General features: G+C 38.7%; 85 protein-coding genes. 33 read left to right on the top strand and 52 right to left on the bottom strand.

The window, feature by feature from the left end; genetic code table 11:
• Nucleotides 1-18 precede the first annotated feature (18 nt).
• From PHO71_RS06680 to PHO71_RS06650, 7 genes are all read right to left on the bottom strand, one after another.
• Nucleotides 19-741: a lipoate--protein ligase family protein gene (locus tag PHO71_RS06680; protein WP_300200735.1), complete on the bottom strand. Its 723-nt coding sequence runs from the start codon at nt 739-741 to the stop codon at nt 19-21.
• Between the two features lie 129 nt (nt 742-870).
• On the bottom strand, nt 871-2,217 hold the full coding sequence (gene lpdA, locus PHO71_RS06675) for a dihydrolipoyl dehydrogenase (protein WP_300200733.1): 1,347 nt from the start codon (nt 2,215-2,217) through the stop codon (nt 871-873).
• A 74-nt stretch (nt 2,218-2,291) separates the two neighbouring features.
• Nucleotides 2,292-3,179, bottom strand: a complete 888-nt coding sequence (locus tag PHO71_RS06670) for a glycoside hydrolase family 25 protein (RefSeq protein ID WP_300200731.1) — start codon at nt 3,177-3,179, stop codon at nt 2,292-2,294.
• 218 nt (nt 3,180-3,397) lie between these two features.
• Nucleotides 3,398-5,047 (bottom strand): diphosphate--fructose-6-phosphate 1-phosphotransferase, encoded by a 1,650-nt coding sequence (locus PHO71_RS06665; protein ID WP_300200728.1) that lies wholly within the window; start codon nt 5,045-5,047, stop codon nt 3,398-3,400.
• Nucleotides 5,048-5,188: 141 nt separating this feature from the next.
• Nucleotides 5,189-6,562, bottom strand: a complete 1,374-nt coding sequence (locus tag PHO71_RS06660) for an efflux transporter outer membrane subunit (protein WP_300200726.1) — start codon at nt 6,560-6,562, stop codon at nt 5,189-5,191.
• The gene (locus PHO71_RS06655) at nt 6,562-9,666 is read right to left on the bottom strand and encodes an efflux RND transporter permease subunit (RefSeq protein WP_300200724.1); all 3,105 of its coding nucleotides are present in this window, start codon (nt 9,664-9,666) and stop codon (nt 6,562-6,564) included. Before PHO71_RS06655 ends, PHO71_RS06660 begins: the two co-directional genes overlap by 1 nt.
• Before the next feature lie 3 nt (nt 9,667-9,669).
• Complete coding sequence (locus PHO71_RS06650) at nt 9,670-10,863, bottom strand: efflux RND transporter periplasmic adaptor subunit (RefSeq protein WP_300200722.1); 1,194 nt, start codon at nt 10,861-10,863, stop codon at nt 9,670-9,672.
• Between the two features lie 273 nt (nt 10,864-11,136).
• Here PHO71_RS06650 and PHO71_RS06645 point away from each other — a divergent pair, with 273 nt between their 5' ends.
• Entirely contained in the window at nt 11,137-13,350 is a 2,214-nt protein-coding gene (locus tag PHO71_RS06645) for a patatin-like phospholipase family protein (RefSeq protein ID WP_300200720.1), read from the top strand.
• Nucleotides 13,351-13,480: 130 nt separating this feature from the next.
• On the opposite strand, the gene PHO71_RS06640 is transcribed toward PHO71_RS06645, so the two are convergent.
• The 8 genes from PHO71_RS06640 to PHO71_RS26175 all read right to left on the bottom strand — a co-directional run bounded on the left by PHO71_RS06640 (nt 13,481) and on the right by PHO71_RS26175 (nt 29,583).
• Nucleotides 13,481-14,194, bottom strand: a complete 714-nt coding sequence (locus PHO71_RS06640) for a hypothetical protein (protein WP_300200718.1) — start codon at nt 14,192-14,194, stop codon at nt 13,481-13,483.
• A 14-nt stretch (nt 14,195-14,208) separates the two neighbouring features.
• Nucleotides 14,209-18,918: an efflux RND transporter permease subunit gene (locus PHO71_RS06635; protein WP_300200715.1), complete on the bottom strand. Its 4,710-nt coding sequence runs from the start codon at nt 18,916-18,918 to the stop codon at nt 14,209-14,211.
• Nucleotides 18,919-18,920: 2 nt separating this feature from the next.
• Entirely contained in the window at nt 18,921-22,031 is a 3,111-nt protein-coding gene (locus PHO71_RS06630) for an efflux RND transporter permease subunit (RefSeq protein ID WP_300200712.1), read from the bottom strand.
• Between the two features lie 48 nt (nt 22,032-22,079).
• Entirely contained in the window at nt 22,080-23,141 is a 1,062-nt protein-coding gene (locus tag PHO71_RS06625; RefSeq protein WP_300200709.1) for an efflux RND transporter periplasmic adaptor subunit, read from the bottom strand.
• Nucleotides 23,142-23,148: 7 nt separating this feature from the next.
• Nucleotides 23,149-24,645 (bottom strand): TolC family protein, encoded by a 1,497-nt coding sequence (locus PHO71_RS06620; RefSeq protein WP_300200706.1) that lies wholly within the window; start codon nt 24,643-24,645, stop codon nt 23,149-23,151.
• A 22-nt stretch (nt 24,646-24,667) separates the two neighbouring features.
• Nucleotides 24,668-27,973, bottom strand: a complete 3,306-nt coding sequence (locus PHO71_RS06615) for a xanthan lyase (RefSeq protein WP_300200703.1) — start codon at nt 27,971-27,973, stop codon at nt 24,668-24,670.
• A 13-nt stretch (nt 27,974-27,986) separates the two neighbouring features.
• Entirely contained in the window at nt 27,987-28,880 is an 894-nt protein-coding gene (locus PHO71_RS06610) for an ABC transporter ATP-binding protein (protein ID WP_300200700.1), read from the bottom strand.
• A gap of 556 nt (nt 28,881-29,436) precedes the next feature.
• Nucleotides 29,437-29,583: a transposase gene (locus PHO71_RS26175; RefSeq protein ID WP_367279887.1), complete on the bottom strand. Its 147-nt coding sequence runs from the start codon at nt 29,581-29,583 to the stop codon at nt 29,437-29,439.
• A gap of 1,891 nt (nt 29,584-31,474) precedes the next feature.
• Between PHO71_RS26175 and PHO71_RS06605 the strand changes: the two genes are divergently transcribed.
• The 9 genes from PHO71_RS06605 (at nt 31,475) to PHO71_RS06565 (ending at nt 42,198) form a co-directional block, all read left to right on the top strand.
• On the top strand, nt 31,475-31,744 hold the full coding sequence (locus PHO71_RS06605; RefSeq protein WP_300200697.1) for a hypothetical protein: 270 nt from the start codon (nt 31,475-31,477) through the stop codon (nt 31,742-31,744).
• 8 nt (nt 31,745-31,752) lie between these two features.
• Entirely contained in the window at nt 31,753-32,307 is a 555-nt protein-coding gene (locus tag PHO71_RS06600) for a 1-acyl-sn-glycerol-3-phosphate acyltransferase (RefSeq protein ID WP_300200694.1), read from the top strand.
• A 50-nt stretch (nt 32,308-32,357) separates the two neighbouring features.
• On the top strand, nt 32,358-33,134 hold the full coding sequence (locus tag PHO71_RS06595; RefSeq protein WP_300200692.1) for an amidohydrolase: 777 nt from the start codon (nt 32,358-32,360) through the stop codon (nt 33,132-33,134).
• Between the two features lie 304 nt (nt 33,135-33,438).
• On the top strand, nt 33,439-35,430 hold the full coding sequence (locus PHO71_RS06590) for a glucosamine-6-phosphate deaminase (RefSeq protein ID WP_300200689.1): 1,992 nt from the start codon (nt 33,439-33,441) through the stop codon (nt 35,428-35,430).
• Between the two features lie 162 nt (nt 35,431-35,592).
• Nucleotides 35,593-38,499 (top strand): xanthan lyase, encoded by a 2,907-nt coding sequence (locus tag PHO71_RS06585; protein WP_300200933.1) that lies wholly within the window; start codon nt 35,593-35,595, stop codon nt 38,497-38,499.
• Nucleotides 38,500-38,634: 135 nt separating this feature from the next.
• On the top strand, nt 38,635-38,952 hold the full coding sequence (locus PHO71_RS06580; RefSeq protein ID WP_300200686.1) for a hypothetical protein: 318 nt from the start codon (nt 38,635-38,637) through the stop codon (nt 38,950-38,952).
• On the top strand, nt 38,952-39,179 hold the full coding sequence (locus PHO71_RS06575; protein ID WP_300200683.1) for a sulfurtransferase TusA family protein: 228 nt from the start codon (nt 38,952-38,954) through the stop codon (nt 39,177-39,179). Before PHO71_RS06580 ends, PHO71_RS06575 begins: the two co-directional genes overlap by 1 nt.
• An 82-nt stretch (nt 39,180-39,261) precedes the next feature.
• Nucleotides 39,262-41,118: a YgiQ family radical SAM protein gene (locus PHO71_RS06570; RefSeq protein ID WP_300200932.1), complete on the top strand. Its 1,857-nt coding sequence runs from the start codon at nt 39,262-39,264 to the stop codon at nt 41,116-41,118.
• Nucleotides 41,119-41,421: 303 nt separating this feature from the next.
• Nucleotides 41,422-42,198, top strand: a complete 777-nt coding sequence (locus PHO71_RS06565) for a glucose 1-dehydrogenase (RefSeq protein WP_300200680.1) — start codon at nt 41,422-41,424, stop codon at nt 42,196-42,198.
• 296 nt (nt 42,199-42,494) lie between these two features.
• Here the strand turns inward: PHO71_RS06565 and mfd are convergent, their stop codons facing one another.
• The gene (gene mfd / locus PHO71_RS06560) at nt 42,495-45,869 is read right to left on the bottom strand and encodes a transcription-repair coupling factor (RefSeq protein ID WP_300200677.1); all 3,375 of its coding nucleotides are present in this window, start codon (nt 45,867-45,869) and stop codon (nt 42,495-42,497) included.
• Between the two features lie 47 nt (nt 45,870-45,916).
• The gene (locus PHO71_RS06555) at nt 45,917-46,123 is read right to left on the bottom strand and encodes a hypothetical protein (protein ID WP_300200674.1); all 207 of its coding nucleotides are present in this window, start codon (nt 46,121-46,123) and stop codon (nt 45,917-45,919) included.
• 355 nt (nt 46,124-46,478) lie between these two features.
• Between PHO71_RS06555 and PHO71_RS06550 the strand changes: the two genes are divergently transcribed.
• From PHO71_RS06550 to PHO71_RS06535, 4 genes are all read left to right on the top strand, one after another.
• The gene (locus PHO71_RS06550; protein ID WP_300200671.1) at nt 46,479-47,222 is read left to right on the top strand and encodes a polyprenol monophosphomannose synthase; all 744 of its coding nucleotides are present in this window, start codon (nt 46,479-46,481) and stop codon (nt 47,220-47,222) included.
• On the top strand, nt 47,219-48,559 hold the full coding sequence (locus PHO71_RS06545) for a dihydroorotase (RefSeq protein WP_300200668.1): 1,341 nt from the start codon (nt 47,219-47,221) through the stop codon (nt 48,557-48,559). Before PHO71_RS06550 ends, PHO71_RS06545 begins: the two co-directional genes overlap by 4 nt.
• A gap of 85 nt (nt 48,560-48,644) precedes the next feature.
• On the top strand, nt 48,645-49,547 hold the full coding sequence (locus tag PHO71_RS06540; RefSeq protein WP_300200666.1) for a vitamin B12 dependent-methionine synthase activation domain-containing protein: 903 nt from the start codon (nt 48,645-48,647) through the stop codon (nt 49,545-49,547).
• Nucleotides 49,548-49,561: 14 nt separating this feature from the next.
• Nucleotides 49,562-50,728, top strand: coding sequence for a metallophosphoesterase (locus PHO71_RS06535; protein WP_300200663.1), 1,167 nt, complete (start codon nt 49,562-49,564; stop codon nt 50,726-50,728).
• On the opposite strand, the gene PHO71_RS06530 is transcribed toward PHO71_RS06535, so the two are convergent.
• Nucleotides 50,712-53,576 (bottom strand): AAA family ATPase, encoded by a 2,865-nt coding sequence (locus PHO71_RS06530; RefSeq protein WP_300200661.1) that lies wholly within the window; start codon nt 53,574-53,576, stop codon nt 50,712-50,714. The genes PHO71_RS06535 and PHO71_RS06530 overlap by 17 nt on opposite strands.
• Nucleotides 53,573-54,826, bottom strand: a complete 1,254-nt coding sequence (locus tag PHO71_RS06525) for an exonuclease SbcCD subunit D C-terminal domain-containing protein (protein ID WP_300200659.1) — start codon at nt 54,824-54,826, stop codon at nt 53,573-53,575. The genes PHO71_RS06530 and PHO71_RS06525 overlap by 4 nt, the downstream gene beginning before the upstream one ends.
• 133 nt (nt 54,827-54,959) lie before the next feature.
• On the opposite strand from PHO71_RS06525, the gene PHO71_RS06520 reads away from it, so the two are divergent.
• Nucleotides 54,960-56,060, top strand: a complete 1,101-nt coding sequence (locus tag PHO71_RS06520; RefSeq protein WP_300200656.1) for a Gfo/Idh/MocA family oxidoreductase — start codon at nt 54,960-54,962, stop codon at nt 56,058-56,060.
• A 193-nt stretch (nt 56,061-56,253) separates the two neighbouring features.
• Nucleotides 56,254-57,009 carry a 1-acyl-sn-glycerol-3-phosphate acyltransferase gene (locus PHO71_RS06515; protein ID WP_300200653.1) on the top strand — a complete coding sequence of 252 codons (756 nt, stop codon included), beginning with the start codon at nt 56,254-56,256 and terminating at the stop codon, nt 57,007-57,009.
• Nucleotides 57,010-57,090: 81 nt separating this feature from the next.
• Here the strand turns inward: PHO71_RS06515 and PHO71_RS06510 are convergent, their stop codons facing one another.
• A complete protein-coding gene (locus PHO71_RS06510) occupies nt 57,091-57,825 on the bottom strand; it encodes a DUF4369 domain-containing protein (protein WP_300200650.1) in 735 nt (244 codons plus the stop codon).
• A gap of 154 nt (nt 57,826-57,979) precedes the next feature.
• On the opposite strand from PHO71_RS06510, the gene PHO71_RS06505 reads away from it, so the two are divergent.
• The 3 genes from PHO71_RS06505 to PHO71_RS06495 are packed head-to-tail and all read left to right on the top strand — an operon-like array spanning nt 57,980 to nt 63,587.
• Nucleotides 57,980-59,224, top strand: a complete 1,245-nt coding sequence (locus tag PHO71_RS06505) for an anaerobic sulfatase-maturation protein (RefSeq protein WP_300200647.1) — start codon at nt 57,980-57,982, stop codon at nt 59,222-59,224.
• A gap of 40 nt (nt 59,225-59,264) precedes the next feature.
• Entirely contained in the window at nt 59,265-61,424 is a 2,160-nt protein-coding gene (locus PHO71_RS06500) for a S46 family peptidase (protein ID WP_300200644.1), read from the top strand.
• On the top strand, nt 61,425-63,587 hold the full coding sequence (locus PHO71_RS06495) for a S46 family peptidase (protein ID WP_300200641.1): 2,163 nt from the start codon (nt 61,425-61,427) through the stop codon (nt 63,585-63,587). It abuts the gene before it with no gap.
• Between the two features lie 107 nt (nt 63,588-63,694).
• On the opposite strand, the gene PHO71_RS06490 is transcribed toward PHO71_RS06495, so the two are convergent.
• The 3 genes from PHO71_RS06490 to PHO71_RS06480 are packed head-to-tail and all read right to left on the bottom strand — an operon-like array spanning nt 63,695 to nt 65,795.
• A complete protein-coding gene (locus PHO71_RS06490; RefSeq protein WP_300200638.1) occupies nt 63,695-63,877 on the bottom strand; it encodes a hypothetical protein in 183 nt (60 codons plus the stop codon).
• Nucleotides 63,874-64,992, bottom strand: a complete 1,119-nt coding sequence (locus PHO71_RS06485) for a glycosyltransferase family protein (RefSeq protein WP_300200635.1) — start codon at nt 64,990-64,992, stop codon at nt 63,874-63,876. Before PHO71_RS06485 ends, PHO71_RS06490 begins: the two co-directional genes overlap by 4 nt.
• Complete coding sequence (locus tag PHO71_RS06480; protein ID WP_300200632.1) at nt 64,989-65,795, bottom strand: UDP-2,3-diacylglucosamine diphosphatase; 807 nt, start codon at nt 65,793-65,795, stop codon at nt 64,989-64,991. Before PHO71_RS06480 ends, PHO71_RS06485 begins: the two co-directional genes overlap by 4 nt.
• Before the next feature lie 167 nt (nt 65,796-65,962).
• On the opposite strand from PHO71_RS06480, the gene trxA reads away from it, so the two are divergent.
• Both trxA and PHO71_RS06470 read left to right on the top strand, forming a co-directional pair.
• Complete coding sequence (gene trxA / locus PHO71_RS06475) at nt 65,963-66,262, top strand: thioredoxin (protein ID WP_300200629.1); 300 nt, start codon at nt 65,963-65,965, stop codon at nt 66,260-66,262.
• 18 nt (nt 66,263-66,280) lie between these two features.
• On the top strand, nt 66,281-66,745 hold the full coding sequence (locus PHO71_RS06470; protein ID WP_300200626.1) for a thioredoxin domain-containing protein: 465 nt from the start codon (nt 66,281-66,283) through the stop codon (nt 66,743-66,745).
• A gap of 103 nt (nt 66,746-66,848) precedes the next feature.
• Here PHO71_RS06470 and PHO71_RS06465 read toward each other — a convergent pair whose 3' ends face one another.
• The 3 genes from PHO71_RS06465 to PHO71_RS06455 form a co-directional block, all read right to left on the bottom strand.
• Nucleotides 66,849-67,484 (bottom strand): SagB/ThcOx family dehydrogenase, encoded by a 636-nt coding sequence (locus tag PHO71_RS06465; protein WP_300200623.1) that lies wholly within the window; start codon nt 67,482-67,484, stop codon nt 66,849-66,851.
• Between the two features lie 96 nt (nt 67,485-67,580).
• On the bottom strand, nt 67,581-68,138 hold the full coding sequence (locus tag PHO71_RS06460; RefSeq protein WP_300200621.1) for an NADH peroxidase: 558 nt from the start codon (nt 68,136-68,138) through the stop codon (nt 67,581-67,583).
• Nucleotides 68,139-68,176: 38 nt separating this feature from the next.
• A complete protein-coding gene (locus tag PHO71_RS06455) occupies nt 68,177-68,587 on the bottom strand; it encodes a Fur family transcriptional regulator (RefSeq protein ID WP_300200618.1) in 411 nt (136 codons plus the stop codon).
• 210 nt (nt 68,588-68,797) lie between these two features.
• On the opposite strand from PHO71_RS06455, the gene PHO71_RS06450 reads away from it, so the two are divergent.
• Nucleotides 68,798-70,723: an NAD(+) synthase gene (locus tag PHO71_RS06450; protein WP_300200615.1), complete on the top strand. Its 1,926-nt coding sequence runs from the start codon at nt 68,798-68,800 to the stop codon at nt 70,721-70,723.
• A 126-nt stretch (nt 70,724-70,849) separates the two neighbouring features.
• Here the strand turns inward: PHO71_RS06450 and PHO71_RS06445 are convergent, their stop codons facing one another.
• The 8 genes from PHO71_RS06445 to PHO71_RS06410 form a co-directional block, all read right to left on the bottom strand.
• The gene (locus PHO71_RS06445) at nt 70,850-71,401 is read right to left on the bottom strand and encodes a tyrosine-protein phosphatase (RefSeq protein WP_300200612.1); all 552 of its coding nucleotides are present in this window, start codon (nt 71,399-71,401) and stop codon (nt 70,850-70,852) included.
• Between the two features lie 19 nt (nt 71,402-71,420).
• Nucleotides 71,421-72,545 carry a bifunctional histidinol-phosphatase/imidazoleglycerol-phosphate dehydratase HisB gene (hisB, locus tag PHO71_RS06440; protein WP_300200609.1) on the bottom strand — a complete coding sequence of 375 codons (1,125 nt, stop codon included), beginning with the start codon at nt 72,543-72,545 and terminating at the stop codon, nt 71,421-71,423.
• Nucleotides 72,546-72,548: 3 nt separating this feature from the next.
• Entirely contained in the window at nt 72,549-73,589 is a 1,041-nt protein-coding gene (hisC, locus tag PHO71_RS06435; RefSeq protein WP_300200607.1) for a histidinol-phosphate transaminase, read from the bottom strand.
• Nucleotides 73,590-73,638: 49 nt separating this feature from the next.
• Nucleotides 73,639-74,922, bottom strand: a complete 1,284-nt coding sequence (gene hisD, locus PHO71_RS06430; RefSeq protein WP_300200605.1) for a histidinol dehydrogenase — start codon at nt 74,920-74,922, stop codon at nt 73,639-73,641.
• 2 nt (nt 74,923-74,924) lie between these two features.
• A complete protein-coding gene (gene hisG / locus PHO71_RS06425; RefSeq protein ID WP_300200602.1) occupies nt 74,925-75,776 on the bottom strand; it encodes an ATP phosphoribosyltransferase in 852 nt (283 codons plus the stop codon).
• Between the two features lie 247 nt (nt 75,777-76,023).
• Nucleotides 76,024-76,515, bottom strand: coding sequence for a PaaI family thioesterase (locus tag PHO71_RS06420; protein ID WP_300200599.1), 492 nt, complete (start codon nt 76,513-76,515; stop codon nt 76,024-76,026).
• 71 nt (nt 76,516-76,586) lie between these two features.
• A complete protein-coding gene (locus PHO71_RS06415; RefSeq protein ID WP_300200931.1) occupies nt 76,587-78,485 on the bottom strand; it encodes a fimbrillin family protein in 1,899 nt (632 codons plus the stop codon).
• 305 nt (nt 78,486-78,790) lie between these two features.
• Nucleotides 78,791-79,441, bottom strand: coding sequence for a DUF2490 domain-containing protein (locus tag PHO71_RS06410; protein ID WP_300200596.1), 651 nt, complete (start codon nt 79,439-79,441; stop codon nt 78,791-78,793).
• 241 nt (nt 79,442-79,682) lie between these two features.
• On the opposite strand from PHO71_RS06410, the gene PHO71_RS06405 reads away from it, so the two are divergent.
• Nucleotides 79,683-80,387 (top strand): pirin family protein, encoded by a 705-nt coding sequence (locus PHO71_RS06405; protein ID WP_300200593.1) that lies wholly within the window; start codon nt 79,683-79,685, stop codon nt 80,385-80,387.
• 173 nt (nt 80,388-80,560) lie between these two features.
• On the opposite strand, the gene PHO71_RS06400 is transcribed toward PHO71_RS06405, so the two are convergent.
• Both PHO71_RS06400 and PHO71_RS06395 read right to left on the bottom strand, forming a co-directional pair.
• A complete protein-coding gene (locus tag PHO71_RS06400; protein WP_300200590.1) occupies nt 80,561-82,609 on the bottom strand; it encodes a cytochrome c biogenesis protein CcdA in 2,049 nt (682 codons plus the stop codon).
• 18 nt (nt 82,610-82,627) lie between these two features.
• Nucleotides 82,628-82,927: a Dabb family protein gene (locus PHO71_RS06395; protein WP_300200588.1), complete on the bottom strand. Its 300-nt coding sequence runs from the start codon at nt 82,925-82,927 to the stop codon at nt 82,628-82,630.
• Between the two features lie 101 nt (nt 82,928-83,028).
• On the opposite strand from PHO71_RS06395, the gene udk reads away from it, so the two are divergent.
• Both udk and PHO71_RS06385 read left to right on the top strand, forming a co-directional pair.
• Nucleotides 83,029-83,646 (top strand): uridine kinase, encoded by a 618-nt coding sequence (udk, locus tag PHO71_RS06390; RefSeq protein ID WP_300200585.1) that lies wholly within the window; start codon nt 83,029-83,031, stop codon nt 83,644-83,646.
• On the top strand, nt 83,643-85,055 hold the full coding sequence (locus PHO71_RS06385; protein ID WP_300200582.1) for a transporter substrate-binding domain-containing protein: 1,413 nt from the start codon (nt 83,643-83,645) through the stop codon (nt 85,053-85,055). The genes udk and PHO71_RS06385 overlap by 4 nt, the downstream gene beginning before the upstream one ends.
• A gap of 49 nt (nt 85,056-85,104) precedes the next feature.
• On the opposite strand, the gene PHO71_RS06380 is transcribed toward PHO71_RS06385, so the two are convergent.
• The 9 genes from PHO71_RS06380 to PHO71_RS06345 all read right to left on the bottom strand — a co-directional run bounded on the left by PHO71_RS06380 (nt 85,105) and on the right by PHO71_RS06345 (nt 93,211).
• The gene (locus PHO71_RS06380; protein WP_300200579.1) at nt 85,105-86,652 is read right to left on the bottom strand and encodes a sodium:solute symporter; all 1,548 of its coding nucleotides are present in this window, start codon (nt 86,650-86,652) and stop codon (nt 85,105-85,107) included.
• Nucleotides 86,649-86,774: a symporter small accessory protein gene (locus PHO71_RS26170; protein WP_367279885.1), complete on the bottom strand. Its 126-nt coding sequence runs from the start codon at nt 86,772-86,774 to the stop codon at nt 86,649-86,651. The genes PHO71_RS06380 and PHO71_RS26170 overlap by 4 nt, the downstream gene beginning before the upstream one ends.
• A gap of 71 nt (nt 86,775-86,845) precedes the next feature.
• Nucleotides 86,846-87,445, bottom strand: coding sequence for a nitroreductase family protein (locus PHO71_RS06375; RefSeq protein ID WP_300200576.1), 600 nt, complete (start codon nt 87,443-87,445; stop codon nt 86,846-86,848).
• A gap of 13 nt (nt 87,446-87,458) precedes the next feature.
• Nucleotides 87,459-90,206: a methionine synthase gene (gene metH, locus PHO71_RS06370; protein WP_300200930.1), complete on the bottom strand. Its 2,748-nt coding sequence runs from the start codon at nt 90,204-90,206 to the stop codon at nt 87,459-87,461.
• Nucleotides 90,207-90,296: 90 nt separating this feature from the next.
• A complete protein-coding gene (smpB, locus tag PHO71_RS06365; protein WP_300200573.1) occupies nt 90,297-90,749 on the bottom strand; it encodes an SsrA-binding protein in 453 nt (150 codons plus the stop codon).
• 9 nt (nt 90,750-90,758) lie between these two features.
• Nucleotides 90,759-91,304: a Yip1 family protein gene (locus PHO71_RS06360; RefSeq protein WP_300200929.1), complete on the bottom strand. Its 546-nt coding sequence runs from the start codon at nt 91,302-91,304 to the stop codon at nt 90,759-90,761.
• A gap of 26 nt (nt 91,305-91,330) precedes the next feature.
• Complete coding sequence (locus tag PHO71_RS06355) at nt 91,331-92,104, bottom strand: hypothetical protein (RefSeq protein ID WP_300200570.1); 774 nt, start codon at nt 92,102-92,104, stop codon at nt 91,331-91,333.
• Nucleotides 92,105-92,188: 84 nt separating this feature from the next.
• Nucleotides 92,189-92,689: a DMP19 family protein gene (locus PHO71_RS06350; RefSeq protein WP_300200568.1), complete on the bottom strand. Its 501-nt coding sequence runs from the start codon at nt 92,687-92,689 to the stop codon at nt 92,189-92,191.
• A 117-nt stretch (nt 92,690-92,806) separates the two neighbouring features.
• Nucleotides 92,807-93,211 carry an HsmA family protein gene (locus tag PHO71_RS06345; protein WP_300200565.1) on the bottom strand — a complete coding sequence of 135 codons (405 nt, stop codon included), beginning with the start codon at nt 93,209-93,211 and terminating at the stop codon, nt 92,807-92,809.
• 237 nt (nt 93,212-93,448) lie between these two features.
• On the opposite strand from PHO71_RS06345, the gene PHO71_RS06340 reads away from it, so the two are divergent.
• The 3 genes from PHO71_RS06340 (at nt 93,449) to PHO71_RS06330 (ending at nt 97,619) form a co-directional block, all read left to right on the top strand.
• Entirely contained in the window at nt 93,449-94,150 is a 702-nt protein-coding gene (locus PHO71_RS06340; RefSeq protein WP_300200563.1) for a hypothetical protein, read from the top strand.
• 18 nt (nt 94,151-94,168) lie between these two features.
• A complete protein-coding gene (locus PHO71_RS06335; protein ID WP_300200560.1) occupies nt 94,169-95,179 on the top strand; it encodes a GGGtGRT protein in 1,011 nt (336 codons plus the stop codon).
• A gap of 793 nt (nt 95,180-95,972) precedes the next feature.
• Nucleotides 95,973-97,619: an InlB B-repeat-containing protein gene (locus PHO71_RS06330; protein ID WP_300200558.1), complete on the top strand. Its 1,647-nt coding sequence runs from the start codon at nt 95,973-95,975 to the stop codon at nt 97,617-97,619.
• Nucleotides 97,620-97,855: 236 nt separating this feature from the next.
• On the opposite strand, the gene PHO71_RS06325 is transcribed toward PHO71_RS06330, so the two are convergent.
• The gene (locus PHO71_RS06325) at nt 97,856-99,244 is read right to left on the bottom strand and encodes an FAD-dependent oxidoreductase (protein WP_300200555.1); all 1,389 of its coding nucleotides are present in this window, start codon (nt 99,242-99,244) and stop codon (nt 97,856-97,858) included.
• A 446-nt stretch (nt 99,245-99,690) separates the two neighbouring features.
• Between PHO71_RS06325 and PHO71_RS06320 the strand changes: the two genes are divergently transcribed.
• From PHO71_RS06320 to PHO71_RS06310, 3 genes are all read left to right on the top strand, one after another.
• Nucleotides 99,691-100,788, top strand: a complete 1,098-nt coding sequence (locus tag PHO71_RS06320) for a helix-turn-helix domain-containing protein (protein WP_367279884.1) — start codon at nt 99,691-99,693, stop codon at nt 100,786-100,788.
• Nucleotides 100,789-100,979: 191 nt separating this feature from the next.
• Nucleotides 100,980-101,213: an XRE family transcriptional regulator gene (locus PHO71_RS06315; protein ID WP_300200928.1), complete on the top strand. Its 234-nt coding sequence runs from the start codon at nt 100,980-100,982 to the stop codon at nt 101,211-101,213.
• A 74-nt stretch (nt 101,214-101,287) separates the two neighbouring features.
• Nucleotides 101,288-101,647, top strand: a complete 360-nt coding sequence (locus PHO71_RS06310; protein WP_300200549.1) for a DUF1622 domain-containing protein — start codon at nt 101,288-101,290, stop codon at nt 101,645-101,647.
• Nucleotides 101,648-101,712: 65 nt separating this feature from the next.
• Here PHO71_RS06310 and PHO71_RS06305 read toward each other — a convergent pair whose 3' ends face one another.
• From PHO71_RS06305 to PHO71_RS06280, 6 genes are all read right to left on the bottom strand, one after another.
• Nucleotides 101,713-102,588, bottom strand: coding sequence for a sugar phosphate isomerase/epimerase (locus PHO71_RS06305; protein ID WP_300200546.1), 876 nt, complete (start codon nt 102,586-102,588; stop codon nt 101,713-101,715).
• Nucleotides 102,589-102,679: 91 nt separating this feature from the next.
• Complete coding sequence (locus tag PHO71_RS06300; RefSeq protein ID WP_300200543.1) at nt 102,680-103,507, bottom strand: DUF1080 domain-containing protein; 828 nt, start codon at nt 103,505-103,507, stop codon at nt 102,680-102,682.
• 97 nt (nt 103,508-103,604) lie between these two features.
• Nucleotides 103,605-104,477: a DUF1080 domain-containing protein gene (locus PHO71_RS06295; protein WP_300200540.1), complete on the bottom strand. Its 873-nt coding sequence runs from the start codon at nt 104,475-104,477 to the stop codon at nt 103,605-103,607.
• Nucleotides 104,478-104,516: 39 nt separating this feature from the next.
• Nucleotides 104,517-105,989 carry a Gfo/Idh/MocA family oxidoreductase gene (locus PHO71_RS06290; RefSeq protein WP_300200927.1) on the bottom strand — a complete coding sequence of 491 codons (1,473 nt, stop codon included), beginning with the start codon at nt 105,987-105,989 and terminating at the stop codon, nt 104,517-104,519.
• An 8-nt stretch (nt 105,990-105,997) separates the two neighbouring features.
• Nucleotides 105,998-107,089 (bottom strand): Gfo/Idh/MocA family oxidoreductase, encoded by a 1,092-nt coding sequence (locus PHO71_RS06285; protein ID WP_300200537.1) that lies wholly within the window; start codon nt 107,087-107,089, stop codon nt 105,998-106,000.
• Between the two features lie 362 nt (nt 107,090-107,451).
• Nucleotides 107,452-107,853, bottom strand: coding sequence for an FKBP-type peptidyl-prolyl cis-trans isomerase (locus PHO71_RS06280; RefSeq protein WP_300200534.1), 402 nt, complete (start codon nt 107,851-107,853; stop codon nt 107,452-107,454).
• Between the two features lie 85 nt (nt 107,854-107,938).
• Between PHO71_RS06280 and PHO71_RS06275 the strand changes: the two genes are divergently transcribed.
• Nucleotides 107,939-113,575 carry an alpha-2-macroglobulin gene (locus tag PHO71_RS06275; protein ID WP_300200531.1) on the top strand — a complete coding sequence of 1,879 codons (5,637 nt, stop codon included), beginning with the start codon at nt 107,939-107,941 and terminating at the stop codon, nt 113,573-113,575.
• Nucleotides 113,576-113,589: 14 nt separating this feature from the next.
• A partial coding sequence (gene pbpC, locus PHO71_RS06270) for a penicillin-binding protein 1C (RefSeq protein WP_300200528.1) occupies nt 113,590-115,343 on the top strand: 1,754 nt, incomplete at its 3' end.

Genomic DNA, 115,343 nt, shown 5'->3' with positions numbered 1-115,343 from the left:
AGTATTTTTAACCGGACGTCAGCGACTGAATATCCATTCTTCTCGCATATATTTCTCTTCACGAAGCTGATAGATTGCTTCCAATTCTTGTTTATTGAAGAAACTTGCCGTTTGTCCCTGACTAAAATATTGAAAAGTTGTTTCTTTAAAACGATCGACAGTTCCTGCAAAGAAACTGTTACATATATTGGTAACTTCACTCTTGACTGAAGGTACAGCATATCCAGATTGAGAAAAATCGACATTCTTTTCTTTCCCCGGGTTCAGCACTTTATTTAATGTTTTGAGATCAGTGTCATAAAGCATTGTACAATGATACAATACCCTGTTCTTATATACATATTGAGCACTTCCTGATATTTTTAATTTATTCAGATAAATGCCCAGCCGTTCATCTCCTTGCGTATTTAAGCCCAAAGAAGATAGAAAATCCAATGTCCGTTGAAGATAGACAGTAAAATCGGGAATGCTGGAAACGGTTTCTATAAAAGTCAGATTTATATTTCCCAAATCATGATATACAGTTCCTCCTCCGGAGAAACGTCTTGCTATTTGAATTTGCTGTTGCTCTGCCCATCTACGGTCAATCTCTGCACAAACTCGCTGATGTCTGCCCAATACCACAGAAGAAGTATTTTGCCAAAGCATAAATACATCATCAGCACCCTGCTTCAACAGATATTCTTCTGCAGCCAAATGAAAATAAATATCTGTAGAAGGACTGTTAATATAGCGAGACATAAATACTAATTTATTAATTTACTATATTTGTAAAACTGAAAATATACAAATACTAAAAACAAAAGATGAAAGGTTTCAACTATTTTTTCATATAAATCAGGTACAATAATCAAAAATGGGTATAATACTTTATGCAAACATTACTTCATGATAAATTTCTCCTACTGTAGGATGGGCAAATACACTTTTTTGAAATTCTTCCAATGTAAACCCTTTTTGAATGGCAATACCGGCAATCACAATTAATTCAGACGCTGGATTTCCTAATATATGACATCCAATAATATGCCCTGAATCACTCTGAATCAATTTACATATTCCTGTTCCTTGTTCATTCTCCGCCACAAACCGGCCCGAATAAACCATTGGAAGTTTCATTACACGATAAGGAATACCCTCCTTACTAAGTTCTTCTTCCGTTTTACCCACTCCTGCAACTTCCGGATTGGTATAAACAACTCCCGGAATGCAATTATAATTCATCCGGTCATCAACTCCTAAAATATGATTAATAGCTACTTCAGCTTCGCGAATGGCTGTATGTGCCAACAGAGAATAACCTGTAATATCACCACAAGCATAAACCCTCGGATGAGAAGTTTGTAAATGATCATCGACTTTTACTCCGTTCCTGTGAAGTTCAACAGATAGTTTATCCAACCCCACATTTGATATGTTTGCTTTACGTCCCACACTAAGAAGAATCTTTTCCGCCTCTATTGTCGAAGTCTTTCCTCCTTTTTCAATCACAATTCCATTGGAGACTACTTCCACAACTTTAGTATCCAGATAGAAAGTAACTCCGCGCTTTGAATATACCGAACGAAGCATAGCACTGGTTTCCTTATCCATAGCACCCAATATCTCAGGCATCATCTCTATGACAGAAACATTCACACCCATACTATTAAAGAAAGAAGCAAATTCCATACCTATAACTCCACCACCAATGATAACCAGACTCTTTGGAAGTTCCTTTATTTCCAATGCTTCTCTGGAAGTCCAATACTTAGCATCAGATAACCCAGGAATTGGAGGTATGATTGTGTCAGATCCGGTACATACCAGAAGATATTTCACAAGATAAGTTTCGCCATCGCAAGAGATGCGAATTAGTCCGTCTTCTTCTCCTTCTATATGAGCTTCTTTCTCTACTATCGTCACACCGTAAGAATTGACTGTCATCTTTACTCCACTTGTTAGCATCTTCACTGTTTTATCTTTACGGCTCATTATCTTAGATAAATCGAAAGAGGGAGCTTCGGAAGAAATTCCATATTTGGGAGCACTCTTAATACTATCGAGTATTTTTGCAGAATAAAGTAAAGTCTTAGTAGGGATACATCCTTCATTGAGACAGACTCCACCTATGGCTTTTTTCTCGAAAAGAACGGCCTTCAACCCATTTGCACCAGCCCGCTCGGCAGCTGTATAACCAGCAGGACCACCACCAATAATAGCTATATCAAAATTCATAATCGTACTTGTTTATTAATAATACGATTATAACAAATAAAATAAGAAGTTAGTTTTGAAGAGAAGAGGTATAACTATTTAATCGTCATCTTTTTAAGTTCTTCCAACGTTCCGTTAAATACGTTCAGGTCTACATCTACACCAATACCGGAGACACTTCCCACATCGGTATGTTGCCAGAAATTCCATTTACCCTGATATTTCACTGAATCAACATAATAGTGAGCAATCCAGTAAGGATAAGCATCAAAAACAGAGTCATCCAGATATTTGGTCTTAAATTTGTAAGAGGTGTATAAGATAGGCTTCACCCCATAATGAGATTCTACACGGTCCAGCCAACGTTTGATGCCTTTTTGCAATTCTTTTTTTTCCTTTCTCCCGGTTACTTCTACATCAAGTACCGGAGGAAGATCACCTGAATCCAATTTCACAGTACGGATAAAAAAGTCAGCTTGTTTCAGTGCATCTGTGCTCGGAATGTAAAAATGATAAGCTCCGCGTATAAAACCATGGTTGCGCGCATCAGCAAAATTCGTTTTAAAAGTATCATCGCCATGATCTCCACCTTCAGTTGCCTTCATAAAAACGAAGTGTAAAGGAAAATCCGTATCTTTATTCAGCAATAATTTGTCCCAGTTTATTTTCCCCTGATAATGAGAAATATCAATGCCATGAATATCATATCCGCAGGGAATACATACTCCATACTCCTTACGACCATTACACGTCTGCCAACGATAAGCATACGGGCGAATAAAAAAATAATAGAAAACAGTGGAAAAACAAACGATAATAATTAGTGCCAACACATTCCGAAGCCAATTAGACATTGAACGATTATGCTTGGGCTGTACCTTCCGCGAGGTACGGGAAGATTTAGAAGAAGGTCCCTTTTTTCTAGTCGTAGAAACAGGTTTCTTCTTTTGAACAGCAGTCATGGGATTAGAGCGTGAAGACATTGTGTTGAACGAAGTAATTATATTAAAATCTTTATAATATATTAATTTAGACGCGGATTTACGCAGACAATACAGACTTTAAAATCTGCATTGATCCGCGTTATCCGCGTCTAAGCAATTCTTTCCGGAAACTATTTTGCAATATACCCTGATAGCGAATTCTTAAAAATCCGTGTTATCTGTGCAACTCCGCGTCTAAACAGTTCCCTGAAATGAGTTTATTTACCTTGTTGTTCCAACTGTAAAGTCTTAGTTGGTTCGTCACATACTTCTGTCGGACCAAAATACTGAATCGGACCTGGATATACATAGTCAGTTTCAGCAGCCCAACGATCACGTTGTGAAGCGAATGCTTTGAAAGGAGCACCATCCAGCTTCACTAAAGCTTTCTGGATAACCGGTTTCATTTCACCGTGACGACGTTCCATATTCATCATCATCGTAATAGGCACACCACCTGCAATCCATTCAGCAGCAGGAGCAGTTGTGTTACGTACAGATGACATATAACCTGTTTTACCGTCAGCAATCAACATAGAAGCTGTATAACCCAAAGAGTAGCAGTAATCAGCATCGAAGTTTGACGGAGCAGCGCAACGTCCTTCGTAACCAAAGAAGTGATGTTGAGCAGCAAATTTACCAACATATTTGCCTTCTTCTTTCCATGTAGCCAACTTACTAGCTACCATTTCAGACAACAGTTTTTCTGTTTCAATTAATGATACCTGAACGTTTCCGTGCGGGTCACGGTCCAAACTCAACTGGCGAGCAACGCCTTCCGGCAGACTTGCATAGATTGTAGAATTTTCAGGACTCAACTTACTAATAATGTAATCACGTTGGTGAGACTTCTTAATGTGAGAGAATTCTTCAGCGTTAGATGCCAAGAAGTCATTCAGTTCAGAAATCAGACGTTTCATTGCCGGAATGAATTCAACCAATCCTTCAGGAATCAAAACAGTACCGAAATTATGTCCTTGAGCAGCACGATCAGCTACCACCTTAGCGATAGAAGTTACCACATCGTCCAAAGACATATCTTTTGTTTCTACTTCTTCAGAGATGATACATACATTAGGTTGTACCTGCAAAGCACATTCCAATGCAATGTGAGAAGCAGAGCGACCCATCAATTTGATAAAATGCCAGTATTTACGTGCAGAATTACAGTCACGTTGAATGTTACCGATTACCTCTGCGTAAGTTTTACAAGCTGTATCGAAACCGAAAGAAGTTTCAATCATATCATTCTTCAAGTCACCGTCAATAGTCTTGGGACAGCCAATTACCTGTACACCGTACTTCTTAGCAGCATAATATTCTGCCAATACACAAGCATTTGTGTTAGAGTCATCACCACCGATAATAACGAGTGCTTTGATACCCAACTTCTTAATGATCTCAAGACCTTTTTCAAACTGATTTTCAGATTCCAGTTTAGTACGACCGGAACCGATAATATCAAAACCACCAGTATTACGATATTCGTCAATGATATCACCAGTCAGTTCCATATAATTATGATCAACCAAACCACCAGGACCTAAGATGAAACCATACAGTTTATTTTCCGGATTCAGTTTTTTGATACCATCAAATAAACCTGAAATTACATTGTGTCCACCAGGAGCCTGTCCTCCGGAAAGGATAACACCTACATTCATTGCAGGAAGTTTCACAGCTTCACCTGCTTCAAATGTAATCAACGGCATTCCATAAGTGTTAGGGAATAATGCTTTGATAGCTTCCTGATCTGCTACAGACTGAGTAGCTGCGCCTTCTACAGCTTTTACAGCTCCAGATGCCAACGCTTTCGGAAGTTTGGGCTGATAAGCAGCCCTTGCGATTTGCAATGCACTTTTAGTCATTTTCTTTATTTTTATTTAAAGGTGTTAGTAAGTTTCTTGCTAAACTTGAAAAGCGTTGCAAATTTCGCATTTTTCCCCGAATTATGAAAGAGAAGCTCTATTTAATTTCACAGCAACTATCGCTTCCCTACTTCTTACTAACTATTGTTTCCACCCTCCTCCAAGTGCTTTATAAAGTTGGACAATCGCTATCAATTCATCCCGAATCGCATTACTCAAACCAATTTGGGCATCAAAATATCCTCGTTGGGCATCCAATACATCCAGATAATTAGTAAAACCATTGATATATTGCAACTGTGCCAAGTCCATGTAACTTTTTGCCGAATTTTCCAAATTGACCCGGAGAGCATATACCTCCTTTATCTTATTAAAGTTTACGATAGCATTACGGGTTTCTTTAAAGGCTGTCAGTACAGACTTCTCATAATTATGTACCTCTGCTTCATAAGTAGCTTTCTTTGCCTTCAATGCTGCACGGTTCTTTCCCCAGCCCAATATAGGTGTTAATAAAGCTCCTTCCATAACGGCATAAGGAGATTTTAAAAGTTCAGAAAGAGAAGTACTTTCTGTTCCGAATCCCCCAGTTAGCGCCAAACGTGGAAACATATTCGTATAAGCTACACCCACTTTAGCATTAGCAGCAATCAGTTTTTGTTCTGCCTGACGAATATCCGGACGGCGTTCCAATAAAGCAGAAGGTAATCCGATCGGAAGTGTTTCGGGGAAACTATATCCCTGAAGTAAATGCGAACGGACAATACGGTTAGGATACTCACCGGCAAGAAACGCAATATCGTTTTCTTTCAGTGAAATTTTACGTTCCAAATCCGGCACTAAAGTAGCTGTACGAGCTAATTCGACTTGTGCCTGACGATAAGGTATCTCAGAAGTTAATCCACCGTTATAACGGATACGGGCAAGGCGTATCCCTTCTTCACGAGCTTTTAATGTCTGTTTCACAATATCAAGTTCCGTATCCAAAGCAACCAATTCATAATATGCCTGAGCTACTTCAGCAACAATTGTCATCCGAAGAGCACGCTGCGCTTCAATAGATTGCAAATATTCGGCAACACTCGCTGAGCGTGCCCAACGCAAATTACCCCATAGATCAAGTTCCCATGAAACTAAGAATTGGGCTTCAAAAGTCTCTGCTTTCTTGGAAGCATCTCCACCATGATTTTCAAGTTCACGCTCTGCTGTCACCTTCCCTTTTATATCAGGAAGCAATGCAGCAGTAGATATTCGCTTCTGTGCCGCCATTTCTTTCACACGAACAGCAGCAATCAACATATCTTTATTGTGTTTTAATGCTCGTTCTATCAAATTGCATAAGGTTGTATCAGTATAAATTTCTTTCCAATCCTGTTCACCAAAACTAACTGTGTCTTGATTCTGCGCCAAACTATCGGGCAGATGGAGATCTGGGCGAACATAGTTTTCCCCTACCTTACAGGAAGTTAAAATTCCAGCAAATAACAGAATAGCAATATATAGATTTTTCCGTTTCATTATTTCTTATTTTTTAAGAGTTTCGACTTTGTTTTATAGACCATTACAAAGAAGAACGGTACGAGAATAATACCAAACACAATGGCAAATACCATTCCGAAAAACACGCCCGTACCAATCGCCTGACGGCTTGCCGAACCGGGTCCGCTTGCCAATACCATCGGAAGCATTCCGAGTACGAATGCCAATGAAGTCATTAAAATCGGCCGGAAACGTAACCGGGCTGCATAAATAGCTGACTGTACCAAATCCTCTCCTTTATCTACCTGTACTTTGGCAAACTCTACAATCAGGATAGCATTTTTAGCAGCAAGCCCGACTAACATCACCAATCCAATCTGAAAATAGATATCATTTTCCAAGCCACATATCCAGACTCCCAGATAAGCTCCTAAAGCAGCTACCGGCAGAGAAAGCAATACGGCAATAGGTACCGTCCAACTTTCATATTGCGCAGCAAGGAACAAGAAAACAAATAGAAAAACCAATGCCATTACCATGCCTGTCTGTCCTCCTGCTTTCTTTTCCTGATAAGACAATCCACTCCATTCTAAACCTATATTATCCGGAAGATGATCGCGGGCAATCTGCTCCATTATCTCCATTGCCTGTCCTGAACTGTATCCTTGTGCGGCTGCCCCTCTGATGACAGCAGTCGTAAACATATTGAAACGTTTAATACTGCCCGGACCTGTGGTATATGAAGCATTTCCTAAAGAGGTCAGGGGTACCATTGCACCATTAGATGCCTTTACAAAGAACAGGTTGATATTATCTTTGTGTTCACGGTAAGGTGCTTCAGCCTGAATGTAGACTTTATAAATACGATTGAACATATTAAAGTCATTTACATATACTGAACCAGTATAAGCTTTCATCGTAGAAAACACATCCGCTAAAGGCACTCCCAACATTTTCACCTTATCACGGTCCACATCAAAGTAGAGTTGCGGAATTTCCGATTGCAAAGAAGAAGACAATCCAGTGAGTTCTTTATGCTTCGAAGCATAGTACATCAAAGTATCGGCAGCATCTACCAGATTATCGAAAGTAGCTTCGCCACGAGCCTCCAGTTGCATTTCAAAACCTCCTGAACTACCTAATCCGGGAATGACCGGTGGAGTAGATAAGTATACTTTGCACTCCGGATATTCTTTGAGATATTTCTCTACCGTATCCATAATCTTCTCAATAGTAGTGTTTTTTCTCTCCTCCCAAGGTTTCAGAATCACAGTGAGTTCAGCGCGCGCCTGATTACTACCTACACGCGGACTACTACCGGTTACATTCTGAATGTATTCAATATACGGATTCTTTTCCAAATAGGCAATCCCACGATCAGTTACCATACGGGTGCGTTCCAAGGTAGCTCCTTCCGGCAATTCAAGTTCTATTTTGAAGTATCCTTGATCTTCTACAGGCAAAAAACTAGTCGGAATAATCCGGTAAATAAGCAGAATAGCAATTAAAACCATACCAAAAGCACTTAATACCCGTCGAGGATGTTTGATGGTACGTGTCACGGCAGACACATATTTATTATTACCAATTCCCAGCCACTCATTGATCTTTCTGAAAACAATATTTTTTTTCTTCCCGTTGTCCGGCTTCAAGATCAAAGAACACATCACAGGGCTTAGAGTTAAAGCAACAACTGTGGAAATAAGTACGGATACAACAATGGTTATCGTAAACTGACGGTATAATTGCCCGGTAATACCACTCAGGAAACTCACCGGGACAAATACTGCGGCTAATACCAATGAAGTAGCTATCAATGCACTCGATAAACCATTCATCGCTTTTTTAGTAGCTTCATACGGGCTCAACTTCTCTGTTTCCATAATATGTTCCACGCCTTCTACCACGACAATTGCATCATCCACCACAATCCCAATGGCAAGAATCAACCCTAACAATGTCAATATATTCAGTGAAAAACCGAATATCAACATAAACCCGAAAGTTCCGATTAATGAAATAGGTACTGCTACAACCGGAATTAAAGTTGCACGCCAGCTCTGCAAAGAGAGATATACGACCAATACTACCAGTACCAATGCTTCAAATAGCGTTTTATATACTTCGTGTATGGATTCTGAGATGTAGGTCGTCATATCAAACGGAATCTCATAACTTAATCCTTCCGGGAAATTTTTACTGATCTCAGCCATTGCTTCTTTTACATTCTTGGCAACTTCCATAGCATTTGCACCCGGTAACATATATATGCCAAGCACAGCTGCATTCTCGCCATTGATACCACTTTCAGTACTATACGAAGAAGCCTCTAATGAAACACGTGCTATATCTTTGAGCCGTATAATAGAGCCATTAGCATTGGCACGTACTACAATATCTTCAAACTGTGCAACGGTAGAAAGACGTCCCTGAGTAGTGATGGGGATAGTTATATCTAATCCTTTTACAGGTTGTTGTCCCAACACACCAGCGGCAGATTCACGATTTTGGTCTTTCAAAGCATTTTGCAAATCTTGTACGGTCAATCCGAAGTTTGCCAACTTATCGGGTTGTGCCCATATCTGCATCGCATAATAACGGCTACCAATATTTGAGACACGTCCTACGCCGGGAATACGTCGAATAACATCCAGTACATTAATTGTCGCAAAGTTACTCAGATAAATTTCGTCGAACTTAGGATCAGTAGAAGTCAAACATAGTGTCATCAACTGACTAGGCGCTTGCTTTTCCACAGAAATACCATTCTGAATTACTTCTGCCGGAAGACGGGATTCAGCCAATTTCACACGATTCTGAATTTCTACTGCTGCCAAATCCGGATCGGCAGAAACATCAAAAGTAACCGTTGCTGAAAAACCTCCAGAGTTGGAACTGTTAGACTCCATATACAACATACCGGGAGTGCCGTTGATCTCTTGCTCAATTGGAGTTGCAACGGCTTGTGAAACCGTCAATGCATTCGCTCCTGGATAAGAAGCGCTGATCTTTACGACTGGTGGGGTGATCTGCGGATATTGATCCACCGGAAGCATGGTCAAACCTATGATTCCGACAATCACAATTACAATGGATATTACTGCCGAAAATACCGGCCTATCTATAAAAAATGTAACTTTCATGAATTATACTTCTTTGGAATTAATCTTAGTCTCCTCTTCCGGCTGACCGAATCTTACTTTCATCCCCGGTGTCAGTTTATGGAAACCTTCTACTACTACCAATTCACCCGCTGCAAGTCCTCTTTCTACTACTACCTTATTTCCAACTTCAGGACCAAGCTCAATAAAACGTTTCTCTACCGTATTATCTTTACGTACTGTATAAATGTACGCTCCCCCTTTTTCAATCGTTATAGCTTTCATCGGGACCACAATTGCATCTTCGCGCACATCCAGTAGAAGTTTCACTTTAGTAAACTGTCCCGGTAATAAAACCTGTTTAGGATTAGGCATTTCAGCACGTACAGAAAAAGTACCCGTCTGAGGATCTACCTGCGGTTCTGCAAAGTCTACATATCCTTTATGCGGATATACTGTATTGTCAGCCAAAGTAATAGTAATATTCGGTTGCCAGGAACGAGTTGAATCTTTCTGTCCAAAGTTTATATTACGTTCCTTACTTTTCAGATAGTCGAGAGCTGTCATACTAAAGTCTACCAATACCGTGTCACTCTTGACAATGGTAGCAAGTAAAGATTTACCTCCGGGGCCGACCAATGTTCCAAGATCCACATTTCTTTCACTGATATGACCTGATAAGGGTGAACGGACAACGGTATATCCTAATTCAAGTTCAGCCTGTGCCAAATCAGCCTCGCTCATCGCTACTGTTGCCACAGCACTTTCATAAGCAGCTTCAGCATTGTCTAAGTCTAGCTGACTGGCCGCATTCTGTTCAACCAATGGACGAATACGTTTTAAATCACGTTCCGCTTTCAATGCCTGCGCCTCGTCCTTCTTCAACTGGGCTCTGGCTTTATCGGCTTTTGCACGATACTGATCCTGATTAATGACGAACAATACTTGATTTTTATTTATATAAGTACCTTCTGCAAAAAGCATATTTTCCAGATAACCTTCCACACGGGCACGTACTTCTACAAATTGCTGGGCACGAATACGTCCTACATACTCCCCAAATATTTCTACATCATCTTTTATTGCCGGTTCCAATATTACTGTCGGAATCTCCGGCTCTGCCTTCTGGGGGCGGGTTAGTATCCAATAAGTTGCCAACACACAAACCATACAAATAATAGCAGCAATGGTTCTCGTTCTTCTCAGTTTCAACTCTCCTTTCGAAAAAAATAATCTCATATCGGATCAATTATTTAATTTAACTTATGCTTGTCTACGCTGTATTCGGCAAATGGTGTTCCATTTTTAGAAGAAATAAATTATTCACTAATAATCAGAAAGTTATAAAAAGAGAGCCTTCATATAAAAGTGTGGAATTAACTTGAAAATGTAGAATTAATCTACAATAACGACTTTTGGAACATTTTTTCTCATTTACATTTCAACAACTAAACAAATTATCTCCTACATTTGTATTGTATACGATGGTCGTTAATTTCAAACCGTATTATAATGAAAAAGCAACTATTTTCTATATTGGTTTTATTATTCGGTTTATTAATTCCTTTTTCTGTTCACGCTCAGCAACAACGTAAAAAGGTAGGTGTGGTGCTAAGTGGTGGTGGTGCTAAGGGAGTAGCTCATATTAAAGCACTCAAAGTCATTGAAGAGGCAGGAATTCCTATCGACTATATAGTTGGAACCAGTATGGGTTCTATAGTAGGCGGACTTTATGCAATCGGTTATACTCCGGAACAGTTAGACAGTATGGTACGAAAACAAGACTGGACATTTCTTTTAAGTGACCGTATCAAGCGCAGTTCCATGTCACTTACAGATCGCGAACGTTCTGAAAAATATATTGTCTCTATCCCATTTACAAAGAATCCAAAAGAAATTGCCGGTGGTTTTATAAAAGGACAAAACCTTGCCAATTTATTCTCCGACCTGACTTTGGGTTATCATGATTCCATCAATTTCAATAAATTGCCCATTCCCTTTGCTTGTGTATCGGCAGACGTTGTCAATGGAGACCAGGTAGTGTTCCGTGAGGGTGTACTTTCAACTGCTATGCGTGCAAGTATGGCTATTCCCGGTGTATTTACTCCGGTACGAATGGATAGTATGGTACTTGTAGATGGTGGAATCGTCAATAACTATCCGGCAGATGTTGCAAAAGCCATGGGTGCGGACATTATTATCGGAGTGGATGTGCAAAACGCTCTGAAAGGTGCAGATAAGCTCAATAGTGCCCCGGATATTCTGGGACAAATTGTAGATCTTACCTGCCAAACCAATCACGAAAAGAACGTAGACCTGACAGATACCTATATCCGTGTGAATGTAGACGGATATTCTTCAGCCAGTTTTACACCGGCAGCTATTGACTCACTGATGCAACGTGGAGAAGAAGCGACGCGGGCACAATGGGATTCTCTAATTGCTTTGAAAAAGAAGATCGGGATTCCAGATGACTATATTCCCGAGCAACACGGTCCCTACTCTTCTCTGTCTAATTCCCGTACAATTTACGTAACGAAGATATCTTTTCCCGGTATAGAAGAGAAGGATAGAAAATGGTTGATGAAAAAATGTAATTTAAAAGAAAACAGTAATATCACCACCCAACAAATAGAACAAGCTTTATTTCAATTACGTGGCAGTCAATCCTATTCCAGTGCCAGCTACAAACTGACTCATACTTCCGAAGGATATCACCTGACTTTCATGCTTGAAGAAAAATATGAGAAGAGAATCAATCTTGGTATCCGTTTCGATTCGGAAGAGATCGCCTCTCTGTTAGTCAATGGTACTGCGGATCTTAAAACTCATATTCCTTCCCGAGTCTCTCTTACCGGACGATTGGGTAAGCGGTATGCAGCCCGGATCGATTATACGCTTGAACCGATGAAACAACGAAATTTCAATTTTTCATATATGTTTCAGTATAATGATATCAACATATATGATGAAGGCAACCGAGCCTACAACTTGACTTACAAATACCATCTGGCAGAATTTGGTTTTTCAGACGTATGGTATAAGAATTTCCGCTTTGGCCTCGGATTCCGCTTCGAATATTATAAATACAAAGATTTTCTATTTAAAAAGCCCGAGTTGGCTGATTTGGATATTGAATCTGAACATTTCCTAAGCTACTTTGCTCAGGTACATTATAATACATATGATAAAGGATATTTCTCTTCTAAAGGAAGTGATTTCAGTGCCTCCTACTCACTCTATACAGATAATATGGCACAGTATAATGAACATGCACCATTCTCTGCATTAAAAGGCTCTTGGGCTAGTATCATTCCTGTTACCCGTCGTTTTTCTGTCATACCTTCTATCTACGGACGCATACTTATAGGCAGAGATTTTCCTTATCCGATACAAAACGCAATAGGTGGTGAAGTGTATGGCCTGTATATTCCTCAACAACTACCTTTTGCCGGAATTACAAATATGGAGTTAATGGATAACTCTATCATGATTGCTTCAATAAAGCTTCGCCAACGGATGGGAAGTATCCACTATCTCAGCCTGACAGGTAATTATGGATTGACAGAAAGCAATTTCTTCGAAATCTTGAGAGGTAAACAACTGTATGGAATTAGTGTGGGCTATGGTATGGATAGCATCTTCGGTCCCTTGGAAATCACATTTGGATATTCCAATCAGACTGATAAGGGGAGCTGTTATGTTAATCTAGGATATTATTTTTAACTCTAGCAACGGAAGTTAGCTGTACAAAAAACTTGATTGCATATTTTTTAGACGAGTATGACGTGGATCTTTTTTTCTTAAATCCACATCATCCCCGTTATCCGCATCCGCGTCTAAGAATATCTTTATATTACACAAATTTTTCCCTTTTCTGTAAATTCAGTAATCCAATCATCGCCCAGATTAAACTAGCAGACAAAAGAAATATACGATTTTTGATGAGGACACTTTCCCATATCATTGGATGAAAACCCTCGGGCATACTGAAAGGATTCAATATGATATTCCAGAAAGAACGATCCATACCATTCATTTTACCGACAAATATCAGTGCAATACCAATTATAATCATTAGTACGGCTGTTCCGTTTCCACTTCGTGTAATAGTAGAAAGCATAAAAGCCATATTACCTAAGAAAAGCACCGGAAACATCAACTGCAAAGACATTTCAAGGGGATTGACCGGATACAATAGAATGATAGCTACATATGAAAAGGCTATTAGAATGACAAAAATAGCTACGTATATCATGAGCAACCGTACTCCCCAGACTTTATACTTATAATCCGGAATACCAAAAAGAATTTCCAGTATCCGGCTATCTTCGTCATTTTGAATGCCGAACACAGCCGGGTAGAAAATAAGCAATATACATGGAAATAAAAGGATACTATAGATAAGTCCTTCATTAATCTCCTCCTGTTTCCATGCATTCTGGAACATAAAAAAGGCAAAAAAGCAAAATGCCGCCAAAAGAAACCAGACAAATTTTCCGGCAAATATAATTTTCAGGTTATATTTCACTACTTTGGGCAACAACTGTATGATTTGATTCAATGTCATATCCTTCTTTTCTTTTAATTCATATTCTTCAACAGACAAAGATAAGCATCTTCCAAATTAGCTTCTACTTCTACAGCTCCTTCATAGGGTTGATCAATAGAAAGATAACGTACAAGAATAGAGTCATCTTGTTGAATATGATGTATTACCAATGATTTATCCAACACTTTTTCAAACTCTGCCTTATCAATATTAAACTGCCATACTTTGCCATTAGCCATTTCTACCATGTCCAAAGGATTACCAAAGTACTTCAATTCACCTTTATTGATCACCACTACCTGATTACAGGAACTGGATATATCTTCGATAATATGAGTAGAGAAAATGACAACACGGTCTTTACTCAATTCCACCAATAGATTACGAAAACGTATACGCTCACGTGGATCAAGTCCTGCCGTAGGCTCATCTACAACCAAAATGCGTGGTAAATGGAGCAAGATAAGTGCAATACCGATACGTTGCTTCATACCACCCGAGAATGAACCTATCTTCTCATCTTTCCGTTCATACATATGTACTGCTTTCAGAACATAATCCAAACGTTCATTACGTAATTTGCCATCGACTATACCTTTCAATATAGCCTGATAATCAAGAAACTCCCACGATGTCATATTTTCGTAAGTACCAAATTCCTGTGGCAGAAATCCTATCAAACTTTGCAATTCTTCCCTGTAGACACGAGTATCCAGACCGTTGATCCAAATACTTCCATAGCTCTGTTCGAATATTCCACAGATCACACGCATCAAAGTTGATTTCCCAGCTCCATTAGGTCCCAATAATCCGAACATACCTGTTTGAATCTCAAATGATACACCACGTAATGCCTTGAAAGGTTTATGTCGTTTTCCAATTAATGGAATACTTTTTACCATACGGAAATAAGAACGGCGAAGTCCTGCAAAACGTCCGGATACACGCTCTATGTTTATATTATGATCATATAAATACTGAGAAGTAACGTAAATAGCAATACCTGCAAACCATAGCAGTCCGATCATAATCACCAGACCGTTATTATCCATCTTTCTAAATAATTCAAACAAGATTATAGGAGGAAGACACCAGAATATCACACGATTGATCATCTTCACCCATTTACTTTCCTCGTAACGATAATATAAATAAGAACGTACTTTTCTCCACAGATACAGAACAGATGCATAAATTACAAATGAGAACAAGAATATCCAGAGCCTGTTCTGAATAAAGAAATAAGTGAAATAAATGCCGAATACTAAAATTCCCAATTGCCATAATACATTCACAAAGTCTTTCAGTGAGTGATATTCATTACTCAATCCCAAATGTTTACGTATTTGCAATCCACTGTTCCATTGACGACTGATACGTCCCGGCCAATCATATATCTTAACCAGATTCCGGACAGAGATATGTATCTCCTCATTCGGATCTATAACCTTCGATTTTGCTCGTCGGAGACTGGTCTGTGCAAAGTAGGTCATACCCGGTATACCTGCAATTAATGCAACCAGATAGATTGATTGCCAAAGCATTCCATCGGCATAAAACCAAATACTGATTACACCGACTACAAAAAGAATCAAATGGGTAATCCATATTTTACGAGATAACGAACGATACCACTGAAGTACATTTTCCAATCCCATACAGACCGTAGGGATTAAAATCAACGTCAATAAAGCAGAGAAAAGAAGTCCGCCGATTACTGTAATTGCAAATGGCGCACCGATAGCTCCTGCATATTCCGTATCTCCCATTGCCAACGGAAGCATCGCAGCAATCGTTGTGATAGAAGTAATCAAAATCGGACGAATACGGGACATACCGGCAGTCATCAACGCTCTGTTACGACGATACCCCCTTGAACGCAATATGTTGGCGTAGTCTATCAGTATGATTCCGTTATTGACGACCACTCCCAGCAATATCAAGAATCCGGTTAATGTATTCGCATTCATCAAGCTATTACCTGTAAGGAGCAGTGCCAGCAAAGAACCGATAGCAGCCAACGGGATTGTAAAAAGCAAAACGAACGGCGTTACAATAGATTCAAAAACAGAAGCAAGTATCATAAAGATCAGAATAAAAGCTGCCAAAATCAGAAATTTGAAATCTCCAAACTCATCCTCTTCATGAAATACTTGCACAGCTACTCCGGCGGGAAGATTATAGTTGGCAATTAACTGATCGATATCAGAACGATATCCTTGCAGCAAATCTTTTGAGGACTGAACATCTCTCGGGAAATTATAGTATACCTCAATCTGTTTATCCTGATTGACACGTATAATCCGAGAGCGACCACGACCATAGTTAATAGTCGATATATCTTCCAGATTATGCATACCACCATTGGCATTCTCTATCTGAACCGCACGTAAATCATCTACTGTTTTTTCTTTTTGAGCCTTTTCTTTTGCTTCTTCTTCTGTTTCTTCTTCCGGTATTTCGTCACGGATGATAATATCATAGGTGTCATCTCCTACTTTAAAAGTAGCTTCGGAAGAAAATTCACGATTGAGCGACATTAATCCTGAAGTAATATTGTTGCGGTTAATATCATAAGTGGTCAGCAAAATCGGATCAAAGTTCAGATTTATCTCTGCCTGTCGGGGAGTAAACGACACATGAGTACCTTTTACAAAATCTTGTCCATCCAATAAGTAACGCACTTCTTCGGCTACCATTTGCATCATCTCAAAATCAGATCCTCGTACAACTACTCGCTCACGATTGTTGCCTATCCCCAATAAACGCATAAAACCACCAAGACTACTCATTGCTGAATTCTCTTCACCTCCTCCCATCGGGTCAGAAACATAAATTTCAGCTCCATTCATATTGGAAACTTTATTCTGCACATCCGATTTAATATCGGCTATTTTTCGTTTGGCTATCTTCTGATAATCTTTTTGCAAAACCAGTGTAAGAGTTGCTTCCTTCTCTCGAACACGACATATCAAATCTTTCTTTTCGGGCACATCAGCCAAACGTTCTTCCAATACTCTTACCAATTTATCCGTATTTTCAAGCGTACTTCCGTTATGCATCATCACACTAATGTCGAACCGATCAGATTCTACTTCTTTCATCTGTTGCACATTCAATGTCAATGACAATATGAGAGTTGCAAAAAGTACTATCACAGCTCCAAATATGGTGACTCCCGGATTGCGCATACAGGTCTTTAATAAAACCAAATAAATCTGCATCGGGCGTTGAACAATCGATACTTTCTCGTAAATAATACTATTCCCGTTCTTCTTTTTCAAGATCAGATAAGTAACCATCGGAATAAAAAGTAAAGCTACAAACAAAGAGATAGTCAAAGTAGAGATTATAGATACTCCGATATGGTGACCAATTAGCTTAATCAAGAAATTATCAGAAAAAACAAAGGGTAAGAATACAGTAATTGTGGTCAGTGTAGCTGCTACAATAGAACGCCACACCTCTTTAGTTCCCTGTGTAACCGAACGTTCAGGGGTACACCCACTCCCTGATAAACGATAAATATTTTCGAGCACCACAACGCTATTATCCAACAACATCCCAATAGCCAAAGCCATTCCTACTAATGTAAGGCTATTGATTGTGATGCCGGAAGCATAAAAGAAGTTGAAAGCTGTATAAACAGAAATCGGTATCGACAATGCAATAAAGAATACCAACCGCATATTTTTCAGAAAAAGCCAAAGGATAAATACAGCCAACAATCCACCCACTAACGCAAGATTAATGATTTGATTGATATTATTCTCCATAGTTTCAGCCTTATTCTCTTGCACTACTACTTCCAGATCAAACGGGATCAGCTTCTCATTCAGTTTATCCACCACCTCGGAAACACGATGTGAAAGTTCAATCAGGTTAGCTTGGGAATCATTAATCAAAGCAACTGAAACAGCTTCTTTCCCATTTACACGGCTATAAGTGGTTTCCTCTTTCAAATCAAAAAATACCGTCGCTACGTCTTTCAGCAAGATAGGTCCCGGAGCTACAACAATATTCTCCAAATCAGACACTTCCGTATACATAGCATTGACATGGACAAAATTCTTACTATCCGGTTCATTAGCAAAACCCACAAAAGTTTTTTCTTGTGTGTTCTGAGAAAGAAGACCGCTTATTTTGGATGGTGTGAGGTTCAGGGCTTTACATGTCTCCGGATTGAGACGTACCTCAATAGCCTTTTGTCGCCCTCCATATACATTTACAGAAGCTACTCCATCTACATTCTCCAGGTCGGCACGAATATGATCGTCCACTAAATTTCTAACACGATCGGTTCCTCCGGAACCGCGCACCTGAAGCACCATAAAGTTATTACTCATTTGAGCAATATCGACTTTCTGCACTTGTACAGTAAAACCGCTAGGAAAAGAAGCAGCTATTTCATTCACCTTTTCCTGCAGTTTTAGAGAGGTCATTTTAAAATTGATATTCTTTTTAAAATCAATTTGTATGCTGGATTGTCTCCTGTCAATTCTAGATTGCAGTTTGTCTACCCCACCTATTGCGCTGACTGCTCCTTCGAGTGGAATAACTACTTCCGACTCTACATAAGAAGGATCCATATCTTGCTGCGATGATACCTGGATAAACAATACCGGAAGTTCTGCATTGGGCAATAACTCTACCGGAAGCTGTTTATACGACACATAACCTAAAAGGCTAAGTGCAATAAACAACATACAAATCGTAATTCTCCTATTTAGTAAAAAGTTCATCTTCAGCTGTTTTTAGTTCGGTGATTTATACGCCTTTTGAGTTTCTCCAAGACATAATATACACAAGGGATAACCATCAAGCTCATCAAGGTGGAAGTAATCAAACCTCCAATCACAGCAATAGCCATCGGCGAACGCAAAGAAGCACCTTCACCAAAATCGAATGTCATGGGGAGCATCGCCAAAACTGTAGTCAGCGTAGTCATTATAATGGGACGAATACGTTGTTGTCCCGCTTCTACAATGGCATCCGTCAGTTCCATGCCTGCTTGGCTAAGCTGGTTGATACGGTCTACTAAAATAATAGAGTTATTGACAGCAATACCTCCCAACATCACAATACCGATAACTCCCATCATATTAATGGTAGTTCCTGTAATGAAGAAAAGTAAGATAGCACCTACCACAGCTAAAGGAATAGTCAGCAAAATAGTGAAAGGATGCAACAATGATTCGAACTGAGAAGCCATTACCATATAGACCAGTACAACAGAAAGTACCAGAGCAAACAATAAACTATTCATAGACTCTTGCCGCTTCTCTTCTTCTCCGGTTACTGTGATGTTATAATTTACCGGCAGATCAATTCCACTTACCTTTTGACGCACTTCTTCCGCTACCTTATCAAGTGATTTACCGGCTTCCATATTTGCCATTATTTTACCGACACGACTTTGGTTACGACGCAATATTTCTTTGGGAGCCTGGCTATGAGTAATTGTCGCAATTTCCTGCAATAAAAACTCCTGTGTACCACTCTTTATAACCAATGACCCAAGAGAGCTTAAAGGTATATTTGGAACTTTAATTACAATATCACGCATCTCACCACGATATTCCATTTTTCCAACCTCCTTACCGCTTAATTGCTGCTTTAGTTGTTCAATCACTGTAGCAACACTCAAATTGTTAATACCGGCAATGGTACGATTGATGGTAATCACAACTTCGGGAGCACCATCTTCTATTGAAGTACTTACATCGTATATTCCGTTTACTCCAAGCATCTGTTGTTTTACTTCCTCAGTAATTTGCGCTATTTCATCCAGTTCCTCGCCTTTGACTTCCACGACAATAGGAGCCCCTTCGCTACCCAATAAAGAATTCAAAGAATTCTCATCCTGCCGGATTGTTACTTCTAAGCCGTCAGGGTTCTTAGCTGACTCAACGAATTGAGCGATTACCTTTTCCGGTGGAAAAATACAATCCGGTGAAAGGATTACTTTCATCATCGCTGTATTCTCTCCCTCAAAAACAGCATTTTCTGAACCACTTCCTTCTCCGACATGACTATATACCGTACACAATGAATCACCTCCAACAATAGTGTATAGCAATTCTTCCAAATTGCCTACAGCAGCAGAAGTACGTTCCATTTGCGTACCTTCAGGCATTTTCACCACAACAGTAAAAGCCTTACTTTCAGCCCTTGGCATAAATTCGGTTCCAATAAACGGAGTCAGCAAACCTGTTACAACAAGTAGCATTACTGCCACACCAATCACCCACCAACGGTGACGGACCAATGTACGAAGCATTTTGCTATATCCCGTCATGCGGATTGACTTCACCTCTTCCATCTTCACCTTCTTACCGGAGAGTTGAATATACAGCATCGGAATCACTAAAATAGCCACAAATAAAGAAGACAGAAGTGAGAAAGTAACCGTCCAAGCTTGATCTTTAAATAATTCACCCGAAGCTCCGTGAAGATAAACAATCGGGAGAAATACGACTATAGTCGTCAAAGTAGAAGCTATTACTGCATTAGCAACCTCTGCGGTTCCTGTAATAGCAGCCTCCTTGATACTCAATCCTTTTTCCTGATTTCGGAAGATGCTTTCTATGACTACAATGGCATTATCCACCAACATACCTGCTCCAAGAGCCAGTCCTCCCAACGTCATGATATTCAGAGTAAGTCCATTGAAAAACATCAGATTGAAAGTGGCCACAATGGAGATCGGAATAGCAAGGCTGACAATCAGGGTCGTTCCTATTCGACGAAGAAATATAAATAATACAACAATAGCAAGAATTACACCTAATAAAGCACTGCTTTTTACTTCTCCAATCGCACTTTTTATAAACGTTCCCTGATTGGAGATTACTTGAAAATGATAACCAGGCAATGCATTCTCTATTACAGCTAATTTACGAGTCACTTCATCTACTACTTTCACTGTATTAAAACGCATCTCCTTATAAATAGACAAACCGATGCTACGCTGACCATTGATACGGACTATATTCTCCGGGCGAGCATTCATAAACTGAACAGTTGCTATTTCTTTCAAGAAGATAGGTGCTTTATTAGCATCAGCTGTTTCAGAAGAATTATTTCCTGATGTAGCTTGTTGCTGAACCGGTTTGTAGCCAACGATTAAATTCTCAAAATCAGCTTCCGTTGTAAACAGGCTCGAACTTTTCACCAAATATTGCAATCCAAGTTCGCTAACCTGTCCTCCGGATATACTTTGGTTATTCGCTTCGATACGAGAAGCAACATCTTCTATCTTTAGCTGAAATGCATTTAATTTATAAGGATCTGTTTGAATGGTCAGTGTACTCACCTCTTCTCCCGAAAGAGTTACTTCGGCAACACCTTCCAAACGAATCAATTCATTCCGGATATAACTTTCTGCGATTTTCCGCAACTCCGCCATATCTGTAATACTTTGATGAGACATACCTACCAGAACTACCGGTGATAGATTCGCGTCATGCTGGGTAATTTTCAATTCAGTGATATCCTTGTTCTGAGCAAATGGATTCATGGCTTTCTGCAAATCAAGAAAAGCCTCATCCATATCTTTAGTCCAAGTATACTCAACTGTGATTCGAGCTGTTCCGGCCTTGATTACGGAAGAAACCTGCGTAACATCGCTCTGCCGGATAGCCATCGATTCCATGTTTTTTACAAATTGTTTTTCGATTTCTTCCGGAGGACGTTCTCCAGCCTTTAGCTCGATAAACAAGCGGGGATTATTCAGATCGGGCAATAAGTCTACACTCAATTGATCGTATGATACTTTCCCCAGCAATAAGAGGGCAAATACAACCATACAAATCGTAACCGGATTGCCTACTGCAAATTTGATTATATTTTTCATACGTGATTCCTATTTTCGAAAGGTGTGTTTGTTCATCAGACCACTGATTTACTTTTGAATTTTCACTTTTGCGTCTTCTTTCAATGTTTCAAAACCTTTCACTACCAGATTATCGTTTACATTAAGACCGGATAAAATTTCAATGTTGTATTCATCCTCCAAACCGGTTTCCAGATTACGTATCTTAGCTGTATTCTTTTCAACTATATATACATATTTTCGGTGACGGTTAGACAGAATAACGTCTTTCGAAATAATAATAGAACTATCGGCTTTATCTACCACAATATCTGCTTTGGCAAACATACCCGGACGTAGTTTCAACTGATCATTATCAATCAGGATTTTTCCCTTAAAAGTACGTGTCTCTGTACTAATTGCCGGAGATAATTCACTAATTTTCCCTCTAAGTGTATCGCCAGGTATGGTGTAATGAGTGATATATACCGGCTGTAATTCTTTAATATAACGAATACTACTTTCCGGCAGATTGATGTCCATATACATTTTATCATAAGCCATCAAACTTACCATTGGTTTACCTTGTTCGACCTTACTATCGGATGTATAATGGGGTAGATCGACAATAACGCCATCAAACGGAGCTATTACTTTCATTTTTTCCAGATTGAGCTGAGCATTATCATAATCGTAGCGGGCGCTAGTTACCTTTACTTCTGAATTCCGCATTTCACCCACAGTTACCCCTCCTTTTTCATAAAGAGCTTTTTGCTTAGTCTGTTCTTGTTCGGCTATTTCAAGGCTTAACTCTTTAGCATCAATAGCAATTCCATTTTCATACTCTCTATCTTCCAGTTTAATAATGAGTTGTCCTTTCTTCACCCGGTCTCCCATTTTGAAAGGTTTTCCAGTTTTCGGATTGTTCTGAAGTTTATAACTCCCGCTCATTTCTGAATTCAGAGATAGCCCATAAGTAGGCTGTACTGTCCCTGTTGTATTTATTAATTTACTGATCGAACCTTTTTTAAGTTCGATCACAGATACTGGGGTAGCAATATCATTGGGTGCATTTTGTGGTCTTTCACCACAGCTAGTTAATGATATAGTTGCTAATAAAGTAGATGCAATTAAAATGTGATACTGTTTCATGGCCTGCTTATTTTTTATCGATCATATCTTTCATTGGAACAATAGGACTATTTGTATCAAAGTCATACAACGAAAGAATTTTGAGGTTAAGTAATTCTATTCTGTAATTAATCAATGATTGCGTATAAGCGATTTTTTGATTTGAGAGCTGAGTTTGGAATTGACTCATTTCCATACCGGTAATATCGCCTTCACGGTATCTGGTCTGGTTCAAATCATAAGTCAATTGAGCGTTTTTCACATTTTGCTCAGCAATCTTAATCTGTGTCCGAAGGTTTTCGAGACTACGCCATACCTGACGAATATTAAGTTCAATATCAACTTTCTCTTCGTGAAACTCAAGTTCATTTATCTGCTGCGCAATCTGTTGTGCTTTAATTCTTGCCCTTTTTTCACCCCAATCGAAGATAGGAACAGAAAAACTGACTGAAACACGTGGATTTTGTGTCGGATTATCAAACATCTTATCCAAATTCTTATTATCTCCAGTCAATCCGAAAGATAAAGACACGTCTCCTTTAAATTCATTCATAGCTTTGGTCTTTATCATATCGAATTCTAGTTCCTTGGTCTTTATCTCCCGCTGGCGAATTTCCAAACGAGAACCGAGTCCATGCGTAATAGCTTGATCCAAATCAACTTGTATCGGTTTGATATCCACTTCAGCAAACACAAGAATGTCTTCATCCAGATTCATTCCAAGTGTCTGTTTGAGTTTGTCTTTTGCATTCTCCAGACTAACCTGTCTTTCATCTACAGACGAACGTGCTGTAGCAAGATTCAATTCAGCTTGATAAAGTTCATCTTTAGCAGCTAAATCAGCTTCTACTTTATTTTTCTTGATTTCATAACTCTGCTGGACATTGATCAATTCCTCACGGCTGATTTCCAGATTACTTTGTGCCATGTAAACCGCATAAAACTGATCGGTAATACTTTTTTCCGTATTCAGACGTTGCAAAGCATAACTAATATTGGCATTTTCGTAATCATACTGAATCTGCTTCAATTCCATCTTTCTCTTGTTATAAGTGAAAATGGGCTGGCTTAATTGAAGACGAAGATTATTATTGAATACCTGGCTATTTTTCTTATCATCACCCGAAATTGAGTTGTTTTTCTGCCACCCAAAGGTATTAATTAAAGAAATAGTACCATCTGTCCATAAAATAGGTTGCTCCACCCGGAAGCTTCCATTAGTATTAAATGTTTCTCCAGTATACCAACTCGAATTAAATGTGTCGAAAGACCTGTCCTTACCATAACTCACCGGATTCAATTCCAATGAAAATCGCGATTTCAAAGAAGCTTTCTGAGCTAACAAATTCTGTTTATACCTCTCTAAATTCATCTGAGAATTGCGAAGAGAAGGACTGTTCTTTTGCGCAATTTCCATCGCCTTGTCAATCGTTAAGGGGATTTGTCCTTGCGATGACAAAGTAAACCCCATAAAAGTAACGATAGTCAATAGCATCCTTTTTAATAGTCGTAAGTCACTTTCCATATAGTTTGCTGTTTTTTAATTATTATCGTTTCACTATTTTCACTGCATCCGCTGTGACAGTTCTCAGTTTGCATTCATCTGTCAGCACCACGCGAATTGTGTCGGAATTAATGAAGTAGGTACCTACCTGCTCCCATCCCTCATTGGCTTTTCTCATATCAATATAAGCATCTTCCACGCCATCGTCATACATCACTTTAAAGTGATATTCTCCTCGTGCACGATCGTTCCATCGCAGTTCATTATCTTTGAATACGTGATAATACAAATCATACTGACCGGATTCCGGTACAGGTACTTTCCATGTAGCAGTTTGCCCACCATTCCCACTTTTTATCACATAAGCCGATCGAATATATTTTCCGTAATAACCTTCATTGGTAGTGGCCGTCCATTGCAAAGGTGGACGCCACGAAGGTGTGCCGGCATATTTAAAGGATGTGTCATCTACTTCGTTCATCCATTTAGGTAAAAGTCCCACGACGGCAGGAGTAGAGAGAACAAAAAGAGTGGAATCTTCATTGTCCACAATAACCTCTCCCGGCAACTCAAATGAAGACTCCGGCAATATATAAATACTATCTTTGACTATTCTATTTTGTTCCTGTTTGATATTACCAATAGGTTGATCAATCACATTAGGAAGATTTCCTGAAACCATCGTATTGATTTCAACTCTACGAACCTGTTCTTCCCAAACCGACACAAATTCTTTACTTGTATGAGGAGGCATCTCCAATTTTCTACTAGCCCTAGGATCTTCTACCGTTTGACTCCACCAGTCATTCTGACGAATATTGATATGAATAATTCCATCATAATCTGAGTTATTGCTAATCAATATTTTCAAAACATAAAATTCCTCTCCACCTTTATTGGTTACTTTTGTCACTTCAGGAGTGCCAATAGAATAGAAAGGAAGAGGCGTCGTTTCTGTCCATTCTCTCAAAGAAGAATGAATATCCGCTTTACTTATAATCCCCAACGTATCAAGCATATTCTCAAACTTTATATTCAAGAAAGTATTGCGTTTCAGCAATGAATACAGTGAATCTCTGAAAGCTTCTACGCCTATATTTATTTCGGGCACGGCAAAAAGACGGCTTGCCTCTAACCCAACTATATTATTTTGTAAATCACGTAGTTCGACATTGGATAACAACTCTTTGAATGTATGTTTTTCTAACATTAAAATGGCCTTTTCATTATTACTGATGCCATTAATTTCTCGCTCCCATCCTCTATTCTCAGACCTTTTCTGCAAATATAATTCGATTACCCGATTAGCTACCGGCCATTCCGAAGAAAAAATATTATAACGAAAATTGTAAATCTGTGGAAAAAGAAAATAAGGATTTGCCTCTGTTGAAAGGTTAGCTCGTCCTCTACTACCTAATGAAAAGTTATAATTGCCTTCTGTTTGCATAAACGTCCAAGCGAAATTATTGAATGTACGCATCTGGGCCTCTACCACACTGATTTCATGATCACCGCGTGACCAACGGATGTGATTTTTAACTTCTCTTTTCACATCCAGATTCAACAAAGCCCCTTTTTCAGGTAATAAAACCATTTCCGGTTGCATGGTTTCCTGTGCTTGCGACCAAGTACGTTCATAGCTTGCAAACTGTACAGGTACTTCTACAATGGAAAATCGCTTAAATGGATATTCCAATTTAAATTGCCGTCCTAACTGTTCTTTAATATTACGTATAAGCGTAGGAATTGTATCTTGAATAGAATCAAATGCTGCTGTAAAATAGTCATGATCTTCTATATGCCAGATACTACACAGTACACTATCGGAATAGACACTTTTTTGCTGATAGTTTCCTATAATCAATGAGATTGTTTGAGACGGAAAATCTCCATTAAATGTGTAAACACCTTGTTCGTCACTCTTCCCTTCACCTTGAGATAGAGGGATCAATCCCGGAAGAGGTTTAACTTTTAAATGATAATTGCTGAAATAAGTTTGTTGCCAATCCGGACTTTTGTCGCTATAACTTGTTCCCGCACGAGGATACCAATAAGTTTCAGGAGTCAGCAACAAATAATCTTTTGTCTGGAAACAATACTGTTTATCAATATTAAACAAGAGCTTCTTCCTGGGAGCCTGCAACATTTCCGATGGAATATCCAGATAACAAAATGAATTGTCTATCTGTCCGTCATACTTAAATGTAACGGAGGCAGTATCTCCTTTTGCTATATTTTTCCCAAAGTCCACCAATACTATTTGTTTGTCACGCTTGAATTCAAGCGGTTGTTCACCCGAATAAACGGCACTAATGTTTAAACCGGGATTGAGACAGAATGTGAATACAGCAGACGATTTTAAGGCTATTCCCTTCATAGCCACTTCCGATGAAAAGTTATCAGGATACTGTTCTACCGAAATATCATATTGATAAATAGCCATTTTCGGAGTGGCAACGTATTGATTATTGATATTTGTATAAATAGTTCGTATATCACCTTGATACAAAATTGAATGTATATGCCAATAGCCTGATGTAAGGCTCAACAAAATGATGCCGAAGGAAAGAAACAACCATGAGTAATTACTTCGCAACGAGTTAGGCAAACGCCGGAAAAGACAGATTGTAAAAAATATAAATGCCAAGCCGGCAAATAGATAAATAGCCCGGTGATTTAAGATCACTCCCAAATTGGAAAATCCTACAATCGTGGATTTTACCAGAGGAAGGCTATAGGCCATATAATCAAAAAGATAATAAAACTTATCTTCAATATAGAAAACGGTCAATCCAATATAACCTAACAATATTACGAATGTTAATGCCTGATTTTTCAGTACTAACATTAAGAATATAGACAGACCAATGATAAAGATAAGAGTAGGCACACTAATCAGAAAGAAATAAATAACATATGCCATCCAGTCTACCTCTCCTGATGTTAGATTGAATGCTGCTGTAATACCAATTACAATCAGGTTCAAAATCAAAAAGACACGCAGATTTCCCCAAATCTTGCCGATAACATATTCTGCATTACTTAACGGACGGACATAAAAAACTTCTGATGTATCAAGCTTCTTATCTCTTTTCAAAAAATCAGAAGCCAGAAAGATAGCAATAACCGCCTGTCCCGTATTTAACAACAATAAGATTAGATAAGGTATATTCGAAGGTATGGATGTAGCAATCCAAAGCCCTCCCATATCTTCCGATAAAAATAACATGAAGTTTAAAAAACTAATGATACATACAGCAAGTACCGTAAATACCCTGAAGAACCAACTTCTTATTAATAATTTGCTTTCATATTTCGCTACCGATTGTATATTAGATATAAAAGTCATAACAGCATCATGTTTAGTCGTTTGTCCAAAGGTTTAACTGATTCTCCATATAATATACATAGGCATGTTCCAGATTGGGGGGAAATGGATCAGCTTCGTATCCTTCCACCTTATCTGTAACCACTTGTACCTCCCAACCTGTTCCTGACGGAATAGTAGAGATTACCGGATATTTTTTATCAATCTCATGTAGTTGGTCACCATTAGCTTTAATCCTCCATACTTTGCCTTCGGCTATCTTCAGCATCTCTTGTGGAGAACCGTCGAAAGAGACTTGCCCCCGGTTCATTAACGCCATATTATTACAGGTACTTGAAATATCGCCTACAATATGAGTAGATAAGATAATGGTTACGTCATTCTCACTGACTTCGGAAAGAAGGTTGCGGAAACGGATACGTTCTTCCGGATCAAGTCCGGTAGTAGGTTCATCGACAATAATTACTTTGGGATGATGTATCAGCGCTTGCGCAATTCCTAAACGCCGTTTCATACCTCCCGATAGTTTATTGGCATATCGTTCACGAACATCGAATAGTCCTACATTTTCGAGCATTTCATCAACTGCCTGCTTTCTTTGTCTGCTATGAGTCATTCCAGATAATCGAGCGGCATAATCAAGGAACTCATATGTTTTATATTTAGCAAAAAAGCGAAAATCCTGAGGAAGATATCCCAGAATACCCCGGATTTCTTTTCTCTCTTTCATCAAATCATATCCACAAATTTCAACTTGCCCGGAGGTGGGTTCCATTAAAGCGACAAGGATACGCATCAAAGTAGATTTGCCGGCACCGTTAGGTCCCAATAAACCGAACATCCCCGAAGGGATTTCAAGATTCACATCTTTCAATGCATGATTTCCGTTAGGATATATTTTATTGAGGTTTTTAATAGTAATACTCATGGCGTGTTTTTTGTCCTATGTTGTAATAGTCGTTAAAGATAGACTTTATTTACATTGCATAGATTATTATTTTAATAATTAACTTATATTAGCATCATCATCCTTAAGATTCACTATAAAAAGTAGTGAATAATTATAAATAAAATAGCGTCACAAAGTTGCAAGGAATTATTCAAATAAATAGAACTAACCTTCTGTTATTATATGTTTTCTATCTTCATTTTCGGGACATTGTCTTTTATTTTTCCTTCCATTAGGTTCCTCTGTTGCATAATCTGGGGTTGTATTCCTACTGGATAAACACTATCATCACTAGTATTCAGTCAATCTTCAAATAAGTTATAAGTTCCTACAAATTTAACATAATTTTTAATCTACCCATATATGTTTATCAAAGAAATGAAGAACGTAATCTTAGCATAATCATCAGGCATTACTTAAAGGTATTCTTTTATAAATTTTTCCAAAGACTATCCGGTTGATTAAGAAAGCCACACATTTTATAATTATAACAGATTGAATAGGTCTGCATCATGGTCATCCACATTACCTTTTATTAGAAAAAATTAAGTAACTCTCCTTTGTCATTACAAACTAAATGGAGTTTAAAATCATAGAGCCACCCCATTGTACTCTTTTCTATTGCTGTCATATCTTCGAATCCTTTATTGCGTTTGATCCTCTTGTTATGGCAAACTGTAATTTTTGGTAGAATCTATAAAGGTAATTCCAGTGGATTCTCCAAGATATATAAGTTCTATAAATATCATTAATATTATAATGACCCAGTGTTGAATTAAACGAAGCGGCTATATGAAAATTGATTGGGGAAATCTTGTTTCAAGTGTTCACTCACATAATGGAGGTAGTAATATTTAAAATTACAAAAACTGCCAAAGTGGAAAAACACACTCCATATCTGGGCCATTCTTACATAAGTGGGAGTGAAATATTGAACGAACGATTGCCAAAAGGCAGGCGAAAGAAAATACAAAAGTTAAAGATTTGCAAGTGCTTTGTAGGGCGTTTATATGCTGTTTGTAGAGTATTAATACTCAAGTTGTAGAGTATTAATACCCAAGTTGAAGGGTATTAATACCTTGTAAATTGGGTATTAATACTTTAGAAACAAAGATATAATAGTTTTCTGAAGCATTAAAAAAACTTCAATAATTGAATTCAAACATTGGAAAGAAAAAAATATTATATTAGCATTTTTTTTAGCTATTAGGATATCAAATTATGAAAATGGGATATTGAGTTGAACTCAATTGAAAAAGGAATGAATTAAACGAAGAATTTATATCATTATAGTGGTTGATTTTACTTATGATATAATGACTCTTTCTCCTCTTTCACCTTGTGGTTAAATAATTATTGACCAGTTAATTATGGATGAAGCATTCTTTTCCAGAAAGATCTTTTTACACTTTCATCGGTTTCACCTGATTGAATCTGTATCCGGCAGGCAGAGTATCTTTTTTGCTTTAAATTATGATCGACCGGGAAGCAGGGTGAAAACCGTGAAGCCGCCATAAATACAGTTTTTTATATTGCTTTCACCCGCTATTGCCTTCTTGGAGGAAGTTTTAGGCAAATGGTGAAAGCATTGAAGACAAATACATAACTTCACCGATTATTTTTGAATAATGGGATATATTTGCAATGGACAATAAAAAGCACTCTTCGAAAATCCTGTGCGAAAACAAACAAATACCGTGATAAATTTATGCTTAAAGTGACAGTTTTATATCTAATCATTCCCGGACGGATTAATTTCCTTCTATTGGGTCGTTATGGTAGCTTCGGCGAGCAACTTTATCGTCATTTGCTATCCGGACTGAAAGACTGCCAAAGTTGTAATTTGGATAAAAACTACTTTTCCACTTTAACGCATTATTGACTAGCATAAACAGATATTGGCGATAGTAATCGAAACTAGTATGCACCCTAGTTGAAATCTAAAAATAGGGTTATGAATTAGTGAGTTTACCACATATATATCATAGCACAAAGAACAGGAAAACGAACGAAACAAAAGATAGAATTTTATGTATTCATCCTTGTTTAGAATAGTGACGGTATCCGGTTGGTATAGTGACACCATTCGGTCAAGATAGTGACGGTATCATGACCGGATATCGTCACCATAAAAATTGAACGTGTTAATCATTTCAATAACCAATACGAAGTTAATCAATTGATATATCGAACATCACTGTTGGGACGTTTATAATGAAGCCTCGGATTTATATCTTCAGACTGAACTTTTTATCGGTAGCGGTTTGACTTCCTCCGGGCAAAAATCTGCGCGGATGAGATTTATATGAACAGGGAAAATGGAAAACAGATATTTGGAAAGTAATGTGCACCCAAGCGAAATTTGCCTATTATAAAATAGTGAGGAACTGATTTATTCAGCAGACTCTAATTATGATATTCCATTTAGCCAGCAGATGGAAGGAACAGCTAGTATAGCCAATAACAAAGTCAGAAATAAATAGGAATTTCGCTTCAATTATTCGCTAGAATCAAAGAAAGTCCCTATCTTTACACAAAATATTCTCTATTATTCACTACTAAATGTAAATATTATGGCAAGTAGAAGAAAACTCAAGAAAAATGTAAATTATATCGCAGGGGAATTATTCACCGAGTGTTTGATCAACAGTATGTTTATACCTGGTACTGACAAAGCTAAAGCTGATGAGATTATGGCAGAAATTCTAAAAATGCAAGATGAATTTGTCAGCCGAATAAGTCATACAGAACCAGGAAACGTGAAAGGTTTTTATAAGAAATTCCGAATAGACTTCAATGCGAAGATGGACGAGATTATTGACGCTATCGGAAAATTGAACTAAAAGACAGAATGAAAAAAGCCATTTACAGTTTTATCTATTACCGCCTTTTAGGTTGGAAGACAAACGTTACAGTACCTAATTACGATAAATGTGTAGTCTGTGCGGCACCACATACAACGAACCTTGATTTATTTATTGGAAAACTGTTTTATGGAGCTTTAGGCCGTAAAACAAGTTTCATGATGAAAAAAGAATGGTTCTTTTTTCCGTTAGGACTTCTCTTCAAAGCGGTAGGCGGGATTCCTGTAGATCGTGGACGAAAGACTTCGTTGGTAGACCAGATGGCAAAACGTTTTGCCGAAAGCAAGAAGTTTCATTTGGCTATTACTCCCGAAGGAACTCGTAAAGCAAATCCAAACTGGAAAAAAGGGTTTTATTTTATTGCTCTTAAAGCACAAGTGCCTATTGTGCTGATTGGCATTGATTACGAGAAAAAAACTATTTCAGCAACAAAAGCAATCATGCCTTCGGGTGATATTAATAAAGATATGCGGGAAATTAAACTCTATTTCAAAGATTTCAAAGGAAAACATCCTGAGAACTTTACACTTGGAGATATCTAATTTTATCATGGAAGACCTTGAAGGAAAATTGCTAATAGACTAATAATAGTATGGATTCCATTCGAATTTCTATCATACAGACCGATATCGTTTGGGAAAATAAACAGGAAAATCTCCGTTTGCTCCACGAGAAACTGCAAAGTCTTCGTGGAACAACGGAGATTGTTGTTTTACCGGAGATGTTCTCTACCGGATTCAGTATGCAAAGCAATATTTTGGCAGAGCCGGTTACCGGAACCACTATAACTACACTCAAGCAATGGGCTTCTATCTATCAAACAGCAATCTGTGGAAGTTATATAGCGGAAGATAAAGGCTGTTTTTATAACCGGGCTTTTTTCCTCACCCCCGAAGGAAAAGAACATTATTATGATAAACGCCATTTATTCCGTATGGGACAGGAAAGTGAACATTTCTCTGCCGGAAATGAACGTCTTATTATCCCCTATCTCGGATGGAATATCTGTTTGCTTGTATGTTATGACCTACGTTTCCCGGTATGGAGTCGAAATGTGAATAACGAATATGATTTACTGGTATATGTAGCAAACTGGCCCATACCACGTCGCCTGGCTTGGGATACATTATTGCGAGCACGTGCATTGGAAAATCAATGTTATGTGTGCGGAACAAATAGAATAGGTACAGACGGATATCATCTTCATTATAATGGAGGAAGTGTAGTATATTCGGCTCTTGGAGAGGAAATCACTTCCTTGCCCGAGGGACAGGAAGGAATCACTACTGCTGCCCTCAATCTGACTACCTTGCAGAGATTCAGAGAGAAATTTCCAGTGTGGAAAGATGCAGATTCATTCCAACTTTGATGCATGATGGCAACTGTTCAGGTAGACTGTTCTTTGATAATCAACAGTATCTGTCATGCTGAGCTTGTCGAAACACCACATCTCCTTAGTATATTGAGAGAGGAGATTCTCCACTAGGTTCTCTTAGACTAATAGTAATCATACCTGAGTAGTTACTCTTGATGAAACAAATGTTAAAAACGATTTATTGCAGCAACAATACCTAAAAATTGGTAGTTAATTATATAGACTTCTTTTGTATCTTTGTCGTAGCTAAAATACAGTCGTAAGGACTCTAATCTTACATAACTTAATTAACAACTTTATGAAAACAAATCTTAGTTCTCAAATCACTCTCCATCGGGTCTCCCCCAGATACTACAGACCGGAGAATGCATTTGAAAAATCAGTCTTGACAAGACTCGAAAAAATCCCCACAGACATTTATGAGTCTGTAGAAGAAGGCGCTAACTACATTGCTTGCGAAATTGCACAAACTATCCGCGAAAAACAAAAAGCAGGACGCTTCTGCGTTTTGGCTCTCCCCGGAGGTAACTCACCAAGCCACGTTTATTCGGAACTTATCCGTATGCATAAAGAAGAAGGCCTTAGCTTCCGTAACGTGATTGTGTTTAACATGTACGAATATTATCCATTAACTGCTGATGCCATCAACAGTAACCTCAACGCGTTGAAAAATATGTTGCTGGATCATGTCGATATCGACAAACAGAATATATTCTCTCCGGATGGTACGATTGCCAAAGACACTATCTTTGAATATTGCCGCCTGTACGAACAGCGCATCGAAAGTTTCGGAGGTATTGACATAGCATTGCTTGGTATCGGTCGTGTAGGTAACATTGCTTTCAATGAGCCGGGTTCACGTCTGAACTCCAATACCCGTCTGATTTTATTGGATAATGCGTCACGCAACGAAGCATCCAAGATTTTCGGAACTATAGAAAATACTCCGATCAGTTCTATCACAATGGGAGTATCTACCATCCTAGGTGCGAAGAAAATATACCTGTTGGCATGGGGCGAAGATAAAGCTGCAATGATTAAAGAATGTGTAGAAGGTACTATTACTGACACCATTCCTGCATCTTATTTGCAAACTCACAATAATGCTCACGTATCTATAGACCTTTCGTCTGCCATGAACCTGACGCGTATACAACGTCCGTGGTTAGTGACTTCTTGCGAATGGAATGATAAACTGATTCGTAGTGCTATTGTATGGCTGTGTCAATTGACAGGTAAACCAATTCTGAAACTGACTAATAAAGACTACAACGAAAACGGCTTAAGTGAGCTTCTGGCTCTCTTCGGTTCTGCCTACAATGTAAATATCAAGATATTCAACGATCTGCAACATACCATCACCGGATGGCCGGGTGGTAAACCTAATGCCGACGACACTTATCGTCCGGAACGAGCTAAACCATTCCCTAAACGCATTGTCGTTTTCTCTCCGCATCCTGATGATGATGTTATCTCTATGGGAGGAACCATACGCCGTTTGGTTGAGCAGAAACATGAGGTACACGTTGCTTATGAAACATCCGGTAACATTGCAGTGGGCGACGAAGAAGTAGTTCGTTTCCTTCATTTTATCAATGGGTTCAACCAGATTTTCAATAATAGCGAAGATTTGGTGATTAGTGAAAAATATGCAGAAATCCGTAAGTTCTTAAAAGAGAAGAAAGACGGTGATATAGATAGCAGAGATATTTTGACGATCAAAGGACTGATACGTCGCGGTGAAGCACGTACTGCTTGCTCGTACAATAATATACCGTTGGATCGTTGTCACTTCCTGGATTTACCGTTCTATGAAACCGGCAAGATTCAGAAAAATCCGATTAGCGAGGCAGATGTAGAAATTGTACGTAATCTGCTGCGTGAAGTGAAACCTCATCAAATCTTTGTAGCAGGTGACTTGGCTGACCCGCACGGTACACACCGTGTATGTACGGACGCTGTGCTTGCTGCCATAGATCTTGAAAAAGAGGAAGGTGCTAAATGGCTGAAAGACTGCCGTATCTGGATGTATCGTGGTGCATGGGCCGAATGGGAAATTGAAAACATTGAAATGGCTGTGCCTATCAGTCCGGAAGAACTTCGTTCAAAACGTAATTCTATCCTGAAGCATCAGTCACAGATGGAAAGTGCTCCGTTCATGGGCAATGACGAACGTCTGTTCTGGCAACGCAGCGAAGACCGCAACCGTGGTACAGCTACGTTGTACGACCGTTTAGGTTTGGCTTCTTACGAAGCTATGGAAGCATTTGTAGAATACGTTCCGTTGTAAAATGTATTAAAAATAATAGAAGAGTGAGGAGTTCTATACTTCTCACTCTTTTTTTTGTTTATTTTTGCGGGAAAGTTCACTGCGGATTAGCACAGATTGAATATTTAGTATGTATTCAATAGTATTAGAGACCCGGATAGTGAAAACCTAAAAAATTAAATGATGAAAAAAATAGTAGTACTCATCGTCTGCCTGACAATAGGCACAAATTTCCTTTTTGCTCAAGACATTGAAAGAAATGTAAAAGAGCGGCTCACAAGCTATTTCAATACATATACTACTACAACTAAAATCAGTACACCCAAACTGAATAGTTTCGATATCGATTACGATCGGAAAACCATGAATATCTATGCTTCGGAAAGTTTTGCTTACCAGCCCTTTCTGCCGGAGACTGTAGAAGCAATATATAATCAGGTAACAGCACTTCTTCCCGGTCCCGTGCATTATTATAAAATCACCATTTACGCAGATGGAAAACCAATCGAAGAATTGGTTCCCAATCTATATCGTAAGAAAAAAGATAAAGAACGGATGTCTCTGGACATTGAATACAAAGGTGCTCCGTGGGTGAAAAATGACTCCCGTCCTTATGAAATTTCCCGTGGATTACAAGATCGGCATATTGGACTATGGCAAAGTCATGGAAACTATTTTAAAAACGACAAAGGTGAATGGGGTTGGCAACGTCCCCGATTATTTTGTACTACGGAAGATCAATTTACACAATCTTTCATTCTTCCTTATGTCATCCCGATGTTGGAGAATGCCGGAGCCATTGTTTATACTCCCCGCGAACGGGATACACAGAAAAATGAGATTATTGTAGATAATGATACTCCTAATGCTTCTCTCTATCTGGAAGTAGGAAGTAAAAAAGCTCGTTGGGAAGCCGCAAAAGTAAACGGTTTTGCCCAAAAGAAAGCAATTTATCAGGACGGTGAGAATCCTTTTATCACAGGAACCTGCCGACTGATTCAGACAGAAAAGAAGAAAAAGAAAAATAAGGATCAGGCATTTGCGGAGTGGGTTCCTACACTGCCGGTAAAAGGAGAATATGCAGTTTACGTTTCCTACCAGACATTGCCCAACAGTGTGAGCGATGCCAAATACCTAGTATTTCACAATGGTGGAGTCACAGAATTTAAAGTAAATCAGAAAATAGGTGGGGGTACTTGGGTATATCTCGGTACCTTCGAATTTGACAAAGGCAACAACGACTATGGAATGGTAATCCTCAGCAATGAGAGCAATGAACAAGGTGTAGTTTGTGCCGATGCTGTACGTTTCGGAGGGGGAATGGGCAATATTTCACGCGGAGGAAGTATCAGCGGGCTGCCACGTTACCTGGAAGGAGCACGCTATTCTGCTCAATGGGCAGGTATGCCATATGATGTATATGCCGGACGGAAAGGGGAAAATGATTATACAGATGACATTAATGTGCGTTCTAATACAATCAACTATTTGTCAGGCGGTTCTATATATAATCCCACTCAACAAGGATTAGGTATTCCTTTGGAAATGACAATGGCACTTCACAGTGATGCCGGATGTAGCAAAGCGGATGAAATTATCGGATCTCTTGGTATTTATACAACTGATTTCAACAATGGAAAGTTGAATAATGGCGTAGACCGTTATGCATCACGCGACTTGGCAGATATCTTGCTGACTCAGATTCAAAAAGATATCCAAACAAATTATAACCAGCCGTGGACACGCCGCAGTATGTGGAATCGTAATTATAGCGAAACACGTCTTCCTGCGAATCCGTCCACTATCATCGAATTACTTTCTCATCAAAACTTTGCAGATCTACAAATGGGACATGATCCGAATTTCAAATTCACAGTGGGACGTGCTATTTATAAAGGTGTATTACAGTTTTTAAGCAACCAACATGGCAAAGAATATGTAGTACAGCCCCTTCCTGTAAGTAACTTTGCAGTTCGTTTCGGCAAAAAGAAAAACACTTTAGAACTTTCCTGGAATGGAGAAGAGGATCCGCAGGAGCCGACAGCTCGCCCTAAAGACTATATCGTTTATACACGTATCGGATATGGAGGTTTCGACAATGGTACATTAGTCAGCAAAACATCACATACGGTTAAAATAGAGCCGGGGCTTGTCTATTCATTCAAAGTAACAGCCGTCAATCGAGGTGGTGAAAGTTTTCCTTCCGAAATTTTATCTGCTTATAAAGCCAAACGTGAACGAGAAAGAATATTGATAGTCAATGGATTCGACAGAATCAGTGGTCCGGCGATTATTAATACCCCCAATGAAGCTGGCTTTGATTTAAACCAAGATCCGGGTGTTCCCTATTTATATAATATTTCTTTCTGTGGAGCACAAACCGGATTCGACCGCAAACAAGCAGGCAAAGAAGGACCAGGTAGTTTGGGACATAGTGGCAACGAACTGGAAGGAATGAGGATTGGAGGAAACACATTTGATTATCCTTTTATTCACGGAAAAGCTATTCAGGCAACCGGAAAATACAGTTTTGTTTCGTGCAGCGATGAAGCCGTTGAAAACGGAATCATATCTTTAGAAGATTATCCGATTGTAGATTATATCCTAGGACTCGAAAAAGAATCTCCGACGGACAAAGCTTATTACAAAACTTTCTCTTCACCGATGCAGCGAATCATCACCAGTTATTGCCAATCAGGAGGTAATATGTTTGTCAGTGGAGCTTATGTGGGGAGTGACATGAGTGTTTCGCAAGGTAATCGGGAATTCACAGAAAAAATACTGAAATATAGTTATCAAAACAGTATGACGGATAAGACTTCGGGACAAATTAACGGTTTGGGACTGACACTCACAATTCCCCGCTTGCCGAATGAAAATAGTTATGCTGTCAGTAATCCGGATTGTATAACTCCGGTAGCTCCCGCTTTCCCCGTATTTGTTTATGCAGCGGGGAACCAGAGTGCCGGCATAGCATACAAAGGAAATTATCGTACTTTCGTATTAGGATTTCCATTCGAGAGTATTCAGTCGGAAAAGGTTCGGACAAGTGTGATGGCTGCCATATTAGGATTCTTTACTCAGAAATAATCTGAAATAGCAGTATAGTCAAACAAAAATATATTTAAAGAAAGCGCGGATCAAAAATATCCGTGCTTTTTTAGTTCGTTTTTCATTTTAAATTCTATCTTTGCTCCTAGTAATAACCTTTAAAACTAAAAAACAATGTATACTATACAGGCAAATCCCAGCGGTACACGCACCATAGAAGTTTCTGACGAGAATCTGAGAACGATCGAGAAATATGCTTTGTTCCGTCATCTTATCGACAGTAACGGTATCGTAGATGAGGATGTATTAGATAAACTAAAACTTAATATCCGCTCTCTGATATCTAGCCAGGAAGAAGACAGCAAAGATCTGTTAGACCTTTGTATCGATGTGATTTATCACAACAATATGAAAGCATTTGGTCTGCAACAACTGATCAAGCTCTATCTCTCTTGGCTCACTACCCAGGATGCGGAAGAAGAGGAGGAATAATGATTACAATAGACACCTGCGGAACAATATCTTACAGTCCATTGATTCCTGCTATCAAAGCCATGTGTTATGCTTCTCCCGGAGATACTCTGGAAGTTATTATGAATAATGCAGAAGCTTTTGGAGACTTAAAGGAGTATTTATCCGAACAAGGTATCGGTTTTCGTGAAATTTATGACGAAGAACGAATGACATTGCAATTCACAATCAATAAGAAGTTTCAATAAAACATCCTAATGATTGTAGTTAAACATCCCAATGAATAAAAAAATCATTGGGATGTTTTTTTATTATCTGTATCTTTGCAGCATGAAAGAATATCGATTGACCGACTGGTTACCTACCACTAAGAAAGAAGTGGAACTTCGTGGATGGAATGAATTGGATGTCATCCTTTTCAGTGGTGATGCGTATGTGGACCATCCCTCCTTCGGAGCCGCCGTCATTGGGCGTATGCTCGAAGCAGAAGGCTTGAAGGTAGCTATCATACCTCAACCCAACTGGCGTGACGACCTTCGTGACTTTAAGAAGTTGGGACGTCCCCGTTTGTTTTTTGGTATTTCCGGTGGATGTATGGATTCAATGGTCAATAAATATACTGCCAATAAACGTCTGCGCAGTGAGGATGCTTATACTCCTGACGGACGGCCTGATATGCGTCCGGAATATCCTTCTATTGTATATAGTCAGATATTAAAAAAGCTTTATCCGGATGTTCCTGTCATTTTAGGAGGTATTGAAGCCAGTATGAGACGGGTGAGTCATTATGACTATTGGCAAGACAAAATACAAAAAAGCATCTTATGTGATAGTGAAGCCGATTTGCTGATCTATGGAATGGGAGAAAAACCCATAGTGGAAATAGTGCGGCAAATGAATAGTCTGCTTTCCGACACGGAAACCCTATTAACGAGTAGCGAACTAAAAAAAATAATAGAAAACATTCCTCAGACAGCCTATCTCTGCCGTTCTACAGAATGGACGCTTGCACCGGATGACATTCAACTCTATTCACATGAGGAGTGTCTGGCTGATAAGAAGAAACAAGCCGGTAATTTCCACCATATCGAAGAAGAATCCAATAAATATGCGGCCTCCCGTATCACGCAAGCTGTAGGAAACAAAATCGTAGTCGTCAATCCTCCTTATCCTCCGATGAGTCAGAAAGAACTCGACCATTCATTCGATCTTCCTTATACCCGTTTGCCCCACCCCAAATATAAAGGGAAACGGATTCCTGCGTATGACATGATCAAGTTTTCTATTAATATTCATCGGGGATGTTTCGGTGGATGTGCCTTCTGTACCATTTCCGCGCATCAGGGAAAGTTTATTGTCAGTCGCAGCAAAGAGTCTATTTTGAAAGAGGTGAAAGAGGTTATGCAATTACCCGACTTCAAAGGATATTTAAGTGATTTAGGAGGTCCGTCTGCCAATATGTATCAGATGAAAGGAAAAGATGAAGCCCTCTGTAAAAAATGCAAGCGTCCCTCTTGCATTCATCCGAGAGTATGTCCGAATCTGAATTCAGATCATCGCCCGCTATTGGATATTTACAAAGCCGTAGACACTTTACCCGGCATCAAGAAATCTTTTATTGGCAGTGGGGTACGCTATGACTTATTACTACACCAGAGTAAAGATGCTGAGACTAACCGTAGTACTGCGGAATATACTCGCGAACTGATTATTAACCATGTCAGCGGACGATTAAAGGTTGCTCCGGAACATACTAGCGATAGGGTATTATCTATCATGCGTAAACCATCTTTCAGTCAATTTGAAACATTTAAAAAAGTGTTCGATCGCATCAACAAAGAAGAAAACTTGCGCCAACAGCTTATTCCTTACTTTATATCCTCTCATCCGGGATGTAAAGAAGAAGATATGGCAGAACTAGCTGTTATCACCAAACAATTAGACTTTCATCTGGAACAGGTACAGGACTTTACCCCTACCCCGATGACAGTGGCTACTGAAGCTTGGTATACAGGTTTTCATCCATATACATTAGATCCGGTATTCAGTGCGAAGACGCAACGGGAGAAATTAGCGCAGCGTCAGTTCTTTTTCTGGTATAAACCGGAAGAACGAAAAAATATAATCAATGAGCTTAGACGTATCGGACGACAGGATTTGATAGACAAATTATATGGAAAAAGATAAGGATTAGCACAAAGAAAAATAATAGCACTCTGATAGACTTCGCAAGTTATACAAAGAATTAGGCGTAATGGTGTAAAACTTCTGCGAAGTCTGATTCTATCAGATCTTCTCTTCATTGCAAATATCCGATAAAACTGATATAAGTAAAATTTAAACCCATAATCTTATAAATTTCTTTTTTATTGTTCATTATAAACTTTCACCAGTGAACTAATTCTATTTTTCTTCTGTTCCATGCATAAATCATATAGATTAAAGCAGTTATAGTCTATTTAAGTATTCACTTAAAAATAAAGGTAAATAATGAATGTACATTCTCTTTTCGACCTGTCCGGTAAAGTTGCTATAGTAACCGGCGGTGGAGACGGAATTGGGAAAGGAAGTTGCGAGATTCTCGCACAGTCCGGAGCCTCGATAGTAGTGAGCGACTTGATGCTTGATAAAGCACAAGCGGTAGCAGATGAGATTATAAGTAACGGGGGGAAGGCGATTGCGGTAGCTTGCAACGTGCTTAAAGATGAAGATCTGGTAAATCTGGTAGATATGACAGTGGCTAAATTCGGAACAGTCAATATTCTGGTAAACAATGCGGGAGGCGGTGGTGGAGGTAGAGAAAATCCATTCAAAGTAGACCGTGCATATTTTGAAAGGATTTTCAATTTCAATGTTTTTAGTACATGGCGACTATGCCAACTCGTCGTACCACACATGGCAAAATCCGGTTACGGAAGTATAGTCAATATCACCTCGATGGGTAGCATTAACAAAAGCCCGAATATGAGCGCATATGCCGCTTCAAAAGCAGCGTTGAACCATATGGCAGCAAACTTGGCTTTCGACTTCGGCCCAATGGGGGTACGTATCAACAATGTGGGACCGGGTGCTACCAAAACTCATGCACTGTCCACCGTGCTTACTCCAGAGATTGAGGAAAAGATGCTGGCTCATAGTCCAATTAAGCGATTGGGGGAAGTAATTGACATCACAGGAGCAGTGCTTTACTTTGCTGCGCCGGTTTCGCAATGGGTAAGCGGACAAACGCTTTTCGTCAATGGAGGAGGTGTACAGACTCTTGACTGATTTTTGATTGACAATAAACAATAACATTCATTCTATATACAATTAAATAATGGAAGATATTTGTAAACTATAAAATTTCACAGGTAAAGTGATTATTATTACCGATAATGCAAGTGCAATAGGTAGTGCAGCATTTCTTCTGTCCGCTTCTCAAGGTGCTAATGTAATCATTGCTGATATTCTTAAGGCTGATGCCAAAAGAGTAACAACAGAAATGACTTAAAAATCACAAAAAAGTTTATTACAAACTTAACAACCGTTTATAATAAATGATACCACATTACCGGGAATAGCACCTACTGTTCTTTTATCGGCAATGCCACGATCTCCTTCAACACGCTGACAGCAGTCTCTACATTATTTACATCCTTAATCAGCATACTCCGCCTTCCATTCTGTTCCCTCAAATCACAACGCCGGGTATATTTCATCATATAATCTATTGCCTTGCCGAAAGCCTGACTTTGATAGAACGGACTGTCCGGATTGGAAACGAAGAAAAGCGTCATACGTCCACCCTTCAGGAATATTTTCTCCGCTCCCAACCGTGCTGCCAACCGACGAAGAGGAACGATTTGAAGCAATTCTTCTGTTTCCCGCGGAACCGGACCGAAGCGGTCTTCCAAACGGGAACGGAAAGCTTCCACATCTTTATCCAGCGTAAAACTATCTAATTCGCGGTAAAGTAACATACGCTCGCTACTACCCGTCACATAATTTGCAGGCAACAACAGTTCAAGATCACTTTCCACCTGGCATTCATCAACAAACTGCTCACCACTGATCTGTCCTTCTCCCTTGATTTCTTCTGCATACAACTCTGCAAACTCATCATTTTTCAGTTCATACACTGCCTCGGAAAGTATCTTTTGATAAGTCTCATACCCTAAATCTGCAATAAATCCGCTCTGCTCGGCTCCCAACAAGTTTCCGGCTCCCCTAATGTCCAAATCCTGCATAGCAATATGGATTCCACTTCCCAGATCACTGAAGTTCTCGATGGCTTGCAAACGGCGTCTGCCTTCTGCGGTCAGGCTACCCAACGGAGGAGCAAGCAAATAACAAAAAGCTTTCTTATTACTTCGTCCCACACGCCCGCGCATCTGGTGAAGATCACTTAATCCGAAATTCTGAGCCTGATTGATGATAATAGTATTAGCATTCGGAATATCAATTCCGCTCTCGATAATAGTAGTTGCCAATAATACATCATAATCGAAATTGACAAAGTCAAATATAATCTGTTCCAACTGTACAGGTTCCATCTGTCCGTGACCAATAGCCACACGGCAATCGGGAATATGACGTTCGATCATCGCTTTCAGTTCCGGCAAATTTGCGATCCGGTTATTGACGAAGAACACTTGTCCGTTACGGCTCATCTCAAAATTGATAGCGTCCGTTATTACTTCCTCGTTAAATGTATGTACTTCCGTCTGAATCGGGTAACGATTAGGAGGGGGAGTAGAAATGACACTCAAGTCACGAGCACCCATCAAAGAGAATTGAAGCGTACGGGGAATCGGAGTAGCAGTCATTGTCAGTGTATCTACATTTACTTTCAGTTGACGTAATTTCTCTTTTACAGAAACTCCAAACTTCTGCTCTTCGTCGATAATTAATAATCCTAAGTCCTTGAATTGGACATCCTTTCCTAAGATTCGATGAGTTCCTATCAGAATATTCACTTCTCCATCTTTCAAACCTTTCAATACCGCTTTAGCTTGAGTTGCTGTACGGGCACGGCTCAAATAATCCACACGGCAAGGTAAATCTTTCAAGCGATCACGGAAAGTTTGAAAATGCTGATAAGCAAGCACAGTGGTCGGAACCAAAACTGCCACTTGCTTATTATCGGCAACGGCTTTAAAGGCTGCTCGTATAGCTACTTCAGTCTTTCCAAAGCCTACATCTCCGCAGATCAGACGATCCATCGGACGATCTCCTTCCATATCCGTTTTCACATCCGCAGTCGCTTTACTTTGGTCCGGAGTATCTTCATAAATAAACGAGGCTTCCAGCTCCCGTTGCAAAAAGCTGTCGGGACTATAAGAAAATCCCTTTTCCTGACGACGTTGGGAATAGAGCTTGATCAAGTCACGGGCAATATCTTTAATTTTACTCTTAGTACGCTCCTTCAGCTTTTCCCATGCACCGGTTCCCAACTTGTTAAGTCGGGGAGCTTCTCCCTCTTTTCCTTTATATTTAGATACTTTATGTAGAGAATGAATAGAAACAAAGACTACATCTTCATTCTGAAAGACCAACTTCAAGACTTCCTGTGTGGTATCCCCATTGGGTATACGTACCAATCCGGAAAAGCGACCGACACCATGATCGGTATGCACTACATAATCGCCCGGAGTAAATTGATTCAGTTCTTTCAACGAAAGAGCGACTTTTCCCGAACGGGCTTTATCACTTTTTAAATTATACTTATGGAAACGGTCGAACAACTGATGATCTGTAAAAATACAAAATCGTAATGTTCGATCGACAAATCCTTCATGAAGCGTACGTTCTACCGGAGTAAACTGTATCTTATCTCCCCTATCCTCAAAAATGGCTTTGATTCGGTCAGTCTGCTTCGCACTATCACTACAAATATATAGCGAATACCCTTTCTCCAAAAAGTCTCTGAAAGAAGATGCTACCAGATCGAAATTCTTATGAAAGATAGGTTGAGCGGAAGTCTCAAACGTAACACTGGCATTCGGTGTACCTGTAGGTTTATTGCCGAACTCCATCCGGCGGAAATCAAGAGCACGCAGTGTAAATTCACTGCCATCTATCAACTTGCCTTCCAAAGTAATTCCCCTATTCTCTTCTGTTTCCTGTACAGCTATTGCTTGTGGAGTAAGTGCCTCATCATATACTACTTGAATACGTTCACGCAACCAAAGAAAATCATGCATAGCCAAAACTGTATCTTTCGTAAGAAAGTCAAGGAAAGAAGTAGTCACATCACCTGTCACTGCCAGATCCGGAACGATCACTATCCCGTCTTTCTTTTCACGTGAAAGTTGAGATTCGACCTCAAATGTTCGGATACTCTCTACCTCATCTCCGAAAAAGTCGATACGGTAAGGATATTCAGAAGCAAAAGAAAATACGTCGATAATGCTACCACGAACAGCATATTGCCCCGGCTCGTAGACGTAGTCTACATACTCAAAACCGTAACTATGGAGTATGTCCGTCACAAACGTCAGATCTACTTTTTCTTCAACATTAAGTTTCAGAGTTTTATCGCTTAACTCCTTACGAGATACTACTTTTTCCGCTAACGCATCGGGATAAGTAACAATACACAAGCCTTTTTCACCTTTTTGTAAGCGGCTCAACACCTCAGTACGCAAAATCTCGTTTGCAGCATCTTTCTGTCCGTACTTAATGGAACGTCGAAAAGAAGAAGGGAAAAATAATACAGTTTCAGTTCCCAACAGTTGTGTCAGGTCATGATAAAAATACCCGGCTTCTTCCAGATTGCTCAAAATAAAAACAAAAGGGCAAACATCTTGTTTCACCAAAACGGATGAGAACAAAGATGTGGCAGAAGCGCACAATCCTCCGCAGAATATGGTCTGAATAGAAGTATCCTTTAATAAACGCTTGAGAACTGCCGTATTGGGATGAACGGCATATTGTTGTTGTAACTCGGTTATTGTCATATCTAAAAAATTACTCTGCAAAAATACGAATTTTACATGAATCTATCTCACAAGGTTGATTTCTTATCTTTGTCGAAATATGTTTTAATTGTACATTTCTTCAAGAAAGGTACGAATTTACGGAAAAATTCTTTGTCCAAAACATCAAGAGAGATTGTAGGTTGATGAATCTGTTTTAAATATTCATCCATACGATGATGAGCTCTCTTTCGGTTAGTAAAAGTAAGCAGATAGGGACACTTGTTCTTTATCATATTCATCAAGCCATTTAATCAATGGTATTGCCGACTTCTTAATTGTATTCCAATTATCGATGCCTTTGTTTTAAGGAGCCAAAATATGTTCCGACTTAATTCTTTCAGTAATTTGTTGGACTGCGATGCTTTGACTTTCATTAAAAGTTGCGCAAAGATAAATTTACTAATCGAAAATTCTCAAATTTCGCTAAACAATTGTACGCTAATATGGTCAGCCAAACATTAAGGAACATTCGATGTTATAAAGGAACGATTTTGCGGCTATATCCAAGTATCACACGTTAAATTATCCTTAGTTCATTCATAACTAAAGGAAAAAACCTATTTTTGTTTTAAAATTTATAGTATTCATATGCAAACATCGGATAGCATTGTAATTATCCCTACTTATAACGAGCGGGAAAACATAGAAAATATCATTCGTGCAGTTTTCGGGCTTCCCAAGGTATTTCACATATTAGTTATAGAAGACGGTTCGCCTGACGGTACGGCAACCATCGTCAAAACTCTGCAACAAGAATTTCCCGAGCGACTTTACATGATTGAACGGAAAGGGAAATTAGGACTGGGTACTGCCTATATTACCGGTTTTAAATGGGCTTTAGAACATACTTACGAATATATCTTCGAAATGGATGCAGACTTCAGTCACAATCCTAATGATCTTCCGCGCTTATATAAAGCTTGTTCAGAGGAAGGAGGAGATGTTTCCGTTGGTTCGCGTTATGTAAGTGGTGTGAATGTGGTCAATTGGCCCATGGCACGAGTGCTGATGTCTTATTTCGCTTCCAAATATGTACGCTTCATTACGGGTATTCCGGTACATGATACTACAGCCGGATTCGTTTGTTACTGTCGGCAAGTACTTGAAACTATTGATCTGGACAATATCCGTTTCAAGGGATATGCTTTCCAGATAGAAATGAAGTTTACCGCTTATAAATGTGGATTCAAAATCATTGAAGTCCCTGTTATTTTTATCAATAGAGAACTAGGTACTTCGAAGATGAACAGCAGTATCTTTGGTGAAGCCATATTCGGTGTGATTAAATTAAAAGTTAATAGTTGGTTCCATAAATTCCCACAAAAGAAATGAAACGTATTCTGATTCAAAATGCCGTTATTATCAACGAAGGAAGAAATGTATTAGGCTCTGTTGTTATTGAAGACGAGAAAATTGCTGAAATATTAGTAGGCGACCAGAGGACAACTGTTCCTTGTGATGAAATCATTGATGCAACCGGATGTTATCTTTTGCCGGGTGCTATCGACGAGCACGTCCACTTCCGCGATCCGGGGCTGACTCATAAAGCAGATATTACGACTGAAAGCCGTGCGGCAGCAGCGGGAGGAGTTACCTCCATTATGGATATGCCGAATACGAACCCGCAAACTACGACATTGGAGGCTTTGAATGAGAAATTCATACTGTTGTCGGAAAAATCGGCAGTCAATTACTCCTGTTATTTCGGAGCTACCAACAATAACTACACTCAATTCGACCAATTGGATAAACACCGTGTTTGCGGCGTTAAGCTGTTCATGGGTTCCAGTACGGGTAATATGTTGGTAGATCGGTTGGCTAGTCTGCGTAATATCTTTGGAGGTACTGATTTGCTGATTGCCGCCCATTGCGAAGACCAAGGAATCATCAAAGAAAATACAGATAGATATAAGAAAGAATACGGAGACGATGTTCCTTTGGAACTGCATTCTGTAATCCGTTCCGAAGAAGCTTGTTACCGTTCTTCTGAGTTGGCTGTACAATTAGCAAAGGAAGCAAATGCACGTTTACATATCATGCACATTTCCACTGCAAAAGAATTAAGTCTCTTCGAAAAAGTTCCTCTAGCAAAAAAGAGAATTACGGCGGAAGCCTGTGTATCTCACCTAGTCTTTACGGAAGATGATTATCAGACTTTGGGTGCACGAATCAAATGTAATCCCGCCATCAAAACAGCTAAAGACCGAAAAGCGTTGCAAGAAGCCGTTAATAGCGGATTGATTGATGCCATTGCTACAGACCACGCTCCGCACTTGTTGAGTGAGAAAGAAGAAGGAGCCCTCAAAGCCATGTCCGGTATGCCGATGATACAGTTCTCACTGGTAAGTATGTTGGAGTTTGTAGATAAAGGAGTCTTTACTATCGAAAAGGTAGTTGAGAAGATGTGTCATGCTCCTGCACAAATCTATGAGATACAAAAACGTGGATTTGTCCGGAAAGGTTATTTCGCCGACCTCGTTCTGGTACGTCCCGGAAGTGAATGGACTGTTACTAACGACTGCATTCTGAGTAAATGCAAATGGAGCCCGTTGGAAGGACATACTTTCAATTGGAAAGTTGAAAAAACATTTGTAAATGGACATCTGTTGTATAATAATGGAGAGATTGACGAAAATTATCGTGGACAAGAGCTGTTTTTTGAAAGATAAATAGCTTTGGAATGACTTATATGGAGAAAGAAATTGTCTCATACGGAAAAAATAATTCTCGTCTGGACATTTAATAAAATAGCTTATGACACTATCTTATAAAATACATGATGTGGCTCCTTATATCAATTGGATATACTTTTTCCATGCCTGGGGCTTCCAACCACGTTTTGCAGCCATTGCTAATATTCATGGTTGTGACGTATGCCGGGCTTCGTGGCTGACTACCTTTCCTGAAGAAGAAAGAAATAAGGCTTCCGAAGCCATGCAACTTTTTAAGGAAGCAAACCGAATGCTCGATATGCTTGATGCAGACTATGAAGTAAAAACAATCTTCAAGCTATGTAAGGCAAATTCTGACGGAGATAACCTGATGATTGAAAAAGAAGAGAATCAAACAATAATTTTCCCACTGCTGCGTCAGCAAACTCCTAAACGAGATGGCAGTCCTTTTATCTGCCTGAGTGATTTTATCCGTCCACTGTCTTCCGGCATTCCGGACATGATAGGCGCTTTTGCTTCCTGCATTGATGCAGATATGGAAGAATTGTATGAACAGGACCCATACAAACATCTGCTCGTTCAGACGCTTTCCGACCGTTTGGCAGAGGCTGCCACTGAGAAAATGCACGAGTATGTACGCAAAGAATTCTGGGGATATGCCAAAGAAGAGAATCTGACAATAGCCGACTTACTGGTTGAAAATTATCAAGGTATCCGTCCTGCCGTAGGATACCCTTCCCTACCCGACCAATCTGTCAATTTCTTACTAGACAAACTTCTGGATATGAAACAGATAGGAATCAGTCTCACAGAGAATGGAGCGATGTATCCTCACGCTTCTGTCTGCGGACTTATGTTTGCTCATCCAGCCTCTGAATATTTCTCCGTGGGAAAAATTGGAGAAGACCAACTGGAAGATTACGCCCGTCGAAGAGGAAAAAGCATTGAAGAAATACGTAAATTCTTAGCTGCCAATATACAATAACTGACAACACGACTATGCTACAACGTTTATTTATTTTCTTATTAATCTTCCTGGTTCTGCCGGATATCTATTTATATCTCAGATTTATCGTTAAACTGACAAGCAAACTTTGGTTACGCCTTCTTTATTGGTTACCCTGCTTCTTGCTTTCATCAGGTCTTGCTTATCTGACTTATTTTGGCAATGACCCCTTAGCCGAAAAGCATACCCAGGGCATCGGATGGTTTTCTATTTTCTTTTTTCTCTTTACAGCTCCTAAATTAATATTGGCTTTCTTTACCTTCATAGGAATACCTTTTCATAAATGGTTGCGCTGGCCTCGGACTCCTTTTATATGTACAGGTCTGACACTAGGAGTTCTTTGTATTATCGTCATTATATACGGCTCTTTTATCGGGCGTACGCAGTTTGATGTCAAAGAAGTCACTTATACCTCTTCCCGATTGCCACAGGCTTTTGAGGGATATCGTATCGTTCAATTATCCGACATTCATATTGGAAGTTGGCAAGGAAATACTTCTGCTATTCAGAAGCTGGTCAATCTGGTGAATGAACAACATCCCGATCTCATTGTATTCACGGGAGATCTGGTCAATCACCGTGCGGTTGAGTTGGAAGACTTTCAAAAAATACTGGCTAGTTTAAAAGCAAAAGACGGAGTTTACTCCATATTAGGGAATCACGATTATGGCCCTTACTTTCATTGGGAAAATGGACAGAAACAAGCGGAGAACCTGTTAGACCTCAAACAAAGAAAAGCCACAATGGGATGGAAATTATTAAATAATGAACATGATATTCTAGTACAAGGCAATGACAGTATTGCGCTCATAGGAGTGGAAAATGAAGGAGAACCTCCATTTTCTCAACATGGCGATTTACCCAAAGCAATGCAAGGTACTGAAGGAATGTTCCAAATTTTATTGAGCCATAACCCGACACATTGGAGACGGGAAGTACTTCCCCAATCGAATATAGACTTGATGCTGGCAGGACATACACACGGGATGCAAATGAAATTAGGAGATTACTCTCTTGCTTCCTATATTTATCCGGAATGGTGTGGGATGTATTTGGAAGGATCACGAGGACTATATGTAAATTTAGGAATCGGATACGTTGGATTACCTTTCCGTTTTGGTGCCTGGCCGGAAATAACGGTGCTTACCCTACGACGGTAAGCACGCTTTTCCCATTGACTTTTTTGTGTACTTGTATTTGCACAGAAATACGTTCACTCATTTCCTGTACATGAGATATTACTCCGATCTTACGTCCCTGCATTTGTAATTGCTCCAATGCCTCCATTGCTGTCCGCAAACTATCTGCATCCAATGAGCCAAATCCTTCGTCAATAAAGAGGGATTCCACTTTCAGGTTGTTACTAGATAATGAAGATAATCCTAAAGCTAGTGCAAGAGAAATCAAAAATGATTCTCCTCCGGAAAGAGAATAAACTGTTCGGACTTCATCGCACATATCACAATCAATAACCTGAAGACCTAAAGTATCCGGTATTTGCTGCAATTTATAACGTTTAGATAAATACGATAAATGCCGGTTGGCATGAAGTAATAATAGATTTAAAGTATAGCTTTGCGCTATGACTTTAAACTTAGCTCCGTCAGCACTGCCTATCAGTTTATTCAGTTTTGCCCAACGCTCGGCTAATAGTTGCTTTTCAGCAAGCTCTTTGGCTATTTGTTCAGCAACCACTTTATTTTTCACTTGTTGTAATAGTCTTGCTTCGATTGCAGATAAACAACGCTCCGTATTCAGATTTTCTTCTTGCTGTTTTGCAATTGTTTCCGGCAATTGATCGGGAAACTCGATATGCTTTTGTTGTTCTTGCAACTCTTTAATTATACTAGTAAGTTGTTTCTTTTCTCCCAGCAAACCGGAAAGCCGATTCTGCGCTAGCTCAACATCTTTACGGCTTTTATCCAAAGCTACATTTAATTCTTTTTCTTTTCTGATAACAGCAATTTCAGCCTCATCCGCACTCTTTCCTTTTAATAATTGTGATCTTTCCAGACGAAGTTCTTCCAACGCTTTAGATATTATATCAAACCTGCCCTGTTCAGAAGTAACCGCTGTCTCCAAAATAGCTAACTGCTCTTTGGCAGAGGAAGCCTTCTGTATTGCCAAACGGCAACGAGCCACATTCTCATGTAGAGATGTGCAATGAGTCCGCCGTTTTTTTAATTCTTCATCATTCCGTTGCCATTCCGCGTAAAGAGCACTATATTCAAGAATTCGTTCAGCTAATTCATTCAACTGATTCCGTATTTGTTCTTCGTTGCCACTTTTCGGACCCTCTTGTTGCAAAGCTACTAATTGCTGCTTCAGTTGTTCATGCACACTCTTCAAGTGAGTTAAATCTCGCTGCAATACAATGTTCCGGTTATTGGTTTGCTGATAAGCTGTTGTCATCGCATTATACTCCTGCTCCATACTTCGGAAAAGAGTATCTACAACTTCTTGTTGCTGATGATAAGGATGCGTTGTACTGCCACAAACAGGACAGGCAGTTCCTTCTTGCAACTGTTGGCGCAAGGCTTTTACATCTTTTCCTACTGCCATACGTGTATTTTCATAAAGACGTTGAATGGTTTTCAAAGCGACTTCCTGTTCCGCCAACTGTTGTGCACAGATAACAGTTTCCGACTCTAACTTCCTTATATCCTGTTTGGTTTTTATTTCAGTCTCAGTTAGTTGCCGGATGTTTTGCTGCCGTACTAATTCATTTTTTAGTTTACTTTGAGTGTCCACCAGTGACGGATAACCAAAAGCATTCAAACGGTTCTGACATTCCTCATGTGCTTTCAAACGGCTCTCCAATAATTCTTCTTCCTGTTTTAGAATCTTCTCTACCTGCTCCAATTCCAAAGTCTCTCCCTCCTTATGATTCAATAAACGGTTCATAGAGTTAATTGACATTTGCAACTGACTGATAGCAGACTGAACGATCTTTCCATATTCTGTCACCCGTAAACGAGCCGACTGTAAAATTTGCTGTGATTGTACATATCCTGTTTGCTGCGATTGAATCTGCACATCCAACTGACGAGCCTTTTTTAAATCCGGCTGTATCGCCTCACATTGTACTTTAAAACGTACCAATCCTTCTTCCTGCAATTCTAAAGCCTCTTGCAGAACCTTAATTTTCTCTTGTTCGGATTGTTCTTCTTGCTGTTTTTTCTTCCATAAACTTTCTTGCGTTCTCAATGAACGAACTATATTTAATTGAGCATTCAAATCTGCCAACAACTTTATTCCTACCGTACGTCTTTCTATCAATTGTTCCTTCTCTTCTTTTAAAACAAGAAGTTCTTCCTCCGGTATTAACTCAATTACACTCATTTTACTATGAATGAAAGCAACTTCTTCCTGAATAGCTTTATTCCTTGCAAAAATTTCCTGTGATATCTTGGAATAGACTCCTGTTCCTGTTAGCTTTTCAAGTAATTCGGCTTTCGCCGTCCCTTTAGATTTTAAGAAAGTAGCAAAATCATTTTGAGCTAACAATACCGTACGGGTAAATTGCTCATAAGTCAATCCGATTAGCTCTGTTAACTGAGCCAGCAGTTCTTTTTTAGTACCCTGACATTCTTTATCTGTATCTAAATCCTTCACTTCCAACACTTGCGGTTGTAAAGAACCATCCGACTTAAATCTCGTCCGCCTAACTGACCAACGGGAACGATACCGATGACCGTTCACTGCTTGAAAATCAACTTCTGCATATCCTTCTCCAGTCCCTCGGCGAAGTAAGTTCCTTACATCGGACTGGTTAATCTGGTTATCTCCCACATCTGAAAGATTAATACTTTCCACCGAGTTTGCAAAACGGGGAGCTTTATCATATAAAGCAAGGCATAAAGCATCCAGCAATGTAGACTTTCCGGCTCCCGTTGCTCCGGATATAGCAAATATCCCCGCCGAACGAAGTGGCTCTTCTGTAAAATCAATTTCTACACTTCCCTCTATCGAAGTAAGATTCTTCAATCGAATCGCTATTATTCTCATCCTTCTTCCTCCTCTTGCTTACAAGTTGCCGACATATAAACTTCCTGAAACAATTCCGTCAATTCATCGGGCATTTCTACCTGATAACTCTTCTCAAATACAGATTGTGCAATCTGCAAAGGAGACATCTCCAGCAATCCCTTATTCCAAACATTTCTTTCTTCATCTGCCTTTCTTTCATCCCGGCGGTAGGTAGAAACGATACGAGCCAAACGATAATTCTTATCAGTCAGCACCTCTGCCACTTGTTGGGGAAACATAGGTTCAGGTTCTTCCAACAAAACTTTTACTTCCAGATAAGGAGCTTCCCCGTTTACTTCAGGTAACTCCCGCAACATTTTCAATACAGATTCCGGCAGTTCGGCCTCTCCATTAGGCACACTTAGCAAAGAGATTAACTTCGGACATTCAAGTCTTTCTATTTCTACAGCGCAACCATCATCAAAGGTTACCATCACAACACCATGATGATAGTATTTCTCAGCAAACGACATCGGAATCGGACTTCCCGAATAACGTACATTCTCTCTGCCGGATACCCGCTGCGCCTTATGAATATGTCCCAAGGCAGTATACGCTATTTGTTCGGAGAAAGCATCCGGCGACACACACTCCAAGCCACCAATCACCGTCCGTTCACTATAATCCTTCTCTGCAATCTCCGAACCTGTAGCCTGTAAATGCCCGATTGCCATAATAGCCTGAGATTCCTTTCTGCGTTCCCAAGTCCTTTGCAAAAGTTGCGTATAGAGTTTACGAACCCCTTCTGCATATGCATTACCGTCCGTTTGTACAACCGGATAATCTCCTTGACGCAGAAAAGGAACAGCCATACAAAGTAGTTCTACTTCTCCCTGACGATTCTTTAAGTCCACTATCAAATGATCATAATCAATCTCTCCTCCCTCCAGTTTCCGTACTACCCCTCTCACCTCCGTCCGCATTGCCTGCAACAGTGGCAAAGGAGCCTCCAATCGTGCTGCCGAATCATGATTTCCGGCTACAATAACAATTTGTAAATTAGGATTCTCTGTAGTTACCCGATAAATAAACTGGTAATACATTCGCTGGGAAGTAGCAGAGGGATTGGAAACGTCAAACACATCTCCGGCAACAATTAATGCTTCGACCTGCTTTTCATGGATTTCTTTTGCCAACCAATCCAGAAATAATTTATGTTCTTCAGTACGATCATAACCAAAGAAAGTTTGACCCAAATGCCAATCGGCAGTATGTAATATACGTATCATATTATTTGTTATTCGACCTCCCAGTATAATAAAAGACAAAAATAGCACAAACAAAAAGATTATATAGCATCTACTTACGGTTTTTACCGATTAATCAAGTATCTTTGTTACAAATAATTCTATTATACAGACTATGAATCCACAAAAAATGATCAGAACATTCTTACTTTTGTCAGTAATCTGTTTTCCTTTTATATTGAATGCTCAAAATTCAAAACCGCTTCGTTTAGGAGTGGCAGGTGTATCACACGGACATCTTCATGAAGTAGTTATTCGTATGGATAGAGGTGATTTTGAAGTTGTAGGAGTTGCTGAGCCGGATGAAGAATTAAGAGCGAATAACCCACTTCAAAAAAAACTGGACACTTCTCTTTTTTATGCAGATTTGGAAGAAATGCTCGATAAAACAAAACCTGAAGTTGTTGTTGCTTATGGTTCTATTTACGATCATCTTGCCGTAGTAGAAGCTTGTGCACCACGCGGTATCCACGTGATGGTAGAGAAACCTTTGGCAGTCAATATGAAACATGCCAACCGAATGGCGGAACTAGTACGCAAAAATAATACATTGTTACTCACCAATTATGAAACGACTTGGTATAATACAAATCATGAGGTTTACCGTTTGATAAAGAAAGATGATGCAATAGGCAAGATTAATCGTATTGAAGTATATGATGGACATGAAGGACCCATTGAAATTGGTTGTGGAAAAGAATTTACCGACTGGCTGACTGATCCTAAATTGAACGGTGGAGGAGCTGTGATTGATTTTGGTTGTTATGGCGCCAATCTGGTTACCCGATTAATGGGTGCAGAGAAGCCTGTTAGCGTTTATGCAGTTCTGAAACAATTTAAGCCGGAAAAATATCCAAAGGTAGATGATGACGCAACGATCCTAATCGAATATCCTACCGCAACCGTACAAATTATGGGATCATGGAATTGGCCAAAAGGACGGAAAGATATGCATATTTATGGTAGTAAGGGATATATTTATCAGGATACACCGACTTCCATGCGCGTTTACACTAACCGGAAAGAGACAACGACACAACCTCCCAAACTGGAAGCTCCATATAATGATTCTTTCTACTATCTGAAAGCCGCCGTTCGTAAAGAAATCAAAGTGCTTCCCACTGATTTGTCTTCACTGGAAAACAATTTAGTTGTTGTTAAAATACTTGAGTCTTCTATTAAAAGTGCCAAAAGCGGTAAACCAATTCGTTTTTAATTATTGTATTTATTGCCATTTTTCAAAATTGTATCAAAATATAAGCCTATTTACAAGTAACTTAAAGATAAGCAAACCATATACCCAATGTACTAAAAAAGATATCAAAGAGGGAGGTGGTCTTGTTTTTTATTGTATTGGTATAGATATCGAGGATTTTTTCGTAAGTTTGCAATGGATAAAATACAACCCAATGAAAATACTATATTATATTTATCAGATTTGTATAGCTTTACCGATATTATTAGTATTGACAATTCTTACCGCAATTGTTACCATTGCAGGCTCTTTAGTGGGAGGAGCCCACTTCTGGGGATATCATCCGGGGAAAATATGGTCGCAGTTAATTTGTCTTTTTCTTCTTATCCCTGTAAAAATCCGTGGTCGTGAGAAATTACATGATAAAACGTCATATATCTTTGTCCCCAATCACCAAGGTTCTTTTGACATTTTTCTAATCTACGGATTCATCGGAAGGAACTTCAAGTGGATGATGAAAAAAAGCCTCCGCAAACTACCTTTTGTAGGCAAAGCTTGCGAAAGTGCAGGACATATTTTTGTGGATCGTTCAGGACCTAAAAAAGTATTGGAAACCATTCAGCAGGCCAAGGATTCATTAAAAGACGGAGTGTCTTTGGTAGTATTCCCCGAAGGTGCACGTACCTTTACGGGACATATGGGATACTTCAAGAAAGGAGCTTTCCAATTGGCGGATGATTTACAACTCGCAGTAGTCCCTGTTACTATTGATGGTTCATTCGACATACTTCCACGCACAGGCAAATGGATTCACCGTCATCGTATGATTCTGACTATCCACGATCCGATTCCTCCCAAAGGAAAAGGAATGGATAATATCAAAGCAACGATGGCAGAAGCTTATGCAGCTGTAGAAAGTGCTCTGCCAGAAAAACATCAGGGAATGATTAAGAACGAAGATCAAGACTGAAACTAAAAGTTCCATGCATTGAAACTACAAATTCAATACATGGAACCCACCAATAGTATATTTTAAATTCTCCCGATTTATTTATTTCTTCATCGAATTATTTTGTTGCATCCGTTTCTGTTCTTCTATCAGCCTCATGTTTTCTTTCGCTTTTGTTAAGAATTCCCTTACCATTTTATCATCTTTGAAAGAATATGGAGCGTCTTTAATGATATCATCAATCTGTGGAGTCATGATTGGATAAGGCAACGAGTTACAAAGCATTATAAACACATTAGGCCCTAATACATTTTCGTAATTATCGGAAATAAACTTCTTCACATACAAGTTCATTTCTTTTATAAGCGAATCTCCTTCTATAACCAATTGCCTGTGAATATCTTCATAATCGGCACCTTCCATTACCATACGAGTCTCTTTCTGCTCAAGTTCTCCGATACATCCTTCCAATTCATTCTTCTTACGGATAAACTCATATAAAGCAGTATTCAAAGGTGTACCCACTGCCTTTATCTCCATATTACTGATTGTAACAGTGACTTTACCTTTCTCCAACACAATGGGCATAACGCTCTGATCGTCCATATAAAGAGTTACCATCTGTACAGAATCAACCTTCCCTTTCATCAGGAACAGACCGTGTACCATTTCCGTCGAATCTATATTCACCAACTCCCCATTACGGACAGTCTTTAGATATAACTTCTTTCCATCTAAACTGTTCACTGATGAGGTTCCTTCTATCTTATACGTATGAGTACACGATGCCATAAAAGGAAGTAAAAGCAATAAAGGCAAAATTTTATTCACGTTCATCTATTTAATTCTTGGGTACAAAGGTACAACCGATTCAGAATCAAAAGAAACATTTTATCAATATTTAAAATTTGTAAGACTCTTTTCTTTAATAATCCTTATAAACAAAGGTAGGAAGCTTTTTATTTCATTTAGTTTATCTAAATTTGCAAGTATGAACACAACAACTTATGCCCCCTTTGCCAAACCGCTTTACGTCATGGTAAAGCCTGTAGGAGCAGTCTGCAATCTCGCGTGCAAATACTGCTACTATCTGGAAAAGGCAAACCTATATAAAGAAAATCCGAAGCACGTTATGAGCGATGAGCTTCTGGAAAAGTTTATCGAGGAATACATCAATTCACAGACCATGCCTCAGGTGCTTTTTACCTGGCACGGAGGAGAAACATTGATGCGCCCGCTTTCTTTCTACAAAAAAGCGATGGAGCTGCAAAAGAAATATGCACGTGGACGTACCATTGACAATTGTATCCAGACAAATGGAACAATGCTCACCGACGAGTGGTGTGAGTTTTTTCGTGAAAACAATTGGCTGGTAGGTGTGTCTGTGGATGGTCCGCAAGAGTTTCACGATGAATATCGTAAAAACAAAATGGGAAAACCTTCCTTCGTAAAAGTGATGCAAGGAATTAATCTCTTAAAAAAACATGGAGTAGAGTGGAATGCTATGGCAGTAGTCAATGATTTCAATGCAGACTATCCACTTGATTTTTATAATTTCTTCAAAGAAATAGATTGTCATTACATTCAGTTTGCCCCTATCGTAGAGCGTATCATTTCACACGAAGACGGACGTCACCTGGCTTCTTTGGTAGAAAATAAAGAAGGTGAACTGGCTGACTTTTCAGTTAGCCCGGAGCAATGGGGAAATTTTCTCTGTACGATTTTTGACGAGTGGGTAAAAGAAGACGTCGGAAATTACTACATACAAATATTCGATTCTACACTTGCCAACTGGATGGGTGAGCAGCCCGGAGTATGTACGATGGCAAAGACTTGTGGTCATGCCGGTGTGATGGAGTTCAACGGAGATGTTTATTCCTGCGATCACTTTGTATTTCCTGAATATAAGTTAGGTAATATCTACAGCCAAACTCTTGTGGAAATGATGCACAGCGAACGACAGACTAATTTCGGAACGATGAAATATCAGTCGTTACCTACCCAATGCAAAGAATGTGAATTCTTGTTCGCCTGTAACGGAGAATGTCCTAAAAATCGGTTCAGCAGGACTTTTGAAGGTGAACCCGGACTGAATTACTTGTGCAAAGGATATCACCAATTCTTCGGGCACGTAGCTCCTTATATGGACTTTATGAAAAATGAATTAATAAATCAACGTCCCCCTGCCAATATTATGGAGGCTTTGAAGAGCGGTAAGTTAAGTATTGAGAATTAAATATCAAACATCAAATATATTTTCTAATTTCTTAGTATAAATGAACAGATTAAAATTCTATTTGTTAGCGCTGACTGCGCTAATTGCGTGTTCCGCAAAAGCGGATGAAGGGATGTGGTTACTGCAACTGATGCAACAACAACATTCCATCGATATGATGAAAAAACAAGGATTAAGCCTGGAAGCACAGGATATATACAATCCTAACGGTGTTTCTCTGAAAGATGCTGTCGGAATCTTCGGCGGGGGTTGTACCGGAGAAATTATCTCACCGGAAGGATTGATTTTGACCAATCACCACTGTGGTTACGCTTCTATTCAACAACATAGTAGTGTAGAACATGATTATCTGACTGACGGCTTCTGGGCTACTTCCAGAGACAAAGAGCTCCCGACTCCGGGGTTAGCATTTACTTTCGTCGAACGTATTGAAGATGTGACGGATCTTGTCAATGCCAAAATTGCTGCTAAAGAAATTACCGAAACCGAATCTTTCGGTGGTGATTTCCTGAATAAACTGGCAATGGAACTTTATGACAAGAGTGATCTCAAAGGTAAAAAAGGAATTATGCCGAGAGCTCTTCCTTTCTATGCAGGAAATAAATTCTATTTGTTCTATCTGAAAGTATATGAAGATGTACGTATGGTAGCTGCTCCTCCCTCTTCTATCGGAAAGTTCGGTGGCGAAACAGACAACTGGATGTGGCCTCGTCATACCGGTGACTTCTCAATATTCCGTATCTACGCTGATGCTGACGGAGAACCGGCTCAATATAATCCCAACAACGTTCCTCTGAAAACTAAAAAACACCTGACCATCTCTATCAAGGGGTTGGAAGCGGGAGACTACGCTATGATTATGGGATTCCCGGGAAGTACCAGCCGTTACCTGACCGTATCGGAAGTGAAAGAACGTATGGGATCGATTAACGAACCACGTATCCGCGTTCGTGGTGCACGTCAGGATGTGTTGAAAGAAGCAATGAATGCCAGCGATAAGATTCGCATTCAATATGCCAATAAATATGCCGGTTCCAGCAACTATTGGAAAAATTCGATTGGTATGAATAAAGCAATCATCGACAATAACGTGTTGGAAACAAAAGCTGAACAGGAAGCTAAATTTGCAGAATTTGCCAAAGCACAGAACAATGCAGAATATGCAACGGTAGTAAGTAAAATCGATGATGCAATCGCTAAGACTTCGCCTCTCAATTATCAGATGACTTGCTTACGCGAAGTGTTTTTCAGTGGTATTGAATTTGGTAATATCCAATTGGACAAAACCCGCGAGGCACTTGAAGAAAAGAACGATTCGCTGATCAAAATTCGCTTGAAAGGTTTGGAAGACACTTACGAAAGAATTCACAATAAAGACTATGATCATGAAGTAGATCGTAAAGTAGCCAAAGCATTATTACCTCTTTATGCTGAAATGATTCCGACCGAACAACGTCCGTCTATCTATACAGTGATTGAGCAGAAGTACAAAGGTGATTATAACAAGTTTGTGGATGATATGTACGACAACTCAATCTTTGCCAACCGGACTAATTTTGAGAAATTCCTCAAAAAACCGACAGTTAAAGCCATCGATCAGGATTTGTCAATGCAATATACCAAGTCCAAATATGAAGCCTTTGAGAAATTAGCTTCACAGATAGGTTCACTTCAAATGGAATTGGCTTTATTGCACAAAACGTATATCCGTGGACTAGGTGAAATGAAACAGCCTGTTCCTTCTTATCCGGATGCAAACTTCACACTTCGTCTGACTTATGGAAACGTGAAACCATATGACCCGAAAGATGGTGTGCACTACAACTACTACACTACTACGCAAGGTATCCTTGAAAAAGAAAATCCGGAAGACAGAGAATTTGTTGTTCCTGCCAAATTGAAAGAATTGATTGAAAAGAAAGATTATGGTCGTTATGCATTACCCAATGGTGATATGCCTGTTTGCTTCCTTTCAACCAACGATATCACCGGTGGTAACTCGGGCAGCCCGGTGCTGAACAAGAACGGTGAATTGATTGGCTGTGCTTTCGACGGTAACTGGGAGTCGCTGAGTGGTGACATCAATTTCGACAATAACCTCCAACGTTGTATTAACCTGGATATCCGCTACGTACTTTTCATCCTTGAAAAGTTAGGAAACTGCGGACATCTGATTAATGAAATGACGATCGTAGAATAAATGAAAAAACAATTCCTCTTTGCTCTTTTTTCATTGGCAACTCTTAGCATCCACGCCGACGAAGGTATGTGGATGCTAACTGACTTAAAAGAGCAAAATGCTGTTGCCATGCGAGAACTTGGTCTTGAAATTTCAATGGAAGAAGTGTACAATGCAAACGGACTTTCTTTGAAAGATGCTGTTGTACATTTCGGTGGCGGATGTACAGGCGAAATTATCTCTTCTGAAGGACTGGTTCTGACCAACCATCACTGTGGCTATGGAGCTATCCAGCAGCACAGTAATGTGGAACACGATTATCTGACCGATGGTTTCTGGGCAATGAACCGTGACGCTGAGCTTCCTACTCCTGGACTGACTGTTACTTTCATTGATCGCATTCTCGACGTCACCGGCTACGTCAATGAACAATTAAAGAAGGATAAAGATCCGGAGGGGACAAACTATCTGTCTCCTAGTTATCTGACTACCGTAGCTCACCGTTTCGCCAAAGCAGAGAATATCGAAGTGACTCCTGCAACCCAATTAGAGCTTAAGGCTTTTTATGGAGGTAATAAATATTATCTGTTCATTAAAACCGTATACAGTGATATTCGAATGGTAGGTGCTCCCCCTTCTTCTATCGGTAAATTCGGAGCAGATACAGATAACTGGATGTGGCCACGTCATACGGGTGACTTCTCACTTTTCCGTATTTATGCGGATAAAAACGGAAAACCGGCAGCATATTCCAAAGACAATGTACCTTTGCAAGTTAAAAAGCATCTGACTATCAGCCTTGCCGGAGTACAAGAGGGTGATTTTACTTTTGTCATGGGATTTCCCGGACGCAACTGGCGTTACATGATCTCGGAGGAAGTGGAAGAACGTATGCAAACAACCAATTTCATGCGTCAGCACGTACGCGGTGCACGTCAGAAAGTACTTATGGAGCAAATGCTGAAAGATCCTGCGGTGCGTATCCATTATGCCAGTAAATATGCTTCTTCTGCCAATTATTGGAAAAATGCTATTGGTATGAACGAAGGTTTAGTTCGTCTGAAAGTGCTGGATACAAAACGAGCACAACAGGAAGAATTGTTAGCTCGCGGGCGTGAAAAAGGAGACGATTCTTACCAGAAAGCTTTTGACGAGATACGTTCGATAGTTGCTCAGCGGCGTGATGCTACCTATCATCAACAAGCCCTCAACGAAGCACTTGTCGGAGCACTCGACTTTATGCGTTTCCCACCTACAACGGAAATAGTAAGCGCGCTCAATTCAAAAGACAAAGAGAAAATCAAAGAAGCTACTCAAAAACTGAAACAGGAAGGTGAAAAATATTTCGCATCAGTTCCTTTCCCGGAAGTAGAACGAATGGTTGCCAAAGAAATGCTGAAAACGTATGCAGGATATATCCCGGAAGAACAACGAATTAATATTTTCGAAATTATTAATTCTCGTTTCAAAGGTGACATAGATGCATTTGTGGATGCTTGTTTCAATAACTCAATCTTTGGTAATCCGGAAAACTTAGCAAAATTCATCCAAAAACCGAGTCTATATAAAATTGAACATGATTGGATGATCTTATTTAAATATTCCATTACTGATGGAATCCTAAAGACTGCCATCGCAATGAAAGAAGCTAATCAAAATTACGATGCAGCTCATAAGATTTGGGTAAAAGGAATGATGGATATGAAGCAAGAAAAAGGAATTCCTATTTACCCGGATGCAAACTCAACTTTACGGCTGACATACGGAAAAGTTCTTCCATACCAACCTGCGGATGGCGTTATTTACGATGCCCACACGACTCTCAAAGGTGTAATGGAAAAGGAAGATCCGGAAAACTGGGAGTTTGTAGTTCCCCGGAAATTAAAGGATTTATATAACGCCAAAGACTATGGACGTTATGGCAAAGAGGGCGAAATGCCCGTCTGTTTTATTGTAAATACAGATAACACCGGAGGAAATTCCGGCAGTCCGGTATTCAATGGCAAAGGCCAATTAATAGGAACTGCTTTCGACCGCAACTATGAAGGTCTCACAGGTGACATTGCTTTCCGACCTTCATCACAGCGCGCTGCGTGTGTGGATATCCGTTATACATTATTTATCATTGATAAATTTGCAGGAGCCTCACATATCATCGATGAACTGACGATTGAAGAAGAATAAATTAAAGAACAAAAAAGAAGAATGATGACTGTAGGTTTTCTATGCGATATTTATGCGTAACTAATACTTCACTTCATTCTTCTTTTTTGTTTTCTAATTTTAATTTACTAGACAAATTCCTCTACCATATACATCTCATCTATCATCTCATTCATCGTTTCCTGAAGATTCAGGACTGCTTCTTCCGGAGATTCTCCATAAGCATTACATTGCATATTGATAGTCAGCCAAGCGTAATAACCTCCATCTGAAGAACGCTCGAGTACATAATCAGTTCTATTCAGTTTCATATTGGTAAATAATTGGTAAAGGTTGGTACTGTTGATTGTGATGTAGCTAGTTTTTCTAATTCTAAGATAATGCGCCGTTCGCTACTGCGTGCCCAAGAAGAAAAATCACGATTAGGAACATAATCTTTTGCAAAATGAAGCAAAGAATTTAATTCGAATGAATCACCAATAATTCCTGCCCCCGCTTTCATCGCATCGTAAGCATTGCAATCTTGTTCGATGTGTGCAGGAACCATCAAAACGGGTTTCCCAAGATACATTGCTTCGCAGATGGACTCAAAACCTGCTGTACTGGCATAAGCACGGCAACCTGCCATTGCGTTAAGAAATTTAATATCATCAATTTGAAAGAAACTTAATGTCTCATCCACCTGTGTCTGATATTCTGCCTCGGCCTTATCCCAGAAAAACTTTAAAGGTACTTCCGGATGTTCCGCATGAAAAGCTTCTACACTATCCGCAAAACCGGAATTTACCATATAGCCATGAATATAGTCTCCTTCTTCAGGTTGTATTGATGTCACTTCTCTTCGCAATAAAGGAGGAACTGCTATAATCTGTTCTGTTTCATCTTGCATCATTTCACGAAAAGATAATGCCAGTTTTCTTGATGACCTGAAAGCCGTCATCCGCGTAAAGAAACGCAGCATCCACAACTGAAACTGATTCTTATCGGGGAATTCAAAATCATGATGCAAAAACAAATATTGATGTCCGATACAAACAGATGGAACAGAAGGACGGAAAAATGCATAAGTTAATCCGGTCAGAAGTTCATAGAAGTTGATGACAACATCTACCTCTGTATCTTTAATCCTCTGATTGATATAGCACATACTATTAAAATACTCCGGCAGACGGAATAAATTATAAGCAAAACTTTTCTTCAGGTTTGCCCGTTTATTATCGGGTGTCGGCAAGAAATTCGGACTAATAAAACGTTTAACCGGTGCCTTGATACTCCGGTTGAAGAATCCCGGTAAAGTACGTGAAGAGCTTTTTCCAACCAAGACTTCTACTACTTCATGCCCGTTGCGTATTAACATATCTTCAAGTGTGATCGCCTGCGTAAGGTGTCCTCTTCCTTCTCCTTGAACAATAAATAGAAACTTCATGAGGCTATTGTTATTTGTTCTGTTACTCGTTCTTCTGAAGGTATATCCTGCATTAGTTCGTTAAAATAACGAATTGTCCAATTTCCATTCTCGTCCTCTGTCAGAGCAGAAAGTGTCTCTACCCAATCACCGGAATTGAGATAATGTATCCCTTCGTAATAAGTGTTTGCCGGATGATGAATATGACCGCAGATTATTCCGTCGCACTTCTTTGCACGGGCAAGTTCAACCAATTCCTTTTGAAAATCGGAGATATAAGATACTGCGCTTTTTACTTTATTTTTGATAGATTGAGAAAGAGAATAATAAGGCTTCCCCTGTTTCATTCTACGCGCATTGTATATTTTATTCAGCCATAATAAAAAGGTATAGCCGATATCACCCAATTTGGCAAGCCATCTCATTTGAGTGGTTATCGTATCAAACACGTCTCCATGCGTCACATAATAACGTTTTCCATGACTCTCATAAAGATAGTCTTTTACAATCTGTACATTGTAGAAATTCAACGGAGCCAGATTATCCAAAAAGTCGTCATGATTTCCACGAACATAAATCACCTGCGTACCGAAATTTTCCATCATTTTCATGATAACCTTAAAAAAGTCAGTATGTTTTGACTTCCATTTCTTACCGATGCCACTTTTCTGAAGATGCCATCCATCGATGATATCCCCATTCAGGATCAGGCGGTCACAATTAATTGATTTCAAAAAGTTAGTGACCTCCACCGTTTTGGAATGTTGAGTCCCCAGATGAATATCTGAAAGAACTACTGTAGGATAATAGGTGCGTAAATGCATAATTTTACTGTTTTTCGATACGCAAAGTTCCCTTTTTTGCATTACAATATGATGTCTCTACCATTACTATTTCATGAACAAAAACAGTATTTAGCCGTTATATAAGAAAAAAGGATTTATATTTGCAGCCTTCATGGCTGGGTATTTTAATAAAGAAAGGAAAAATTATGGAAAAGTTTGCAGATTTGATACAATCCCCTGTACCCGTTTTAGTTGATTTCTTTGCAGAATGGTGCGGACCGTGCAAAGCAATGAAACCTGTCCTGGAAGAATTGAAATTAATTGTTGGAGACAAAGCCCGTATTGTCAAAATAGACATTGATCAGCATGAAGATTTAGCCACTCAATACACCATACAGGCAGTTCCGACCTTTATTTTATTCAAGAATGGAGAAGCGGTATGGAGACATTCCGGCGTAATCCACAGTAGTGAACTGAAAGGAGTAATTGAGAAACATTACACATAAAAAAAGAAAAAAGAACGAATGAAAAAAGTATTAGTAATGGTAGCTCTCGTTATGGCAAGCGTAATCGTTTACGCTTTCAATGACAGAGATGAAAACAATCAAGGTAAAAAAGAGGTAACAGGTAACGGAGAAGTCATCGTCATGGATAAAGCAATGTTCATAAAAGACGTCTTCGATTTTGAGAAATCAAAAGAATGGAATTACAAAGGCACTAAACCTGCCATCATCGACTTATATGCCGATTGGTGCGGGCCTTGCCGCCAGACGGCTCCTATCATGAAAGAATTGGCTAAGGAGTATGCCGGAAAGATTGTCATTTACAAAGTAAATGTAGATAAACAAAAAGAATTGGCTGCCCTTTTCAATGCGACGAGCATTCCACTGTTCGTATTTATCCCCATGAAAGGTGATCCACAACTTTTCCGTGGAGCTGCCGATAAGGCAACTTACAAGAAGGCCATCGATGAATTTCTTTTGAAGTAAAAAATAGTGTAACTATCCTGTGAGGATAGTTACACTATCATTAAGATACAGTGACGCTATACGGAAGGTATAGCGTCACTCTTTTTTATATGCCTGATATTGATTATTTAAAATATCCTACCGGATGATTCATCATTGGTATTTGACTGTCTGTGAGCTTCAATACTGTTTTCAGCATATTAATATCCATTGAAGCACGCGGAACTGTAGCCAAATTAGCAGTAGTACAAAACAAAGAAATATTCTGGCAAACAATGCCTACATCCACAGCTCCCATCAATTGATTACGAATGTTTTTAGCATCACCAAAGCGGGACACATCGCTAATTAATACCAATGATACCGGGGCTTCTTTCACAAATGCCTGACCTCCTGCCACAGCATCACGATGATCTCCTTCGGCAACCAAATTTAATTGATGAGTTTTTGCATCATACAAATAACTGCCTTCAGGTAATATCACATAGACATCTACATCTTGTTTGTTCAATGCAGACGGGGCTGTCCGTTTTCCGTCGGGACGGTTAATGCCGTTAGCTGCCCACAGCAAGTCCGACAAATCAGACAAACTCAACGCTTTCGAAGCATATTCACGAGTAGAATGTCGTTCGGATAAAGCTTTCATCACTGTACCACCTGTACGGTTCAAATTAGGTTTCGGTAACTTAATCACCTTATCAGCAGCAGAAGCTGCCACCGCAAATAATAAACACATCAAGATTAGTTGGAATTTTTTCATAAATGTGGCATTTAAAAGTTGATGAGCAAATATAAAGAAAAAGGCCTGCATTCACTATGGAACACAGACCTTTTTAGAGTTATTTATAAGGTTGAATTATTTATCGCCGAAGTAACGGTTGTACAATCCTTCGAAACCTTTGCCATGACGAGCTTCGTCTTTGCACATTTCATGAACAGTATCGTGGATAGCATCCAGATTCAATGCTTTAGCACGAGTTGCGATACGTTTCTTGTCTTCGCACGCACCTTGTTCAGCATCTTTACGTTTTTGCAGGTTAGTCTTAGTATCCCATACACAATCACCCAACAGTTCAGCAAATTTAGCTGCGTGTTCTGCTTCTTCCCAAGCATAACGCTTGAAAGCTTCAGCTACTTCGGGATAACCTTCGCGGTCTGCCTGACGGCTCATAGCCAAATACATACCTACCTCAGTACATTCACCCATGAAATGGTTGTTCAGATCTTTGATCATTTCCTCATCACAACCTTTAGCTACGCCAATTACGTGTTCGTCAGCAAAAGCTAAAGAACCACCTTCAGTTTCAACAACTTCAACGAATTTGCTGGCAGGTGCTTTACACAAAGGACATTTTTCAGGAGCTGCGTCACCTTCATAAACGTAACCGCAAACAGTACATCTAAATTTTTTCATTTCTTCTCAATTTTAAATTAATTAGTCAAATACGTATATTATTGTTCGTTTAAACAGTTCTTACAAATACCTTTATAATAATAATGTATTTCCGATACATGGTGACCATCCATTTCCTGATCTTCTACTGATTTAACCGCTTCGGGAGATTTCAGATCATAGATATGTCCACAGCATTTACAAAGAAAATGTGCATGGGCAGAAGTATCTCCATCAAAGTTTGCATTCTTCTCATCAATGGTAAGCATCAGTGCTGCTCCTTGTTCTGCAAAAAGCTTCAAAGTATTATAAACAGTCGTTTTCGACAATGTCGGCATGGAAGGAGACAAAGCTGTATAGATTTCATCGGCCGAGGGATGCGTACGATGTTTCATCAGGTACTCCATAACAGCAATACGTTGCATGGAAGGCTTTATGTTATACTCTAATAATCGCTCGTATGGTCCCATTATTTTTTCTTTTCAAATTTGTACTCATTACAATTATAAATCCGATGCAAAGATAAAAAGCCTTTATTTTATTTGCAAGTAAAATCAATTTTTTTTTCAACCAATATTCTCTGTGTATAGATTTGTGTGTTGAGGATTCGTAGACGAAAAGATAGAAATTCAAAACTATTTCCTAATTTTGCAACCACTATATATAAATTAAGGAATAAAATGAACTACGGATTTGTAAAAGTAGCAGCTGCTGTGCCGCGTGTTAAGGTGGCGGACTGTAAATTCAATGCAGAGAAAATAGAAAGTCTGATTGCAATTGCGGAAGGCAAAGGGGTACAAATCATTGTATTCCCAGAAATGAGTATTACGGGATATACATGTGGCGACCTGTTCGGCCAACAACTTTTGCTTGAACAAGCTGAAATGGGACTCATGCAGATTTTGAATAATACCCGCCAATTAGATATTATCTCTATTGTAGGTATGCCTGTCGTTGTCAATTCAACGGTAATCAATGCTGCTGTAGTCATTCAAAAAGGGAAAGTACTGGGTGTTGCAGCAAAAACCTATTTGCCTAATTATAAAGAGTTTTACGAACAACGTTGGTTTACGTCCGCTCTTCAACTGACAACTAATAATGTCCGTTTATGCGGACAAATGGTTCCCATAGGTGCAAATTTGCTTTTTGAAACTTCAAATACGACTTTTGGCATTGAAATTTGCGAAGATCTTTGGTCTACCATTCCTCCTAGTTCTTCACTTGCTCTGCAAGGAGCAGAAATTCTGTTTAATATGTCCGCCGATAATGAAGGCATTGGAAAGAATAATTATTTATGTTCTCTTATCAGCCAACAATCTGCACGTTGCATTGCCGGATATGTATTTTCATCTTGTGGTTTCGGAGAATCAACCACTGATGTAGTCTTTGCCGGAAATGGACTGATTTATGAAAATGGTTCACTTCTGGCACGCAGCAAGCGTTTCTGTATGGACGAACAACTGATTATCAGCGAAATTGATGTAGAACGCATACGGGCCGAACGAAGAATTAACACCACATTTGCTGCTAACCAAGCCAATCTAGGTGACAAAAAAGCTATATCTATTACAACAGAATTTGTCAATAGCAAAGAGCTGATGCTAACACGCAGCTTTAATCCACACCCATTCGTACCGCAGGGAACTGAACTGAATGAATGTTGTGAAGAAATATTTTCTATTCAAATAGCCGGATTAGCTCAACGTTTGCTACATACCGGAGCTAAAACGGCAGTAATTGGTATTTCCGGAGGATTGGATTCTACTCTGGCACTTTTAGTTTGTGTAAAGACATTCGATAAACTGGGATTATCCCGCAAAGGAATTCTAGGAATTACAATGCCCGGTTTCGGAACGACTGACCGTACCTATAACAATGCCACCGAGCTCATGAAATCGTTAGGGATATCCATTCGTGAAGTCAGCATAAAGGAGGCCTGTATTCAGCATTTCAAAGATATCGATCATGATATAAATACACGTGATGTTACTTATGAAAATTCTCAGGCACGCGAACGCACACAAATATTAATGGATATTGCCAATCAAACGAATGGTATGGTTATCGGTACAGGCGATTTATCTGAACTAGCATTGGGATGGGCAACTTATAACGGAGACCATATGTCGATGTATGGTGTTAATGCTAGTATTCCAAAGACTCTTGTAAAGTACTTGGTACAATGGGTAGCCGAAAACGGTATGGATGACGATTCAAAAGCCACTTTATTGGATATTGTAGATACTCCTATCAGTCCGGAACTTATTCCTGCAGACGAGAATGGAGAAATAAAACAGAAAACAGAGGATTTGGTAGGGCCTTATGAATTGCATGATTTCTTCCTCTACTATTTTTTGCGATATGGTTTCCGTCCTTCTAAAATTTACTATTTAGCTAACTTAGTATTTAAAGAAGCATATGATGAGGAAACAATCAAAAAGTGGTTATCCACTTTCTTCCGACGTTTCTTCAATCAGCAATTCAAACGTTCTTGTCTACCCGATGGACCTAAAGTAGGAAGCATTTCTCTCAGTCCACGTGGTGACTGGCGAATGCCCAGTGATGCAAGTTCAGCAATGTGGTTGAAGGAGATAGAAGACTTATAATTATTCTATAATACATTAGTATCGTGCCACAGCATTGGCACGACTTTGCCATCTCATTGGCACAACTGTGATTTCCCATTGGCACAGTTGTGCCAATGGGAAATCACAAGTTTGGCATTATAATCTTTATTTTGATGTTACTACTTCCTTAATCTGTTCGATATCTGCATCCTGGATTTCTCTTACAAGATTTTTATAAATCTTATGAAAACCAAATCCTTCACCTGTCATTTCATAAATTGCATCTTCTTTAGAGACATTCTGAAAGATGATACGATAAAGTGCACAAACAATTCCTGTCCGGTCAGAACCATGATGACAATGAATCAATATAGGACCTTTACGATTATAAATAATACGTAATGCTTCTATCAACCGCTCCTCACTAACCGAGCCGGCTCTCATTTTTAATCGGTGTAGCTTTAATGTTGTACCTTCCGCTTCGTCATCATCACTATGCCATCTGCGGAGATTCAAGACCTCACGAATCCCAAATTTTTCCAAGGCTTTAAAGTCAATATCCGTAGGTTGCTCGGAACGATATACACCAGAATCTATTTGATATATATTGCTCAAATTACTATCAGGAATAATAACCTTTTCAGCTTTGGTGGTTTGACCATAAACAGCCAAAGATAGTATAAGCCCCAAAAAGCAAAACAAGATTTGTTTCTGCATAACTTGAATATATGAAAAATCAAAGTACTCCCTTACTGGAAGGAAGTTCAAAATGATAGATATCTCGCTTCAATGCCATTTTCAAAGCACGAGCCAGTGCTTTAAAAATCCCTTCTATTTTATGATGTTCATTTTGTCCTTCTGCTTTGATATTGAGATTCATCTTTGCTGCATCACTTAATGACTTGAAAAAATGAAGAAACATTTCAGTAGGCATATCCCCTATCTTTTCACGATTGAAGTCTGCATCCCAAACTAACCAAGGACGTCCTCCGAAATCTAAGCAAACCTGACAAAGACAATCATCCATCGGCAGAGCATAGCCGTACCGCTCGATACCTCGCTTATTTCCCAGTGCCTGATAAATACACTCACCCAAAGCAATAGCCGTATCTTCGATAGTATGATGTTCGTCCACCTCCAAGTCACCTTTCACTTGTATGGTCAAATCCATTCCGGAGTGTTTTCCTATCTGCTCAAGCATATGGTCAAAGAATCCCAAACCGGTAGAAATCTTGCATATACCTTTACCATCCAAATCCAGTGCTACATAAATATCTGTTTCTTTGGTGGTACGGCGAACTTCAGCCTTACGTTCTCCTGCAAACAGGAATTCTGCAATCTTATCCCAATCTTTAGTCGCCAAAACACAGAACTCATCTAGTTTTTTTTCTTTCAATGATTCGACAGAATCTTGCAAGTAAATAGCTCCGCATCCCAGGTTCTTAGCTAACTCCACATCTGTAGGACGATCTCCTATCACAAAGCTTCCTGCTAAATCGTATTCCGGATTATCAATATACTTTTTCAACATTCCGGTACGTGGTTTACGCGTGGAAGCATTATCTTCGGGAAAACTACGATCGATCAAAATATCATCAAAAGTAATTCCTTCTCCTTCCAAAGTCTTCAACATTAAGTTATGAGCCGGCCAAAAAGTTTCTTCCGGGAAGGAAGAAGTACCTAAACCGTCCTGATTAGTCACCATTACAAACTCAAAGTCAAGTTTGCTGCGGATAAATCCCAGGTTTCGGAACACTTTCGGATAAAATTCCAATTTCTCCAAAGAATCGAGCTGATAATCAACAGGAGGCTCGATCACCAACGTCCCATCTCTATCAATAAATAATACTTTCTTTTTCATGAGTTATCCTTGGTATTTCTTGAGTGCTTCCAACAATGTGTCATTTTCCACACGCGTGCCAACCGTTACACGTAAGCAATTACCACACAAGGAAATAGAATTGCGATTACGTACAATGATTCCTTCTCCAACCAGATAATTGTAGATTTTTACAGCATCTGTAACCTTAGCCAGAAAGAAGTTTGCATCGGAAGGGAACATTTTAACAGTGCAGGGAAACTGCTCAAATTCCTTTTCCAAATAATCTCGTTCTTCTTTCAAGGTTCTCACCCAACGTTCTATTTCATCATATTTATGCAACATAGAAATTGCCTGTTGCTGGGTGAGCTGATTTACATTATATGGATATTTGATTTTACTAAGGATACCAATAATCTCTTCGGATGCAAAAGCCATCCCCAGACGAATGGCAGCGCATCCCCATGCTTTTGAAAACGTCTGGAAAACAATCAGATTCGGATACCGGTTTAATTCTTCCAAAAAAGAAGGAGCTTCAGAGAAATCATTATAGGCTTCATCCAGAATAACCAAACCATCAAATTCGCGAAGTAGTTTTTCTATTTCGGTGCGAAGTAGATCATTCCCCGTCGGATTATTAGGTGAACACAAGAAAATAAGTTTGGTATGGTCATCTGCAGCAGCTAGCAATTTATCTGCTGTAAACTGAAAATTGTCATCCAACAATACTTTACGATATTCTACATCATTCACATCTGCACAGACCTGATACATACCATAAGTCGGATCAATAGCCACTACATTATCCTTGGCGGGTTCACAGAACGCACGAAACACCAAATCAATGGCTTCATCACTACCATTTCCCAGAAAAATATGTTCAGGAGATACCTTCTTAATCTTCGACAATTCTGTTTTCAGATCCCATTGCATCGGGTCCGGATAGCGATTATGAGGTAAATTATACGGGTTTTCATTAGCATCCAAGAAAACAGAAGCCGTAACTCCTTTATATTCGTCACGTGCCGAAGAATATGGTTTCAGTTTCCATATATTCGGTCGGGTTAGTTCTTGTAACGTTTTCACTTTATTATTCTTTTAATTACTGAATCTACTTTACCAATCACTAAAACTTTTATTTCAAGGAATCCAGACGAACTGTTACTGCATTTTTATGTGCATCCAAATGTTCGTTGGCTGCCATTTCTTCAATAGCAGGACCTATAGCTTGTATTCCTTCCGAAACAATTTCCTGAAAAGTTATTTTACGAATAAAACTATCGAGACTTACCCCGCTATATGCTTTTGCATAACCGTTAGTAGGCAGGGTATGATTAGTACCGGAAGCATAATCGCCTGCACTCTCAGGAGTCAAAGAGCCCAAGAAAACAGAACCGGCATTAGTAATACGCTCAGCTACTTCCAGATAGTTTTCTGTTTCAATAATCAAATGCTCCGGTGCATACGCATTCGTTAATTCCAATGCTTCCTCCAAATCACGAACAAGAATCAGTTTACTATTTTCCAATGATTTCTCTGCTATTTCCCGACGAGGAAGTTTCGCTAACTGGCGTTCTACCTCGGTAACTACTTCTGCCTGAAGTTTTTCTGATGTAGTAATCAGCATTGCCTGGCTATCTACTCCATGTTCAGCTTGCGAAAGAAGGTCAGCTGCAACAAAAATGGGGTTAGCAGACGCGTCTGCCAATACCTCCACTTCAGAAGGACCGGCCGGCATATCAATTGCAACATCCCGCAAGCTCACTAATTGCTTGGCAGCGGTGACATACTGATTACCCGGACCAAAGATCTTATAAACTTTAGAAATACTTTCTGTTCCATAAGCCATTGCAGCAATAGCCTGAACTCCACCGGCCTTAAATATTTTACTCACACCTGCCAATTGAGCCGCAAAGAGAATAGCCGGATGAATATTTCCATTCTTATCCGGAGGAGTACAAAGAACAATCTCTTTACACCCGGCAATTTTAGCCGGAACAGCTAACATTAGTACAGTAGAAAAAAGTGGGGCTGTACCTCCGGGAATATAAAGTCCGACTTTCTCAATACCTACCGCTTTTTGCCAACAAGTAACTCCATTCATTGTTTCAACCTTCTTCCCGACAAAACGCTGGGAAGCATGAAACGTTTCTATGTTTTGTTTTGCCAAAGAGATAGCAGCCTTTAACTCATTGCTTACTTTGTCTTCTGCCTCTTTAATCTCTTCCGGAGTCACAGCCAATGCCGATAAAATAGCTTTGTCAAAAGTTGCTTCATATTCCAAAACAGCTTTATCACCTTCCGCTCTTACCTTATCAATTATGGTACGGACTGTATCGAACAGATTTTCCGTATTCAATGCCGGACGTTTCAAAAGTTCCGGCCATTGTTCCTTTGAGGGATATTTTATTAATTTCATTCTTACACAATCATTTTCTCAATTGGTAATACCAAAATACCTTCTGCTCCCAGACCTTTCAACTTGCCGATAATTTCCCAAAAGCGTTTTTCGTCCAATACAGTGTGAACAGAGCACCAACCTTCTTGTGCCAATGGCATAACTGTGGGGCTTTTCATACCAGGCAATACATCAATTATCTCTTCCAGTTTATCTTTCGGAGCGTTCATCAATACATATTTCTTATCCTCAGCAGTTTTCACTGCATTCATGCGGAATAACAGTTCTTCGAGGACTTCTTTTTTCTCATCACTCATGTTTTTGTTTCCAATCAGCAATGCTTCAGACTTCATTACGACTTCTACTTCTTTCAAACGATTGCTGACCAACGTTGAGCCGGAACTAACAATGTCGAAAATTGCATCCGCCAGTCCAATTCCCGGAGAAACTTCTACAGAGCCAGTTATTACATGAATTTCTGAATTTACTCCATTAGCTTTCAGGAAGTTTTTTAAAATTACCGGATAAGAAGTAGCAATTTTTTTTCCATTAAACCAAGACAGCCCCGGATATTCGATATCTTTTGGCATAGCTAATGACAAACGGCACTTACTGAATCCTAATCTTTTAATGATTTCAGCATCTTCTTCTTTTTCCATAAATTCATTTTCACCGACAATACCCAAATCTGCTACACCAGTAGCGACTGTTTGTGGAATATCGTCATCACGAAGAAACAAAACTTCGATAGGGAAATTGGAAGATTGTACCAACAAGGTACGTTTGGTTGTACTCAACTTGATATCTGACTCTTCTAAAAGTGCCATTGTCTCTTCGAAGAGACGTCCTTTGGCTTGTACTGCAATTCTTAACATGACTTTATTTTATTATTAATTTATAAATTACATTTGAGAAATAAAAAAGGCTTACCGTATTCGGCAAGCCTTCGTTATCGTTATAGAGTTATACACAATATCATCTACGCCCACCGAGTTATTCGTTAGGAAAATGATGATGATGATGTGTAGCTGTATATTTCATATTTCTTCTGTTTACTGCGACAAAAATATAGTATTTGTTTGATACTTCCAAACAATTATCACAAAAAGTTCGGTTTTAATTTCAAATTAAAGGTAGTATCTCTTCCGGCTCTACATCACATTGTGAAAAATGCATTTCATTTTTTACTTTTTCCGGAGGAAAAGTGAAGTAAGTGCAAACTGCTTCTGTACAGAGTTCTCCATCCTCATTATATAGTTTCGCTTCGATAATTACAAGATTCCGCTTGACTTCTTTTATAGATGCCCGCAATACTATATGAGAATCTTTTGTATCAATTGGTTTCCGATAACGTGTTTCCATTTTCGAAGTAACACCTGTAATCTGTAATTTACGAAGCACGGCCCATGCACAAATTTCATCCAACAGAACAGCCTGGATACCCCCATGTAAGGTATTAATCCAACCTTGATAATCAGGACGTGGCTTCCAAATACTTATTATCTCGTCACCGTCTTCATAAAATTCCATCTTCAAGCCGGCTTCATTAGTTGGAGCACAGCCGAAACAATTGTATCCCTCCAAACCTTTCCAAGGATTTATTATTTTCTTCATACTCTTACTTCAATTAGATTTTATTTCCCAAAGATAAGCAAAATATAAAAATGAGAACAATTTCTATCAAATTAGTTTCGGAGTGCACGAATAGCATAGGCCTTATCAGCCCCTACATTTCCAGAAGAAATTTCATCACTGTTACTTTTCAACGTCATTACCGTTTCAGGAATACCACCCGAATCATCCATAGTCCAATATGCCGAATATCTTCCTACATAGTCAGCAATTTTACCTGAAGCATACCACATACCTACAGGTAATGCATTGAAACCAGATAAATTAGTTGCTTCACCCAAAACTGTTCCACCTGTTATAAGTCTCCAATTTCCAGACTTTAACAAAGAACCGGCTCTATTTTCTCCCAAATAATTCTTTAATAAATCCCAATCATTCCAAGTTGGAATCTTCCAATCAGCGGGTAATAATTTATTAGTCAAAACAGCATTAGGACTATAAAAATAATTCCCATTATTGGATAAATATCCAATCGCTCCATCTGACATATCCATTAATTCAAAAATAGCATCTCCATTAGTATATCTTGTAGCTTCCAGATTACTTCTCATCCAATATTGTGTTCCAATTTTCACAATCGGATATTTATGAATTGACTCTCCACGAACATCACAAAACATATCGGGAGAAACAGACAATAGATTTTCCGTAGGAGTTACAGACATATAATTTTGTCCACCGGACAATACAAAAAGATAATTTCTCAATTCCAGTATTCCCGGATTATATACCAATGAATGATTTTCCATATTCCATGCTACAGTTCCTCCGTGCACATTTCCCGAATGTCCCAATAGTTGTAAAACAACCCCTTTTGTTAAATCAACCGTATAATCGGATTTCATGGGATAGGCCACAATCGCACAAGAAGCAAAATCTGAAGTTGTAATGTATTCTTTGCAAATCTCTGCAACTTGTTGTCTACCTCTCATGACCTTATATACGCTAGATTCTTCAAAAGTTAATTTCGATATGTCCACACAACCATATACAATTCCTGCTTCTGACTGATCTGTACCAGTTTCATCCCATTTGCCTATTTCTCCATTTAAAGTACCAATCAAAACATCCTGTACAGGAATAAAGGTTATCTCAAGTTCTCGCTGTTTTCCGCTTTCCATCTCCAAAGTAGAAGGTAGCAGACAACGATACTCTTTTCCTCCAACTTTCAATGTTATATACTGATAATGATCTTTTGTTTTCTGTGGAATCAAAATAACCTCTTTACCAATCAGACGATTTTCTTTTATCGTCCACTCACCCATAGGAATTACACCTTTCTCGTCGGTATATTCTGTATAAGATTCATTCTGAAAATCATAAACGGCTTTTGTAAAGAAACCTTCCACAGTAAGTTGTGGATCGGCATCACGCAACTCCTCCAGAGTAATCCCTTCACCTGGAACGATAACTATATTCAACCGAAAAAATTTATGATTATAGAACAAAGCAACAGGCGCAGTACTAGCCTGAAGTTCACCGGAAGATGCAACCAGAAAATCAGAATGAGAATAATTTTCAGGAAGTTCCTGTTCTGTTTCTACAGATACCTGCATGGTAGTTTTTCCTATAGCTATCCCATCTTTATTATAGGGATAATAGCTGATTAAATTTACTGCTACTCCATCATCAGGATAATATACTGTCTCTCCGGTTTCAAACACATCATTCTCAGATCGCTTAAAGAGAAAGTTATCCACATATCGTTCTTCTGTTAAAGTTGTTGAACCCACCAAAGCAAACAATCCGACTGTATCTCCTTTATCAAAAGTATTATTGGAAATACGTGTTTTAACTACTTTATGAATATTAGCTGTGAACTTTAATGGAATACTTTCACTATCGACAACATTTTCTTTATCGCTAGAAAAATGATTCACACAAGCTGTTATGAAAAAAGGAAGAATTAAAATTAAGCCGATTCCCCTACTTCGGCTATAAAACACCTTCATATTGTTCATATTTTAAATGTTAATTAAAAATTTCTGATTAAGCAGAAGGTAGGACATAAAAGGAAGTATTCGCTTCGGTCATGAGATATCATACAACACATCTGTTGTATCTGTTGAATCACAAAAATTAGCATTTCATTTTGAAATGTTGTAACAAAAGTAAATTTTATAATTCAAATAAAGACACATTTTTCTTAAAAAAGTTTTTATTTATATATAACATACAAATAATCAGTTCATTAATATTTATGTAAGAAAATAGACGAAAGAAAAACATACATTATTATATAATCAGGGATAATATTTTAAAAGGAATATCCCACTTCTACTCCAATAACATGTTTACCTTTCGGAGATTCATATTGATAACAATAGAACGCATCTAATGACCAACGCTTAGCCAAATCAATCTCAACTCCAGGACGGTAACGCATACGAGCGGCTCTCCAAAAAGGAGCATCATCCAGACTTTGATAGATCTCAACAGAGAAATAGGGGGAAACGATTCCCTTTGAGGGAGCATAAGCGAGTTTTAAACGGGAGCGTAAGCGAGATTGCGAATTACCGCGATCAAAAGTCTGCTGAAATCTTTCCCTCAAAGAGACTGCTAACCATTGATAACGAAAATTTACTGTAGCTCCCATATAATAACGATGCCTGAACTTCCAGTCCAATTCACCTAGATTCCGATGATGAAGCTCATATCCTACATCCATTTTCAAAAAAGAACAAGCTTTGTATTCTCCTCCAACAGCAAGCCCCCAACGATCAATCATGCTTATATCATCCTTTGTCCGAAGTTCAAGTCCACCTAAAACAGAAAACCGAGAGTCTATTTTATGATTTATCTTTAACTTTGTCCATGTAGTAAAATCATCTTTCTGAGCACGCATTACAGAAGTTACTCCAAGAATGCACACAAGCAACAACGTTCTAATTGTAAGTATATTATTCATTATTTATAAGATTAAAAGCACAAAGATAATAAATTTATAATCGACAAAGAAAAAACATAATCCTGAAATAATTCTGAAAAAGGAATCTACTATGAAACCTGATATAATACAATCTCATTAAAAAAAAGTTCTCTCTTTCTTATTATTTCGTATTCAAAACTTTGTCTTCTATCCAATTGTTATCCAATAAAAGATATTAAACCAGATACCTTAAAGTTCTACTATAAAAGGAAAGAGAAAGATGAAAAAAGTAATAGACAGAGCCTCATCAAGAGGCTATTTCCATCATGGTTGGCTTAAAACATATCATACGTTCTGTTTTGCCAACTACTACAATCCGGAGAAGATTCATTTCGGTGCACTACGTGTATTAAACGATGATAGTGTAGCTCCCTCTAAAGGATTCGATACACATCCACATAAAAATATGGAAGTAATTTCTATCCCACTAAATGGATACCTAACACATGGTGATAGTGTACAAAATACAAAAACAATTACTCCCGGAGATATTCAAGTGATGAGTACAGGAAGTGGCATCTATCACAGTGAATTTAACGGAAGTGATAAAGAACAATTAGAATTTCTGCAAATATGGATATTCCCCAAAATTGAAAATACTAAACCGGAGTACAATAACTTTGATATTCGGTCACTATTGAAACCTAATGAATTATGTCTAATTTTGTCTCCGGATGGTAAGACTCCAGCTTCTATCAAACAAGATGCTTGGTTTTCTATGGGTAACTTCGATACAGAAAAAATAATCGAGTATAAGATACATCAGGAGGGAAACGGAGTTTATATCTTTGTGATTGAAGGAGAAATTAGTGTAGCAAAAGAACGCCTAACAAAGCGTGACGGTATTGGTTTATGGGATACCAAAGGATTTCCGATTCATGTAACTAAAGGAACTCAACTCTTAGTTATGGAAGTACCTATGTAGCATAATCTTTGTCTCCGGACATTAAAGCTAAACCAAAGTTTCCAATATAAAATTTACCCCTGCCACAATATTGAACTGCACTCCTAAAGTTTTGTGTCCAACTTTTGGGGTGCAGTTCAATCTTTTAAAACAACACTTAAATATAGCTTGTTTATGATTTAATATCAGAGATATTATTTTTTCTCTTTTTTGTAATTGTCCAAACCTGTCATCAAGAAATCAATATACTTAGAAATATCTTCATCATAAGCATATGATTTATTCAACGGTTTACCTTCATTATCCAACAACACATAGAAAGGTTGTGCATTAGCACCAAATTTTACACGCTGTAAATAACTCCACTTATCTCCTACTGTACGCAATGTACGTTCTTTACCATTTTCAATAACCTTAATAGGTTCCGGCAATGGTTCCTTTTCATCCACATACAATGATATTAATACATAATCGTCATTGATGATATTGCTTACTTTAGAATCTGTCCATACGGCAGCCTCCATCTTGCGACAATTAACACAACCGTTTCCAGTAAAATCAATCATAACCGGTTTACCTTGTTGAAGGGCATATTCCATACCTTTCTCATAATCTTTGAATTTAGGATGTACCTCATTCTCATATAAATTAAAGTCTTGTGTATGCATAGGAGGTGCAAAAGCGCTTACAGCTTTTAAAGGTGCTCCCCACAATCCAGGTATCATATACACAGCAAAAGCCAAAGAAACAAGTGCCATGAAAAAACGGCTTACTCCTACTTTATTGTTATCATCATCATGCGGAAATTTAATTTTACCAAGCAGATATAAACCTAGCAAAGCAAAAATCACAATCCACAAAGCCAAGAAGGTTTCACGGTCAAGTATTCTCCAACCGTATGCCAGATCGGCAACAGACAAAAATTTTAGGGCAAATGCCAATTCTAAGAAACCTAAAGTCACCTTAATAACATTCATCCATCCTCCCGACTTAGGCATCGATTTCAGCCATGATGGGAAAAGAGCAAACAAAGTAAACGGTAAAGCTAAAGCAATAGCAAAGCCCAGCATTCCAATAGCAGGAGCAACCACACTACCCGTTGTAGAAACTTCTACCAGCAAAAAGCCGATAATCGGACCGGTACAAGAAAAAGATACTAATGACAAAGTGAAAGCCATCAGGAAAATACTCAATAACCCAGTGGTTGATTCTGCTTTACTATCGACCGCAGTACTCCACTTTGCTGGTAAGGTAATCTCAAAAGCTCCGAAAAAAGAAGCTGCAAAAACTACTAACATCAGGAAGAAGAGAATATTAAATACTGCATTCGTAGATAAAGCATTCAAAGCACTCGCACCAAAAATCAGTGTAATAGCCACGCCTAATGTTACATAAATCACTACGATAGATGCACCATAAGTCCACGCATCGCGAATACCTTTCTTTTTATCCTTACTACGTTTCAGGAAAAAGCTTACAGTCATCGGAATGATTGGCCATACACAAGGAGTAAACAGAGCCAATAATCCACCAAAGAAACCTGTTATAAAAATATAAATCCATGAAGAATCCTTGCTATGCTCTTCACCTAATGCTTGTAATTCACTAATTACCGGTTTCCACCAATCGGAAGAAGCCACAGCGGGCGAAATAGCAGCAGTTGAATCAACAACTGCCGGCATCAAATCCACCATTGCAATGGTATCTTTAACTTCTTCTTTAGTAGTTACCTCGTTCCCCCCCCCAAGTTTTGCAGGTTCAACAACAGGAGTGCCTGATGCAGTATTAGCTTTCGATTCACCGGAAAATTTAAACGGCACATCTGTTGGAGGCAAACAATTTTCATCATTACAAGCACCATATTGCATATAACCTTCAATAGAATATGCTCCTCCAGTCAATTTTATTTTCTGAACAAACTGTGCTGTATTCTCAAAGTACCGCACATTCATTTCAAAAAGCTTATCAAAAACTGCAACTTCTTTGCCTACAGGTTTCAGCTTACCCACAACTTCAATACCCGATTTACTATCTATATTAAATGTTGCAGAAATAGGACCTCCATCACCTAAATCTGTAGAATAAACATGCCATCCTTTATCAATGGTTGCCGTAAAAACAATCTCCGCATCTGTACCAGGCAACGTTTTCAACTCTGTCTTAAACTTTACAGGCTCCTGAATCTGGGCCTGCACCATTCCCATTACTAAACAGAGTAACAGTAGAGAAAATAGCTTTTTCATTTTAATTTCTATAAAAAGTTAGAATTCATAATCTACGCACACACGACTTTCTTTTGTCTCCGCCAAGATTTTTCCGGCAGCAACATGATCAGGATGCGTTGCATATACCTTAACGTCTTCCAGTGTGTCAAATTCACTGTTGAGTGCTATGTTCCAAGTTTCACCCGGATTGATATTCAACCCAACTTCAATTTTACGAATCACAGAGATTTTAGAAGGAAGAGATTCAATAGCCGCTTTGAATTTATTCATTACGACTAGTTTCTCTGCTTCTGGAACATTGTCTTTTAACTTAAATAATACAATATGTTTTACCATTACGTTGTTATTTTAATGAATTGTTTCTATATTTGTCTTGTTAAAGCATTCTATTAACAATGCAAATTTACCTTTTTTAGTTCAAATAATACTATAAAGAGATGTTAATTATCGGAATAGCAGGTGGAACAGGCTCTGGAAAGACCACCGTCGTAAAAAAAATCATTGAAAGTCTCCCTGTAGGAGAAGTAGTACTGTTGCCACAAGACTCATACTACAAAGATAGCAGCCATGTTCCCGTTGAAGAGCGTCAAAATATAAACTTCGACCACCCTGACGCCTTCGAATGGAGCCTACTTTCGAAACATATCACGATGTTGAAAGAGGGTAAAAGTATAGAACAACCTACTTACTCCTATCTGACTTGTACCCGCCAATCCGAAACTATTCATATTGAACCAAGAGAGGTCGTTATTGTTGAAGGTATACTTGCACTTTGTGACAAGAGATTGCGCAACATGATGGATCTTAAAATCTTTGTAGATGCTGACCCGGATGAGCGCTTGATTCGTGTAATCCAAAGAGACGTCATTGAACGAGGTCGTACAGCAGAAGCTGTTATGGAGCGTTATACTAGAGTATTAAAACCCATGCATTTGCAATTTATCGAACCATGCAAACGTTATGCTGACCTAATAGTGCCGGAAGGCGGAAGCAATCAAGTTGCTATTGATATATTGACAATGTATATCAAGAAACATTTGAAAAACGAAGAATGAAAGTAAAGGAATGTAAATTAAGTGCCAAATTACTCATCTTATCACTGTTTCTCATCCTTGTTTATTGCTTATTCGGATGTCGAAATAAGCACCATAACGGAGAAGAAGGAGCAGATCGTGATCTCACGCAAATAAAAGATAGTGGCGAGTTGGTAGTATTGACACTTTACAGTTCTACTTCCTATTTTATTTATCGAGGTCAAGAGATGGGATTTCAGTATGAGCTTAGTGAACAGTTTGCAAAAAGTCTGGGAGTAAAACTCAGAATAGAGGTTGCCGATAATGTCCACGAATTAATACAAAAATTATTGGCAGGCGAAGGTGATATGATTGCTTATAATTTGCCGATAACCAAAGAATGGAAAGACAGTCTTATATATTGTGGCGAAGATGTTATTACTCATCAAGTCATCGTGCAACAAGGAAACGGAAAAGAAAAGCCTCTGAAAGACGTAACAGAATTAATCGGTAAAGATATTTACATAAAACCTGGAAAATATTATGACCGTTTGGTTAATTTGAATAACGAATTAGGTGGTGGTATTCTGATTCATAAAGTCACCAATGACAGTACCTCGACCGAAGATTTGATAACACAAGTTGCCCAAGGAAAGATTCCATACACAGTAGCAGATAATGATTTGGCAAAATTAAATAAGACTTATTATCCTAATCTCAATATTGATTTATCTATCAGCTTCGACCAACGTTCATCATGGGCTGTACGTAAAGATAGTCCCGAACTGGCTGCTGCAGCCAACAAATGGCATAAAGAAAACATGACATCTCCTGCTTATACAGCAAGTATGAAACGTTATTTTGAGAATAGCAAAATGATGCCTCACTCTCCTATTCTTTCATTAAAAGAGGGAAAGATTTCTCATTATGACCCATTATTCAAAAAATACGCCAAAGAAATCGGATGGGATTGGCGTATGCTTGCATCGCTGGCTTATACAGAATCAAACTTTGATACAACGGCTGTGTCTTGGGCTGGAGCGAAAGGACTGATGCAATTAATGCCTGCAACTGCAAGAGCTATGGGAATACCTCGCGGTAAGGAGCAAAACCCGGAAGAAAGCATTAAGGCAGCTATTAAATATATCATGACTACTGACCGTAGTTTCAGTATGATTCCAGATGAACAAGAGCGACTTAACTTTATTCTTGCATCTTACAATGCTGGTTTAGGACATATCTATGACGCAATGGCATTAGCTGAGAAATATGGAAAAAACAAATTAGTCTGGAAAGATAATGTAGAAAACTTCATCCTTCTTAAAAGTAATGAAGAATACTTCACTGATCCCGTCTGTAAAAATGGATATTTCCGCGGTATTGAGACTTATAATTTTGTACGTGATATAATGTCACGCTTTGATTCTTACAAGAAAAAAATCAAAGCGTAAAATCAATCAGTTATCAAGAGCGAAGTCACCAGAACTATTGATGGATCATTTATCTTTTGGAAGTCACCAAACTAACTACAATGATCGCAATTACAGATAATGGCAATGCAAATAATATAGGGTCAATCACCGGAAACGGATAAGTTTCAATCAACACATCACGCCCAAAAATGGCTTTACAAATACCCAATGCAGCAGATTCTTTCTGATGCAAGAATACTAAGGCCAAGAGGCTTCCAATTGTTCCCACCCATAAGCTTGCCATCACAGCCTGTTTAGTTGCACGTTTCCAGTAAAGTGCACAGAAATAAGCCGGAAGAAAAGCAGCTGCACAGATTCCCATAAAGATAGAAGTACCGCGAGCAATGATATCATTCGGTAACATATAGCAAATGATATAACTTACCAAAATAGAGAAAAGTACACCTAAACGAATGACATTCGTCAGTTTACCACGTGAACGTGGTTTATAAGTTCCATAAATGTCCGATCCGACCGAAGCTCCCATAGTATGAAATTGAGAACTCAACGTAGACATACTTGCAGAAAGAATGCATAACATAAAAAGTGCTGCAAACCAATCGGGCATTGCTTTATTAATAAAATAAGGAATAATCTTATCAATATCTTTCACGACCTCAGTAGCAACTGCACCTTCAGTTTTCAGAAAGAAAAGGTTGCTCAATGCTCCAGCATGGTAGATAGCACCTACCGTAATAATCAGAAAGAAACAGCCGATAAAAACGCCACGGTTTAACTGTTTACTACTTTCCACTGTCATAAAACGAACAACCAACTGCGGCTGTGCCAAACATCCTATTCCAACTCCCAAAATCAGTGAGGTAACTAATGAGTACCATTGAGGTGATCCCATCACTGGCATAGTCGTCCATCCCTGATGTCCTAAGGCTTTAAACTTTTCCGGCACCAAATGTGATATATTACCCAGTTCTTTATTTGCCTGAACAAAATTCATATCGAGCACTTGATACAAAGAAAAAAGTAGGAATAGCATACAAGCAAACATAATAACACCCTGCAAAGCATCGGTATACATAACTCCTTTCATACCTCCTGCTATCACGTAGGCAGCAATGACTAATGTAAATATCAATAATGATACATTAAAATCTATCTGGAAAATCTGCTCTATAAACACGGCACCTCCTTTCATTACCACAGCAGCATAAAGTGGCATTCCTAAGAAAATAACAGCAGCAATAAATACCTGTATATTACGTGAACGGAAATGACGTCCCAGCAATTGAGGGAAAGTACTGACATTCAGTTTAGCACCCATACGCCGAGTTCGCAAACCAAAAAAGATAAAGGCAATAACCACACCGACAAACATATTTAAAAAGCAAAGCCACTGAATACCCATTCCAAATGCAGCAGCCACACCACCAAATCCTACAATTGCGGAAGCTGAAATAAACGTTGCTCCATATGAAAGTGCCATCACAATAGGATTCATCTGTCGCCCACCTACCAAATAGTCGCTGGCAGTCGTAGTTTTTTTATACCCTAAAAAACCAAGATAAGCTAGTGACAGCAAATAAACTATCACAATCAAGCCGAGTGTAAACGTATTCATCGTGTTTTATCTTTTTCGTCGTCTTTATTCCAATATTTCAGCCCAAACCAGGCAGAAAAAATCACGCACACTACCGAAAGCAGGTAGGGTAAAATAATTAAAGGATCATCTATTCCAAACATTTGCGTATCAGATATTAATTAATTAAAGCGCAAATGTAAGGAATTTATTGAAAAGATAAAATTTTTGTTTACTAATACAGATTATAATGTATCTTTTTCTCGTCAAACTTATGTTTCGGTTGTTCTTTTGTAGCAGGATAGCCAAAAGGTATAACACAAAGCGGAAGAATATTTTCTGGTAAAGCGGTATATTTGCGAACAACCTGCATACGATCTTCATAAGGATAAGCAGCCGTCCAAACAGCACCCAGTCCCAAGCTCTCTGCAGCCAGCAATATATTTTGTGCAGCAGCTGAACAATCTAAATACCAATAAGACGAACGTGTAGAATCTCCACAAACAATAATGGCGTTACGGGCTTGTGTCAGCATCTTCGCATAAGGAAGAGCGACAGCCATAGAGTCCAGTACAGCACGGTCAGACACTAAGATAAATTCCCAAGGACGAGTATCCTTTCCTGATGGTCCTGACATACCGGCACGAAGCATTAAATCTATTTTTTCTTTCTCTACTCCTTTATCCAAATAAGTGCGAACACTCTTGCGGGCAAAAATATTATCCAAAACAGGATTTACCGCGCTTGTTCCCTCCTTCTGTTCTTCTGATGAAGAACAAGAGACTACAATAACTACTGTCATTATAATATATATGAAAGAAAAAATCTTTTTCATTAGAACTTATATATTAAAATAAATTCAACTTATTCTTCTGGGCTTCTTCCAATGAAACGGTTTCACGACGTAGCAAGCCACTCTTTTCACGAAGTTGCTGATATTCCCTTTCCAATTCACTTACTAATTCCGATTTAGCCTGTTGGTTTAACAACCGTGCAGCAACGCCGGCATTCTGAGAAGCATCCTTCAAATGTACTACCGGAGCATGATAAACAGGAGCAATCTTCAATGCAGTGTGCATTTTTGAAGTAGTAGCGCCACCGATGAGTAGAGGAATGTCCAAACCAGCTTTCTCCAATTCGCCGGCTACGTGCGCCATCTCCTCCAAAGAAGGTGTTATCAAACCGCTAAGTCCAATCATATCGACTTTCTCTTCAATAGCGCGCTGAATGATCTTTTCCGCAGGAACCATCACACCTAAATCCACAATCTCATAACCATTACAAGCCATAACCACTGCCACAATATTTTTTCCAATGTCATGCACATCACCTTTAACAGTAGCTAATAGTACTTTCCCGGCAGAACTGGTACCCTCTACTTTTTCTAATTCAATAGTTGGTTGTAAGATAGCAACAGCTTTCTTCATGGTACGGGCAGTTTTTACAACTTGAGGTAGGAACATTTTACCTGCTCCAAAAAGTTCGCCCACATAATTCATTCCGTCCATCAAAGGTCCTTCAATCACATCAACCGCTTTATTGTAAAGAGGAAGTGCTTCTGCCAAGTCTTGCTCCAAATAGTCACCAATCCCTTTCATTAAAGCATATTTCAAACGCTCTTGCACAGATTCTTCCCTCCATGCATCTTGTTTGACAGCAGTTTGACCTGATGTACCGGTCATATCCAACTTTAAAGATTCAGCCAATTCAATGAGCTGTTCAGCCGCATCTGAACGACGATTCAAAATAACATCTTCTATCTTTTCCAGAATATCTGCAGGGATATCACTATAAAGCACTGAAGTCCCCGGATTCACAATCCCCATATCCATTCCCTGCTGAATTGCATAGTAAAGGAATACGGCGTGCATTGCTTCGCGTATATAATTATTTCCACGAAAAGAAAAAGAAAGATTACTTACTCCACCGCTAACATGTACTCCCGGAAGATTTTTTCTAATCCAGCCTGTTGCTTCAATAAAGTCTACAGCATAGTTGTTATGTTCCTCAATACCTGTAGCGACAGCAAGGACATTAGGATCGAATATAATATCGTGAGGATTGAAATTGATTTTATCGACTAAAAGACGATAAGCACGTTGGCAGACTTCTATCTTACGTGCTGCTGTATCCGCCTGTCCCTTCTCGTCAAAAGCCATCACTACAGCCGCAGCTCCATATTGTTTGATAATACGTGCATGTTCCAGAAATGTCTCTTCACCCTCTTTTAAAGAAATCGAATTGACAATCGATTTACCCTGAAGGCATTTCAATCCGGCTTCGATTACTTCCCATTTAGATGAATCGATCATTACAGGAACTCGAGCAATTTCGGGTTCAGACATGATCAGATTCAAAAAAGTTGTCATTTCTGTTTCAGCATCCAGTAAGCCGTCATCCATATTAATGTCAATAACCAAAGCACCATCTTCTACTTGCTGACGGGCAATGGTTAGAGCTTCTTCATATTTTTTCTCATTAATAAGACGGAGAAACTTACGCGAACCGGCAACATTACAACGTTCACCTATATTCACAAAGTTTATTTCGGGTTTCACCTCCAATAGTTCAAGTCCCGAAAGCCACATACAATCTGGTTCAGCAGCCGGAACATGAGGCTTAGCATCTTTTATCAAGGCTGAATATTCGGCAATATAAGCATCTGTGGTACCACAACATCCACCAATGATATTCACCAGCCCTTCATGAATATATTCTTTCACTTCATGAGCCATATCTTTAGGAGTCTGGTCATATTTCCCCAAGCTATTAGGGAGTCCTGCATTCGGATATGCACTAATATAATAAGGGGCGCGTGCAGCCAATTGTTCAAGAAAAGGTTTCAGCTGGCGAGCTCCAAATGAACAGTTCAAACCGACAGAGAGAATATTGGCATGTTGTACTGAAGCCAAAAAAGCCTCCAATGTTTGTCCGGACAATGTTCTACCGCCAATATCGGATACGGTAACAGACAGCATGATAGGAACTTCCACTTTGGTCATTTTCATGGCTTGTTCAGCTGCAAATATAGCAGCCTTCACATTCAACGTATCAAAGATCGTTTCAATCAATATTGCATCAACACCTCCTTCAAGCATAGCCTCTATTTGTTGCTGATAGGAAGTAGCCAACTCATGATAAGTCAAGGCACGAAAAGCCGGATTGTTCACGTCGGGACTCATAGAACAAGTTTTGTTAGTAGGTCCTACAGAACCAGCCACAAAACGAGGTTTGTCGGGGGTCTTTGCTGTATATTCATCTGCCAAGTCACGAGCCAGTTTCACTGCTGCCAGGTTCATCTCACGCACATACTCTTCTACGTGATAATCTGCCATAGAAACAGTAGTCGAACTAAATGTATTGGTCTCAATAATATCAGCACCAGCTTCCAAATACTTACGATGAATATCTTGAATAATGTCAGGACGAGTCAGGCACAATAAATCATTATTCCCTTTCAACAAACCGGGAATATGTGCGAAACGTTCATTACGGAAATCTTCTTCTTTGAGATTATATTGCTGGATCATGGTACCCATTGCTCCATCCAGAATGAGAATACGCTCAGGTATAATCTGGGAAATTGTCTTTTTCATCATTACCTTATACTTACTACCTATTAGCACTCTGCCATTTATTGATCACAGATCAAGAATAGCCAACCTTAGACTATAACTTTATTTTTCTTATCGTTTAAACATTCTTGCCATGTCCCGACGATCATCTTTTTCTTTTATTGATTCCCGTTTATCATATTCTTTTTTGCCTTTTGCCAAGGCTACAACCAGTTTCGCTAAACCTTTTTCATTGATAAACAGACGTTCAGGAACAATGGTAAAACCTGGATTTTTTGTTCCCTTCTGAAGTTTCTCTATTTCTTTTTTATTTAATAACAACTTCCTTTCTCTACGAGCCGTGTGATTATTATAGGAACCATAGAAATATTCGGTGACGTGCATATTCTTCACCCAAAGTTCACCTTTCACAAAATAACAAAATGTATCTACCAAACTAGCTTTGCCTAATCGGATAGATTTGATCTCGGTGCCTGTCAGCACTATGCCCGCCGTATAGGTTTCTACCAACTCATAATCAAACGTTGCACGTTTATTTCTTATATTTACAGAAGGTTGTTTCATCTTTGCATATTAATTAAGTATAGCCGTCAGCTTGTTGAATACAAATTGAATCACTGCTGGACATAGTATTAACAATACAGACAACAAAAGAGTGTATTTCAATCGTTGTTTTTCTCCCACTCTCATCATAATAGGAGCACCTTCCCACACCACATAAACGATGTAGAATTGCAATAACCAGGCAATAATTCTAAAATCAGGCAAAAGTCCGGTTACGATTTGTAGCAAGAAAGGTACGACAAGCGCATATCCGGCAAACTGTTGTGCTAATGACAGATTTGCCGACATACCAAACATCCTGGTCCCCATCTCATTAATAGCATAAGCGGCAAGGAAGTAACCTCCAAACAAGGCTACAGCTACGGCACAACAACTGGTCATAGCTACCTGAAAGCTCTCTGGGCCTCCCCATCCATTTGTCAGCAAAGAGCCAATGAAAACGGACAGACCACATAAACCAATCATAGGATAGACAAAGGTGATGAATACCTTTTGACTATCCTTTTCCATAGAAATTTCCTCCCAAGCTTTGGCCGGAGAGGAAATCAATTTCATTGCGATGTTAAATAATTCTTTGTAATTCAAAGTTTGTCGTTATATTTATATTCAAATGAAACGGGAGTTGTTGTTGTCGGAACTTCTCCATTTGAAAGAGAATTTTTCTGTATCTGAATAAAGATATTTGCCGGTAAACTTCCATATTTTATTTTGTATGCAGACAGAGCTTCTCTTATATTAAATGTCCTATAAGAAAAAGCTGTCAGAGCTTCTCCTGTTTCTTCAGATTTATGACGCAAATATAAAGTTAATCCTTCCTTCTCATCTTTACCTTTTAATTTATCTGTATAATATACCAGACTAAACTTATGTTTATCAAGGCTTTCTTTCGCATAGTACTGAATAGGTATTATCACATTATAATTATCAAACATTTGTGGCTTCAAATATTCATCTGAAATAGCTATTACAGGTTTATTAGATTTGTACTCATCACTTTCTTCATCCTTATTCATTTCCACAGGGTAAACTATATTGTCCGAAATCTTTTGTGCTGCATTAACAGTTATATTGATAGTTTTTGAATTCGGATCCACATCAGTCTTTGAATCATAAGTATAAACCATATATACAAAATCTCCTTCATTTACACCAGATAGCTCTGAGACAGCATTTTTTGTTACTAATTTGTAGCCGTCTATAGTTTGAAAAGTGACATAAGCAATCATGTTATCCGTTACTTTCACAACGTTATAACCCTGCCATGTGTTATTTTCATCTCCTTTCAAACAAGAAGTAACAGATACACCCATTAAAACAACCATTAAGGTCACTAAGAAAAATTTCATTTGTTTCATAAACAACATATTTTTAGATTTTGCAAAGATATAAATTCTAATTCATAATTAATAAATGCAATCATTTAAAAAATACTGCATCCATTACTTTCTTATTTTTGCAAAAAGTTCTAAATGATCATCCACATAACTAGCAATCGTTGCAGTTACCCGTTCTTCCATGTCCAGAAATTCTTCTTCCAGGTCATCAAAAGCCTCAAATTGCTCATACATTGCCATAAATTCGTCATCCGTCCGTTCCTTCTCCAAATCCTTGCGATTGGCATCAAAAATCTTCTTGGCTTTATACACTAATTTAGAAAAATCATCAGCTCCCCATAAGCGCATTACCTTCGCAAATGGATTATCAAATATGTATCCTCCATAGCCATTTTGAATCAACTGGCAGAATCCGCCAACCATTATTTCATCACGGAAGATCTGATAAGCTAACAATGAATGTTGCTCTCCCGTCAGTGAAGACATCGTTTCAGTAGTCAATTCACCGCCGATTATCTCTTTATATTTATCTGTAAATACTTGGATAAACTCATCCATTCCTTCACCTGCCGCAGTTTGTAAAGCTGCATCTGTAATCTCTATCATAGCTCTGTCCTATAAGTTTCGCAACAAAGCTACGAATTTTTATTCTATTTCTTATAATGATACTTCTATAATCTTACATAAACAGTTTTCCCCGGACGGACGTCCGGGGAAAACTGTTTATGTATGCAAATGCATTCCTAAATATACTCCTATTAAATAAGGTATAAGCCAAATACACCACACGACAATACTAAAACGATTGAAATGCTGCTTAGCCTTTGCAGAACCCTTTGCATATGTCCATATCGCCCATGAAGCATGCACAAACATCAAAAGGATAGCAATGGTCCCTGTCACAGTATGAACCTCATCATGCAAATGAGTCAGTTCTGCGATATGTTCCATCAAACTGGTCCCTACCGTATCGGCGATCAATCCCAACAAAAAGAAAACAATATGCCAGAATTTTAGTTTTTTTTGAATACGTTCTCCCCAAACACCAATCGTATAAAAAATCAATGCGGATGATATCACACAGATTGCTGCTATTAAATAATGTATGTCTACTTGATTTAGTTCCATATGATTTAATTTTCAGATAACAACAACCTTATGAACAGATAGTTCAATAAGGTTCAATCTTTCACAAATGTAATCCTGACTTTGCAAACAAAAGAAAAACGTAAACCTATTTCTCGCTTTTCATAAAAAAGTAATAAATGGCAATTTGCAGAAACAAATAAATCGACTACCTTTGTGGACGATTTAGAGAATCAAGACTACGTATTTTTAATTATATTATTTAAAAAAGAGCTAATTATGACTTATTCACACGAAGTGGAACACATGTGTGTTGTAAAGAAGGGCCCTAACCACGGACCGGCTCCCATACCCGAAGAAGGCAAATGGGTAAAATCAAAAGAAATCGTTGACATTTCAGGTTTGACACATGGTATTGGTTGGTGTGCTCCTCAACAGGGTGCTTGTAAACTGACTCTGAACGTTAAAGAGGGCATTATCCAAGAAGCTTTGATCGAGACTATCGGATGCTCCGGTATGACTCACTCAGCTGCTATGGCTGCTGAAATCCTTCCGGGTAAAACTGTCCTTGAAGCATTGAACACAGACTTAGTTTGCGACGCTATCAACACTGCTATGCGTGAACTGTTCTTGCAGATCGTTTACGGACGTACTCAGTCAGCTTTCTCAGAAGGTGGTTTGATTATCGGTGCTGGTTTAGAAGACTTAGGTAAAGGTCTGCGTAGCCAAGTAGGTACTCTTTATGGTACATTGGCTAAAGGTCCTCGTTACCTTGAAATGGCTGAAGGTTACATCAAAAATATCTTCTTGGATAAAAACGATGAAATTTGCGGATATGAATTCGTTCATATGGGTAAATTCATGGATGAAATCAAGAAAGGAACAGATGCTAACGAAGCATTGAAGAAAGTTACCGGTACTTACGGACGTGTAACAGAAGAACAGGGAGCAGTTAAACATATTGATCCACGTCACGAATAATATAAGGAGGAAAAAACTATGATTAGAGAAGTAAAATTCGAAAGCCAAGACCGTCGTATCAAAGGTATTATTGCTGCCTTGAACGCTAACGGCATCAAAGACATCGAAGAAGCTAATGCAATCTGCGAAGCTGCCGGACTTGATCCTTATAAAACGTGTGAAGAGACTCAGCCTATCTGTTTTGAAAATGCAAAATGGGCATACGTTGTAGGTACTGCTATTGCACTGAAAAAACACTGTTCAAACGCTGCTGAAGCCGCTGAAGCTATCGGTATCGGTTTGCAAGCATTCTGTATTCCAGGTTCTGTAGCTGACGACCGTAACGTTGGTATCGGTCATGGTAACTTGGCTGCTATGTTGCTGCGCGAAGAAACTAAGTGTTTCGCTTTCTTGGCAGGTCACGAATCATTCGCTGCTGCTGAAGGTGCAATCAAAATCGCTGCAAAAGCTGACAAAGTACGTAAAGAACCATTACGTTGCATCCTGAACGGTCTTGGAAAAGACGCTGCTCAGATTATCTCTCGTATCAACGGCTTTACTTATGTTCAAACTCAGTTTGATTACTTTACAGGTGAACTGAAAGTTGTTCGCGAAATCGCTTACTCTGACGGTGCTCGTGCAAAAGTAAAATGCTATGGTGCTGACGACGTTCGTGAAGGTGTAGCTATCATGTGGAAAGAAGGCGTAGATGTATCTATCACAGGTAACTCTACTAACCCAACTCGTTTCCAACACCCAGTCGCTGGTACTTACAAGAAAGAACGTGTTCTTGCTGGTAAACCATATTTCTCAGTAGCTTCCGGTGGTGGTACAGGTCGTACTCTTCACCCGGATAACATGGCTGCTGGTCCTGCTTCTTATGGCATGACGGACACAATGGGTCGTATGCACTCAGACGCTCAGTTCGCTGGTTCTTCATCAGTTCCTGCTCACGTAGAAATGATGGGATTCTTAGGAATTGGTAACAACCCGATGGTAGGTTGTACTGTGGCTTGTGCTGTAGACGTAGCTCAAGCTTTAGCTAAGTAATTTAAGTTACTTTTATATTTTATATAAGGAAGACGGAATTATATTTCGTCTTCCTATTTTTTTCAAACTATTGGAATAGCGTTTCCACTCATATATTTATAAAAGACATTTGAGCTTTTAGCTCTTATTATCTCATCTAAAAACCGCCAAATTGAAGAAATGCGAGAATAAGTACTTGGCAGTACCTCAGATGAATATAAGTCACGAATGGTTCTTCCTTTTTTATTTATAATACATTTAGGAAGACTTATCAAAGAAGAACTTCACCGCCAATAACATTCATTACCAGATTCGCAAATAGGCTATATTGGGACAGAACAAATATATACTCTATTTTAAAACGACAGAGTATTGACACAGAACTACTTTTGAGAACATCTATTATTTTAAAATACAATTTTCTCAAATATTATATTCAAGAATATAACAAATACATATAATGACAATCACCATATGATCAATAGACTAAAAAAATATCCCATAAAACCCATCCCAAACCTCTCTACTTTTTTATATTTTCTTAAAACAGTATTCTAATACAGTCCCTCATTGCAGTTTAGAATATTAAAGAAAGAATAACTAAGCGTGAATTAAATTCCACACATTTGTTATAATAATTACTACATTAAATATAATTTATATACTTATAGACAAATTACCTTTGTATCAAAATTAAATGCAATAAGTAAAGTTAATTATATAACTCAAGTCGAAAGCCCCTAAGCATTATAAATCTATAATATACAGTACTTTTTGAAAAATAAGTATCTATTAATTACTAAAAACAAAAGAAATGAAAACAATCAGACAGTATTTTTCGGCAGTATGTCTTGCGACACTATTTGCAGTCATTGCAACAAGTTGTGGAAGCGATGATGACAACAACCTTCCACAACAGTTTACTGTAACTTTTGACTCGCAGGGAGGAAGCAATGTAGCTGCTATGACAGTAGAAGATGGAACAAAGATCAAAGTACCTACTGCTCCTACAAAAGACAGATCAATCTTTGTCGGTTGGTATAAAGAAAACAATTATACTAATATTTGGAATTTTGAAAGTGATATAGTAGTGAAAAATATTACTCTTTACGCTAAATGGCAACAGGTTGATTATACAGTTACATTTAATACAAATGGAGGAAACACTATTACTCCCCAAGGTGTAGCAGAAGGTGGATGTGCAGTGAAACCATTAACTCCGACAAAAGTAGGAAATGCTTTTGAAGGCTGGTATACAGACGCCGCATTGACAAATGAGTATAATTTTAGCACTCCAGTCACAGGAGATCTGAATCTCTATGCCAAATGGGCTGAAATCAACCTCGAATCATTGACTAACTTGATCACAGAAGCATCTCAACTAAATAGCAATAATTATGAAGTTGATTCTTATAATGAAATGTATACAAAACTTCAAAATGCAAGACAAGTTGCAAATTCTTCATCTCCAACTTCCTCCCAGATTTATGATGCATACCAAGCACTGATTAATGCAATCAATCAGTTGGTAGAAAAGCCTTATCGCGCAACTGTAAAGTTAGGATTCAATCCAATGCCAGTAGATGGCTTTATTTATGTAACCGCAGGTTCCGAAGAGCCGTTTTATTTATTTGCTAACGGATTAGATGCCAATAACGAACAATCAACTAATTGTGATGTAAACTTCACCTATAGTGGTTTGGAATCTTGGGCACAAGATGAAATCACCAAGGATAACCACCAATTATCATTTATGATCAAACCCACGCTTGCAGCAGGTACTACAATCGACATTAAAATCACATCTGTCGAATTCCCGTCAGTCAATCAAACTGTAACATTAAAAGTTATAGGAATTGACGAGTTAAAAACTAAGTTTATCGAGACAGTTAATGTATTACCCACTTCAGACCAGATTGGTCCAGATAATTATGACAATGCAGAAAAGGCAGTAGATGAAGCATTTAGATTATACAACAGTCTCTCGGAAGAGGGAAGGCAGGATGCTGATATTATTGCAGCATTCGAAAAGCTCTTAACTTGTTCTCGTGCTTTAGAAAACATTGCTAAATTCTCTTACTCATTTACCGGAAACCGTTGTGAATTTACAGCATATGGAGAGGCCTTTTATTGTGATTACGAATCCAAAGGTCAATTTCCTGTAGGAGCCTATACTATGATTGAATGGGAGAAAGATGGCAATAAATACTATAATAGTAAAATTGAACTCAAGTCAGATAATACTTTCCAAGTATATTACAGAACATCGACAAGTGCAGACGGCAAAAATCCGACAGCATGGGATGAGGAAGAAGAAGGGACATACTCTTTCACTGGTAATAAAACTAATGGAGGTACTGTCTTTATGGTATATGAATACGACGAGAATGATTACAGAACTATAAAGTCAGCCAGCCAAATAAATAAGCTGAAAGCAACACGTCACTCATCAAGTAAATAAAAATAGACTTTCTAGCCAACAGTTAGCATTTATGCAAAAAGAATAAACTATTTAGCATCAATGTTTAAAGAATAAAACGAACTAATTTATAATAAATTAGTTCGTTTTATTTTAGAAAATCTATAAAGTAATCTTAAGTATCTTTCCATTAGACTTTCTTCTTATAACTTATCGATCTATCCAAACATTTCACTAGAAATATTTTAAATTATATCGCAATATTACAGATTTATAATTTATAAAAAGTATTGTCCTTCCTCCTTTAATCTTTTACGCAAGAAGTTAGTATCAATCTTGTGGACATCATTCTTTGTCTGTTTTATAGCATGTGCTGCCGCCATTCCAGCAGCTTCACCAGTCACCAAACAAGGAGGCATTACTCGTAAGCTACCAAAAGCTTCTTCGTCTGTAGAAATACAACGTCCTGCAGTCAATAAATTTTTTATCCCTTTAGGAGTCAAGCAGCGGTAAGGAATACCATGAGACTCTCCCTTTTTATAGCGTGTAGCTACATGACCAGGTTTATGAACATCAATATAATAACAATTACGTCCAATTTCATCCTCAAATGTTTTACGTTCCCTCCAATCTTGCGCTGTAAAAATATAATCCCCTTCAATTCGGCGACTATCTCTTACTCCTAATAGCGAAGCAGTCTTTACAACAAAAGCACTGCCGAAGGTCTGTGGTTGAAACTCTTTCATTGCTTCAAGATACTGCCCGGCGATTTGTCGGCCGGTAATCATAGCATTTGTGGTCTCCCAAGGATCAGTTGAGTCTACATTGACAAGATGCCCTGCATTGAATTGTAGAACGTTCGGACCAATCAAATTACTGCATAAATGATTATCTATCAAGGGATATTTGCCAGATGCAATAGCGGGATAAATGGGACTGTTTTTATTACTTGTATGCAAGGAGGGACCAGCCATATAACGATAACTATCAACATTAGCGAGGGAGAAACATAAAGTAGAGCTTTGTACTTTTCCTTCATCGTCCCCTCTTTTAAATGAAGCACCAGCCCATGCAGCCAAATCTCCATCTCCTGTTGCATCAATAAACACCTTTGCCTTAAATGCAACAAGTCCGGATTTATTTGCAACTATAATAGCATCTACCGTATCATTGCCAGCCATCTCCACAGCTGCTACCCGTGAAAAGAAAAGTACTTGTGCCCCTGAATCAGTAACCATCTGATCATAAAGTGCCATCAAATGCTCGGGATTTATACTAACCCAATCCATTTTTTGCTTTTTCTCATGGGGTACCCCAACTTTCGATGCCTCAAATACTTTCTCTGCTAAACCTCTATAAATTATTTTTTCACCATCAGAAAACGGACACCATGCCGGAACCATCCCAGCTGTTCCCATTCCACCAAGTTGTCCCATTGCTTCAATAAGTAGAGTTTTAGCCCCCTCTCTTGCTGCAGAAATTGCGGCAGTACAACCTCCAGGTCCTCCACCGACCACAATAACATCCCATTGATTATCCACTGCAATCTTAGTGTTCTTCAAATTCATTTTGGATTGTGATGTTTCTCCCTGTACATTGAGAGCAGGAGCAGTAAAAGCAGCGGTAAGTAACCCAGCCTTTTTTAAAAAATCTCTTCTTGAAGTCATAATTGTCTATTTATCATTTTATGTATGGTAGTCATATGCAATTTAAGATCTGATAACTTTAAATTAGAAAATCTTATTCAATTTATCTGACTGCTAAAATAATTTTTTATTTTCAATCTCACGAATGTTTTAAACATTTTTGCAATACATAATAAAATTATTTATCTCTGTCAATCTACGAGTTACACTTTTTTCTATTTCAACTTTTCCAATGTATCATCTTTATAGCAAAAAGATTAATTTATACTTTATTGATATGTTTTTCTGATCTGGAAAAATATAAAATTACTATCTTTGCCAAGAGTTTAGGAATCTGAATATTCTTTAAGGGGATAGCTTATTCAAAGCCATTATTCAAAACTTAAAAGATGAAATCTTAAAAAAATTACGGCATTTATTTGTAGAGGAAAGTGCTTTCATAAAAGTACTCTCCTATTTTTTTATTTATGGGAACAACACATTTATCTATCGAACTTATATTTGATCTAATTGCTCTCACAATGGGAGTAATACTTATTTTTCGGGCAAAAGACAATTATCAAAGATTATATTGGGGAGTAATAGCATTTGCTATCGGAGCGGTCATGTCATGGGAGAATATTGGATGGTTAATCGTAGTCACAGATACTCCGACATATGAGTTTACAGATCTTCTCAATATCGAAAAGATGCTTAAATGGTATGCTTTAGCCAGTATCGTATGCCTTTTTCCTATCGTATCTTTATCCCCGGGATACTTTAGTCATTTCAGGATATTTACTTTCTTATTGCCTCCTATCATTATCGTAACTGTAGGCTTATGCTATCTATGTTTCAATGGAAAGATCACTCCTATTAATTCTTTGAATGAAATAATACCTAATATTAAAGAACTGGATATAAAACTCAGGCTAGCAATATTTCTACTTTCCATTCTTATTCCCCTAATTTTCCTCATCTATCCGTTAATTAGTAATAAGACTTACCGTAAGATTAATAATAATTTATATGTGTTCATCGGATTTTTATTTTTATTTCTTAGTATATATATTCTGTTTACTTTAAATATCAATGAATTTGTATTCAATTTATTTGGTATAAGTGCGATTATATTTACTATTTTATTCTCTATACAATATTTACGCCATGAAAATCCATTCTCAGATCATATAGATATGATTTGTGATACCAACAAAGAAGATTTACATACAAGCCGACCTCAACCCCTACCACTTTTCTCTAAAATTGAGACGTACCTTAAAGAAGAACATCCATATACAGATCAAAATTATAATATAGAAAGCTTGGCAGAATTTCTGGGCGAGAAAGAGCATTTTATTTCGGGAGCAATCAAGAGTGGAGGTTTCACAGGTTTCAGAGAGTATATCAATTATCGCCGATTAGAATATTTTAGGCAACTAGCTACAGAAAATCCTAATAAAAATGTGAAAGAATTGATGTACTTATGTGGCTTTACTTCACGTGCTACTTTCTATCGTAATTTTTCGGACAAGTACGGCATATCTCCAACGAAATACATTGAAATTCATTCAATTAAGCAGTAAATCATCTCATGCATCTCATTGTACATAAATATATAAAAGTGTCTCATTTCAGAAATGAGACACTTTTTATTTTTATGTATTAAACTAATCTTTTATTTTTGGTGAATAAAATCAAAAGGGGGAACAACAAAGAGGAAATAAAGTCTAAAATCAAGGGGGATAAAAAAATTATGGAACACAATACTAGACAGATGATACATATTGGAAAGATAATCGAAACAGAGCTTCATCGTCAAGATCGTCCTGTTACATGGTTTGCAAATAAACTTTATTGTGACAGAACAAATATATATTCAATATTCAAAAGAAAAAGTATAGATACAGAACTTTTATTACGAATTAGTCATATATTAAACCATGACTTTTTCAGCTATTATATTTCAGAGTTAGATTACTGCCACCTACAAAATTGTGACGATCAATAAAAGAGTATAAAAGAAAATGAGAACCATTATAGTGTATCATTTGTTGATATATTATAACCAAACATTCTAAAAAGATGCTACTCACTTTCTTAAATACATTAGCCACGATTATCAGTGTCATCAGTCTACTGATTGTCACCTATGGAGTATTTGTCGGCTTCATTGCTTTTTTGCGTAATGAAATCAACCGATTCAACGGAACATATACTCTTAACAACATCCGGCAATTACGTGCCGATTTCGGCAGCTATCTTTTACTTGGACTAGAATTTCTGATAGCTTCGGATATTTTAAAAACTGTAGTAGACCCGACTTTAGATGAATTAGCCATCTTAGGTGGAGTAGTTATTGTCAGAACAATACTTTCTGTCTTTCTAAATAAAGAAATTAAAGAATTAGCCCAAGACGAAAATTCAAAAGAAGCAAAAGAGTAAATTATTATAAAAAAATCCCTGTAGCCTTTCAACTACAGGGATTCTTCGATTATATATCTTAAATATTACTTGCTATAAGAAGCCTTTACAAAAGGAGCATTCAACAGATAATCAATACTTTCTTTAACACTTTCTTCTACCGGACAACTATATCTTTCAATCTCAGCAACAATATTCTGAACACCTGCAGTTGCTGCATTATTAAAGATTGCATCAAATCCTACCATACCGCTTTGGCCAAGCTCACGGTCATCTTTGATATGCAATATTTTAAAACGACCAGGATATTTTTTGAAGTAATCAACCGGACTATTTTGACCTCTTACTACCCAATATACATCCATCTCGAAAAACACGTAATCAGGATTGGTATTTTCAAGCATATAGTTATACATAACTTCCTTGTCTTCTACTTTTTGGAATTCATGAGCGTGGTTATGATATCCATATAGCATACCATTTTCTTTGCATCTTTTACCTATTTCATTGAAATAATTACAGTAAGTCTGTAAGTCTTTCAATGTTTTAGGTACTTCCATCCAAGGAGTTACAATATATTTCATTCCGGCAGCTTTATGGTCAGCAATACATTGATCCCACCATTTCAGTGATTCGGAAAAATCACCGGAAGCTAGTTCTTGGCTGGACAAACCTCTTGAAGTATGTGAAGACAACACAGTCATACCAGCATTTTCAATAGTACTCTTAAATTCTGCCGGAGTCAAGCCGTAAAACTTACCATCGTTATAATTGGCAGCTTCTACACTTGTATATCCCATTTGTGCCAACTTTTTTAATAATGCGTTAAAATCTGATCCTTCTTTTATCAAATCTCTAACTGAATAAAGTTGAACAGAAACATCTTTTTTCTTCTTTGCATCTACACCTTGTGGTAATACAATCAAAAAAGCTAATAATATAAGTAAATATCTAAATTTCATAGTCCAAATTGTTTTATTATAAAATAATATTTACCGTTGAATAAAATGCTATAATATAGTTTTCAACGGAGTTGTTAATAAATAATCTTTATTAATCAAGAATTTTTACGCGAATATTACGGAACCAAACATCATTACCATGATCTTGGAACCCAATAAATCCCTCTTTATTGTCACCACCACAGTTATTCAGTAGTTGAAATGCTGAAGGCCATCTTTCTTCACTGAATTTACTTGCCTGAAGCATTTCAGTCCATTGTGGTGTCCACAAATTATACTCTACTACTTTTTGATCATTCTGACCATGAACAACAGTTCCGTTAAGTACCTTAATTTTAGCCTTATTCCATTCACCAAATGGATTTTGGTTCTGAGGAACAGCAGGAATCATATCATACAGAGAAGCAGATTTTCTGTTGTTATCTTTGCCAAGTTTTGCATCCGGATGATTTGCATTATCCAACACCTGAAATTCAGGAGCAGAAACGTAAATAGGTTCTAAAACCTCTTTACCGTTTTTATCAGTAAATGTTACTTCTTGAGCCAGATAGAAAATACCAGAGTTACCTCCTTTTGAAATTTTCCATTCCACTTCTAATTCAAAGTTTTTAAATTTATGAGCAAAGATAAGATCTCCACCCTCACCATCTTCAGAACTATTGAATTTAATGCAACCATCTTCAATAACCCATTTAGTTGGAACCCGGTCCTTACCATAGCCACGCCATCCATTGAAAGTCTCACCATCAAAAATAGTAATATAGCCATTTTTGTCTACAGGTAATTTCAGATTATCAGTATCAGCAGCTTTCAGTGACTTTGAATAACCAAGAGTAACTTCTTTTTTTTTCTTTGCATCCAATACTTGAGGTAATGCAATTAAAAAAGCAAATAAAATAAGTATATATTTAAATTTCATTATCGAAATATTTAATCATAACACTATATAAAAAACTTCATGGAAGAACTATTATCATGTATTTTCCAAAAAGTTATGCTAATAGCTTAAAGTTTTATTAATCGAGAACTTTTACACGAATGTTACGGAACCAAACATCATCACCATGATCTTGGAATCCAATAAATCCTTCTCTATTGTCACCACCACAGTTATTCAGCAATTGAAATGCCATAGGCCATTTTTCTTCACTGAACTTACTAGCCTGAAGCATTTCAGTCCATTGTGGTGTCCACAAATGATATTCAAGAACGTTTTGATCATTCTGACCGTGAACTACAGTTCCTTTGAATACCATAATTTTAGCCTTATTCCATTCTCCAAACGGATTTTGGTTCTGAGGAACAGCAGGAATCATATCATACAAAGATGCTGATTGTCTGTTGTTGTCTTTACCTAATTTAGCATCCGGATGATTAGCGTTATCCAATACCTGATATTCAGGAGCAGAGATATAAATAGGCTCTATAACCTCATTACCATCTTTATCGGTTGAAGTCGCTTCCTGAGCTAAATAGAAGATACCGGAGTTACCACCTTTTGAAACTTTCCACTCAACTTCCAATTCGAAGTTTTTGAATTTGTGAGCGAAGATCAGATCACCACCGTCACCGTCCTGAGCTTCTCCGCCTCCAGTGCCGTTGAACTTAATACAACCATCTTCGATCACCCATTTAGATGGAACTTTATCTTTACCATAGCCACGCCAGCCATTAAAAGTTTTTCCATCAAAAATAGTGATATAGCCATCCTTGTCTACCGGTAATTGTAAACTGTCAGTATCGGCAGCTTTCAATGACTTAGAATAGCCAAGAGTAACCATGTCAGATGATTGTTCTTCCTGAGTATTAGCATTTTTCTTACCAGCGCCACAAGATGTCAATGCACCCGCAATTACGCAGCAAGCTAAAGGATAAAACAGATTTTTCATGATTGCAATTTGTTAAATTAATATTTATGTTAGTTTTAATTATATAGGCATATCAGGCAATTTCCATCCATCACGATATGTATGCTTGATTAATTCCTGAGCAAAAGCCTGTGCATTAACTGGTTCTGTCCAAGTTTTATCAAAGGTCGGATGGCCATTTTTAATAGTAAAACCATCCTTGATGACAGAACGGACAGTAGCATTCGGATCAATATTGGTAAACGTCATATTCGGTCCATCCCACAGCAACTCTTGATTGAGCGACTGCAATCTGATAGCAAGCACACCCATTACTACCATTTCATTAAAAGGACCTGCTTCGCTAAACGAGGATGCAGTCTGTATACGACTAGACGGTTTTTCCTTACATGCACGCACGAAATCCATTTCATGAGATTCCTGAATTTCACGCAATACTTTCGGAGAATCAGGATTTCTTCCTGACAATAGCCATGGATTAATACCATAGCTACCACAGATAAGAGTATCTTTTGTTCCATGGAAAATGACGCCACCACCATTATCATTGAGATCTTTATGAGCAGGTAATCCCTCAGGGCGCATTGGTTTTAAGCCTCCATCATACCAAATGACTTCAACCTCCGGCATTGCTACCTTTGGCATATTTTCACGTGCAGGGAAAGTATATTTTACCATCTGAGCAGTTGGTGCACAATCAGATAATAACAAAGTAGAACTACCTTGTACTTTAGTAGGATAAGTCAATTTTAATCCTTTGAATACAGGATGGAGAATGTGGCAAGCCATATCACCTAATGCACCTGTCCCAAAATCCCACCAACCACGCCAATTCCATGGAGTATAGCAAGAGTTAAAATCACGATATTGAGCCGGACCAAGGAATAAATCCCAATCCAATGTTTTAGGAACTGCTTCACTTATTTCTGGACGGTTAAGTCCCTGTGGCCAGATAGGACGGTCTGTAAACGCTTCCACTTTAGTTATTTCTCCAATTTCACCATTCCATATCCATTCACAGACTTTACGAACACCCGGTGCAGAAGAGCCCTGATTACCCATTTGTGTAGCTACATTATATTTTTCAGCCAATTTTGTCAATAAGCGTGATTCATATACTGTATGAGTTAGTGGTTTCTCGCAATAAACGTTCTTCCCCATCATAATAGCTTCCGAAGCAATTAGAGCATGAGTATGGTCAGGTGTTGCTATCATTACGGCATCCGCAGATTTTCCTAACTTATCGAACATTATACGATAGTCGCGGAATTGTTTTGCTTTCGGGTATTTCTTGAATACATGATCGCTATAGTTCCAATCTACATCACAAAGACCGATAATGTTTTGACTTGACAAACCATTCAAGACACTAGCACCGCGACCACCGATCCCGACACCTAGAATATTTATTTTGTCACTTGGCGACATATGGCCGTGACTCTTACCTAAAATAGTGTTTGGAACAATAGATATACCTGCTAATGCTGCTGCTCCTGTTTTGAGAAATTGTCTCCTTGAGATGTTTGACATAATTTATAGTATTAAGGATTAATTATAGACTCTAGACTATTATTCTGCAATAATCCATATCCATTTTTCATATTCTTTCTACGTTCACGAATTTTCTCTAAAGTTCTCAGATTACCAATAGAAGGTAAATCATGTGTTTGGGCATCTTCCAAGAAAGTCCAGGCATATTCGGAAGCAATAGCTGAATCACGCATAGATGGTAATCGTGGATTTCGTATTCCTGATTCTATAGAATCGGCAAACAGATTACATAAAACATCAATATTTTTCCCACCGAAAGGTTTTTCCAAATGAATAGTTTCATGAACTCCATGAAGATCTACTTTTGCTGTCTGAAAATCATGAGTCATGTGTGCAATGCCTTTCGTCCCAATGATATCCACGTACGAATTATGGGTCTGGTCTTTAGACAACTGACCATATACAAATCCTTGTGTGATATCAAAGACTACACCATTTTGAAAAGTTCCATGGCATTGTACCCACCAAGGATCTTTATAGTTCCACATATTAATACCTTGAGCATGCCAAGTTTTATATTCATAACCAGCATACCAACGTGCAATATCGACATAATGCATACCACAATCATGGAAAGCAGGGCCTTCATATTCATGTCCTTCACCGGGTGCTAAACCGGGAGTCATGTGGCAAATACGCAAAATGGCTAATTCGCCGATTTCTCCTCTGTCTATAAATTGTTTGATTTCCTGGTGATACCAAGAATTTCGAAGATATAAATTAACGGTAGATAAACGATCACTATTCTCTGTAAGTTCTACAACTTCCCATTCTCTATCAACAGTGTCTGCAACCGGTTTTTCCGAGATAATATGTTTTCCGCTACGAATAGCACGTTCAATTTGTTCCTTACGAGAATCTGCTAATGCAAAAAGTCCAACCACCTGCACACTCTCATCATTAAAAATGAGTTGTTCATCAGCTATCACTTTAGATTCAGGTGAAAGCACTTTTGCTAATTCACGGGAATCAGCACTTACATCACAAATGTATGCAACTTCCCATCGACCGCTCTTTTGCATTTCCTCCAAATAAAATCGTCCCATACGACCGAAACCGATCAGACCAACTTTTATTTTCATATTACTATTCTTTATGTTGTCAAAGTACTATATAATAATAAGGTATAAATTCGAGATTGAACTTCCAGTCAGGACTGAAAATATATGGTCTTTTTTAAACGATTCAAGAGATTCGTGTTTCATGTTTTTATGTTTATTAGTAGCTACGCAACAAATGTACGGCAATTGGCAAGAAAATGAAAGTACTCTTATATAAAGAATTATAAAAATAATGCAAAAAAGTATTAATGACTTACTTCTATTTATTAAGAAAAAGCTTTTATTCAGTTTTTAATATAATCGTTTCATTTCTTCATTCTGTATTTTTTGGAGGGATTAATCAAAAACAGAAGTTGTTATCAAAGCAATCCAAATCATAAAAATTAAACAACTCCCAACAGTTCAACTTCAAATACAAGTGTCGAAAATGCAGGAATCGGACCGGAAGCACGTGAACCGTATCCCTTCGTATATGGAATGTAAATAATCCATTTATCTCCTACGTGCATCTGCTGAAGAGCCAACTGCCAGCCTTCAATCACATCACTAAGACGAAAAGCTTCGGGACAGCCGCGTTCATAAGAATTATCAAATACTCGACCATTCATTAAACTACCCTTATAGTGTACTGTTACTATACTACGTATGTTAGGTGAAATCCTTCCCCTACCACTTTCTAGAACTCTATAATATATATTATATGGTAATGAATAAATACCTTCCTGTCGGGAAAGTTCACTCAGAAACTGCAGATTCTTTTCTTTATATTCTTCCTTTCTTCCCATTATAAAATTTATTTTAATACAAAAGTAAGAAGAAACTTCCATAAAATCAGTATATTTGTTTATTGAATCATAAAATACCTTCGTTATGGAACTAGCAAAAGCCAGATGCAGCAAAGCTGCCGGACTATTCTTTTTTATTTTGATGATTGTAGCCGTCTCTTCATGTACAAGTAGCAAGAAGGATATCATACCTTCTGCAGAGTATGCTCCGTATGTAAATGCCTATACGGGAGGAGTCATTTCACAAAGTTCTACAATACGAATTGAGTTAGCCCAAGATCAACCAATGGTAGATCTTAATAATGAATTGAAAGATGATCCTTTCCATTTTTCTCCTTCCATAAAAGGGAAGGCATACTGGATTAATAATAATACCATTGAATTCGTCCCGGAAGAAGGAGCTTTACACCCCGGAGAATTTTATGAAGGTACTTTTAAATTAGGAGATTTTGTAGAAGTAGATAAACGTTTGAAAGAATTCAATTTTTCATTCCGGGTACAAGAACGCAACTTTACTCTGCATACCGAACCAATAACGATTACAGCTACTGAACCCGATGTAGTGACAGTAAAAGGAGCGATTCGTTTTAGTGACACTGTGAAAAAAGAAGAAGTAGAAAAAATGCTGACTATCGGTAATGGCGGTAATGCTCCTGTTGAAATAATTGCAACGGATAATCCTACGCGTTATGAATTCAGCATTAACCAAGTTCCAAGAAAAGCAGAAGATTACCAATTAAAAATAACAGCTAATGGGAAAGCGGCCGGTATAGATCGGGTGCAGGATGAAGAGATATTGATCCCTGCCAAAGGAAACTTTCGTTTCATTTCTGCTGAACGTATCGACCAACCGGAAAATGGGATTGAAGTTATATTCTCCGATCCAGTTTCCAATACTCAAGATTTAAAAGGATTGATTGAGATTCCCGAGGTTTCATCTTCCATTTTTCAAATCAAAGACAATAAAGTCTTTATCTATTTTGATGCCAACCAACTGAACCAACTAACTCTAAAAATTCATGAAGGAGTAAAAAGCAGCCAGGGAAAGTCATTGAACGCTTCCCAGTCCATCTCTTTCAGTGAGCAGAGCCTAAAGCCACAGGTAGAAATGGCCACATCAGCTGCTATCCTACCCGACTCGAAGAGCCTGATTATTCCATTCCGCGCTGTAAATCTATATGCAGTAGACATCAGTATAATCCGAATTTTCGAAAGCAATGTATTAATGTTCATGCAGACCAATTCGCTTTCGTCAGCTAATGAATTACGCCGTTCCGGACGATTAGTCTACAAAAACACATTATGGCTTGCTAAAGATTCCTCAAAAGATATTCATCGTTGGGATGATTATTCTATTGATCTTGCGGGATTAATTCGACAAGAACCGGGAGCTATATACCGGGTTATACTTTCTTTCCGCCAAGAGTATTCCGCTTACCCTTGTGGCGGAGAAAACAAAGATTTGCAGTTTAAGGATAATGATGTAGAAAATGATTTGACAAAAATCAGCAACGAAACGTTGTCCGATGAAGAAGAAGCCTTATGGGATACTCCGGAAGCATACTATTACTACAATGGCAGTGTTCCTGTGGATTGGAGCCAATATAAATGGAACGAGCGTGATAATCCTTGTGCTCCTTCCTATTATATGGGGTCTGACCGGACAGCTACTTGTAATGTTTTCGCTTCCAACTTAGGAATGATTGTAAAACGCAATTCACTAAATAAGTTATGGATTGCCGTAAACAATATATTAGATACAAAGCCTGTAGAGAAAGCACAGGTAACCATTTATAACTTTCAATTGCAACCTATCGGAAAAGGAGAAACAAATGGTGAAGGATTCATTGAAATCAGTCCGAAAGGTGCTCCTTTTATTGCTGTAGCAGAGTATGACAAACAAAAGGCATACGTTCGTGTAGTTGATGGTGAAGAGCAATCTGTCAGTCGTTTCGATGTTGGAGGTAAAGATATTCAGAAAGGATTAAAAGGATTTATATATGGTGAAAGAGGAGTTTGGAGACCGGGAGATACCCTTCACATCTCTTTCATTCTGGAAGACCGTGAAAAGAGAATTCCTGATAAGCATCCGGTAGCATTGGAAATCTATAACCCCAAAGGACAATTCTACACTAAAATGGTCTCTACAAAAGGGATGAATGGTTTCTATACGTTTGACGTAGCAACACAGCCAAGTGACCCGACAGGAAGATGGAATGCATATATCAAAGTGGGAGGAACAGCCTTTCACAAAAGTCTGCTGATTGAAACCGTAAAACCAAACCGGTTGAAAATCGATCTGACTATGCCAACCATTTTACAAGCGTCATACAAAGAGTCTTATGCTATTCTTACTTCCGCATGGCTCACAGGAGCCTCAGCATCACGACTAAAAGCTAAGGTTGAGATGTCATTATCTAAGGTAAATACGCAATTCAAGAATTTCAGTCAGTACATATTCAATAATCCGGCAACAGATTTTACGACGATTAAATCTGATGTATTCAATGGTCTACTGGACGACAAAGGAGTAGCAGGATTCACATTAAATCTCCCTGCCGCAACCCAGGCCCCGGGTATGTTGAATGCAACTTTTATTGCCCGTGTATTCGAACCGGGAGGAGACGCTAGTATATACACTCACAGCGTTCCATTCTCACCGTTTAATTCATATGTAGGTATCAACCTGAATCAACCGAAAGGTAAGTATATCGAAACGGACAAGGATCACATATTCAATATTGTTACTGTTGATGATCAGGGACGGCCGGTAGACCGTTCCAATCTGGAATACAAAATATATCGCATCAGTTGGAGTTGGTGGTGGGAAAATAGTGAAGAATCAATTGGGAACTATATCAACAGTAGTTCCTTTACTCCTGTAGCCAGTGGTAACCTGCAGACAACAGGAGGAAAAACAGCCTTTACATTCCGTGCCAATTATCCGGACTGGGGACGTTATCTGGTATATGTGAAAGACAAAGAAAGCGGACACGCAACAGGTGGCACTATCTACGTCGATTGGCCGGAATGGCGTGGACGTTCCGATAGAAGCAATCCGAGTGGAGTCAAAATGTTGGCTTTCTCATTAGATAAAGATTCTTATGAAATAGGAGAAACCGTGACAGCCATTATTCCGGCATCGGCAGGAGGACGTGCATTAGTTTCCATAGAAAACGGTTCAACGGTATTGCAGCAGAAATGGATGGAAGTTTCCAATGAAGGAGATACTAAGATCACTTTCAAAGCAACACCCGAAATGGCTCCGAATGTATATCTACATATCAGTTTGTTGCAACCATATGCACAGACAGTCAATGATCTGCCAATCCGGATGTACGGAGTTGTTCCGGTATTCGTTACCAATAGCCAGACTATCTTGCAACCGGAAATCAAAATGCCGGATGTATTGCGTCCGGAAACAAATTTTAATGTGACAGTTAGCGAAAAGTCCGGCAAACCGATGACATATACGTTAGCTATTGTAGATGATGGTTTATTGGATCTGACTAATTTCAAGACACCCGATCCTTGGAATGACTTTTATGCACGTGAAGCTCTCGGTATCCGGACGTGGGATATGTATGATGATGTATTAGGAGCCTCAGCCGGACGATACGGTTCATTATTCAGTACTGGTGGTGATGCAACATTGAAACCTGCAGATACAAAAGCAAATCGTTTCAAACCGGTAGTTAAGTTTATCGGTCCGTTCTATTTAGGTAAAGGTAAACAAGAGACACATACATTAAAACTTCCGATGTATGTAGGTTCTGTACGTACCATGGTCGTTGCCGGGCAGGACGGTGCTTATGGTAATGCTGAAAAGACATCTTCCGTACGTACTCCTTTGATGTTATTATCCACCTTGCCACGTGTACTCAGTACACAAGAGGAAATCATCGTTCCGGTGAATATTTTTGCAATGGAGAATCAGGTAAAGAACGTGACAGTATCATTAAAAGTCTCCGGTGGAGGTGTGCAGATAAGTGGTCCGCAAACGCAAACGCTGGCATTTAATCAACCGGGAGACCAACTCACCTTTTTTACTTTAAAAACAGGTAACCAAACGGGAAAAGCAACGATTCATTTGGCAGCAAGCGGGGGAGGACAACAGACTCAAGAAACGATTGAAATAGAGGTGCGAAATCCGAACCCGGTAGTTACTTTACGCAACAGTCAATGGATCGAAACCGGAAAAGAAGCTGAACTATCCTATAATTTGAATGGTTCTTCATCTGCCAATAATCATGTGCAGTTAGAAGTATCACGCATACCGTCGGTAGACATCAGTCGCCGATTCGATTTTCTGTATAATTATCAGCACCAGTGTACAGAGCAGCTCACTTCAAAAGCTTTGCCTCTCCTATTCGTCTCCCAGTTCAAAGCGGTAGATGAAAAGGAGGCAGAAAAAATCAAGACCAATGTACAGGAAAGTATCCGTCAGCTCTATGCACGCCAACTCCCCAACGGAGGATTTGTATACTGGCCCGGAAATGCTGTTGCCGACGAATGGATTACATCGTATACAGGAATGTTCCTGACACTTGCACAAGAAAAAGGATATGCCGTTCATCCGAATGTATTAACCAAATGGAAGAGATTCCAACGGGCAGCGGCACAAAATTGGCGGATGCCTCAGCCTCAGGAAGCTAGTGAGTGGCAACAATGGCAATCCGAACTACAACAAGCATTCCGCCTATACACTTTGGCATTAGCCGGCGCACCGGAATATGGAGCGATGAACCGGATGAAAGAACAAAAAGGATTGTCCCTGCAAGCTAAATGGAGACTGGCAGCAGCCTATGCATTGACCGGAAAGATGAAACCTGCCGGAGAATTGGTATACAATGCAGAAACCACCGTTATCCCTTATTCTTCGACAAACCAAATTTATGGTTCATACGACAGAGATGAAGCCATGATTTTGGAGACTTTGCTGTTGATGAACCGTGAACGGGATGCATTACAACAAGCCAAGAAAGTCTCTCAAAATCTAGCAGAGGAAAATTGGTTCAGTACTCAATCCACAGCTTTTGCCCTCATGGCAATGGGACGTTTAGCCGAGAAGCTATCGGGTACTTTAGACTTTACATGGAAATGGAACGGCAAACAACAGCCCGCTGTAAAATCAGCCAAAGCTGTATTCGAAAAAGAGCTTGCCACTTCTCCCAAGTCCGGCACAGTTTCTGTTAAGAATCTGGGTAAGGGAGCTCTAAATGTAGATATTATCACACGTATCCAACTGTTGAATGACACTTTACCTGCTATAGCAGATAACATTCGCCTGGACGTAAGATATGTAAGCACTGAAGGACTACCTATCTCTATTGAGGATATCAAACAGGGAACTGACTTCATGGCTATCACTTCCGTATCTAATATTAGTGGTACTTCCGACTATAGCAACCTAGCTCTGACGCATATTATACCATCCGGATGGGAAATATATAATGAGCGTATGTTTGTTCCTGAGCCAACAGCTACAGAATCGGCCAATGCTTCAGAGAATCAGGGTCGTGCATATACCTATCAGGATATTCGTGATGACCGAGTACTGACTTACTTTAATTTACGCCGTGGCGAGCAGAAAACATTTGCTGTAAAATTGCAAGCCACCTATGCGGGTAACTTTATCCTTCCTGCCATTCAGTGTGAAGCAATGTACGATGCAGCCGTACAGGCACGTACGAAAGCAGGAAGAACAATTGTCAGCCGCTAACATCAGCATAGTTTATGCGAGGTAGGCTATTGAGTTTCTTAAAACATTTATCCGTCACCAGAAGAGTAATGCTTTGCTGCATTACTCTTCTGGTGATCGGATATATATTTTGTATTCCTCGTCAGCTATTCCATGTCCCCTATTCCACCGTCGTTACAGATCGTAACGGAGACCTGCTGGGTGCACGCATTGCATCTGACGGTCAGTGGCGATTCCCGCCACGTGCAACAACACCGGAAAAGATCAGGCAATGCCTTGTCACCTTTGAAGATAAACATTTTTATTATCATTGGGGAATAGATCCGTTGTCCATCGGAAGAGCTTTCTATCAGAATATAAAAAACAAGCGCATCGTTAGTGGAGGAAGCACTCTTACCATGCAAACAATCCGGCTAGCCAGAAATGAATCACGAACTATTGGCGAAAAGTTCATTGAAATGATTTGGGCTACCCGTTTGGAATTCCGTGCTTCCAAAGAGGATATTTTATCCATGTATATATCACATGCCCCCTTCGGAGGTAATGTAGTAGGTCTGGATGCTGCATCCTGGCGTTATTTCGGACGTTCTGCCGAAGACTTATCCTGGGCCGAGTCGGCAATGTTGGCCGTACTGCCTAATGCGCCTGCAATGATCCATTTATCTAAAGGACGAAAGACTCTGCTGGCAAAACGTAACCGTTTATTAAAACAACTGTTTGAGAAGAAGATTATTGATTCATCAACCTATGAATTAGCCATCGGTGAACCTCTTCCGGAGGAACCCCACCCGTTGCCTCAAACAGCTCCCCACTTGGTCAGTCGTTTATTTCAAGAACGGAACGGAGCATATTCCCGTTCCACAATCGACCGTGGCATTCAAAATCAGATAGAAGATCTCGCAGAACGGTGGAGCAATGAATTTAACCGAAGCGATATCCGGAATCTTGCTATTCTGGTCATTGATATTCCGACCAACGAAGTAATAGCTTATTGTGGCAATGTACACTTCGAACAACAACGAGGCGGATATCAGGTAGATATCATTCAAGCACCCAGAAGTACGGGTAGCATATTGAAACCTTTTCTCTACTATGCAATGCTAAAGGAAGGAAGTTTGTTGCCAAACACACTATTACCGGATATACCCATCAATATCAATGGGTTTACTCCCCAAAATTTCAATATGCAATTTGAAGGTGCTGTGCCGGCCTCAGAAGCACTAGCGCGTTCATTGAATATACCGTCGGTTACCATGCTACAAAAATACGGAGTACCCAAGTTCCATCATTTCTTGCAACAAATCGGATTCAAAACAATCAATAAACCTTCATCTCATTACGGACTTTCTCTTATTTTGGGAGGTGCTGAAGCTACCTTATGGGATGTAACAAATGGATATGCCCAAATGGGACGGATGTTACTTGAACAAAAAGGAGCTATTCCCGGTAAATTCTCTCAATATGAAAAAGCCCAGATTTTACTGAGAACAAATGATAACGAGGCTGATAATGACAAGCCATCCGATAAACAAAGAAGAAACAAAGAGAATCTTTCCACCTCCGGGAAAGAAGAACAAGAAGAATCGGCCGGTGCTGTCTGGCAAACCCTATCCGCATTAACAGAAGTAAATCGTCCGGAAGAAATTGATTGGAAATCAATCCCTTCTATGCAGACCATTGCCTGGAAAACCGGAACCAGCTACGGATTCAGGGATGCGTGGGCAGTAGGTGTTACTCCCCGTTATGCAGTCGGCGTATGGGTTGGCAATGCAACCGGAGAAGGCAAGCC

The sequence above is a fragment of the Bacteroides sp. genome (genome assembly GCF_028690125.1).
In the GTDB taxonomy this organism is placed as follows: Bacteria; Bacteroidota; Bacteroidia; order Bacteroidales; family Bacteroidaceae; genus Bacteroides.
Note: the sequence above shows the minus strand (reverse complement) of the source record. Positions and strands in the feature narration are given on the sequence as shown.

Excerpts from the sequence above, each read along its gene's own strand:
- PHO71_RS06545 (WP_300200668.1), top strand. The coding sequence starts at position 47,219 with ATGAAACGTATTCTGATTCAAAATGCCGTTATTATCAACGAAGGAAGA.
- PHO71_RS06510 (WP_300200650.1), bottom strand. The coding sequence starts at position 57,825 with ATGAACGTGAATAAAATTTTGCCTTTATTGCTTTTACTTCCTTTTATG.
- PHO71_RS06400 (WP_300200590.1), bottom strand. The coding sequence starts at position 82,609 with ATGAAAAAGCTATTTTCTCTACTGTTACTCTGTTTAGTAATGGGAATG.
- hisB (WP_300200609.1), bottom strand. The coding sequence starts at position 72,545 with ATGAAAAAGAAAGTATTATTTATTGATAGAGATGGGACGTTGGTGATC.
- PHO71_RS06500 (WP_300200644.1), top strand. The coding sequence starts at position 59,265 with ATGAACAGATTAAAATTCTATTTGTTAGCGCTGACTGCGCTAATTGCG.
- PHO71_RS06600 (WP_300200694.1), top strand. The coding sequence starts at position 31,753 with ATGAAAAAAGCCATTTACAGTTTTATCTATTACCGCCTTTTAGGTTGG.
- PHO71_RS06620 (WP_300200706.1), bottom strand. The coding sequence starts at position 24,645 with ATGGAAAGTGACTTACGACTATTAAAAAGGATGCTATTGACTATCGTT.
- PHO71_RS06350 (WP_300200568.1), bottom strand. The coding sequence starts at position 92,689 with ATGATAGAGATTACAGATGCAGCTTTACAAACTGCGGCAGGTGAAGGA.
- PHO71_RS06610 (WP_300200700.1), bottom strand. The coding sequence starts at position 28,880 with ATGAGTATTACTATTAAAAACCTCAATAAAATATATCCTAACGGAAAT.
- PHO71_RS06550 (WP_300200671.1), top strand. The coding sequence starts at position 46,479 with ATGCAAACATCGGATAGCATTGTAATTATCCCTACTTATAACGAGCGG.
- PHO71_RS06670 (WP_300200731.1), bottom strand. The coding sequence starts at position 3,179 with ATGTCTTCACGCTCTAATCCCATGACTGCTGTTCAAAAGAAGAAACCT.
- PHO71_RS06455 (WP_300200618.1), bottom strand. The coding sequence starts at position 68,587 with ATGGGACCATACGAGCGATTATTAGAGTATAACATAAAGCCTTCCATG.
- PHO71_RS06325 (WP_300200555.1), bottom strand. The coding sequence starts at position 99,244 with ATGACTTCAAGAAGAGATTTTTTAAAAAAGGCTGGGTTACTTACCGCT.
- PHO71_RS06305 (WP_300200546.1), bottom strand. The coding sequence starts at position 102,588 with ATGAAATTTAGATATTTACTTATATTATTAGCTTTTTTGATTGTATTA.
- PHO71_RS06320 (WP_367279884.1), top strand. The coding sequence starts at position 99,691 with ATGGGAACAACACATTTATCTATCGAACTTATATTTGATCTAATTGCT.
- smpB (WP_300200573.1), bottom strand. The coding sequence starts at position 90,749 with ATGAAACAACCTTCTGTAAATATAAGAAATAAACGTGCAACGTTTGAT.
- PHO71_RS06515 (WP_300200653.1), top strand. The coding sequence starts at position 56,254 with ATGAAAATACTATATTATATTTATCAGATTTGTATAGCTTTACCGATA.
- PHO71_RS06310 (WP_300200549.1), top strand. The coding sequence starts at position 101,288 with ATGCTACTCACTTTCTTAAATACATTAGCCACGATTATCAGTGTCATC.
- PHO71_RS06495 (WP_300200641.1), top strand. The coding sequence starts at position 61,425 with ATGAAAAAACAATTCCTCTTTGCTCTTTTTTCATTGGCAACTCTTAGC.
- PHO71_RS06300 (WP_300200543.1), bottom strand. The coding sequence starts at position 103,507 with ATGAAATTTAAATATATACTTATTTTATTTGCTTTTTTAATTGCATTA.
- PHO71_RS06665 (WP_300200728.1), bottom strand. The coding sequence starts at position 5,047 with ATGACTAAAAGTGCATTGCAAATCGCAAGGGCTGCTTATCAGCCCAAA.
- trxA (WP_300200629.1), top strand. The coding sequence starts at position 65,963 with ATGGAAAAGTTTGCAGATTTGATACAATCCCCTGTACCCGTTTTAGTT.
- PHO71_RS06530 (WP_300200661.1), bottom strand. The coding sequence starts at position 53,576 with ATGAGAATAATAGCGATTCGATTGAAGAATCTTACTTCGATAGAGGGA.
- PHO71_RS06555 (WP_300200674.1), bottom strand. The coding sequence starts at position 46,123 with ATGATAAAGAACAAGTGTCCCTATCTGCTTACTTTTACTAACCGAAAG.
- PHO71_RS06315 (WP_300200928.1), top strand. The coding sequence starts at position 100,980 with ATGATACATATTGGAAAGATAATCGAAACAGAGCTTCATCGTCAAGAT.
- PHO71_RS06635 (WP_300200715.1), bottom strand. The coding sequence starts at position 18,918 with ATGAACTTTTTACTAAATAGGAGAATTACGATTTGTATGTTGTTTATT.
- PHO71_RS06445 (WP_300200612.1), bottom strand. The coding sequence starts at position 71,401 with ATGCAGAAACAAATCTTGTTTTGCTTTTTGGGGCTTATACTATCTTTG.
- PHO71_RS06380 (WP_300200579.1), bottom strand. The coding sequence starts at position 86,652 with ATGAATACGTTTACACTCGGCTTGATTGTGATAGTTTATTTGCTGTCA.
- PHO71_RS06385 (WP_300200582.1), top strand. The coding sequence starts at position 83,643 with ATGAAAGTAAAGGAATGTAAATTAAGTGCCAAATTACTCATCTTATCA.
- PHO71_RS06295 (WP_300200540.1), bottom strand. The coding sequence starts at position 104,477 with ATGAAAAATCTGTTTTATCCTTTAGCTTGCTGCGTAATTGCGGGTGCA.
- mfd (WP_300200677.1), bottom strand. The coding sequence starts at position 45,869 with ATGACAATAACCGAGTTACAACAACAATATGCCGTTCATCCCAATACG.
- PHO71_RS06615 (WP_300200703.1), bottom strand. The coding sequence starts at position 27,973 with ATGACTTTTATATCTAATATACAATCGGTAGCGAAATATGAAAGCAAA.
- PHO71_RS06640 (WP_300200718.1), bottom strand. The coding sequence starts at position 14,194 with ATGACATTGAATCAAATCATACAGTTGTTGCCCAAAGTAGTGAAATAT.
- PHO71_RS06565 (WP_300200680.1), top strand. The coding sequence starts at position 41,422 with ATGAATGTACATTCTCTTTTCGACCTGTCCGGTAAAGTTGCTATAGTA.
- PHO71_RS06405 (WP_300200593.1), top strand. The coding sequence starts at position 79,683 with ATGAAAAAAGTAATAGACAGAGCCTCATCAAGAGGCTATTTCCATCAT.
- PHO71_RS06630 (WP_300200712.1), bottom strand. The coding sequence starts at position 22,031 with ATGAAAAATATAATCAAATTTGCAGTAGGCAATCCGGTTACGATTTGT.
- hisG (WP_300200602.1), bottom strand. The coding sequence starts at position 75,776 with ATGTTAAGAATTGCAGTACAAGCCAAAGGACGTCTCTTCGAAGAGACA.
- PHO71_RS06470 (WP_300200626.1), top strand. The coding sequence starts at position 66,281 with ATGAAAAAAGTATTAGTAATGGTAGCTCTCGTTATGGCAAGCGTAATC.
- PHO71_RS06505 (WP_300200647.1), top strand. The coding sequence starts at position 57,980 with ATGAACACAACAACTTATGCCCCCTTTGCCAAACCGCTTTACGTCATG.
- PHO71_RS06625 (WP_300200709.1), bottom strand. The coding sequence starts at position 23,141 with ATGAAACAGTATCACATTTTAATTGCATCTACTTTATTAGCAACTATA.
- PHO71_RS06520 (WP_300200656.1), top strand. The coding sequence starts at position 54,960 with ATGAATCCACAAAAAATGATCAGAACATTCTTACTTTTGTCAGTAATC.
- PHO71_RS06480 (WP_300200632.1), bottom strand. The coding sequence starts at position 65,795 with ATGCATTTACGCACCTATTATCCTACAGTAGTTCTTTCAGATATTCAT.
- PHO71_RS06460 (WP_300200621.1), bottom strand. The coding sequence starts at position 68,138 with ATGAAAAAATTTAGATGTACTGTTTGCGGTTACGTTTATGAAGGTGAC.
- PHO71_RS06490 (WP_300200638.1), bottom strand. The coding sequence starts at position 63,877 with ATGAAACTGAATAGAACTGATTATGTACTCGAGCGTTCTTCAGATGGA.
- hisD (WP_300200605.1), bottom strand. The coding sequence starts at position 74,922 with ATGAAATTAATAAAATATCCCTCAAAGGAACAATGGCCGGAACTTTTG.
- PHO71_RS06375 (WP_300200576.1), bottom strand. The coding sequence starts at position 87,445 with ATGAAAAAGATTTTTTCTTTCATATATATTATAATGACAGTAGTTATT.
- PHO71_RS06525 (WP_300200659.1), bottom strand. The coding sequence starts at position 54,826 with ATGATACGTATATTACATACTGCCGATTGGCATTTGGGTCAAACTTTC.
- PHO71_RS06450 (WP_300200615.1), top strand. The coding sequence starts at position 68,798 with ATGAACTACGGATTTGTAAAAGTAGCAGCTGCTGTGCCGCGTGTTAAG.
- PHO71_RS06280 (WP_300200534.1), bottom strand. The coding sequence starts at position 107,853 with ATGGGAAGAAAGGAAGAATATAAAGAAAAGAATCTGCAGTTTCTGAGT.
- PHO71_RS06345 (WP_300200565.1), bottom strand. The coding sequence starts at position 93,211 with ATGGAACTAAATCAAGTAGACATACATTATTTAATAGCAGCAATCTGT.
- udk (WP_300200585.1), top strand. The coding sequence starts at position 83,029 with ATGTTAATTATCGGAATAGCAGGTGGAACAGGCTCTGGAAAGACCACC.
- metH (WP_300200930.1), bottom strand. The coding sequence starts at position 90,206 with ATGAAAAAGACAATTTCCCAGATTATACCTGAGCGTATTCTCATTCTG.
- PHO71_RS06420 (WP_300200599.1), bottom strand. The coding sequence starts at position 76,515 with ATGAAGAAAATAATAAATCCTTGGAAAGGTTTGGAGGGATACAATTGT.
- lpdA (WP_300200733.1), bottom strand. The coding sequence starts at position 2,217 with ATGAATTTTGATATAGCTATTATTGGTGGTGGTCCTGCTGGTTATACA.
- PHO71_RS06275 (WP_300200531.1), top strand. The coding sequence starts at position 107,939 with ATGGAACTAGCAAAAGCCAGATGCAGCAAAGCTGCCGGACTATTCTTT.
- PHO71_RS06570 (WP_300200932.1), top strand. The coding sequence starts at position 39,262 with ATGAAAGAATATCGATTGACCGACTGGTTACCTACCACTAAGAAAGAA.
- PHO71_RS06360 (WP_300200929.1), bottom strand. The coding sequence starts at position 91,304 with ATGAAATTGATTTCCTCTCCGGCCAAAGCTTGGGAGGAAATTTCTATG.
- PHO71_RS06330 (WP_300200558.1), top strand. The coding sequence starts at position 95,973 with ATGAAAACAATCAGACAGTATTTTTCGGCAGTATGTCTTGCGACACTA.
- PHO71_RS06590 (WP_300200689.1), top strand. The coding sequence starts at position 33,439 with ATGAAAACAAATCTTAGTTCTCAAATCACTCTCCATCGGGTCTCCCCC.
- PHO71_RS06680 (WP_300200735.1), bottom strand. The coding sequence starts at position 741 with ATGTCTCGCTATATTAACAGTCCTTCTACAGATATTTATTTTCATTTG.
- PHO71_RS06410 (WP_300200596.1), bottom strand. The coding sequence starts at position 79,441 with ATGAATAATATACTTACAATTAGAACGTTGTTGCTTGTGTGCATTCTT.
- PHO71_RS06395 (WP_300200588.1), bottom strand. The coding sequence starts at position 82,927 with ATGGTAAAACATATTGTATTATTTAAGTTAAAAGACAATGTTCCAGAA.
- PHO71_RS26170 (WP_367279885.1), bottom strand. The coding sequence starts at position 86,774 with ATGTTTGGAATAGATGATCCTTTAATTATTTTACCCTACCTGCTTTCG.
- PHO71_RS06655 (WP_300200724.1), bottom strand. The coding sequence starts at position 9,666 with ATGAAAGTTACATTTTTTATAGATAGGCCGGTATTTTCGGCAGTAATA.
- PHO71_RS06415 (WP_300200931.1), bottom strand. The coding sequence starts at position 78,485 with ATGAAGGTGTTTTATAGCCGAAGTAGGGGAATCGGCTTAATTTTAATT.
- PHO71_RS06285 (WP_300200537.1), bottom strand. The coding sequence starts at position 107,089 with ATGAAAATAAAAGTTGGTCTGATCGGTTTCGGTCGTATGGGACGATTT.
- PHO71_RS06335 (WP_300200560.1), top strand. The coding sequence starts at position 94,169 with ATGATTAGAGAAGTAAAATTCGAAAGCCAAGACCGTCGTATCAAAGGT.
- PHO71_RS06540 (WP_300200666.1), top strand. The coding sequence starts at position 48,645 with ATGACACTATCTTATAAAATACATGATGTGGCTCCTTATATCAATTGG.
- PHO71_RS06485 (WP_300200635.1), bottom strand. The coding sequence starts at position 64,992 with ATGAAGTTTCTATTTATTGTTCAAGGAGAAGGAAGAGGACACCTTACG.
- PHO71_RS06340 (WP_300200563.1), top strand. The coding sequence starts at position 93,449 with ATGACTTATTCACACGAAGTGGAACACATGTGTGTTGTAAAGAAGGGC.
- PHO71_RS06580 (WP_300200686.1), top strand. The coding sequence starts at position 38,635 with ATGTATACTATACAGGCAAATCCCAGCGGTACACGCACCATAGAAGTT.
- PHO71_RS06645 (WP_300200720.1), top strand. The coding sequence starts at position 11,137 with ATGAAAAAGCAACTATTTTCTATATTGGTTTTATTATTCGGTTTATTA.
- PHO71_RS06605 (WP_300200697.1), top strand. The coding sequence starts at position 31,475 with ATGGCAAGTAGAAGAAAACTCAAGAAAAATGTAAATTATATCGCAGGG.
- PHO71_RS06650 (WP_300200722.1), bottom strand. The coding sequence starts at position 10,863 with ATGAGATTATTTTTTTCGAAAGGAGAGTTGAAACTGAGAAGAACGAGA.
- PHO71_RS06535 (WP_300200663.1), top strand. The coding sequence starts at position 49,562 with ATGCTACAACGTTTATTTATTTTCTTATTAATCTTCCTGGTTCTGCCG.
- PHO71_RS06465 (WP_300200623.1), bottom strand. The coding sequence starts at position 67,484 with ATGAAAAAATTCCAACTAATCTTGATGTGTTTATTATTTGCGGTGGCA.
- PHO71_RS06575 (WP_300200683.1), top strand. The coding sequence starts at position 38,952 with ATGATTACAATAGACACCTGCGGAACAATATCTTACAGTCCATTGATT.
- PHO71_RS06585 (WP_300200933.1), top strand. The coding sequence starts at position 35,593 with ATGAAAAAAATAGTAGTACTCATCGTCTGCCTGACAATAGGCACAAAT.
- PHO71_RS06660 (WP_300200726.1), bottom strand. The coding sequence starts at position 6,562 with ATGAAACGGAAAAATCTATATATTGCTATTCTGTTATTTGCTGGAATT.
- PHO71_RS06355 (WP_300200570.1), bottom strand. The coding sequence starts at position 92,104 with ATGAAACAAATGAAATTTTTCTTAGTGACCTTAATGGTTGTTTTAATG.
- PHO71_RS06595 (WP_300200692.1), top strand. The coding sequence starts at position 32,358 with ATGGATTCCATTCGAATTTCTATCATACAGACCGATATCGTTTGGGAA.